This is a genomic window from Mesorhizobium sp. C399B (assembly GCF_030323185.1).
Classification (GTDB): Bacteria; Pseudomonadota; Alphaproteobacteria; order Rhizobiales; family Rhizobiaceae; genus Mesorhizobium.
In genome coordinates this window covers 2,641,413-2,752,923 of sequence record NZ_CP100472.1, presented here as the reverse complement: position 1 = coordinate 2,752,923, position 111,511 = coordinate 2,641,413, and the positions used below count along the sequence as shown (strand labels likewise).

The 111,511-nt window shown below is 63.2% G+C and carries 118 protein-coding genes and 1 riboswitch (1 of these 119 running past the window's edge); of the genes, 58 read left to right on the top strand and 60 right to left on the bottom strand.

The window, feature by feature from the left end; translation table 11 throughout:
• Positions 1-879 carry the final stretch of an ATP-dependent zinc metalloprotease FtsH gene (gene ftsH, locus NLY36_RS13115; RefSeq protein ID WP_023673598.1) on the top strand. 1,047 nt of this gene lie to the left of the window's left edge, so 879 of the gene's 1,926 nt are visible here — the last part of the coding sequence; its start codon lies off the left edge, out of view; the stop codon is at positions 877-879.
• A 66-nt stretch (positions 880-945) separates the two neighbouring features.
• Here the strand turns inward: ftsH and NLY36_RS13110 are convergent, their stop codons facing one another.
• Positions 946-1,284, bottom strand: a complete 339-nt coding sequence (locus NLY36_RS13110) for a winged helix-turn-helix transcriptional regulator (protein WP_023673597.1) — start codon at positions 1,282-1,284, stop codon at positions 946-948.
• Between the two features lie 215 nt (positions 1,285-1,499).
• Here NLY36_RS13110 and NLY36_RS13105 point away from each other — a divergent pair, with 215 nt between their 5' ends.
• Both NLY36_RS13105 and NLY36_RS13100 read left to right on the top strand, forming a co-directional pair.
• On the top strand, positions 1,500-2,264 hold the full coding sequence (locus NLY36_RS13105) for an SDR family oxidoreductase (RefSeq protein WP_023699188.1): 765 nt from the start codon (positions 1,500-1,502) through the stop codon (positions 2,262-2,264).
• Between the two features lie 28 nt (positions 2,265-2,292).
• Complete coding sequence (locus NLY36_RS13100; protein WP_023736875.1) at positions 2,293-3,168, top strand: NAD(P)-dependent oxidoreductase; 876 nt, start codon at positions 2,293-2,295, stop codon at positions 3,166-3,168.
• Positions 3,169-3,241: 73 nt separating this feature from the next.
• Here the strand turns inward: NLY36_RS13100 and NLY36_RS13095 are convergent, their stop codons facing one another.
• Both NLY36_RS13095 and NLY36_RS13090 read right to left on the bottom strand, forming a co-directional pair.
• Positions 3,242-3,694 (bottom strand): hypothetical protein, encoded by a 453-nt coding sequence (locus tag NLY36_RS13095; protein ID WP_023736876.1) that lies wholly within the window; start codon positions 3,692-3,694, stop codon positions 3,242-3,244.
• A gap of 239 nt (positions 3,695-3,933) precedes the next feature.
• Positions 3,934-4,938: a hypothetical protein gene (locus tag NLY36_RS13090; protein WP_023736877.1), complete on the bottom strand. Its 1,005-nt coding sequence runs from the start codon at positions 4,936-4,938 to the stop codon at positions 3,934-3,936.
• Positions 4,939-5,282: 344 nt separating this feature from the next.
• Between NLY36_RS13090 and glmM the strand changes: the two genes are divergently transcribed.
• The 5 genes from glmM (at position 5,283) to serA (ending at position 11,859) form a co-directional block, all read left to right on the top strand.
• Entirely contained in the window at positions 5,283-6,635 is a 1,353-nt protein-coding gene (gene glmM / locus NLY36_RS13085) for a phosphoglucosamine mutase (RefSeq protein ID WP_023704880.1), read from the top strand.
• A 251-nt stretch (positions 6,636-6,886) separates the two neighbouring features.
• Positions 6,887-7,732 carry an outer membrane protein gene (locus NLY36_RS13080; protein ID WP_023673590.1) on the top strand — a complete coding sequence of 282 codons (846 nt, stop codon included), beginning with the start codon at positions 6,887-6,889 and terminating at the stop codon, positions 7,730-7,732.
• A gap of 229 nt (positions 7,733-7,961) precedes the next feature.
• Positions 7,962-8,822 (top strand): outer membrane protein, encoded by an 861-nt coding sequence (locus NLY36_RS13075; protein ID WP_023694608.1) that lies wholly within the window; start codon positions 7,962-7,964, stop codon positions 8,820-8,822.
• Positions 8,823-9,023: 201 nt separating this feature from the next.
• Positions 9,024-10,199 (top strand): phosphoserine transaminase, encoded by a 1,176-nt coding sequence (locus NLY36_RS13070; RefSeq protein WP_023736878.1) that lies wholly within the window; start codon positions 9,024-9,026, stop codon positions 10,197-10,199.
• Positions 10,200-10,257: 58 nt separating this feature from the next.
• Positions 10,258-11,859 (top strand): phosphoglycerate dehydrogenase, encoded by a 1,602-nt coding sequence (gene serA / locus NLY36_RS13065; protein WP_023726192.1) that lies wholly within the window; start codon positions 10,258-10,260, stop codon positions 11,857-11,859.
• Between the two features lie 64 nt (positions 11,860-11,923).
• Here serA and NLY36_RS13060 read toward each other — a convergent pair whose 3' ends face one another.
• Complete coding sequence (locus NLY36_RS13060) at positions 11,924-12,388, bottom strand: DUF2231 domain-containing protein (RefSeq protein WP_023726193.1); 465 nt, start codon at positions 12,386-12,388, stop codon at positions 11,924-11,926.
• A 105-nt stretch (positions 12,389-12,493) separates the two neighbouring features.
• Entirely contained in the window at positions 12,494-13,399 is a 906-nt protein-coding gene (locus NLY36_RS13055) for a DMT family transporter (protein ID WP_023736879.1), read from the bottom strand.
• 209 nt (positions 13,400-13,608) lie between these two features.
• Here NLY36_RS13055 and NLY36_RS13050 point away from each other — a divergent pair, with 209 nt between their 5' ends.
• Together NLY36_RS13050 and NLY36_RS13045 are read left to right on the top strand one after the other, a co-directional pair.
• Positions 13,609-14,907 carry an adenylosuccinate synthase gene (locus NLY36_RS13050; RefSeq protein WP_023684197.1) on the top strand — a complete coding sequence of 433 codons (1,299 nt, stop codon included), beginning with the start codon at positions 13,609-13,611 and terminating at the stop codon, positions 14,905-14,907.
• A gap of 76 nt (positions 14,908-14,983) precedes the next feature.
• Positions 14,984-16,624, top strand: coding sequence for a hypothetical protein (locus tag NLY36_RS13045; protein ID WP_027050813.1), 1,641 nt, complete (start codon positions 14,984-14,986; stop codon positions 16,622-16,624).
• A gap of 26 nt (positions 16,625-16,650) precedes the next feature.
• Here the strand turns inward: NLY36_RS13045 and NLY36_RS13040 are convergent, their stop codons facing one another.
• From NLY36_RS13040 to NLY36_RS13025, 4 genes are read right to left on the bottom strand one after another with little or no spacing between them, the layout of a single operon-like run.
• On the bottom strand, positions 16,651-16,950 hold the full coding sequence (locus tag NLY36_RS13040; RefSeq protein WP_023673676.1) for a CcdB family protein: 300 nt from the start codon (positions 16,948-16,950) through the stop codon (positions 16,651-16,653).
• Positions 16,950-17,192 (bottom strand): type II toxin-antitoxin system CcdA family antitoxin, encoded by a 243-nt coding sequence (locus tag NLY36_RS13035; protein WP_023693600.1) that lies wholly within the window; start codon positions 17,190-17,192, stop codon positions 16,950-16,952. The genes NLY36_RS13040 and NLY36_RS13035 overlap by 1 nt, the downstream gene beginning before the upstream one ends.
• 55 nt (positions 17,193-17,247) lie before the next feature.
• Entirely contained in the window at positions 17,248-19,068 is a 1,821-nt protein-coding gene (locus NLY36_RS13030; protein WP_023737032.1) for an ABC-F family ATP-binding cassette domain-containing protein, read from the bottom strand.
• A 1-nt stretch (position 19,069) separates the two neighbouring features.
• The gene (locus tag NLY36_RS13025; RefSeq protein ID WP_023737031.1) at positions 19,070-19,729 is read right to left on the bottom strand and encodes a thiamine diphosphokinase; all 660 of its coding nucleotides are present in this window, start codon (positions 19,727-19,729) and stop codon (positions 19,070-19,072) included.
• Between the two features lie 161 nt (positions 19,730-19,890).
• A riboswitch (TPP riboswitch) is annotated at positions 19,891-20,005 on the top strand.
• Between the two features lie 43 nt (positions 20,006-20,048).
• On the opposite strand from NLY36_RS13025, the gene thiB reads away from it, so the two are divergent.
• The 4 genes from thiB to NLY36_RS13005 all read left to right on the top strand — a co-directional run bounded on the left by thiB (position 20,049) and on the right by NLY36_RS13005 (position 25,373).
• Positions 20,049-21,056 (top strand): thiamine ABC transporter substrate binding subunit, encoded by a 1,008-nt coding sequence (gene thiB, locus NLY36_RS13020; RefSeq protein WP_023754101.1) that lies wholly within the window; start codon positions 20,049-20,051, stop codon positions 21,054-21,056.
• A gap of 220 nt (positions 21,057-21,276) precedes the next feature.
• A complete protein-coding gene (thiP, locus tag NLY36_RS13015) occupies positions 21,277-22,875 on the top strand; it encodes a thiamine/thiamine pyrophosphate ABC transporter permease (RefSeq protein WP_023737029.1) in 1,599 nt (532 codons plus the stop codon).
• Complete coding sequence (gene thiQ, locus NLY36_RS13010; protein WP_023737028.1) at positions 22,872-23,636, top strand: thiamine ABC transporter ATP-binding protein; 765 nt, start codon at positions 22,872-22,874, stop codon at positions 23,634-23,636. The genes thiP and thiQ overlap by 4 nt, the downstream gene beginning before the upstream one ends.
• Before the next feature lie 330 nt (positions 23,637-23,966).
• Positions 23,967-25,373, top strand: a complete 1,407-nt coding sequence (locus NLY36_RS13005; RefSeq protein WP_245260137.1) for a M48 family metalloprotease — start codon at positions 23,967-23,969, stop codon at positions 25,371-25,373.
• An 82-nt stretch (positions 25,374-25,455) separates the two neighbouring features.
• On the opposite strand, the gene NLY36_RS13000 is transcribed toward NLY36_RS13005, so the two are convergent.
• On the bottom strand, positions 25,456-26,313 hold the full coding sequence (locus tag NLY36_RS13000; RefSeq protein WP_023731851.1) for an RNA polymerase factor sigma-32: 858 nt from the start codon (positions 26,311-26,313) through the stop codon (positions 25,456-25,458).
• 397 nt (positions 26,314-26,710) lie between these two features.
• Here NLY36_RS13000 and NLY36_RS12995 point away from each other — a divergent pair, with 397 nt between their 5' ends.
• The 3 genes from NLY36_RS12995 (at position 26,711) to NLY36_RS12985 (ending at position 29,066) form a co-directional block, all read left to right on the top strand.
• Entirely contained in the window at positions 26,711-27,484 is a 774-nt protein-coding gene (locus tag NLY36_RS12995; RefSeq protein ID WP_023737027.1) for an amino acid ABC transporter substrate-binding protein, read from the top strand.
• Between the two features lie 137 nt (positions 27,485-27,621).
• Entirely contained in the window at positions 27,622-28,302 is a 681-nt protein-coding gene (locus tag NLY36_RS12990) for an amino acid ABC transporter permease (protein ID WP_023713270.1), read from the top strand.
• On the top strand, positions 28,299-29,066 hold the full coding sequence (locus NLY36_RS12985; RefSeq protein ID WP_023685808.1) for an amino acid ABC transporter ATP-binding protein: 768 nt from the start codon (positions 28,299-28,301) through the stop codon (positions 29,064-29,066). The genes NLY36_RS12990 and NLY36_RS12985 overlap by 4 nt, the downstream gene beginning before the upstream one ends.
• A 195-nt stretch (positions 29,067-29,261) precedes the next feature.
• Here NLY36_RS12985 and NLY36_RS12980 read toward each other — a convergent pair whose 3' ends face one another.
• The 6 genes from NLY36_RS12980 to NLY36_RS12955 form a co-directional block, all read right to left on the bottom strand.
• On the bottom strand, positions 29,262-29,843 hold the full coding sequence (locus NLY36_RS12980) for a CarD family transcriptional regulator (RefSeq protein WP_023673664.1): 582 nt from the start codon (positions 29,841-29,843) through the stop codon (positions 29,262-29,264).
• Positions 29,844-30,269: 426 nt separating this feature from the next.
• Entirely contained in the window at positions 30,270-30,608 is a 339-nt protein-coding gene (gene fdxA, locus NLY36_RS12975) for a ferredoxin FdxA (protein WP_013529180.1), read from the bottom strand.
• A gap of 253 nt (positions 30,609-30,861) precedes the next feature.
• Entirely contained in the window at positions 30,862-31,248 is a 387-nt protein-coding gene (locus NLY36_RS12970; protein WP_023699303.1) for an RNA-binding S4 domain-containing protein, read from the bottom strand.
• A 75-nt stretch (positions 31,249-31,323) separates the two neighbouring features.
• The gene (locus tag NLY36_RS12965) at positions 31,324-34,830 is read right to left on the bottom strand and encodes a helicase-related protein (RefSeq protein ID WP_023737026.1); all 3,507 of its coding nucleotides are present in this window, start codon (positions 34,828-34,830) and stop codon (positions 31,324-31,326) included.
• Positions 34,831-35,524: 694 nt separating this feature from the next.
• On the bottom strand, positions 35,525-36,250 hold the full coding sequence (gene phbB / locus NLY36_RS12960; protein ID WP_023698448.1) for an acetoacetyl-CoA reductase: 726 nt from the start codon (positions 36,248-36,250) through the stop codon (positions 35,525-35,527).
• Between the two features lie 129 nt (positions 36,251-36,379).
• Complete coding sequence (locus NLY36_RS12955; protein WP_023673832.1) at positions 36,380-37,564, bottom strand: acetyl-CoA C-acetyltransferase; 1,185 nt, start codon at positions 37,562-37,564, stop codon at positions 36,380-36,382.
• 302 nt (positions 37,565-37,866) lie between these two features.
• Between NLY36_RS12955 and phaR the strand changes: the two genes are divergently transcribed.
• Positions 37,867-38,481, top strand: a complete 615-nt coding sequence (gene phaR / locus NLY36_RS12950) for a polyhydroxyalkanoate synthesis repressor PhaR (RefSeq protein WP_023685813.1) — start codon at positions 37,867-37,869, stop codon at positions 38,479-38,481.
• Between the two features lie 45 nt (positions 38,482-38,526).
• Here phaR and NLY36_RS12945 read toward each other — a convergent pair whose 3' ends face one another.
• Genes NLY36_RS12945 through NLY36_RS12935 form a run of 3 tightly spaced genes read right to left on the bottom strand, consistent with a single transcriptional unit; the run spans position 38,527 to position 39,453 of the window.
• Positions 38,527-38,703: a GNAT family N-acetyltransferase gene (locus NLY36_RS12945; protein ID WP_023698449.1), complete on the bottom strand. Its 177-nt coding sequence runs from the start codon at positions 38,701-38,703 to the stop codon at positions 38,527-38,529.
• Positions 38,704-38,716: 13 nt separating this feature from the next.
• Entirely contained in the window at positions 38,717-38,995 is a 279-nt protein-coding gene (locus NLY36_RS12940; protein ID WP_023698450.1) for a GNAT family N-acetyltransferase, read from the bottom strand.
• Positions 38,996-39,033: 38 nt separating this feature from the next.
• On the bottom strand, positions 39,034-39,453 hold the full coding sequence (locus tag NLY36_RS12935) for a rhodanese-like domain-containing protein (RefSeq protein WP_023698451.1): 420 nt from the start codon (positions 39,451-39,453) through the stop codon (positions 39,034-39,036).
• 89 nt (positions 39,454-39,542) lie between these two features.
• Between NLY36_RS12935 and ftrA the strand changes: the two genes are divergently transcribed.
• Entirely contained in the window at positions 39,543-40,535 is a 993-nt protein-coding gene (gene ftrA, locus NLY36_RS12930; protein ID WP_023715058.1) for a transcriptional regulator FtrA, read from the top strand.
• Here the strand turns inward: ftrA and NLY36_RS12925 are convergent.
• A complete protein-coding gene (locus tag NLY36_RS12925; protein ID WP_023737024.1) occupies positions 40,532-41,671 on the bottom strand; it encodes a citrate synthase in 1,140 nt (379 codons plus the stop codon). The two genes, ftrA and NLY36_RS12925, sit on opposite strands and share 4 nt — an antisense overlap.
• 93 nt (positions 41,672-41,764) lie before the next feature.
• On the opposite strand from NLY36_RS12925, the gene NLY36_RS12920 reads away from it, so the two are divergent.
• From NLY36_RS12920 to NLY36_RS12895, 6 genes are all read left to right on the top strand, one after another.
• Positions 41,765-42,853 carry a citrate synthase/methylcitrate synthase gene (locus NLY36_RS12920; protein ID WP_023698454.1) on the top strand — a complete coding sequence of 363 codons (1,089 nt, stop codon included), beginning with the start codon at positions 41,765-41,767 and terminating at the stop codon, positions 42,851-42,853.
• Positions 42,854-43,227: 374 nt separating this feature from the next.
• A complete protein-coding gene (locus NLY36_RS12915) occupies positions 43,228-44,358 on the top strand; it encodes a patatin-like phospholipase family protein (protein WP_023737023.1) in 1,131 nt (376 codons plus the stop codon).
• A 518-nt stretch (positions 44,359-44,876) separates the two neighbouring features.
• On the top strand, positions 44,877-46,055 hold the full coding sequence (locus tag NLY36_RS12910) for an efflux RND transporter periplasmic adaptor subunit (RefSeq protein WP_031249433.1): 1,179 nt from the start codon (positions 44,877-44,879) through the stop codon (positions 46,053-46,055).
• A gap of 67 nt (positions 46,056-46,122) precedes the next feature.
• Positions 46,123-49,287: an efflux RND transporter permease subunit gene (locus tag NLY36_RS12905; protein WP_023737021.1), complete on the top strand. Its 3,165-nt coding sequence runs from the start codon at positions 46,123-46,125 to the stop codon at positions 49,285-49,287.
• A 96-nt stretch (positions 49,288-49,383) separates the two neighbouring features.
• Positions 49,384-49,542: a DUF3309 family protein gene (locus NLY36_RS12900; RefSeq protein WP_023707271.1), complete on the top strand. Its 159-nt coding sequence runs from the start codon at positions 49,384-49,386 to the stop codon at positions 49,540-49,542.
• Between the two features lie 350 nt (positions 49,543-49,892).
• A complete protein-coding gene (locus NLY36_RS12895) occupies positions 49,893-50,309 on the top strand; it encodes a DOPA 4,5-dioxygenase family protein (RefSeq protein WP_023712827.1) in 417 nt (138 codons plus the stop codon).
• Positions 50,310-50,445: 136 nt separating this feature from the next.
• On the opposite strand, the gene NLY36_RS12890 is transcribed toward NLY36_RS12895, so the two are convergent.
• The 7 genes from NLY36_RS12890 to NLY36_RS12860 all read right to left on the bottom strand — a co-directional run bounded on the left by NLY36_RS12890 (position 50,446) and on the right by NLY36_RS12860 (position 57,693).
• On the bottom strand, positions 50,446-51,339 hold the full coding sequence (locus NLY36_RS12890; RefSeq protein WP_156933275.1) for a hypothetical protein: 894 nt from the start codon (positions 51,337-51,339) through the stop codon (positions 50,446-50,448).
• 264 nt (positions 51,340-51,603) lie between these two features.
• On the bottom strand, positions 51,604-52,509 hold the full coding sequence (locus tag NLY36_RS12885; RefSeq protein ID WP_023737020.1) for a hypothetical protein: 906 nt from the start codon (positions 52,507-52,509) through the stop codon (positions 51,604-51,606).
• A 176-nt stretch (positions 52,510-52,685) separates the two neighbouring features.
• Positions 52,686-52,931 carry a MoaD/ThiS family protein gene (locus tag NLY36_RS12880; RefSeq protein WP_023712829.1) on the bottom strand — a complete coding sequence of 82 codons (246 nt, stop codon included), beginning with the start codon at positions 52,929-52,931 and terminating at the stop codon, positions 52,686-52,688.
• Between the two features lie 24 nt (positions 52,932-52,955).
• Positions 52,956-55,220, bottom strand: a complete 2,265-nt coding sequence (locus NLY36_RS12875) for a xanthine dehydrogenase family protein molybdopterin-binding subunit (RefSeq protein WP_023737019.1) — start codon at positions 55,218-55,220, stop codon at positions 52,956-52,958.
• Entirely contained in the window at positions 55,217-55,699 is a 483-nt protein-coding gene (locus tag NLY36_RS12870; protein ID WP_023737018.1) for a (2Fe-2S)-binding protein, read from the bottom strand. The genes NLY36_RS12875 and NLY36_RS12870 overlap by 4 nt, the downstream gene beginning before the upstream one ends.
• Positions 55,699-56,559, bottom strand: a complete 861-nt coding sequence (locus NLY36_RS12865) for an FAD binding domain-containing protein (RefSeq protein ID WP_023737017.1) — start codon at positions 56,557-56,559, stop codon at positions 55,699-55,701. Before NLY36_RS12865 ends, NLY36_RS12870 begins: the two co-directional genes overlap by 1 nt.
• Positions 56,560-56,736: 177 nt before the next feature.
• Positions 56,737-57,693 (bottom strand): SDR family oxidoreductase, encoded by a 957-nt coding sequence (locus NLY36_RS12860; protein ID WP_023737016.1) that lies wholly within the window; start codon positions 57,691-57,693, stop codon positions 56,737-56,739.
• 94 nt (positions 57,694-57,787) lie between these two features.
• On the opposite strand from NLY36_RS12860, the gene NLY36_RS12855 reads away from it, so the two are divergent.
• Entirely contained in the window at positions 57,788-58,696 is a 909-nt protein-coding gene (locus tag NLY36_RS12855) for a LysR family transcriptional regulator (RefSeq protein ID WP_023737015.1), read from the top strand.
• Here NLY36_RS12855 and NLY36_RS12850 read toward each other — a convergent pair.
• The 3 genes from NLY36_RS12850 to NLY36_RS12840 form a co-directional block, all read right to left on the bottom strand.
• Positions 58,660-59,835 carry an MFS transporter gene (locus NLY36_RS12850; protein ID WP_023737014.1) on the bottom strand — a complete coding sequence of 392 codons (1,176 nt, stop codon included), beginning with the start codon at positions 59,833-59,835 and terminating at the stop codon, positions 58,660-58,662. The genes NLY36_RS12855 and NLY36_RS12850 overlap by 37 nt on opposite strands.
• Before the next feature lie 155 nt (positions 59,836-59,990).
• A complete protein-coding gene (locus tag NLY36_RS12845) occupies positions 59,991-60,299 on the bottom strand; it encodes a DUF1244 domain-containing protein (RefSeq protein ID WP_023673120.1) in 309 nt (102 codons plus the stop codon).
• 12 nt (positions 60,300-60,311) lie between these two features.
• The gene (locus NLY36_RS12840) at positions 60,312-61,109 is read right to left on the bottom strand and encodes an N-formylglutamate amidohydrolase (protein ID WP_023737013.1); all 798 of its coding nucleotides are present in this window, start codon (positions 61,107-61,109) and stop codon (positions 60,312-60,314) included.
• 246 nt (positions 61,110-61,355) lie between these two features.
• Between NLY36_RS12840 and NLY36_RS12835 the strand changes: the two genes are divergently transcribed.
• On the top strand, positions 61,356-61,844 hold the full coding sequence (locus NLY36_RS12835; protein WP_023737012.1) for a DUF1036 domain-containing protein: 489 nt from the start codon (positions 61,356-61,358) through the stop codon (positions 61,842-61,844).
• A complete protein-coding gene (gene pyk / locus NLY36_RS12830; RefSeq protein WP_023690053.1) occupies positions 61,841-63,286 on the top strand; it encodes a pyruvate kinase in 1,446 nt (481 codons plus the stop codon). The genes NLY36_RS12835 and pyk overlap by 4 nt, the downstream gene beginning before the upstream one ends.
• A gap of 8 nt (positions 63,287-63,294) precedes the next feature.
• Here pyk and NLY36_RS12825 read toward each other — a convergent pair whose 3' ends face one another.
• The 4 genes from NLY36_RS12825 to ykgO all read right to left on the bottom strand — a co-directional run bounded on the left by NLY36_RS12825 (position 63,295) and on the right by ykgO (position 65,837).
• On the bottom strand, positions 63,295-63,759 hold the full coding sequence (locus NLY36_RS12825) for a hypothetical protein (RefSeq protein WP_286461952.1): 465 nt from the start codon (positions 63,757-63,759) through the stop codon (positions 63,295-63,297).
• A gap of 6 nt (positions 63,760-63,765) precedes the next feature.
• Positions 63,766-64,830, bottom strand: a complete 1,065-nt coding sequence (locus tag NLY36_RS12820) for an alpha/beta fold hydrolase (protein WP_023737010.1) — start codon at positions 64,828-64,830, stop codon at positions 63,766-63,768.
• A gap of 186 nt (positions 64,831-65,016) precedes the next feature.
• On the bottom strand, positions 65,017-65,598 hold the full coding sequence (locus NLY36_RS12815) for a tetratricopeptide repeat protein (RefSeq protein ID WP_023684032.1): 582 nt from the start codon (positions 65,596-65,598) through the stop codon (positions 65,017-65,019).
• A gap of 113 nt (positions 65,599-65,711) precedes the next feature.
• Positions 65,712-65,837, bottom strand: coding sequence for a type B 50S ribosomal protein L36 (ykgO, locus tag NLY36_RS12810; RefSeq protein ID WP_006327841.1), 126 nt, complete (start codon positions 65,835-65,837; stop codon positions 65,712-65,714).
• 242 nt (positions 65,838-66,079) lie between these two features.
• Between ykgO and NLY36_RS12805 the strand changes: the two genes are divergently transcribed.
• The gene (locus NLY36_RS12805) at positions 66,080-66,508 is read left to right on the top strand and encodes a lysozyme inhibitor LprI family protein (protein WP_023684031.1); all 429 of its coding nucleotides are present in this window, start codon (positions 66,080-66,082) and stop codon (positions 66,506-66,508) included.
• A 38-nt stretch (positions 66,509-66,546) separates the two neighbouring features.
• Here NLY36_RS12805 and NLY36_RS12800 read toward each other — a convergent pair whose 3' ends face one another.
• From NLY36_RS12800 to NLY36_RS12765, 8 genes are all read right to left on the bottom strand, one after another.
• Positions 66,547-67,623, bottom strand: coding sequence for a 5-(carboxyamino)imidazole ribonucleotide synthase (locus NLY36_RS12800; protein ID WP_023702776.1), 1,077 nt, complete (start codon positions 67,621-67,623; stop codon positions 66,547-66,549).
• Entirely contained in the window at positions 67,620-68,117 is a 498-nt protein-coding gene (purE, locus tag NLY36_RS12795; protein WP_023708578.1) for a 5-(carboxyamino)imidazole ribonucleotide mutase, read from the bottom strand. The genes NLY36_RS12800 and purE overlap by 4 nt, the downstream gene beginning before the upstream one ends.
• Positions 68,118-68,191: 74 nt before the next feature.
• On the bottom strand, positions 68,192-69,397 hold the full coding sequence (locus NLY36_RS12790; RefSeq protein ID WP_023673110.1) for an aminotransferase class V-fold PLP-dependent enzyme: 1,206 nt from the start codon (positions 69,395-69,397) through the stop codon (positions 68,192-68,194).
• A gap of 20 nt (positions 69,398-69,417) precedes the next feature.
• The gene (locus tag NLY36_RS12785; RefSeq protein ID WP_023715046.1) at positions 69,418-69,879 is read right to left on the bottom strand and encodes a RidA family protein; all 462 of its coding nucleotides are present in this window, start codon (positions 69,877-69,879) and stop codon (positions 69,418-69,420) included.
• A 117-nt stretch (positions 69,880-69,996) separates the two neighbouring features.
• Positions 69,997-70,791 (bottom strand): amino acid ABC transporter ATP-binding protein, encoded by a 795-nt coding sequence (locus NLY36_RS12780; protein WP_023673108.1) that lies wholly within the window; start codon positions 70,789-70,791, stop codon positions 69,997-69,999.
• Positions 70,792-70,795: 4 nt separating this feature from the next.
• On the bottom strand, positions 70,796-71,446 hold the full coding sequence (locus NLY36_RS12775) for an amino acid ABC transporter permease (RefSeq protein ID WP_023684027.1): 651 nt from the start codon (positions 71,444-71,446) through the stop codon (positions 70,796-70,798).
• Position 71,447: 1 nt separating this feature from the next.
• Entirely contained in the window at positions 71,448-72,113 is a 666-nt protein-coding gene (locus NLY36_RS12770; protein WP_023693641.1) for an amino acid ABC transporter permease, read from the bottom strand.
• 69 nt (positions 72,114-72,182) lie between these two features.
• Complete coding sequence (locus NLY36_RS12765; protein ID WP_023737009.1) at positions 72,183-73,013, bottom strand: transporter substrate-binding protein; 831 nt, start codon at positions 73,011-73,013, stop codon at positions 72,183-72,185.
• Between the two features lie 155 nt (positions 73,014-73,168).
• Here NLY36_RS12765 and NLY36_RS12760 point away from each other — a divergent pair, with 155 nt between their 5' ends.
• Positions 73,169-73,984, top strand: coding sequence for an IclR family transcriptional regulator (locus NLY36_RS12760; RefSeq protein WP_023737008.1), 816 nt, complete (start codon positions 73,169-73,171; stop codon positions 73,982-73,984).
• Between the two features lie 24 nt (positions 73,985-74,008).
• Here NLY36_RS12760 and NLY36_RS12755 read toward each other — a convergent pair whose 3' ends face one another.
• Positions 74,009-74,212, bottom strand: coding sequence for a YdcH family protein (locus NLY36_RS12755; RefSeq protein ID WP_023673103.1), 204 nt, complete (start codon positions 74,210-74,212; stop codon positions 74,009-74,011).
• A gap of 239 nt (positions 74,213-74,451) precedes the next feature.
• Between NLY36_RS12755 and NLY36_RS12750 the strand changes: the two genes are divergently transcribed.
• From NLY36_RS12750 to NLY36_RS12725, 6 genes are all read left to right on the top strand, one after another.
• Positions 74,452-74,631: a YdcH family protein gene (locus NLY36_RS12750; RefSeq protein ID WP_023684024.1), complete on the top strand. Its 180-nt coding sequence runs from the start codon at positions 74,452-74,454 to the stop codon at positions 74,629-74,631.
• A gap of 287 nt (positions 74,632-74,918) precedes the next feature.
• The gene (gene ispG / locus NLY36_RS12745) at positions 74,919-76,172 is read left to right on the top strand and encodes a flavodoxin-dependent (E)-4-hydroxy-3-methylbut-2-enyl-diphosphate synthase (protein WP_023737007.1); all 1,254 of its coding nucleotides are present in this window, start codon (positions 74,919-74,921) and stop codon (positions 76,170-76,172) included.
• Between the two features lie 3 nt (positions 76,173-76,175).
• Complete coding sequence (locus tag NLY36_RS12740; protein ID WP_023737006.1) at positions 76,176-77,033, top strand: lytic transglycosylase domain-containing protein; 858 nt, start codon at positions 76,176-76,178, stop codon at positions 77,031-77,033.
• A gap of 13 nt (positions 77,034-77,046) precedes the next feature.
• A complete protein-coding gene (locus tag NLY36_RS12735) occupies positions 77,047-77,598 on the top strand; it encodes a chloramphenicol phosphotransferase CPT family protein (protein WP_023737005.1) in 552 nt (183 codons plus the stop codon).
• Positions 77,599-77,774: 176 nt separating this feature from the next.
• Complete coding sequence (locus NLY36_RS12730) at positions 77,775-78,905, top strand: sterol desaturase family protein (RefSeq protein WP_023737004.1); 1,131 nt, start codon at positions 77,775-77,777, stop codon at positions 78,903-78,905.
• Between the two features lie 80 nt (positions 78,906-78,985).
• Complete coding sequence (locus tag NLY36_RS12725; protein WP_031249429.1) at positions 78,986-79,738, top strand: Stf0 family sulfotransferase; 753 nt, start codon at positions 78,986-78,988, stop codon at positions 79,736-79,738.
• Here NLY36_RS12725 and NLY36_RS12720 read toward each other — a convergent pair whose 3' ends face one another.
• The 3 genes from NLY36_RS12720 to NLY36_RS12710 all read right to left on the bottom strand — a co-directional run bounded on the left by NLY36_RS12720 (position 79,739) and on the right by NLY36_RS12710 (position 83,409).
• A complete protein-coding gene (locus tag NLY36_RS12720) occupies positions 79,739-82,081 on the bottom strand; it encodes a response regulator (RefSeq protein WP_023737002.1) in 2,343 nt (780 codons plus the stop codon). It lies immediately after the preceding gene.
• A gap of 85 nt (positions 82,082-82,166) precedes the next feature.
• Positions 82,167-82,352 carry a hypothetical protein gene (locus NLY36_RS12715; RefSeq protein WP_023684018.1) on the bottom strand — a complete coding sequence of 62 codons (186 nt, stop codon included), beginning with the start codon at positions 82,350-82,352 and terminating at the stop codon, positions 82,167-82,169.
• A 37-nt stretch (positions 82,353-82,389) separates the two neighbouring features.
• Positions 82,390-83,409, bottom strand: a complete 1,020-nt coding sequence (locus tag NLY36_RS12710; protein WP_031208759.1) for a LacI family DNA-binding transcriptional regulator — start codon at positions 83,407-83,409, stop codon at positions 82,390-82,392.
• 218 nt (positions 83,410-83,627) lie between these two features.
• Between NLY36_RS12710 and NLY36_RS12705 the strand changes: the two genes are divergently transcribed.
• The 6 genes from NLY36_RS12705 to NLY36_RS12680 all read left to right on the top strand — a co-directional run bounded on the left by NLY36_RS12705 (position 83,628) and on the right by NLY36_RS12680 (position 90,388).
• Positions 83,628-84,461, top strand: coding sequence for an inositol monophosphatase family protein (locus NLY36_RS12705; RefSeq protein WP_050587730.1), 834 nt, complete (start codon positions 83,628-83,630; stop codon positions 84,459-84,461).
• A gap of 61 nt (positions 84,462-84,522) precedes the next feature.
• Positions 84,523-85,548, top strand: a complete 1,026-nt coding sequence (locus NLY36_RS12700) for an ABC transporter substrate-binding protein (protein ID WP_023748323.1) — start codon at positions 84,523-84,525, stop codon at positions 85,546-85,548.
• Between the two features lie 91 nt (positions 85,549-85,639).
• Complete coding sequence (locus tag NLY36_RS12695; protein WP_023737000.1) at positions 85,640-87,844, top strand: ABC transporter permease; 2,205 nt, start codon at positions 85,640-85,642, stop codon at positions 87,842-87,844.
• Between the two features lie 14 nt (positions 87,845-87,858).
• Entirely contained in the window at positions 87,859-88,959 is a 1,101-nt protein-coding gene (locus NLY36_RS12690) for an ABC transporter ATP-binding protein (protein ID WP_023736999.1), read from the top strand.
• 98 nt (positions 88,960-89,057) lie between these two features.
• Positions 89,058-89,531 (top strand): carboxymuconolactone decarboxylase family protein, encoded by a 474-nt coding sequence (locus NLY36_RS12685; RefSeq protein WP_023736998.1) that lies wholly within the window; start codon positions 89,058-89,060, stop codon positions 89,529-89,531.
• A complete protein-coding gene (locus NLY36_RS12680; protein WP_023736997.1) occupies positions 89,531-90,388 on the top strand; it encodes a sigma-70 family RNA polymerase sigma factor in 858 nt (285 codons plus the stop codon). The genes NLY36_RS12685 and NLY36_RS12680 overlap by 1 nt, the downstream gene beginning before the upstream one ends.
• 113 nt (positions 90,389-90,501) lie before the next feature.
• Here the strand turns inward: NLY36_RS12680 and NLY36_RS12675 are convergent, their stop codons facing one another.
• Entirely contained in the window at positions 90,502-91,086 is a 585-nt protein-coding gene (locus NLY36_RS12675; protein WP_023736996.1) for a TetR/AcrR family transcriptional regulator, read from the bottom strand.
• Positions 91,087-91,191: 105 nt separating this feature from the next.
• Here NLY36_RS12675 and NLY36_RS12670 point away from each other — a divergent pair, with 105 nt between their 5' ends.
• Entirely contained in the window at positions 91,192-92,007 is an 816-nt protein-coding gene (locus NLY36_RS12670; protein ID WP_023727313.1) for an oxidoreductase, read from the top strand.
• Positions 92,008-92,074: 67 nt separating this feature from the next.
• The gene (locus NLY36_RS12665) at positions 92,075-93,076 is read left to right on the top strand and encodes an NADP-dependent oxidoreductase (RefSeq protein WP_023736995.1); all 1,002 of its coding nucleotides are present in this window, start codon (positions 92,075-92,077) and stop codon (positions 93,074-93,076) included.
• A gap of 97 nt (positions 93,077-93,173) precedes the next feature.
• Here the strand turns inward: NLY36_RS12665 and NLY36_RS12660 are convergent, their stop codons facing one another.
• Positions 93,174-94,091: a polyprenyl synthetase family protein gene (locus NLY36_RS12660; protein WP_023736994.1), complete on the bottom strand. Its 918-nt coding sequence runs from the start codon at positions 94,089-94,091 to the stop codon at positions 93,174-93,176.
• Positions 94,092-94,223: 132 nt separating this feature from the next.
• Between NLY36_RS12660 and NLY36_RS12655 the strand changes: the two genes are divergently transcribed.
• From NLY36_RS12655 to NLY36_RS12640, 4 genes are all read left to right on the top strand, one after another.
• Complete coding sequence (locus tag NLY36_RS12655; protein ID WP_050587122.1) at positions 94,224-94,931, top strand: biosynthetic peptidoglycan transglycosylase; 708 nt, start codon at positions 94,224-94,226, stop codon at positions 94,929-94,931.
• Between the two features lie 153 nt (positions 94,932-95,084).
• The gene (rpmF, locus tag NLY36_RS12650; RefSeq protein ID WP_008834724.1) at positions 95,085-95,267 is read left to right on the top strand and encodes a 50S ribosomal protein L32; all 183 of its coding nucleotides are present in this window, start codon (positions 95,085-95,087) and stop codon (positions 95,265-95,267) included.
• Between the two features lie 196 nt (positions 95,268-95,463).
• Positions 95,464-96,411 (top strand): agmatinase, encoded by a 948-nt coding sequence (locus tag NLY36_RS12645; protein ID WP_031249426.1) that lies wholly within the window; start codon positions 95,464-95,466, stop codon positions 96,409-96,411.
• Positions 96,412-96,604: 193 nt separating this feature from the next.
• Positions 96,605-97,006, top strand: coding sequence for a hypothetical protein (locus tag NLY36_RS12640; RefSeq protein ID WP_023670154.1), 402 nt, complete (start codon positions 96,605-96,607; stop codon positions 97,004-97,006).
• A gap of 245 nt (positions 97,007-97,251) precedes the next feature.
• Here NLY36_RS12640 and NLY36_RS12635 read toward each other — a convergent pair whose 3' ends face one another.
• From NLY36_RS12635 to NLY36_RS12625, 3 genes are all read right to left on the bottom strand, one after another.
• On the bottom strand, positions 97,252-97,683 hold the full coding sequence (locus tag NLY36_RS12635) for a GlcG/HbpS family heme-binding protein (RefSeq protein ID WP_023684003.1): 432 nt from the start codon (positions 97,681-97,683) through the stop codon (positions 97,252-97,254).
• 175 nt (positions 97,684-97,858) lie between these two features.
• Positions 97,859-98,092, bottom strand: coding sequence for a hypothetical protein (locus NLY36_RS12630; protein WP_023684002.1), 234 nt, complete (start codon positions 98,090-98,092; stop codon positions 97,859-97,861).
• Positions 98,093-98,171: 79 nt separating this feature from the next.
• A complete protein-coding gene (locus NLY36_RS12625; RefSeq protein ID WP_023684001.1) occupies positions 98,172-98,699 on the bottom strand; it encodes a winged helix-turn-helix transcriptional regulator in 528 nt (175 codons plus the stop codon).
• 115 nt (positions 98,700-98,814) lie between these two features.
• Here NLY36_RS12625 and NLY36_RS12620 point away from each other — a divergent pair, with 115 nt between their 5' ends.
• The 5 genes from NLY36_RS12620 to NLY36_RS31540 all read left to right on the top strand — a co-directional run bounded on the left by NLY36_RS12620 (position 98,815) and on the right by NLY36_RS31540 (position 101,622).
• The gene (locus NLY36_RS12620) at positions 98,815-99,648 is read left to right on the top strand and encodes an alpha/beta fold hydrolase (RefSeq protein ID WP_023699362.1); all 834 of its coding nucleotides are present in this window, start codon (positions 98,815-98,817) and stop codon (positions 99,646-99,648) included.
• 116 nt (positions 99,649-99,764) lie between these two features.
• Positions 99,765-100,421, top strand: coding sequence for a glutathione S-transferase family protein (locus NLY36_RS12615; RefSeq protein ID WP_023683999.1), 657 nt, complete (start codon positions 99,765-99,767; stop codon positions 100,419-100,421).
• A gap of 5 nt (positions 100,422-100,426) precedes the next feature.
• Positions 100,427-100,753: an ArsR/SmtB family transcription factor gene (locus tag NLY36_RS12610; protein WP_023699361.1), complete on the top strand. Its 327-nt coding sequence runs from the start codon at positions 100,427-100,429 to the stop codon at positions 100,751-100,753.
• Between the two features lie 23 nt (positions 100,754-100,776).
• On the top strand, positions 100,777-101,151 hold the full coding sequence (locus NLY36_RS12605) for a nuclear transport factor 2 family protein (protein WP_032887163.1): 375 nt from the start codon (positions 100,777-100,779) through the stop codon (positions 101,149-101,151).
• Between the two features lie 246 nt (positions 101,152-101,397).
• Complete coding sequence (locus NLY36_RS31540; protein WP_023699360.1) at positions 101,398-101,622, top strand: SRPBCC domain-containing protein; 225 nt, start codon at positions 101,398-101,400, stop codon at positions 101,620-101,622.
• A gap of 29 nt (positions 101,623-101,651) precedes the next feature.
• On the opposite strand, the gene NLY36_RS12595 is transcribed toward NLY36_RS31540, so the two are convergent.
• The 3 genes from NLY36_RS12595 to NLY36_RS12585 form a co-directional block, all read right to left on the bottom strand.
• Positions 101,652-101,915, bottom strand: a complete 264-nt coding sequence (locus tag NLY36_RS12595; protein ID WP_023690079.1) for an ArsR/SmtB family transcription factor — start codon at positions 101,913-101,915, stop codon at positions 101,652-101,654.
• Positions 101,916-101,947: 32 nt separating this feature from the next.
• Complete coding sequence (locus tag NLY36_RS12590) at positions 101,948-103,186, bottom strand: MFS transporter (RefSeq protein ID WP_023683997.1); 1,239 nt, start codon at positions 103,184-103,186, stop codon at positions 101,948-101,950.
• Positions 103,187-103,282: 96 nt separating this feature from the next.
• Entirely contained in the window at positions 103,283-103,477 is a 195-nt protein-coding gene (locus NLY36_RS12585) for a DUF1192 domain-containing protein (RefSeq protein ID WP_023670145.1), read from the bottom strand.
• Between the two features lie 136 nt (positions 103,478-103,613).
• Here NLY36_RS12585 and NLY36_RS12580 point away from each other — a divergent pair, with 136 nt between their 5' ends.
• The 4 genes from NLY36_RS12580 (at position 103,614) to NLY36_RS12565 (ending at position 107,573) form a co-directional block, all read left to right on the top strand.
• On the top strand, positions 103,614-104,624 hold the full coding sequence (locus NLY36_RS12580) for an NAD(P)H-quinone oxidoreductase (protein ID WP_032903975.1): 1,011 nt from the start codon (positions 103,614-103,616) through the stop codon (positions 104,622-104,624).
• A gap of 356 nt (positions 104,625-104,980) precedes the next feature.
• On the top strand, positions 104,981-105,121 hold the full coding sequence (locus NLY36_RS12575) for a DUF1127 domain-containing protein (RefSeq protein ID WP_023670143.1): 141 nt from the start codon (positions 104,981-104,983) through the stop codon (positions 105,119-105,121).
• Positions 105,122-105,447: 326 nt separating this feature from the next.
• Entirely contained in the window at positions 105,448-106,140 is a 693-nt protein-coding gene (locus NLY36_RS12570; protein WP_023670142.1) for a DUF1013 domain-containing protein, read from the top strand.
• 78 nt (positions 106,141-106,218) lie between these two features.
• A protein-coding gene (locus tag NLY36_RS12565) for an IS3 family transposase (protein WP_502882028.1) occupies positions 106,219-107,573 on the top strand; the annotation gives its coding sequence in 2 pieces (ribosomal slippage) (positions 106,219-106,695 and positions 106,698-107,573; 1,353 coding nt in all).
• A gap of 59 nt (positions 107,574-107,632) precedes the next feature.
• Here NLY36_RS12565 and NLY36_RS12560 read toward each other — a convergent pair.
• The 3 genes from NLY36_RS12560 to NLY36_RS12550 all read right to left on the bottom strand — a co-directional run bounded on the left by NLY36_RS12560 (position 107,633) and on the right by NLY36_RS12550 (position 109,241).
• The gene (locus NLY36_RS12560) at positions 107,633-108,352 is read right to left on the bottom strand and encodes a helix-turn-helix transcriptional regulator (RefSeq protein WP_023683994.1); all 720 of its coding nucleotides are present in this window, start codon (positions 108,350-108,352) and stop codon (positions 107,633-107,635) included.
• Positions 108,353-108,478: 126 nt separating this feature from the next.
• Positions 108,479-108,889 (bottom strand): hypothetical protein, encoded by a 411-nt coding sequence (locus NLY36_RS12555; protein WP_031196067.1) that lies wholly within the window; start codon positions 108,887-108,889, stop codon positions 108,479-108,481.
• 181 nt (positions 108,890-109,070) lie between these two features.
• Complete coding sequence (locus tag NLY36_RS12550; RefSeq protein ID WP_023670139.1) at positions 109,071-109,241, bottom strand: hypothetical protein; 171 nt, start codon at positions 109,239-109,241, stop codon at positions 109,071-109,073.
• Between the two features lie 204 nt (positions 109,242-109,445).
• Here NLY36_RS12550 and NLY36_RS12545 point away from each other — a divergent pair, with 204 nt between their 5' ends.
• Positions 109,446-109,607, top strand: coding sequence for a hypothetical protein (locus tag NLY36_RS12545; protein ID WP_023683991.1), 162 nt, complete (start codon positions 109,446-109,448; stop codon positions 109,605-109,607).
• A 9-nt stretch (positions 109,608-109,616) separates the two neighbouring features.
• Here the strand turns inward: NLY36_RS12545 and NLY36_RS12540 are convergent, their stop codons facing one another.
• The 3 genes from NLY36_RS12540 to NLY36_RS12530 form a co-directional block, all read right to left on the bottom strand.
• Positions 109,617-109,937, bottom strand: coding sequence for a hypothetical protein (locus NLY36_RS12540; RefSeq protein ID WP_155924185.1), 321 nt, complete (start codon positions 109,935-109,937; stop codon positions 109,617-109,619).
• 25 nt (positions 109,938-109,962) lie between these two features.
• Positions 109,963-110,676, bottom strand: a complete 714-nt coding sequence (locus NLY36_RS12535; RefSeq protein WP_023683989.1) for an SGNH/GDSL hydrolase family protein — start codon at positions 110,674-110,676, stop codon at positions 109,963-109,965.
• A gap of 62 nt (positions 110,677-110,738) precedes the next feature.
• Positions 110,739-111,479, bottom strand: a complete 741-nt coding sequence (locus tag NLY36_RS12530) for a DUF899 domain-containing protein (protein ID WP_023735227.1) — start codon at positions 111,477-111,479, stop codon at positions 110,739-110,741.
• Positions 111,480-111,511: the final 32 nt, after the last annotated feature.

Genomic DNA, 111,511 nt, shown 5'->3' with positions numbered 1-111,511 from the left:
GACCTCAAGGTGATCGCACGCGGCACGCCGGGCTTCTCGGGCGCCGACCTGATGAACCTTGTCAATGAATCTGCTCTGATGGCGGCGCGCCGCAACAAGCGCCTTGTCACCATGGCCGAGTTCGAGGACGCCAAGGACAAGATCATGATGGGCGCCGAGCGCCGCTCGTCGGCCATGACCCAGGCCGAAAAGGAACTCACGGCCTATCACGAGGCCGGCCACGCCATCCTGGCGCTCAACGTGCCGTCGGCCGATCCGCTGCACAAGGCGACCATCATCCCGCGCGGTCGCGCGCTCGGCATGGTCATGCAACTGCCGGAAGGCGACCGCTATTCGATGAGCTACAAATACATGATCTCGCGGCTTGCCATCATGATGGGCGGCCGCGTCGCAGAGGAGTTCAAGTTCGGCAAGGAGAACATCACCTCGGGCGCCTCTTCGGACATCGAGCAGGCGACAAAGCTGGCGCGCGCCATGGTCACGCGCTGGGGCTTCTCCGACAAGCTCGGCCATGTCGCCTATGGCGACAACCAGGAAGAGGTTTTCCTCGGCCATTCGGTGGCGCGCACGCAGAACGTCTCGGAAGAGACCGCGCAGATCATCGACGCCGAAGTGCGCCGGCTGATCGACGAGGCCTATGTCACGGCCAAGTCCATTCTGACCAAGAAGAAGAAGGAATGGATCGCTCTGGCGCAGGGCCTGCTCGAATACGAGACGCTTTCGGGCGAAGAGATCAAGCAGCTGATCGCCGGGCAGAAGCCCGCGCGAGATTTGGGGGATGATACCCCCACAAGCCGCGGCTCGGCTGTGCCGAAGTCCGGCCGCCGCAAAAAGGGTCCCGAGCCCGAAGGCGGCATGGAGCCTCAGCCGTCGAGCTGAGCTGACATCACTTGATGCAAGAAAACGCCGCGGCTCAATCCGCGGCGTTTTGCTATTCAGGGTCTCTCAAAGAGCATGCGGGACGGATGCATTTGCTTTGCCGGGGCGCACACCGTCAGTCCGGCCAGCATGTTGCTTGCCCCATCTGGCCAGCGGGATCAGGGCATTGTCCAGCTCGATGCCGAATTCGGTAATCGAGTATTCGACCCTCGGCGGCACCTCGGGAAAGATTTCGCGATGGACGATGCCGTCGGCCTCCATTTCGCGCAGCTGTTGGATCAGCATCTTTTCGCTGATGTCAGGCACCAGCCGCTTCAGCTCACCGAATCGTGCCGGCGCCTTGTGAATCTGCCAGAGCAGTAGCGCCTTCCATTTGCCGCTGATGACCTCCAGCGCCGGCCCCAATCCGCAACTATCTGGCTGTTTCTTTCCCATGTTTCATCCAATTCTGAGCAATCGGTGGGTAGCTTACATTTTTGTCGGTACTTGAGAAAAACCAAGCCGGTCCATAGCTTCAAACCAGCTCGCCGGCATCGGCGAACACCACAACATCATATCGGTACCTCGCTTCGACCTGCAAAGGCCGTCGGCGGCCGGATTTTGTCAAAAACGGATGGATCATGACACGATACGCAAACAAGAAGGCCGTTGTCATAGGCGGGACGCACGGCATGGGGCTCGCCGTTGCCGAAGCCCTGATCGAAAGCGGCGCCGAGGTCCTGGTCACCGGCCGCGACCAGCGCAACATCGAGGCCGCGCGAGCCAAGCTGCTTTCGCGAGCTCATGTCGTGCGGTCCAATATCTCAGACATGGCCGATATCGTCACGCTCGGTGCCGAAGTGGGGCAGAAGCTTGGCCAGATCGACTTCCTTCACGTCAATGCCGGGGTGGCCAATCTCGAACCCGTGGAGCGGGTCACCGAGGACAGTTACGATCGCACCTTCGACATCAACACCAAAGGCGCTTTCTTCACCGCGCAGCGCCTGCTGCCCCTCATCAGCGATGGTGGCGCCATAGTCTTCACCTCGTCGATCGCCGACGAATCCGGCACCGGCGGCATGAGCGTCTATTCCGGATCGAAGGCGGCACTGCGCGCCTTCGCCAAGGTCCTGGCCGCCGAGCTTCTGCCGCGCCGCATCCGCGTGAATGTGGTCAGCCCTGGTTTCATCGATACGCCGACGATGGGTGTGGCCGACGCCTCGGCCGAGGAGCGGGCCGCCTTCATGGCGATCGGCGACGCGGTCACGCCGATGAAGCGCCACGGCACGATGGAGGAGGTGGCGCGCGCAGTGCTGTTCCTGGCGTTCGACGCGACCTTCACCACGGGCGCGCGGCTGACCGTGGACGGTGGCCTTGGCCAGGACCTGAGCCCGACACCGGCGTAACCGCGCAACCAAACCAAGGAGAAGCAGAATGAGCGACATAACAGTGATCGGTCTCGGCGCCATGGGCACGGCGCTTGCCGAAGCCTTTCTGAACCAGGGACATGCGGTGACGGTGTGGAACCGTTCTCCGGCAAAGGCTGAGGCTTTGGCAGCCAAGGGCGCCATTGTGGCCAAGAGTGTCGAGGAAGCCGTCAGATCGAGTCCACTGATCGTGGCGTGCCTGCTTGTCTATGACACCGCTCGTGAGGTGCTCGGCCCAAGCCGAGACGCGCTGTCGGGCCGCACATTGGTCAATCTCACCAACGGCACGCCCGAGCAGGCGCGGGCGATGTCGGGCTGGGCGGTGAGCCAGGGCGCGAGCTATATCGACGGCGGCATCATGGCGGTGCCGCCGATGATCGGCGGGCCGCACGCCTTGATTCTCTACAGCGGTTCGCGCCAGGCGTTCGATGCCTGTTCGGGGCAGCTCGGAGCGCTCGGCACCAGCAAATTCCTCGGTGAGGATGCTGGCCTCGCGCCGCTCTATGATATCTCGCTTCTGACCGGCATGTACGGCATGTTCGCGGGCGTTCTGCAGGCGTTGGCATTGACGGGCGCAGCAGGAATCCCGGCCGGCGAGTTCATGCCGCTGCTGGCCTCCTGGCTTCAGTCGATGCAAGGCCTGCTGCCGAAGTGGGCGGAACAGATCGACAGTGGCGATCACACCAGCAATGTCGTTTCCAACCTGGGCATGCAGGTTGATGCCTACGTCAATCTCATCGATGCCAGCAGGTCGGCTGACGTCAGCACCGAACTCGTCTTGCCGATGCAAAGCCTGATGAAGCGCGGGGTGGCTGCCGGCCAGGCCAATGCCGATCTTACAAGCCTGGTCGCACTGCTCCAGCTCTCGAAACAAGGCGCTTGACGGGGCAAGACCCAAGAGAAGGCCCGCCAACCTTGCGGTTGAGGGCCTTCGATCTTCAAACGCTGCTGGTCGATCAGCTCTTCAGCTTGGCGTTGCAGAGGCTGTAATAGCCGCCGCCCTTCTGGATCCAGCGAAGGCCGTTCAACGTACCCGCGTCCTTGTTGCCGTGGTAGCCCTGCAGGCAGGTCTTCATCCGCGCCTTCGAGGGCTTCTCGGTCTTGAATTCGGCGGCGAGGGTGGTCGGGAATGTCACGCCCGTCGGCGCTACAGCGAGGGCGACCGCCGCGCTGGTTTCCTTCTGCGGCTGCGGCTCGGTTTTGACCGCATCCGCATTGGCACTCTCCGCAGCTGACGTCGCACACTTCTCGGTGCGGAAAGCGGTCCAATCCATGCCGTTCAGAGTGCCGCCTTCCTTGGCTGTGCGATAGGCCTCGCCGCATTCCTTCATTATCAGTGCGCTTGCAGGGGTGACGCTCCACGCAATCCATGCCGTCACAGCCAATGCCGCCAATTTCAATCTGGACATAAGACCCTCCTGGTTGACAAAAATTCGATGTCCTTTTGTATACCATTTGTTCTGCATATGTTCAATTGGAATCTTTGCGAATCACCGATATGTCTGGGGTGGGCAGTGTGGGCGAATGGATGATTCCGACAGCTTCCGCGATATGTAACGCGATCAACGCCGGGTGTGTTCGAGCGCAATAAAAAGGCCCGTGCATGCTGCGATGCGCGGGCCTCTGTCTGGAGAATATGGCTACGCGATCAGCTCTTCAGCTTGGCATTGCAGAGGCTGTAGAAGCCGCCGCCCTTCTGGATCCAGCGCAGGCCATTCAGCGTGTTGGCATCCTTGTTGGCGTAGTAGAGCTCGAGGCAGGTGTGCATGCGGCCCTTGGCCGGCGTCTCGCCGGCGTATTTCTTCGAGATCGCGGCCGGGAACTTCACGCCCTTGGGAGCGGTGACCGAGGGCTTCTCGGGCTCGCTGGTATAGGTCGCCTCGCTCGGAGCGGGCACGGTGTCGTCGTCATCTGCGCCTGCGCCGCATTCGGCCTTGCGGAAGTCGTTCCACTTCTTGCCGCCCAGAGTATTGGCAGACTTGGCAGCCTGGTACTTGGCGCTGCAATCGGCCATGCTCAGGCCCTTGCCGCTGCTGTCGGCAGCTGCCTTGGTGGTTGCCTTGGCGGGTGCTGCCGCGGCCGAGGCCCCGGCGGCGCATTCGGTCTTGCGGAAGTCGTTCCACTTTGCGCCATTGAGCGTACCGGCGGCCTTTGCCGCCTGGTATTTGGTGCTGCATTCCTTGGCCGTCAGGCCCTTAGCGCCATCGTCGGTTGTGGCTGCGGCCTTGGTCGTGGCCTTGGCCGGTTTTGCCGCGGCGGAAGCGCCGGCGGCGCATTCGGTCTTACGGAAGTCGTTCCACTTCGCGCCATTGAGCGTACCGGCGGCCTTGGCAGCCTGGTATTTAGCGCTGCATTCCTTGGCCGTCAGACCCTTGGCGCCGTCATCAGCAGCGGCGGCGGCCTTGGTCGTGTCCGTCTTGGCCGCAGCGGCCTTCTTGGCCGCCGGCTTTGCGGTCTCGGTGGTGGCCGCCGCGTCGGTGCCGCACTCGGCCTTCCGATACTGATTCCAGGTCTGCCCGTTCAGCGTGCCGGCGTCCTTGGCGGCATTATACTTGGTACTACACTGGGCCATGGTCAGCGCGTTGGCGGGCGCCGCCATGAACAAGGTTGCGACGGCAAGACCCGTCAAAGTTGCAAGTCGGTGGATGAGCATGGCGATTCTCCCGTTGCTGCGCCCATAGGTTGTACCTGTGTCAATCAATAGCTCTCAACGCTAGGCTGCGCCAGATGCTAAACGGCGTTCTCCCGATAAGGTGATGGACCCTTGCGATCTGCCCCTCCAACAGTCCGGCTTACCGGCCCAATCTGCGCAGTGTGGCCCAGTGTGAATGCTATATTGCGGCAACACCGTGTCATGATACGCTGCCAACGCTCCGAACAGCCTGCTACAATGATTTTCTAAGAATTGGTAATATACAATCACACAATGTGATAGTCGGGCTCGGACCAATTGTGGCACTACGAGCCGGCTGAAAACCGACGGGGATTCTGGCAAGCATGGCAGGACGTTATTTTGGCACCGACGGCATTCGCGGGCGCGCCAACAAGTTTCCGATGACGGCTGAGATCGCGATGCGGGTCGGCATGGCCGCCGGCCTGTCGTTCCAGCGCGGCAGCCATCGCCACCGCGTCGTGCTCGGCAAGGACACCAGGCTGTCCGGCTACATGATCGAAAACGCCATGGTGTCCGGCCTGTGCGCGGCCGGCATGGATGTGTTCCTGCTCGGCCCGATCCCGACACCGGCGGTCGCCATGCTGGTGCGCTCGCTGCGCGCCGATATCGGCGTCATGATCTCGGCCTCGCACAACCCTTATTACGACAACGGCATCAAGCTGTTCGGTCCCGATGGCTACAAGCTCTCCGACGAGATCGAGGAGCGCATCGAGAGCATGCTCGACAAGGATATCGAACTGGCGCTCGCCGATTCCGACGGGCTCGGCCGCGCCAAGCGCGTCGACGGCGTGCATGACCGCTACATCGAATTCGCCAAGCGCACGCTGCCGCGCTCGATGTCGCTGTCGGGTCTCAGGATCGTCGTCGATTGCGCCAATGGCGCAGCCTACAAGGTGGCGCCCGCCGCACTTTGGGAACTGGGCGCCGAGGTCATTGCCATCAATGTCGATCCGAACGGTTTCAACATCAACAAGGAATGCGGCTCGACCCATCCGGCCGGCCTGCAGAAGAAGGTGCATGAAGTGCGCGCCGATATCGGCATCGCACTCGACGGCGATGCCGACCGTGTCGTCATCGTCGACGAGAACGGCACCATCGTCGACGGTGACCAGATCATGGCGCTGATCGCCGAGTCCTGGCACCAGAGCGGGCGACTGGCCGGCGGCGGCGTCGTCTCGACGGTGATGTCCAATCTCGGCCTCGAACGCTTCCTTGGCGACATGAAGCTGCAGCTGCATCGCACCAAGGTCGGCGACCGCTATGTCGTTGAGCATATGCGCGCGCACGGGTTGAATGTCGGCGGCGAGCAGTCGGGCCACATTGTGCTGTCCGATTTCTCGACCACTGGCGACGGGCTGGTCTCGGCGCTGCAGGTGCTGGCCTGCATCAAGCGGCAGAACCGGCCGGTCAGCGAATTGTCGAAGAAATTCGAGCCGGTGCCGCAACTGTTGAAGAATGTCCGCATCGCCGGCGGCAAGCCGCTTGAAGAAGCCTTGGTCAAGGCGGCGATCGAAGATGCGCGCAACCGTCTAGGCAAGGCCGGCCGCCTGGTTATCCGGCCCTCGGGCACCGAGCCGCTGATCCGCGTCATGGCCGAGGGCGACGACCCACAGCTGGTCGAGGCCGTGGTCAACGACATCGTCGACATCATCTCGGAAACGCGCAGCGCCGCCTGATTGCGCTGCCTCCGACGGGAGGGGCGAACTGCCGGCTCAAGACTTCAAGCCCGCCTGCAGGCGGGCTTTTTGTTTCGGCCAGGGTTGGTCCCAGCGTCATGGCGGCGGAGGCCGTTTGCTAAAATGTCGAGAATTCGTGGTTAATCGACAGGGTTAAACGCCTTTTAACTTTTGCAATTCATTATCCACAACTGAGGTCAAACACATTCGAGCGGATTCAAAGTTCCGACGGGTTCTCAGGGGTGACAAACATGTTCAATGCAGCAAAAATGGCTTTCCTTGCCGCGCTGTTCGCAGGCGTGGCCGGGCCAGTATTCGCCGCCGATCTGGCGGAGCCGCCAGTGGTCGAAGAGGCGCCGGCGCCGATCGCCTATGAACAGCCGGCCGATTTCGGCGGCTGGTACATCCGCGGCGATATCGACTATCACTGGTCGAAGTTCCGCGGTGGTGACTACACCACCTACAGCCCGGCACCGCCCCAACTCCCCGGTTCGTTCGCCTCCGGCAAGTTGAAGAGTTCCTTTTCGGCCGGCGCCGGTGTCGGTTACCAGGTCAACCGGTACTTCCGCACCGATCTGACCTTCGACTGGATGGGCAAGTCCAATTTCCGCGGCTCGACCAATGGTTTCTGCGGCGGCGGCATAGCTTGTACCTCCGTCGACACATCGTCCTATTCGGCGATGCTGCTCCTGGCCAATGCCTATGTCGATATCGGCACCTGGCACGGCGTGACGCCCTATGTCGGCGCCGGCATCGGTGGTGCCTGGGTCAAGTGGGATACGCTGCACAATACCGATCTCGATGGCTCCTTCGAGCACAGCGGCGGCAAGGGCTGGCGCTTTGCCTATGCCCTCATGGCCGGCGCCTCCTACTGCCTGACCGACCGGGTCAAGCTCGATCTCGGCTATCGCTACAGCCACATCAATGGTGGCAAGATGTTCAACTACGCCTCCGACAGCGATGTCGGCCCGGGCTTCGATCGCGGCATCAACGTGCACGAAGTGCGCGGCGGCCTGCGCTACCAGTTCGGCCGGTCGGACTGCGCCCCGCCGCCGGAGCCCTACGTTCCCGAACCGGAGCCGGTCTACACCAAGTAGTCGCTTCGAAATCCAGGAATTTGCGAACCGCCCGGCCATGCCGGGCGGTTTTTGTTTGCCGATTGCGGTGCACTTCCAGGCCGCGGCGTGCGGAGAGAAAGCCTATCGAAATCAAATCGGTAACGTCGCGTTATCCTTAACCCGCACTTAACCACTATGGTTAACAATGCCTACTGAAACGGCGCTTGCGATCAAAATGAAGAGCGCCAATTTCAGGAGCCGGGGACCCATGAATTTCAAATTGCTGACAGCGCCGGCACTTGCCGCACTCGCGCTTGCGCTGCTGACGCCGGCGCAAGCCGCGGACTACGATCCGCCGATCTATGTCGATCAGGCGCCGGACTATCAACCGGTCGAGGTCGGCTCGGGCTGGTATCTGCGCGGCGATGTCGGCTACGCGTTCAGCCATCCCTTCGAGCATGAGGAAGCGACAACCGGCCCGCTTAACAGCTTTACCGATGAGAGCAGCCTTTTCACAGGCAGTTTCGGTATGGGGTATCATGTCAACGACTATCTTCGGGTCGAGCTGAACGGCGGGATTCTTCCGACCGACAAATTCGGGGAACACGCCAAGTTGGCAGCCACTTGCGACGGCCATACGCTTGTGGACGACGGTTTTGGCACCATCAATTCCGTCGCGGCTACGCAGGCATGCGATCTTTCCGACAATGCTTCCAACAAAGGCTACAGCATCATGGCCAATGGCTATGTCGATCTCGGCACCTATGTTGGAATCACTCCATATCTTGGCGGAGGGGTCGGTGTCGCATACAATAAATATTACAGGAGCATTGGGGCGAAGGATTGCGTGGAAGTGGCCCCCAATTCGTCCGGCACGGGCGGGTTCTCTTGTGATGATCCGGCCGGTTACGAGGGTGCAACGGATAAGGAGGGCAAATTCAACCTTGCCTATTCGATCGGGGGCGGTCTTTCCTATCAGGTGGCCAAGAACGTGTCGGTTGACCTTGGCTACGAATATTTCTCGGTGCCGGGCGCCAAATACGTCGCTTATGACAGCGGCGCCTTCAACATCCACAAGGGCATCAATTATCAGACGGTCAAGCTCGGGCTGCGCTACGACCTCTGGTAGGCTGGCTGCAGATACGAAACCCGACGGCGGATCTCTTCGATCCGCCGTTTGCGTTTGGGCTCACGACATCCTGATCCCGGACTGCTTCTATCTTGTCAGCGACAAAAACTTTCCTCTTGACGCCTGAGGGCTGAACGCATATCGCCGTCCGTGGGCCACCCCTCCCCAACGAGGGGCCACTATCTGGAAGGATAGACCACGATGACGACGCATACGAAGCCCGGACTCCGTCCGGCAAATCCCAATTTCTCCTCAGGTCCCTGCGCAAAACGCCCCGGCTGGTCGGTCGAGGCGCTGAAGAATGCCGCGCTCGGCCGTTCCCACCGCGCCAAGATCGGCAAGACCAAGCTCGAACAGGCGATCGAGCTGACTCGCGAAATTCTCCAGGTTCCGGCGGATTACCGTATCGGCATCGTGCCGGCGTCGGACACGGGTGCTGTCGAGATGGCGCTGTGGTCGCTGCTCGGTGAACGCGGTGTCGACATGGTGGCATGGGAAAGCTTTGGCTCGGGCTGGGTGACCGATGTCGTCAAGCAGCTGAAGCTCGCCGATATCAGAAGGATCGAGGCAGGCTATGGCGAACTGCCGGATCTCACCAAGATCGATTTCGACCGCGATGTGGTCTTCACCTGGAACGGCACGACCTCAGGCGTGCGCGTGCCGAATGGCGATTTCATACCGGCGGATCGCAAGGGCCTGACCATCTGCGATGCCACCTCAGCGGCATTCGCGCAAAAGCTCGATTTCCAGAAGCTCGATGTCGTCACCTTCTCCTGGCAGAAAGTGCTGGGCGGCGAGGGCGCACACGGCATGCTGATCCTGTCGCCTCGCGCCGTCGAGCGACTGGAAACCTACAAGCCGGCGTGGCCGCTGCCGAAAATCTTCCGCCTGACCTCGGGCGGCAAGCTGATCGAAGGCATCTTCAACGGCGAGACCATCAACACGCCGTCGATGCTGTGCGTCGAGGACTATCTCGATGCGCTTCATTGGGCGAAGTCGATCGGCGGTCTCGATGCGTTGATTGCCAGAGCCGATGCCAATGCCGCCGTGCTCGATGGCTTTGTCGACAAGTCGTCCTGGCTCGGCCATCTCGCGGTCGATGCGGCGACACGGTCCAACACGTCCGTATGTCTGTCCTTCACCGACGCCGATGTCGCGGCGCTCGAAGCCGACGGGCAGGCGGCTTTCGCCAAGGCGATCGTCTCTATGCTCGACAAGGAAGGCGTCGCGTACGACATCGGATCCTATCGCGATGCACCTTCCGGCCTGCGCATCTGGTGCGGTGCCACCGTCGAGACATCCGATCTCGAGGCGCTGCTGCCTTGGCTCGACTGGGCCTTCGCCACGCAGAAGGCTTCGCTGAAGGCCGCAGCCTGAGATTTCGTGGTGGCCTGCGGGCCGCCCTTTCCCGACAATCCAGTTCAAGGAGGCCGCCATGGCGCCCCGCGTTCTCGTCTCTGACAAACTCTCCACCACCGCCGTCCAGATATTCAAGGACCGCGGTATCGAGGTCGACTATTTGCCCGATCTCGGCAAGGACAAGGAAAAGCTGCTCGAAGTCATCGACCAGTATGATGGTCTTGCCATCCGCTCGGCGACCAAGGTCACGGAAAAACTGATCAACGCAGCGACAAGACTCAAGGTCGTCGGCCGCGCCGGCATCGGTGTCGACAATGTCGACATCCCCGCGGCGAGCCGCAAGGGCATCATCGTGATGAACACGCCCTTCGGCAATTCGATCACCACGGCCGAACATGCGGTGGCCATGATCTTTGCACTCGCCCGGCAGATCCCGGAGGCCAATGCCTCGACCCATGCCGGCAAATGGGAAAAGAACCGTTTCATGGGCGTCGAGATCACCGGCAAGACGCTGGGTGTCATCGGCTGCGGCAATATCGGCTCGATCGTCGCCACGCGCGGCGTCGGCCTGAAGATGCATGTCGTTGCCTTCGACCCGTTCCTGTCGGACAAGCGCGCCGAGGAACTCGGCGTCGACAAGGTCGAGCTGGACGAGCTTTTCGCCCGCGCCGATTTCATCACGCTGCACACGCCGCTGACCGACAAGACGCGCAACATCATCGACGCGGCGGCGATCGCCAAAATGAAGAACGGCGTGCGCATCATCAATTGCGCGCGTGGCGGGCTCATCGTCGAAGCCGACCTGGTCGCGGCGCTGAAGAGCGGCAAGGTGGCGGGCGCCGGCGTCGATGTGTTCGAGGTCGAACCGGCGGAGAACAACGCGCTGTTCGGCATGGAGAATGTGGTGGCAACGCCGCATCTCGGCGCCTCGACAGCGGAAGCACAGGAAAATGTTGCGCTGCAAGTAGCCGAGCAGATGGCCGACTATCTGATCAAGGGTGCGGTTTCGAATGCCATCAACATGCCCTCGATCACGGCCGAGGAAGCACCGCGGCTAAAGCCGTTCGTCAAGCTCGCCGAAGTGCTCGGCGCCTTTGTCGGCCAGGTCACCGAGGACCCGATCAACGAGGTCGAGATCCTGTTCGACGGCTCGACCGCGACGATGAACACGCGCGCCCTGATCAGTGCGACGCTCGCCGGGCTGATCCGGCCGCAGGTCGCCGACGTCAATATGGTGTCGGCGCCGATCATGGTGAAGGAGCGCGGCATCATCGTCGCCGAGGTCAAGCGCGACAAGTCGGGCGTGTTCGACGGCTACATCAAGCTGACGGTGAAGACCGAGCACATGACGCGCTCGATCGCCGGCACCTGCTTCTCCGACGGCAAGCCGCGCTTCATCCAGATCAAGGGCATCAATCTCGACGCCGAGGTCGGCCAGCACATGCTCTACACAACCAATGCCGATGCGCCCGGCATTATCGGCCTGCTCGGCACGGTGTGCGGCGAGAACGGCGTCAACATCGCCAACTTCCAGCTCGGCCGCAACCGGCCGGGCGGCGACGCGATCGCGCTGCTCTATCTCGACGCGCCGTTCCCGGAGAAAGTGCTGGAACAGGTCAAGGCGCACAAGTCCATCGACTCGGCCAAGCGGCTGCAGTTCGACGTCAACGCAATGTAGTTGACGGCGTGGCGGATGCGGCGGTCCTCCCCCCATCATTGGGGCGGCCGTCGCAGAGGCCGGTTCAGGTCAATTCGTCTGAGCCGTCGGAGACGCCCACGCGATGCCGATAGACCAGTTCCCAGCCCTTCCACCCTGTAAACAGCAGGATCAGAACCACGATCAGCGATAAGATAAAGCCGGTCGGGATCACAGCCGCCGCTCCACCGGCATAACGCGAGTACCAGTTATAAAGCTCGATCAGCACGACGAGCACGTTGCCGCCGGCATGGAGCCATGCCGTCGTGAGATTGCGGATCTGAACATCGCCGAGAACATCCGTCAGGCCGGTAAGAGCGGCCAAGGCGCCCATGATCAGGCCGGCGCCGAGAAGCCAAAGCGATCCGGTGACCCACCCGGGATCGGCTGTTTGCCAGAAAATCAGATCGCAAACGAAGGTGCCGACAAAGAAGGCGATCGGAAACGGAATCAGCATTGGGTGAATGGGGTGACCGGCAATGCTTGCCGTGCTGCGAGGGTTATGGCTCATCTTGTTGCCTCCCACGCAAGCAAACTCCGCCAGAGGTAAAATGTTCCAGGTCGGCGCGCGGCAGCAGTTATCGCGACGGCGGCGCAGCGCGGCAGCAGCCAAATGTTATCCGCGGCGGTTCGGTGCCGCCATCTTGCGCCCGCTGTATTCGGCGAGCGAAATGCCGCCCAGCACCAGGACGAGCGCCAGCGCCTGGTAGAGCTGGAATGTCTCGCCGACGATCAGCACTGACAGCAGCGTGCCGAAGATCGGCACCAGATTGATGAACAGCCCGGCACGGTTGGCGCCGATCAGTTCGTTGCCCCTGATGTAAGTGATCTGCGAAATGACCGAAGCGCCGATCGCGGTATAGACGATGACCACCCAGCCGCTGATATCGGGGACGATAACCTTGCCGGCGGCGACCTCCCACAGGAAGAACGGCAGCGAGGTGATGAGGGCAGCGATCGCCAGGGACAACATCAGGCTCTGCCAGCGCATCACCGGCTTCAGCCGCAGCCCGACCGAATAACCGCTGTAGAGGACGACCGCGACCAGCATGATGGCGTCGCCGAAATTGAGTTCCAATGGGAGCAGCCGGCGCGGATCGCCGTGGCAGGCAGTCAAGATGACACCGAAGATGGTCAGCACCACGCCCGCAATCTGCGTCCAGCTCACGCGCAGGCGGAAGAAGAAGAAATTGGCAATGATGATCAAGACCGGCATTGCCGCCTGTTCGATCGAGACATTGATCGCGGTCGTGTAGTTGAGCGCGGTGTAAAAAATGGTGTTGAACAGAGTGAAGCCGCTGGCGCCAAGTGCAGCCAGCACGAACCAGTGTTTGCGCACCACCTGCCAGTCCTCCCTGATCGTGCGCCAGCCGATCGGCAGCAGGATCGCGACGGCCAGCACCCAGCGCAGGAAGACCAGCGTCATCGGCGAGACGTGATCGACCGCCAGCTTGCCGGCGACGGAATTGCCGCCCCACAGCAGGGTGGTCAGCAGCAGGAACAGGTAGGCGCGTCGATGCATTGCGGGATTCCGGCCGCCTGGGAAGTTGTGTTTGCCGGCCTATTGCCCCCGCCGACGCAAGTAAATGATGTCAAAGCCGAAAATTGTTGTGCCTCAGGGCATTTTCGGCGGCAAAGAAAGGTCGCGCTTGCGAGGTCTTGACGCTATAGAGGCCTGTCGTTTCGAACCATATCCAGGCCGCCAGGGCGGCATCTCAAGGGAAAAGAAACATGGCCAATGTGGTGGTCGTCGGCTCGCAATGGGGCGACGAAGGCAAGGGCAAGATCGTCGACTGGTTGTCGGAGCGCGCCGACGTGGTCGTGCGCTTCCAGGGCGGCCACAATGCCGGCCATACGCTGGTCGTCGACGGCAAGGTCTACAAACTGTCGCTGCTGCCGTCGGGCGTGGTGCGGCAAGGCAAGCTGTCGATCATCGGCAATGGCGTCGTCTTCGACCCGCACGCCTTCGTCGCGGAAGTGGCAAAACTCAAGGCGCAAGGCGTCGAGGTCACGCCGGACCGCCTGAAAATAGCCGAAAACACGGCGCTTATCCTGTCGCTGCACCGGGAGCTGGACGGATTCCGCGAGGACGCCGCCTCCAATTCCGGGACGAAAATTGGCACGACGCGTCGTGGCATCGGCCCAGCCTATGAAGACAAGGTGGGCCGGCGCGCGGTTCGGGTGATGGATCTGGCGGATTTGGAAACGCTGCCTCTCAAGGTCGACAGGCTGCTGACGCATCACAATGCGCTGCGTCGCGGGCTTGGCCATGGCGAAGTCACGCATGAGGCGATCATGACCGAGCTGACCTCGGTCGCCGATGAGATCCTGCCCTATATGGACCGCGTCTGGAAAATCCTCGACGACAAGCGCCGCGCCGGCGAACGCATCCTGTTCGAGGGCGCGCAAGGCACGCTGCTCGACATCGACCACGGCACCTATCCGTTCGTCACCTCGTCCAACACCGTTGCCGGCCAGGCAGCCGCCGGCTCGGGGGTGGGCCCCGGCGCCATCGGCTATGTCCTGGGCATCACCAAGGCCTATACGACGCGTGTCGGCGAAGGCCCGTTCCCGACCGAGCAGAAGAACGAGATCGGCGAATTTCTCGGTACGCGTGGCCACGAATTCGGCGTCGTCACCGGGCGCAAACGCCGTTGCGGCTGGTTCGACGCCGTGCTGGTGCGCCAGGCCGTCGCCGTCAACGGTATCAAGGGCATCGCCCTGACCAAACTCGACGTGCTCGACGGGCTGGATGAGATCAAGGTCTGCACCGGCTACCGTCTCGACGGCGAAACGATCGACTATCTGCCGGCCAGCCAGGGCGCGCAGGCGCGTGTCGAGCCGGTCTACGAGACGCTCGAAGGCTGGAAAGGCACCACAGCCGGCGCGCGCAGCTGGAACGACCTTCCGGCGCAGGCCGTCAAATATGTCCGTTACATCGAGGAGCTGATCGGGGCACCCGTCGCGCTCCTTTCCACCAGCCCGGAACGGGACGACACGATACTTGTGACCGATCCGTTTCAAGACTAGTTTTCTGAAGCCTTTCCGGGCATCGCGGCCGATTTGCGGGGGCCGGCGCGGAAACAAAATACAGGTCGACTGAAGCATGGCAGATTTCGTTGCTATTCTGAAAAAGGCGCTCGACAAGCACGGCGACGAAACGCCCGAAAAGCGTACGCGGATCTATGACAGCGTTCGTACCATGCTGGCAAAGAAGCTTGCGGAGTATTCGCCGCCGCTGGCCGCCGAAGCCATAAGCACGCAGAAGCGATCCCTGGAAGATGCCATCTCGAGCGTCGAGCGCGACTATGCCAGGGCGGTGCCGGCATCCGATCCGCTGGCGGAGCTGGAGCACATCTTCTCCTCCATCGACCGCAACAAGAACCAGTCCAGTCATGTAAAGCCTTCCGCCACGCCTGCGCCGGCCTGGCAGCCGGCGAAACCCGTGCAGCCGGCGCCGACCGCCAGGACAGAGCCGAGCTGGCAGAGGCCCGCGCCGACACCGCCGTCGCCTGCGGCGCGTGCAGAAACCATCGACAAGCAAGCCGTGGAGCTGGACGCCGACGACGACAGCGCCGATGTGTTCGCCAATGACGAGCAGCCGGTCGCGGACACGTTCCAGCGCCTGCGCCCAGCCGAGCGCAGGCGCAGCTATGGCGGGTTGATCGCGGCTGTCGTCGCGCTTCTGGTGGTCGCCGGCGGCGGCTATGGCATCTGGCTGAACAAGGATGCCTTTGGCTCGATGCTGGGCCTCGGCGGCGACACCAAGACGGTCTCGACCGAACCGCTGGTAAAGCCGGCGCCGGCCAAGCCCGCGGCCGATGCACCGGCACCGGCCGCTGCCGGCGAGGGAACGAAGTTCACCCAGCGCCTGTCGCCCGAAGGCGGTGAAACCGACCCCGGTCCCGCGGCCGGTCAAAGCGGCATCGGCGAGGGCGAGTCCGTCGCCGCGCTGACCACACCGCCCCCCCCGGCTCCAGCGCCACCTGCGGCTCCAGCGCCTGCGACCCCGCCGGCCGGCGACGCCGCAGCCACGGGCGCGCCCGCCACGCCGGCGCCCGACGCTTCCGCCACGCCACCGGCAACGCCGCCCGCCGATGGCGTCGCACCGCCGGCCAATGGGGCAGCACCGGCTGATGCCGCCGCCACGCCGCCCGCTGCGCCGGCGGCCGCCGCTCCCGCGCCGACCGTTGCGGTCGGCCAGAAGGCGATCTTCTACGAGGAACGCACCTCGACCGCGCAAGGTTCGGCCGAACCCGGCAGCATCGTCTGGTCGCTGGTGCAGGAATCGCCCGGCGGCGACCTGCCGCCCGAGCCGGCGATCCGCGCCGAGGCGACCATTCCCGGCAAGGACATCCAGCTGCGCATGACCATCCGCCGCAATACCGACCAGACGCTGCCGGCCAGCCACATCATCGAGATGATCTTCCTGACGCCCGAGGGCTTTGACGGCGGTGGCGTCGACAACATCCTGCGCGTCGCCATGAAGAGTTCGGAACAGGATGCCGGCAGCCCGCTGATCGGCATTCCGGCCAAGATCGCCGACGGCTTCTTCCTGGTGGCGCTCAACGACACCAAGGCCGACGAGGACGCCAATATGACCTTGCTTCGAGGCCAGGACTGGATCGACGTGCCGGTGGTCTACAAGACCGGACGCCGGGCGCTGCTGACCATGGAAAAGGGCATTCCGGGCGAGAAGGTGTTCGACGAGGCGCTGAAGGCCTGGCAGGCCAAGACGGCAGGTTGACGGGCGGCAGTAGCGGCTGCCTTCGCTCAGAAGCCCTGGAACAGCATGTCGAGGGCGGCGACGATGTCGTCGTGATGTCTAGAAAGGTTTCCCTCTGGCATCCGCAATTCGGACGCGCTGAAGGCCGACACAAACTGTGTGACCATCACAAGATCTTTGCCGTTTATAGCGAAGGTCGGGTTCAGGCGGCGGCCAGGAAGCGGGGCAATCTCGGGCGGCATCAAAGGAACGACCACCCTCGTGCTCAGCCCTTCAAGCATATCTGACTGCACGTCGAGAAGATAACCGTCGCTCTCGGTACTCCGATAGAAATCGTAACGCGCCATCAGAACGGCCGGTGTTTAGCCAATGGCAGTCCGTTCTTTCGGACATATTCGTTGGAGCTTTCGATGGCTTCCCTGTTTTCTTCTTGCCATCGACGCGTTTTCTCCGCCGCAATCGCTTTCGCGATCCCTGCTTCGGCAGCGCGGGAGATGTTGATGCCCAACGCTTTGGCGTCCTTGATCAACTGAGAGTCAATGGACGTGTTGACAGAGGTCCGCTGAGTTTTTGGCGTCGATTGAAGCACGGAGATGCCTCCTTTCATGCGCACAATATACGCGCATAAAAGACCGCAGGCAATGCTACCCCTCCATCTCCTCACGCAGCATTTCCAGTTCCAGCCACTCTTCCTCGAGTGCGGCCAGCGTGGCGCGTTCCTTGTCGAGGGCGGCGATGGTCTTTTGGAACGAGGCCGGGTCGCGCTCGTAATAGGCGGGATCGGCGATGTTGTTTTCCAAACGCGAGATCGAGGCCATTACCGCCTCGATCTTCTTGGGCAGCGATTCCAGGGCGAATTTCTGCTTGAACGACAGTTTCTTCGACGGCCCTTTTGGCGCTGCCGGCTCGCTCTTGCCCGGCGCCGGCGCATCGCTGGCTTCGGCCTTGGCGCGCGCCTTGCGGTCGTCGAGCCGGGTGCCGCCGCGCTGCGCCAGCATGTCGGAATAGCCACCGGCATATTCGATCCAGCGGCCGCCTCCGTCCGGGGCGATGATGCTGGTGACGGTGCGGTCGAGGAAGTCGCGGTCGTGGCTGACCAGGATGACCGTGCCGGCAAAGCCGGCGACAAGTTCCTGCAACAGTTCCAGCGTCTCCATGTCGAGATCGTTGGTCGGCTCGTCGAGCACCAGAAGGTTGGCCGGCCGCGCCAGAACACGCGCCAGGAGCAGCCGCGCCCGTTCGCCGCCGGACAGCTCGCGCACCGGGGTGCGCGCCTGTTCCGGCTTGAACAGGAAATCCTTCATGTAGGACACGACATGGCGCTGCTCGCCATTGATGACGAGGTTTTCGCCGCGCCCGTCCGTGAGATACTGCGCCAGGGTCTCGGCCGGATCGACCGCCTCGCGCTTCTGGTCGAGCGTGGCGATTTCCAGATTGGTGCCGAGCCGCACCGAGCCGGCATCGGGCTTCATCTCGCCGGTGAGCATCTTCAACAGCGTCGTCTTGCCGGCGCCGTTCGGCCCGACAAGGCCGACGCGATCGCCGCGCTGGATGCGGGTCGAGAAGCCCTTGACCACGGTCAGGTCGCCAAAACTCTTCTCGATGTTCTTGGCCTCGATCACCAGCTTGCCGGATTCGGCGGCGTCGCTGGCCACCATGGTCGCCGAGCCCTCGGCGCCGCGATGGCCGCGAAAACGCTGGCGCATGGTCTGCAGTTCGCCCAGGCGGCGCATGTTGCGTTTGCGGCGAGCCGTCACGCCATAGCGCAGCCAATGCTCCTCGCGCACGATCTGGCGGCCGAGCTTGTGCTGTTCGCGCTCTTCCTCTTCCAGCACAAGGTCGCGCCATTCCTCGAAATGGCCAAAGCCCTTGTCGAGGCGGCGGGTCTGGCCACGGTCGAGCCAGACAGTGGCGCGCGAGACGCGTTCGAGGAAGCGACGGTCGTGCGAGATGACGATCAGCGCCGAAGACGTCCGGACAAGCTCTTCTTCCAGCCATTCGATGACCGACAAATCGAGATGGTTCGTCGGCTCATCAAGCAGCAGAATATCGGGTTCGGGCGCCATGACGCGGGCAAGTGCTGCGCGGCGCGCCTCGCCGCCGGAGAGATCGTTGGGGTTCTCCGTGCCGGCGAGGCCGAGATGCTCCATCAGATATGTGGCGCGGTAGGGATCGTCGGCAGGCCCAAGCCCCGCCTCGACATAGGCGCGCACATTGGCAAAGCCGTCCATGTCGGGCATTTGCGGGAGATAGCGCACCGTTGACGAAGGCTGGCGGAAGACCTCGCCGTCTTGCGGCTCGATCAGACCAGCAGCAATCTTCAGGAGCGTCGACTTGCCGGAGCCGTTGCGGCCGACGAGCGCGATCTTGTCACCGGCGGACGCCGTCAGTTCGGCGCCATCGAGCAGCGGCGTGCCGCCAAAGGTCAGTCTTATGCCGTCGAGGTTGAGAAGGGGCGGGGCCATGTCAGCTTTCAGGCAAGGGGTAGGGGTGGGCGAGCAGCAGCGCGCGGCCATGGCCGAGCGCGATTTCGAGGCCGCCCCCGGTCGTGTTGGACTTGACCTCGTTCGAGATGGTCAGCGACGAGCCGAACAAGACCTCGACATGGTCGAGCGGCCACTTCGCGCCGGACACGGTGAGGCCCGAAAGATCGGAAAAGCCGAGCACCGAAAACAGCGTTCCGTCGGCATAGTCGAAGCCGGCCTTGCCATGCAGCAGAGGGGCGCCTTCCTGCGCTCCGCTGGTCAACAGCACTTTTGTGCCGGCCTCGGCCAGCCGCAGGCTGAGCGCCAGATGGAGGAAGGCGTGGTCGGCGCGCTTGCCGCCGAAAGCGCCGGCCAGCACCAGGCTGGTGGCGCCGCGTTCCAATGCCGCCGCGATCGCCAGTTCGCCATCGGTCTTGTCCTTTTCGGGAGGAAACACCTCCCGCGGCACGGCGGCGAGATCGGCAGGCAGGTCCGCCGGCACAGAATCGAAATCGCCGACCCACAGCTCCGGCATCAGGCCGATCAGGCGGGCATGACCGATGCCGGCGTCGGCGGCGATGACGCGCGTGCCCGCGACCTGGCGGTCGAGCCGCGGCGTGCGGACGAGATCGCCGCCAAGCAAGATGGTGAATGTGCTCATATCCGCTGGCCCTTACCAGCCCCGCCGACGAAACGGAAGGCCGAGCGGCACCGTCACTCTTTGTTGGAGCATGATCTTTTTCCGGAAACGGTTCCACTTTCCGGGATCATGCTCGGGCAAACTTCCGCTTGCGTGGCACCTTGGCCGGGCCTATGTGTCGAAACGCTCTAACGGGGTGCCGGACGCGATCTTCGCGGACCGGCTGAGAGGCAGTCTCGCCAACCCGCTGAACCTGATCCGGTTTGTACCGGCGGAGGGATTAGACGCTTCGGACAGCCCGACGCCTCAATTCCTTTCAACACGAATGAAGGAGGCGCCGATGCGCATTTTTTTGTCCCGTCTTGTCCCAGCGCTGGGGCTTGCTGTTTCGCTACTGGCAAGCCCTGCGTGCGCGCAGGAAAAACTCACGATCTATACCTATGAGAGTTTCACTGCCGACTGGGGTCCAGGCCCCCAGGTGAAGAAGGAATTCGAGGCCGAGTGTGGCTGCAGCGTCGACTTCGTCTCGGTCGCCGACGGCGTCGCACTTCTCAACCGCGTCAAGCTCGAAGGTGCCTCGACCAAGGCCGATATCGTGCTTGGTCTCGACACCAACCTCACCGCGGAAGCCAAGGCTTCCGGCCTGTTTGTCCCACATGGCGCGGTGGCTGAAAACAACGTGCCGGGCGGCTGGAGCGACGACACTTTCGTGCCCTACGATTATGGTTATTTCGCCGTCGTCTACGACACCGAAAAGCTGAAGAGCCCGCCGAAGAGCCTGAAGGAACTGGTCGAGGGCGATGCCGCCGACAAGATCGTCATCCAGGATCCGAGGACGTCGACGCCGGGCCTCGGCCTGCTGCTGTGGGTCAAGTCGGTCTATGGCGACAAGGCGCCGGAAGCCTGGGCGAAACTCAAGGGCAAAGTGCTGACGGTGACGCCGGGCTGGAGCGAGGCCTATGGCCTGTTCTCCAAGGGCGAGGCGCCGATGGTGCTTTCCTATACGACGTCGCCGGCCTACCACATGGTGGCCGAGAACACCGGGCGCTACCAGGCGGCCTCGTTCGAGGAAGGCGAGTATCTGCAGGTCGAGGTCGCCGGCATCACCACCACGGGCGCGAAGAACCCGCTGGCGGCGAAGTTCCTGGCCTTCATGACCGGGCCGAAATTCCAGGATGTCATTCCGGAGACCAACTGGATGTTCCCGGCCGGGAAAACCGACAAGCCGCTCAATCCGGCTTTTGATAGGCTGGTCAAGCCGGCGAAGACCTTGCTGTTCAGCCCGGAAGAGGTCGCGGCAAATCGCAAGGCCTGGGTGGATGAATGGCTGGCGGTGATGAGCAAGTAGATTTGGCTGTATAGTCAAAAGATGAGTGCTCTACGGCGCCCCCCTCTGTCCTGCCGGACATCTCCCCCACGAGGGGGGAGATTGGCCTTTACGTTGACTTTCGCCAATCTCCGAAGCTGCAGGAATGAGCGGAGCGCTAAAACCGCCAATCTCCCCCCTCGTGGGGGAGATGTCCGGCAGGACAGAGGGGGGCGCGAAGGAACGCGACGCCCGGTAAAGAGTGCAACGCTCTGACCCCCGCATCACGGCCGGCATTGTCGCGCTTGCGGCAATCGCGCTGCTGATCGGTGGCGCCTTCGCCGGCCTTATCCGCGAAGGCGCGCACGACCTTTCCGGCGCCGCGTCCGCCTTTGACCTCTATCTCCTGCGCGTTGTCCGCTTCACGCTCTGGCAGGCTGCGCTCTCGATGCTGCTTTCCGCCGTACCGGCGCTGTTCGTCGCCCGGGCGCTGTCGCGGCATCCGCGCTTCTTCGGACGCGGCTTCATCCTGCAGCTGTTTACTGTGCCCCTTGCCTTGCCGGCGATTGTCGCAGCGCTGGGCATACTGGCGCTCTATGGCCGCGCCGGTTATTTCGCCGCGATCGGTGGCCAGAGCTGGCCCGACATCTATGGGCTGCCGGGCATCCTCGTCGCCCACGTCTTCTTCAACCTGCCGCTGGCCACCCGGCTGTTCCTCGAAGCGCTGGGAACGGTGCCGGCCGATCAATGGCGGCTGGCGAGCCAGCTCGGCATGGGGGCGAGGCCAGCCTTCCGGCTGATCGAGTGGCCGGTGCTGCGCGCCGCGCTGCCGGGCGTCGCCGGGCTTGTCTTCATGCTTTGCATCACCTCCTTCACCATAGTGCTGATCCTCGGCGGCGGGCCGGCGGCGACGACGCTGGAAGTCGCCATCTATCAGGCGCTGCGTTTCGACTTCGATCCGGCGCGAGCGGTGACGCTGACGGTGCTGCAGATCGCGCTGACTTTTGCCGTCATGCTGGCGCTGACGCGGCTCGGCGCCAATGTGACCGGCGACGCCAATTTGCCTGTCGCGCCGCGCCGCTATCACTTGGCCGGCAAAGCAGAAACAGCGTTCAACGCCGTCCTGATCGTCCTCGCCTTGCTGTTCGTCGCCGGACCAATGGCGGCCACCGTCGCGTCCGGCCTCGGCGCCGATCTCGGCCGGCTGGCGGGCGAGAGTGCCGTGCGTCAGGCGACCCTGACCAGCGCCGGTCTCGCCCTCTCGGCGGCGCTACTTTCGGTGGCGCTGTCGCTGTCGCTGATCATGGCTCGGCGGGCACTGTCCCTGCGCCGCCGGTCCAGTGCCCGTTCATTGCTCGAACATGCCACCGACACCGGCGCCGGCTTCGTCCTCGTCGTGCCGCCCATTGTCATCGGCGCCGGCTGGTTTCTCCTGCTGCGCACGGTCAGCGATGTCTTTGCCATCGCGCCGGTCATGGTCGTCACCGTCAACGCGGTGATGGCGATGCCCTTTGCCATCCGCGCGATGCGCCCGGCCTATGATGCGGCCAGCGAGCGCCACGAAAAGCTGTGCGCGCAGCTTGGCATTGCGGGCTGGAACCGGCTGCTTCTGGTCGACTGGCCATCGCTCCGGCGGCCGCTGGCCACCGGCTTTGCCTTCGCCGTGGCGCTGTCGCTCGGCGATCTCGGCGTCATCGCGCTGTTCGGCAGCGATTCGGTGCAGACCTTGCCCTATCTCCTGCTGGCGCGCATGGGCAGCTATCGCACGGCCGATGCTGCCGGGCTGGCTTTGCTGCTCGGGGCGGTCTGCCTTGCATTGGTGGTCGCGGCAGACTGGCTGGGACGGGGAGAGAGATCGTGACGTCCGCTGTGGACAAAGGCACGACTGTCCGGCTGGACAAGGTCTCGTTCAGCTATGGCGAAACGTCATTCCTGTTCGATGTCGAATTCGATACATCTAAGATCACCGCCATCATGGGGGCAAGTGGTTCGGGCAAATCGACCTTGCTCAATCTGGTGGCTGGTTTCGAGACGCCGGAGTCCGGTCGTGTGCTGATCGGCGCCGCCGATGTCGGCGCCGAGCCGCCTTCGGCGCGGCCGGTATCGATGGTATTCCAGGAAAACAATCTGTTTGCTCATCTCTCGGTGGAGAAGAATGTCGGGCTCGGCCGCTCGCCATCGCTCAACCTGACCGACGCCGATCGCGCCGCAATCGCCGAGGCGCTTGACCGCGTCGGCCTGGCCGGCAAGGAAATGCGCCTGCCCCGCGAACTCTCCGGCGGCGAAAGGCAGCGCGTGGCGCTCGCCCGCGTTCTGGTGCGCGACCGGCCAGTGCTGCTGCTCGACGAGCCGTTCGCTTCGCTCGGGCCAGCACTGCGCGACGACATGCTCGACCTGGTGGCCGGCGTTCATGCCGAGCGGGCGATGACGGTGCTGTTCGTCACGCATCAGCCGGAAGACGCTCGCCGTATCGGCGAGCAGATGGTTTTTCTGGACAATGGCAGGGTTGCCGCGACGGGACCTGCCGCCGATTTTTTCGACGGCACTGGCCCTGAAGCGTTTCGGCGCTATATCGGCGCAAGTTCGGGCGGATCACGCGATATTGCCCGGAAGCGGACATAATTTACGACCAAACCGGCTACAGGTGATGTGGCGCTTGCTTGCCATGGTCCAGTCGATGTGGCTAGGTCCGCTTAGTACTGGTCCGGCACGAGCCGTGATTTGCCCCTACAGCGCCGCACCCGGCCGGATGCGTAAACGCTGTAGGTTTTTTGATGTGTGCAGGATTGCCAACGAAAACCGATTTTTCGCTGGCGCGGACCCCGGTCCAAATCATGCGCCGAGAGCTGAAGGAACGCCGTGCTGCCGACCGGCACTGACACTTTGAAACGCAGACCGCTGGTGCGCTTCCTCGCGCTGGCCGGCCTTGCCGTGGCGCTGGCCAGCTGCCAGATGTTCACGCCTCCCGAAGTGCAGGAATCCGGCTTCCAGCCTTCCGACAAGCCGATCACGGTCGACAATGTCGCCGCCAACAGCAAGCTTGCCGAACTGGCGAAGGCGCAACATCCGCGCATCCTTGCCACCTATGGCGGCGAATATTCCGATCCCAAGCTCGAGCGCATGGTGGCCAAGGTTGTCGGCAGCCTGACCGTGGTGTCGGCCAATCCGACCCAGACCTATCGCATCACCATCCTCAATTCGCCCAACGTCAACGCTTTCGCGCTGCCGGGCGGCTATCTCTACGTCACCCGCGGCCTGCTGGCGCTGGCCAATGATTCGGCTGAACTCGCCGCCGTCATCGCGCATGAGATGGGCCACGTCACCGCCAATCACGGCTTGCAGCGCCAGCAGCTCGAGGCCGAGGAAGGCCTGGCGACCAAGGTGGTCTCCGATGTGCTGGGCGACAGCCCGACCGCCAAGCAGGCATTGATCCGCGGCAAGCTGAGGCTGGCGCAGTTCTCGCGCAACCAGGAGCTGGAGGCAGACGCCATCGGCATCAAGTCGATCGGCGAGGCCGGTTACGATCCCTATGCCGCCGGGCGTTTCCTGCAGTCGATGTCGGCCTATACCGATTTCCGCTCGATCAGCGGCGCCACCGACGCCAGCCTCGACTTCCTGGCCACGCACCCCAACACGCCGCAGCGAATTGATCTGGCGCAGCGCCACGCCCGCCAGTTCGGCGCGCCGGGCATCGGCACCCGCGACCGCGATTCCTTCCTGGCCGGGATAGACGGCCTGCTCTATGGCGACACGCCGGAAGAGGGCTATGTGCGCGGCCAGACCTTCCTGCATCCGGGCCTCGGCGTATCGTTCACGGTGCCCGACGGCTTCATCATCGACAATTCGGCGGCGGCAGTGACGGCGACCGGTCCCGGCGACATGGCGATCCGCTTCGACGGTGTGTCGATCGACAAGGATCGTGCGCTGACCGACTACATCAGAAGCGGCTGGGTGGCCGGTCTCGACGAGACCAGTGTGCGCCAGGAGACGATCGACGGCAACCAGGCGGCGACCGCGCACGCCGGCGCCGATGGCTGGCAGTTCGACATTGCGGTGATCCGCGCCGGCGGTCAGGTCTACCGGCTTTTGACAGCGGCCCCCTCGGCCAGCACGACACTCGATCCGGTGGCACGCTCGGTCAGCGGTTCGTTCCGCGTGCTCAGCCCCGCCGAGAAAGCGGCACTGAAGCCGCTGCATATCCGCGTCGTCACGGTACAGGCCGGGCAGACGATGGGCACACTTTCGGCGCAGATGGTCGGCGTCGACCGCAAGCTCGATCTGTTCCGCGTGCTCAACGCGATGTCGCCGGGCGCCTCGGTTTCGGCCGGCGACAAGGTCAAGATCGTCACGGACAGATAGCGCCGGTCTTCGTCAGAAACCCCAGCCTTCGCATGCTTTTTTCTGAGATAACTCAGGGGCGGTACCCCTGTTCCTGGCAATCTCAGGCCGCCATGAACTCCGGATTCTGCTTCACCAGCGCGAGCTTGAGCTTTTCCATGGCGCGGGCCTCGATCTGGCGGACACGCTCCTTGGAAATGCCGAGCGTCTCGCCGAGCGCCTCAAGCGTCGCACCTTCGTCGGTCAGCCGGCGCTCCTCGATGATCCTGAGTTCGCGGGCATTGAGCGCGCGGAGCGCCGTCTTAAGCCACATCAGGCGCCGTTCAACGTCGATAGTGTCGCCGGCGACCTCGTCAGGCAATGGATCGTCCGAAATCAGGAAGTCCATCCGCTCGGTGGTGCCGGCTTCGTCGGCGAGCGGTGCGTTGAGCGAAGAGTCAGGTGCTGAAAGCCTGGAATCCATCTTCGCGACATCGGCCTCGGAGACGCCGAGCGCTACCGAGACTTCGCGGTAGAGCGTGGCGTTGGAGATCGGCTCGGCGCCGTTGGCAAGACGGGCGCGCAGGCGCCGCAGGTTGAAGAACAGCGCCTTTTGCGCCGAAGAGGTGCCGCCGCGAACGATCGACCAGTTGCGCAGGATATAGTCCTGCATCGAAGCGCGGATCCACCATGTCGCATAGGTCGAGAAGCGCACCTCGCGCTCCGGCTCGAAACGCGCGGCTGCTTCCAGCAGCCCGACATGGCCCTCCTGGACCAGATCTCCGAGCGGCAGGCCGTAATGTCGGAATTTCGAAGCCATGGAGATGACCAGCCGCATATGGGCGACGGTGATCTGATGCAGAGCCTGCTGATCCTGGTCCTCCTTCCAGCGCAAGGCGAGAACATGTTCCTCATCGCGCTCGAGGTAGGGGGCTTTCATTGCCGTGCGGACCATGGTCCGTCCTGCCGTGTCTTCGATCATGCCGCGCTCCTGCTCCCGGACATTTTCGGACGGCCTGGCGGCCGTTATCTCTGTTTGACGCAATTCCGAAGGAAACCGCTTTCCCACTTTCCTGGAATTGCTTCGGGCCTAGCGCAGCCAAGGGTTCTTGAAATGGAAACGCGGCGCCCTACAACAAGCCATGAACGTGCCACACCGGGGATTGGTTCCGCCGCCGATGGCGGTTGTTTTGTGCGATCCGACAGGGCGCATCGACACCGCAGATCGGGACTATTGGCACCGATCCGAGCTGCTTTGAGAATCTGATTTCTGGATCGTCGTTTTTTTGAAATCTGGTTCCTTATTTTGCTGCGCTGTATCTGTCAGTTTCCGGCTCTCACAAGCGCCGGACACCGGCCAAGGACGGGATCACACAGAAATGAAATGGCTCAATTCGCTCATCGTTGCCGGAACGCTTCAGGTTCTGGCTGTTACATCAGGCCATGCCGGCGCCAATCTTGACCAGATCAAGCAGGCCGGCACCCTCAAAGTCGGCACCGAAGGCACCTATGCGCCCTTCACCTATCATGATGCTTCCGGCGCGCTGGTCGGCTTCGACGTCGAGATCGCCAAGGCGATCGGCGACAAGCTCGGCGTCAAGGTCGAGTTCCTCGAAGGCAAATGGGACGGGCTGATCGCCGGCCTCGACGCCAACCGCTACGACGCCGTGATCAACGAGGTCGGCATCACCGACGCGCGCAAGGCCAAGTACGATTTCTCCGATCCTTACATCGCCTCCAAGGCCGTGCTGATCGTGCGCGGCGACAACACCGACATCAAGACCTTCGCCGACCTCAAGGGCAAGAAGTCGGCACAGTCGTTGACATCGAATTTCGGCAAGCTCGCCGAGACCAACGGCGCCGAACTCGTCGGCACCGACGGCTTCGACCAGTCGATCCAGCTGCTGCTCACCGGCCGCGCCGACGCCACCATCAATGACAGCCTGTCTTTCCTCGACTTCAAGAAGCACAAGCCGGACGCCAATGTGAAGATCGCCGCGCAGGAAGAGAACGCCGACTATTCCGGCGTCATCGTGCGCAAGGGTGATCCGGAGCTGGTCGCGGCGATCAATAAGGCGCTGGCCGACATCAAGGCCGACGGCACCTACAAGAGGACCGCCGATACCTATTTCGGCCAGGATGTCTCGCAGTAAAGACCATCTCCCGGCGGTTTGCCGGCAATGACCAATAGCGGCGGGCCGTCTTTGACGGCTCGCCGTTTTTCGCATGATATGAGAAGCACACAATCGCACTGCCGTCACCGCGGCGGTCTGTGAAGGAGGAGCCGTTCGTGCCGCACTGGCTACACCTGATGCTGGACTCGTTGCCGACACTGCTGTGGGCGGCGTTGATCTTCACCGTACCGCTGACATTGCTATCGTTCGCACTCGGCCTGTTCGTCGGCCTGGTTGTCGCCCTGGTGCGGCTGTTCGGTCCCAAGCCTCTGGTTGCCGTGGTCCGCTTCTATGTCTGGATCTTTCGCGGCACGCCGCTTCTGGTGCAGCTGTTCCTGATCTTTTACGGCCTGCCTTCGGTCGGCATATTGCTGGACGCTTTTCCGGCGGCGCTGATTGGCTTCACCCTCAACATAGGCGCCTACAGTTCGGAAATTATCCGCGCCGTGATCGGCTCGGTGCCGAAGGGCCAGTGGGAGGCGGCCTATTCGATCGGCATGACCTGGAGCCAGGCGATGCGGCGCACCGTCCTGCCGCAAGCCGGCCGCGTCGCCGTGCCGCCGCTGTCCAACACCTTCATCTCGCTGGTCAAGGATACGTCGCTGGCCGCCGCCATCACTGTGCCGGAGATGTTCCAGGCGGCGCAGCGCATCGTCGCCACCACCTATGAACCGCTGATCCTCTATGTCGAGGCGGCGATCCTTTATCTGGCGATGAGCTCGGTGCTTTCGGCCTTGCAGACGCGGCTGGAGGAGCGGCTCAACCGCTATGGCGGCTTCCTGGAGGCGCGCTCATGATCGGCCTCACCGACATCGAAAAGCGCTTCGGCGACAATCTGGTGCTGAAGGGCGTGACGGTCACCATTGCCGAAGGCAGCGTCACCGCGCTCGTCGGCCCCTCCGGCGGAGGCAAGAGCACACTGCTGCGCTGCATCAACCTGTTGGAGATCCCGACCTCGGGCATGGTGCGCATCGGCGACGAGACGCTGGAATTCCGTCCCGGCATCAAGATCCCCAGCCGCGACATCCAGCGCCTGCGGCTGCAGACCGGCATGGTGTTCCAGAACTTCCAGCTGTTCCCGCATCGCACCGCGATCGAGAACGTCATGGAAGGCTTGGTGACGGTGCTGAAATGGCCGACGGCAAAGGCGCGCGAGCGGGCACTGGCGCTGCTCGAGAAGGTCGGCATGGCGCACAAGGCGGACGATTGGCCGGCAACGCTGTCGGGCGGCCAGCAGCAGCGTGTGGCGATCGCCCGCGCCCTGGCGCCGTCGCCGAAAGTGCTGCTTTGCGACGAGCCGACCTCGGCGCTCGATCCGGAACTGGCGCAGGAAGTGGTCGACGTGCTGGGAAAACTCGCCAGCGAAGGCACGACCATGGTGATGGCCACGCACGACCTTCGCCTTGCCTCCAAGATTGCGCAGGAGGTGGTGTTCCTCGACGCCGGCGTCATCGTCGAGAAGGGGCCGTCCGCCGTGGTGTTCTCCAACCCGGAGCGTGAACGGACCAAGCGTTTTATTGCGACGCTGAAGCAGGAGGCGGAGAAGGAAGCCGGCGGCTGAGCCTTCTACGTTCCCCTTGTGAAGAGGTCGGACGGAAGGTCCGGGTGCGGTCTGGTGTCGTCCCCATCCTCGCTGCTTCGCAGCCACCTGCCTGGGCGAGCCACGGGTCCCGCCCGTCCTTGGAACCCCACAAGGGGGTAAAAACAAAAACCCGGCACAAGGCCGGGTTTTTCATGAATTCGACGGTGAAAGCGATCAGGCAGCTTCTTCCTGCTCGGCTTCCTCATTGTCGGCCTTGGCGCCGCGCTTCGGGCCCTTGTTGAGGTTGACCTCGATCAGGCGCACGGCTTCGGTTTCCGACATGCGGTTGACTGCCGCGATCTCGCGCGCCATGCGGTCGAGTGCCGCCTCATAGAGCTGACGCTCGGAATAGGACTGTTCCGGCTGGTTGTCGGCACGGTAGAGGTCGCGCACGACTTCCGAGATCGAGATCAGGTCGCCCGAATTGATCTTGGCATCATATTCCTGCGCACGGCGAGACCACATGGTGCGCTTGACGCGGGCGCGGCCCTGGACGACCTTCAGCGCGCGCTCGACATAATCCTCTTCCGACAGCTTGCGCATGCCGATGGAGGTCGCCTTGGCGACCGGAACCTTCAGGCGCATCTTGTCCTTCTGGAAGTCGATGACGAACAGTTCCAGCTTGTGGCCCGCAACTTCCTGCTCGTCGATCGAGACGATCTGGCCGACGCCGTGCGCCGGATAGACGATGTACTCGCCGGTCTTGAAACCGTGGCGTGCCGAGGTGGACTTCTTCTGCGGGGTGATCGTTGCCATTACGCCCTGAACTCCTTGTTGTGGCACCGGCGGCCTGCCGGTCCGAACGCATGCGACCGGGGACACCGATCGTTAGCCGCACAACAGATGAACCCATCGGAAAAAGCCGGGACCGGCAAACCGCATACATAGCGACTGCCTGGCCCAGATCGCTCTGGTCCGATTGGGGATTTCACCTTTCAGTGATTTGGGGCGCTTGCGCCATAAATCGACGTTGTGTCACCGGCATGTTTCAACTGGTGTAGCACAAAAAGTCGGAAGAATCAAGGTTTTGCTGCAAACGCGAAGGTCGAGCGACATCGCCGCCTGTCAAGGCAGTTAATGTATGATGCGCGTTACGCAGCGTTATGACGATCCAATAGGCCGCACTTTTTTGCTTTGCGCATCACCCTTTCCGAAATCGATTCCGATTCCAGGGTCATGCGCTCAATCGCCTTCGCCGGGCTCGGCGGAGAAATATTTCTCGAACTTGCCGGCCTCGCCGTCGAAGCTCTTGGCATCTGCCGGAGGCTCCTTCTTGGCGGTGATGTTGGGCCATTTCTCGGCGTATTCGGTGTTGACCTGCAGCCATTTGTCGAGGCCCGGCTCGGTGTCGGGCTTGATTGCATCGGCCGGGCATTCCGGTTCGCAGACGCCGCAGTCGATGCACTCGTCGGGATGTATGACAAGCATGTTCTCGCCCTCGTAAAAGCAGTCGACCGGACAGACCTCGATGCAGTCCATGTACTTGCATTTGATGCAGTTGTCGGTCACGACATAGGTCATTGGTCGGCTCCGGGACGTCCCGTTCTTGCTAGAGCGACGTGCGTCCACTTGGACGCACAAAGTACGCTCTAACACTTTGAATCTGCGCATCGTGCCTTCCGAAAAATCGATTTCCGATTTTCGCGCCGATGCGGCGGCTTTTTTGGTGAGGTAACGCCTTTGCCTGCCGCTTGCAAGGGCAGCCATTGCAGGCGGGGCCCGCGTGTCCGGAATGAAATTCCAGACCGCCGGCATGGCGCAGACGGCCAAGGCTTCAGTCTTCGCCGAACAGCCGGTCGGTTTGCCTGCGCTCTTTCTTGGTCGGCCGGCCGCTGCCGGCGTCGCGCAGCGCCGGAATGGCATCGGCAACAGCCTCGCCTTTTGGGACCGGCGGCGGGGACATGTCCTCGTAGAGCGTGCGCGCTTCCTCGGCCGGACCGCGCCGCACGCCGGTGCCAAGCACCTTCCAAATGAAAATACGGCGCTCGTGCGTAATGGTCAAAACGTCGCCAGGCTTGACCAGATCGGAGGCCTGCGCTGCTTTGTCGCTGTTGATGCGGACGCGTCCCGCGACAACCAGCTTGGCCGCCAGCGAGCGCGATTTTATCGCGCGCGAAAAGAACAGCCACTTGTCGATGCGCTGACGACCTTCAGCAACCATCGCAGCGAGTTATTTCTTGTTGGAGCATGATCTTGTCCGAAAACCGGTTCCACTTTTCGGGATCATGCTCAGAGCTTACTTCTTCAGCTGGTCGCGCAAGGCGGCGAGCTTGGCGAAGGGCGAGTCCGGATCGAAGCGCACCGGCCGTTCTTCGCGTGGCTTGGCCTGGAAGGCCGGCTTGGCGCCTTGCGGTCCGCCTTTGCCTTCCGGCCTGCCGCCTTTCCAGTCAGGCCGGCCCTCGCGCGGACGCTCGCCTTGCGGCTTGCCGTCGCGGCGCTGTTCGCCCTCGGCCTGCGGCTTGGGCTTGAACTTCGAACGGTCGAAACGTGGCTTGGCGGCACCGTCGCGCTGGTCGCGCCGGCCCTGATAGGCCGGCCGCTCGCCCGTTGCCGGCTGTCCGCCGGCAGCGTCGGCCGGCGCATCGGCGCGGGCAGCCTGGCCGTTACGCGGGCGATTGTCCCGGCCTTGACGATGGCGCGGGCGCTGCTCGAAACGACCCTGCCGCCACAGCAAGATGGGCTTTGGCGCTTCGGCCTCGGGGACAGGCTCAGCGCTTCCACCCTCCCCCTCGTGGGGAGGGTCGGCGCGCAGCGCCGGGGTGGGGGCAGCGCCGGCGTCGGCGGTTGCGCCTGCATCGGCTACGCGGTCTGCACTATCGGTTTCGTCAGCGCTGTCACCCCCACCCGCGTCGCTTCGCGCCGCGACCTCCCCCATCGAGGGGGAGGTAAAAGCGTCGGCGCTTTCGGTGACAGTGTCGTCAGCCTCTGCAACGGCCGGAGCGTGTTCTTGCGCTGCAGGCTCTGCAGTTGTTTCGTCGATGGCTGGGACCTCGGCGGTAGCTTCAACGGCCGCAGCTGGCTCCGAACCCTCGGCAGGCGCTTCCGGCTGAGCGTCTGCAACAGCCTCCGATGCGACTTCGGCAACGGGCTCCTCAGCCGCAACCTCAGTGGCGGAAGCCGCATCCGGCTCCGAACTGTCGGTCGGCGCTTCAGCGACAGCTTCGCCTGCAGCGGCTTCCGCCGTCTGGGCCTGCTCGGCCTTCGCTGCCGCTTCCGCCAGCTTTGCCGCCGCGGCTTCGCGCGCGGCATTGTCCTGCGCTTCCAGCCGCGCCTTCACCTCTGCGGGCGGCTTCGGCTCGGCGCGATAGCCGAGACCTTTCAGGATCTCTTCCATGTCGTCGGCGGTGGCGCCGAGGATGGACATCATCGGCGGCGTCACCATGAAGGACTGGCCGTCATAAGCGCCGTCGGGGCGCTGTCCCAGACCGGGCTTCCAGTTGGTCGCAGGCCGGATCAGGTCGGCCAGCCGTTCCAGAATGTCGATGCGCACGGCGCGGCGCCCGAGATTGCGGTAGCCGGCGAGCCTGTAGAAGCTCTTGTCGAAGGCCGGGTCGATGACCACCGATGTGCGGCCGGAGGCCAGCGCGTGCACCACGTCGCCAAAGCCGGGCTTGTCCTTGCCGTCGTTCTTCAGCGCCCACAACAGCGTAATCAGTCCGGCGGGCGCCGGCTTGATCAGCGCCGGCACGAAGACGTGGTAGGCGCCGAAGCGCACACCGAGCCGGCGCAAGGCGGCGCGACCCTCCTGGTCGAGCGACTTCATTTCCTCGGCGATGTCGCGGCGGTTGATGAGGCCGAAATGCTCGACGAGCTGGAAGGCGATGCCACGGCCGATGCCGGCGATCTGCTCGGCATTCTTCAAGTCGACCAGCGGCTTCAGCAAGGATTCGATCTGGAAATTGACGAAACGCTCGGCGCGCGCGGCGACCTTGTCTCGGGCGGGGCCGGTCAACTGCTCGTCGGCCAAAAGCACCAGGCGCGGCTTCAGCGCGTCCTCGCCGGCAACCAGCGTGCCGATCGGCGCGCCGATCCAGCGCAGCGTGCCGTCGGAGCCGAGCGCAAGGTCGCCATTGGCGCAGGCGCCGAAGCGTTCGGCACGCGCCTCGAACTCGGCGGCCAGCGCTTTTTGCGCTGCCGTACGCACGGCCTTGGCGTCTTCGCCGCCGGCGCTCTGGTCGGCGGTGAAGCGGAACCCTTGCAACTCGCCGACATGATGGCCTTCGACAAGGACGGTTCCGGTAGGACTGATTTCGGCTTCAGGCATTGTATTTTCTCTAAGGCGCCGCATGAGGACGGAAGTCCTGCGGTCTACAAACCGTTTCGTCAACCGCTCATGCAGCGCATCCGACAATCTGTCTTCGATTTCGCGCGTCTTTTCCCGCCAGTGTGCCTGATCGGCCAGCCAGCCCGGCCGGTTGGACACGAATGTCCAGGTGCGGATCTGCGCAATGCGGTGCGACAGCGTGTCGATGTCCCCCTCGGTCGTATCGGCGCGGCGCACCTGCTCGGCCATGTAGTTCTCGTCGACATGGCCGTGTTTGGCGAGGTCGGTGTAGATAGAAGCGATCAGGTCGGAGTGCTGGGCCGGCGCGATCTTGCGGTAGTCCGGCAACGCGCAGGCTTCCCACAGCAGCGCGACGCGCTTGGCATTGGTAGCCAGCGCGCGGATGTCCTCGTCGCGGGAGAGATGTTCGAGCGCCTGCGCATCGACCGCCGGCAGCGCGCGCGTCAGGCCTTCGACCGGCGCGTTGGCCTCGATCGAGCGCTTCAGCGCGTCGAGGCTGGCGAAGTCGAAATGCGCGGTGCGCCATTGCAGCACCTTCACCGGATCGAACTCGTGCCCCTCGATGCGCTTGACCAGTTCCTCGTCCAGCGGATCGACCTGGCCGGTGACGCCGAAGGTGCCGTCGCGCAGATGCCGGCCGGCGCGGCCGGCGATCTGGCCGAGCTCGGCCGCCGTCAGGTTGCGGTACTGGTAGCCGTCGAATTTGCGGTTCTGGGCGAAGGCGACATGATCGAGATCAAGGTTGAGCCCCATGCCGATGGCGTCGGTGGCGACGAGATAGTCGACGTCCCCTGCCTGGAACATTGCCACCTGGGCATTGCGGGTGCGGGGCGACAGCGCGCCTAGCACGACCGCCGCTCCTCCTTGCTGGCGGCGGATCAGCTCAGCGATGGCATAGACCTCGTCGGCGGAGAAAGCGACGATCGCCGTACGCCGCGGCAGGCGGGTCAATTTCTTCGAACCGGCATAGGCCAGGTGCGACAGGCGAGGGCGCGTCACCACCGAGACGCCTCTCAGCAGCTTTTGCAGGATGCCATGCATGGTGGCCGCGCCGAGCAGCAGCGTTTCCTGGCGCCCGCGCAGGTGCAGGATTCGGTCGGTGAAGATATGGCCGCGCTCGAGGTCGCCGGCGAGCTGCACCTCGTCGATGGCGACGAAGGCAACGTCGGTCTCGCGCGGCATGGCTTCGACGGTGCAGACCGAATATTTCGCGCCGGGCGGCTGGATTTTTTCCTCGCCGGTGATGAGCGCCACCTTGTGGGCGCCGACCTTTTCGCAGACGCGGGCATAGACCTCGCGCGCCAGAAGGCGGAGCGGCAGGCCGATAATGCCGCTCTCATGCGCCACCATGCGCTCGATGGCGAGATGGGTCTTGCCGGTGTTGGTCGGACCCAGCACGGCAGTCACGTCGCGGCCCGACAGGATCAGCGGCTCGGTGTGTTTCGGCTGGATGTTCATCGGCCTGGAGATGAGGCTTTCTGCATCGTGTTGTCGGGAGCGCGCCTCGCGTGGCGCGTATGACAGGCGACACATAGGGATTTCAGGCGCGAAGCGAAAGCGGAATGTTCCGGCCGGCAATCCCACGGTTCGTCTTTGAGGTCTCAATTAACAGTTGGAACGAGTCTGGAACGAATCGGCGACGAATCAGTGACTCCGGCAGATTCAGCTTTTGTTCACGGCTACATGTGGATTTTGCGAGGCTGAGTCTCACCATATGCTGAATCGCGGAAACTGGCCCGATTCCTGCAAGGCGACCATTGGCGTTAACCTTTGCCGGCGGGGCATCGTCGTGATCCGATACGCCTCGGCCAACATTATGAAATTGTTCAATTTTTCTTAATCGGCCTTAACCATTTGCCGGTGATTTTCGGCGTTGGTCGTTAACGTTGCGCTCAAAGCCGGAACGAATCGGCGATCAATCAGCGATGGCGGGATTTTCCTGGTTTGTTCACCCCAACATGTTGTGTTATCCACAGCTTGTCCACCGAGAATTCACAGCTTGCGAACCGGGTTTTGCACAGGGCGCCTGGAAATCGTTAATCTTTGCGTGCCGGAACGGGTCAATGTCTAGCGCGCAGCCCGGAACATCGCCGGCCGGCGATGAAAAAACGGGCCATAAGCCGGCCCGTCCTACCGGGCGAAATGCTGTCGTTCAGGCGAAATACTGGCCGCCATTGGCTGTGATGGTCGAGCCGGTGATGAAACCGGCGTCCTCAGAGGCGAGGAAGACGACGCAACGCGCGATCTCTTCCGGTTCGCCGAGGCGGCCGACCGGGATCTGCGGAATGATGCGTTCATTCAGCACCTTCTCGTCGATCGCCTTGACCATCTCGGTGGCGATGTAGCCGGGGCAGATGACATTGACTGTGATGCCCGCGCGCGCGCCCTCCTGCGCCAGCGCCTTCGAGAAGCCGATGTCGCCGGCCTTTGCGGCGGAATAGTTGACCTGGCCGGCCTGGCCTTTCTGGCCGTTGATGGAGGAAATGGTGATGACGCGGCCGAATTTGCGGTCGCGCATGCCGCCCCACAGCGGATGCGTCATGTTGAAGACCCCAGACAGATTGGTGTCGATGACTTCCTTCCACTGCTCGCGCGTCAGCTTGTGGAACATGGCGTCGCGGGTAATGCCGGCATTGTTGACCAGCACCGAGACCGGGCCGAGATCGGCCTCGACCTGTTTGATTCCGGCGGCACAGGCGTCGTAGTCGGCGACCGACCATTTGTAGGCCTTGATGCCGGTTTGTGCGCTGAACTTCCCCGCTGCCTCGTCATTGCCGGCATAGTTGGCTGCAACGGTGTAACCGGCATTCTTCAGGCCGATCGATATGGCGGCGCCGATGCCGCGCGATCCACCGGTGACGAGCGCTACTTTGGTCATTGAAAGTTCTTCCTCCCTTTGGTCGGAAGAAGGGAATAGGGAGTAGGGAATAGCGAGTAGGGATCGATATCCCGCCGCGCTGCTCCTTCTTCCCCATTCACTACTCCCTATTCACTACTCACTTCTCTTTCACAGCGCTTCCACGCACAGAGCGACGCCCATGCCGCCGCCGATGCAGAGCGTGGCGAGGCCCTTCTTGGCGCCGCGGCGGCGCATCTCGAAAACCAGCGTGTTGAAGACGCGGGCGCCCGACGCGCCGATCGGATGGCCGATGGCGATGGCGCCGCCATTGACGTTGACGATCGACGTATCCCAGCCCATGCCCTTGTTGACGGCGCAGGCCTGCGCGGCGAAGGCTTCATTGGCCTCGACAAGGTCGAGGTCCTTGACCGACCAGCCGGCCTTCTCGAGCGCCCGCTTCGAGGCGGGAATAGGTCCGGTGCCCATGATCGCCGGATCGACGCCGGCCGTCGCCCAGGATGCGATGCGCACCAGCGGGGTGATGCCGCGCCTTGTGGCTTCAGCCTCGCTCATCAGCAGCGCGCCGGCGGCGCCGTCATTGATGCCCGACGCGTTGGCGGCGGTCACGGTGCCGTCCTTGTCGAAAGCCGGCTTCAGCTTGGACATGGCGTCGATGGTGGCGCCGTGGCGGATGTACTCGTCCTGGTCGACGACAGTGTCGCCTTTCCTGCCCTTGATCGTGAAGGCGACGATCTCGTCCTTGAACTTGCCGGCCTTCTGCGCGGCCTCGGCCTTGTTTTGCGAGGCCAGCGCAAACTGGTCCTGGTCGTCGCGGGTGATCTGGAACTGGCGGGCGACGTTCTCGGCGGTGTTGCCCATGTGGTAGCCGTTGAAGGCGTCCCACAACCCGTCCTTGATCATGGTGTCGATCATCTTGTAGTCGCCCATCTTGACGCCGGCGCGCAGGTGCTCGGCGTGCGGCGACAGCGACATCGATTCCTGGCCGCCGGCGATGATCACAGTGGCGTCGCCGGCGGCGATCTGCTGCATGCCGAGCGCGATGGCGCGCAGGCCAGAGCCGCAAACCTGGTTGAGCCCCCAGGCGGTGGTCTCCTTGGGCAGGCCGGCATTGATCGACGCCTGGCGGGCGGGGTTCTGGCCCTGCGCGGCGGTCAGCACCTGGCCGAGAATGACCTCGTCGACTTCACCCGGCTCGACGCCGGCGCGCGCCAAAAGCTCCCTGATGACGACGGCGCCAAGTTCATGCGCCGGGGTGGCGGCGAAGGCGCCGTTGAAAGAGCCGACAGCCGTGCGTGCGGCGCTGGCAACGACGATTGAATTGGAAGCGGACATTTTTCTCTCCAGACTTCGAGGTGTCGTGTTCTTGGGGGCTTGTTGGGACTTTTCTTGCCCGTTCCACACCCCAAGTCAAACCGGAAATGGGCATGCCGGCCAAGCGCCGCAAGCAGGGCGTGAGCGGCCGGCGGGATCGCCCAACGTTTGCTGCGCAGCATAATTGGCCGGCCATGCAGCAATAAATGATGCCGCACTGCACAAAGCGCTTGGAATTATAGAGCTTTTGCGCATATCCTTAAAAATGGCGCAATCGTTACCGGCGGCTTACTCAGGCGCGCCGGTGTCCCGGGAGGATGCTGATGGCCGCGAAAGACGACCCTATCATTATCAAGAAATATGCCAATCGCCGGCTCTACAATACCGGCACCAGCACCTATGTGACGCTCGAGGATCTGGCCGAGATGGTCAAGAAGGGCGAGGAGTTCACCGTCCAGGACGCCAAGACCGGTGACGACATTACCCATCCGGTGCTGACGCAGATCATCTTCGAACTGGAGAACAAGGATGGGCAGAACATGCTGCCGATCCCGTTCCTGCGCCAGCTGATCGCTTTCTATGGCGACCAGATGCAGCAGATCGTGCCGAGCTTCCTCGAACAGTCGATGATGGCCTTCTCCAAGGAGCAGGAGCGGTTCCGCGAGCAGATGAAGGGCGCGATCGGCAAGTCGCCGCTGGATGTGATGAAGATCGCCACGCCGATCAAGGCGCTGGAAGAGCAGACACGCCGCAACATGGAAATGTTCCAGAACGCGATGCGCCTGTTCACGCCCTTCCCGACCGCCGCCACAAATGCTGCGGCCGCGGCTGCACCCGAGCCGGCCCGCAAGGACGTCCCGGAAAAGAGCGGCGACGACCTTCAGGAACTGAAGCAACAGATCGCCGCCATGCAGCGCAAGCTCGATACGATGTCGTAAGCGACCGCCGCATGGTCGACCGCCCTCAGTTGGTCGAGGCGGCCGTCACGGGTCGATTTTCAGCTGCCACGGTTCCCAGATATCGTCGGGCTGGCCGTCGAGCGAGCGGTAGAAGGCTTTGGCCGGCGAGTTGGATTTCAGCACCGTCCATTTGATGGCGGAGGCGCCAATGCTCAAAGCGTGTTGGCGAAGCTGTTCAACAAGCGCATGGCCGACCCCCATGCCGCGCGTCGCTTCAGTGACGTAGAGTTCCTTCAGCCAGACAACCGGCTTCAGGTCGTAGGTCCAGGGGGATGAGGTAGTGGACGGCGATGCCGACGATCACGCCCTCTCGCTCCGCCACCAACACGCCGAACCGGGGCGATGGCCCCAGCCCGTGCTCGATGAGGTTCGCTTCGGTGACGCGAAGCTTGTCGTCATAACCCTCGAAGACAGCTAGCGCCCGCATGAGGGCGAGCACCGCACCGACATCCTGGCGCTCGAATGGACGAATTCTAACCATCGCCTTCTGCATGCTTGCTCAGTCTTCAAGGCCGACCATATCGCGTGGCCTCACGCGTGCAAGACACCGGGCTCCTTGCCTGAAGCGAAAGGAAGGTCCTCGTCCTGCCAACCGGTTATGCCGCCGATCATGATCTTCACGGGACGACCGAGGCTGGCCAGCTTGAAGGCCGCCTGATCCGCGCCATTGCAATGCGGTCCCGCGCAATAGACGACGAACAGCGTCTTTTCGGGCCATTGCGCCATCCGCTCGGCCGATATTTCGCGGTGCGGCAGATGCAGCGCGCCCGGCACATGGCGGCGTCCATAGGCTTCCGGCGAACCGACCACATGCAGGAGAACAAAGTCCGGCTCCCCGGCACGCAGTGCGGCGGCGACGTCGGAACAGTCGGTCTCGACGGAAAGCCGGCGCAGAAAATGGTCGCGGGCGATATCCGGCGATGCCGCCGGAATGTCTGTCACGTGGCTCATCCTCGTATCTCCATTGCTGATGCGACGGAGAGATATGACAGGAAGCAGGGCGATTGCAGCTGGCAGCTTTGCCATATATCGTCAAGATCATGCCATCCTCTGCCAATCCGCGCCCTGCCAACCCTCTTGTCGTTGCCGTTGCCTATGACGGCCTGTGCACGTTCGAGTTTGGCGTGGCGGTTGAGATCTTCGCCTTGCCCCGGCCGGAAATGGGTGAGGATTGGTACCGTTTTGCAGTTGCCGGTATTGATACCGGTGAAATGCGCGCGCTGGGCGGCGTGCGTATTGTTGCCGACGGCGGGATCGATCTGATCGGCCAGGCCGGCACGGTGATCGTACCGGGATGGCGCGGAACGGAGGCTCCGGTGCCGCCGGCGCTGATCGAGGCGCTTCGAAAGGCACACGAGCGCGGCTCTCGCATTCTTTCGATCTGTTCGGGCGTGTTCGTGCTTGCCGCCGCCGGCCTGCTTGCGGGCAAAAGAGCGACCACGCATTGGCGCTACAGCGAGAAGCTGACGGAGATGTACCCCGACATCACCGTGATTCCGGACGTTTTGTACATCGATGAGGGCAATGTGCTGACATCGGCAGGCAGTGCCGCGGGCATCGACCTCTGCCTGCATCTGGTTCGGCGCGACTTCGGCACCAAGGCTGCAAACATGGTGGCGCGCCGTCTGGTCGTGCCGCCGCATCGCGACGGCGGCCAGGCGCAGTATGTCGAGAGCTCCGTTCCCGAGCCACATGAGCGCAGCCGGCTTGGACCGTTGATCGACAGGATGCGCGCCAATATTTCCGCCGACTATCCCGTCGCCATCTTGGCCGAGCTTGCCGGGATGAGCGAGCGGACGTTTCTGCGCCGCTTTGCGGCCGCAACCGGCGTCACGCCGGCGCGCTGGCTGCTGTCGGAACGGCTTTCGCGGGCGCGCACGCTGCTGGAAGACACCGCCATGCCGATCGAACGGATTGCCGAGACCGCCGGCTTTGGCGCGGCAGGCACGTTGCGGCATCACTTCCGCCGGCAATTCGCCACGACGCCCGTCGCGTACCGTGCGCGTTTCGGGAACACGGCCAGGTCGGCTTAAGTCACGCGTCCCTCATAGCGGCCACGCGGCCTGATGATGCTGCCGCTAATGATCTGTTCGACCATATGCGCGGCCCAGCCGACGCTGCGTCCAAGCGCGAATAGCTGGAACGGTGCATCGCGCGGCAAGCCAAGGCCGCGCGTTAGTGCGGCCAGGGCGAAGTCGATGTTGGGCTGGGCACCGGCTGCCGCCATGGCGGCTTTTTGCAGCTGTTGCAGCGTCTCGTCGACAGGGATGACTGCCAGAAGTGCGGTGGCACGGGGATCGCCGTCGGGATAGAGCGGATGGCCGAACGCCGGCAAGGGCCGATCATGGCCGAGCCAGCGCCGGATCGCCGCATCCGCGCCGTGGGCTGCTGCATCTTCAGCCAGTTGCATCACCGCTTCGCCGGCGCCGCCGTGGCGCGGGCCGGACAGCGTTGCCAGGCCGGCCAGCAGGCATGCGGCAGGCGAGGCCCCTGTGGACGCTGCGACGCGGGCGGCGAAGGTCGATGCGTTGAGTTCATGATCGGCGAGCAGGACGAGGGCGCAGCGGATCGCTTCCGCTCCCGTCGCATCTACCGACCAGCCCTGCGCCAGGCGCTTATGGACGGGCGCTGTGCCGGCTTCAGCGCCCAGCGACTGCGCCAGCGCTCCGACTGTGCGCGCGGCCTCGGTGCACAGCGAGGCGGCGCTGCGTCCTAGCGAAGGCCGCCCGTGGCCTGCAAGCATGGCAAGCTGCGCAAAGGCCGAGGCGCGGCCGACTGGATGAGGCGCTTCAGATGACGGAGCTTTGAAAGCCACCGGTTCAGGCGAGGCCCAGAGCACAGCAGCGGTTTCCTCCAGCGTCGCCGCTTTGGAAAGCGCAACGGCGTCTTGCCCTCGGTAGATGAGGCGCCCGTGCAGAACGGTTGAAATTGCTGTTGCGATCGAGGGTTCGCCCCAGGCGATCGCACTCTCGGCGATGGCCGAGGGACTGCGGCCCCGCGCCCGGCGGGTCGCCAATGCCGCGATGTCGTCGGCGCGGTACTGGCTGCGGCGCGGGTCGCTCTCATCCGGCCGCATGCCGATGCGGCCACGGCTGACATAGGCGTAAAGCGTCTGCGGCCGCACCTTGAGCCTTTCCAGCGCCTCTTCCCGCGACAGCCATTCGGACATTTTTAGCCCATACATTGATTATATTGATCAAGATTGATCGAGGCGCAGCCTAACCCTTATCTCCCATGCAGAAAAGCTGCAAGGAGATGAGATATGGCGAACGGGCTCGATGATGTGGTGGCGGCGGAGACCGTGCTCTCCGATGTCGATGGCCTTGGTGGCCGCCTGACGATCCGCGGTCATTCGCTGCCGGAATTGGCGGGACGCTGGCGCTATGCGCAAGTGGTTCGCCTGTTGCTCGACGGCTTCTTCGACGGCCTTCCCGGCGATGCCGAACTGGCAGCGAGGCTGGGCAAGGCTCGCGTCGAGCTGTTCGAGCGGCTTGCACCCTCGCTGCCGCTGCTCGCACCGATTGAGATCTATGGCGCCATGCGCGCCGGCATGGCGCTGCTGCCGGATGGCGAGGCACTGACGGACGCCTTGCGGCTGATCGCGGCGCCCGCCGTGCTGACGCCGGCTCTGCTGCGGCTGGCGCGTGGCGAGCAGCCGATCGCACCTGACGCGAAGGCCGATCATGCCGCCGACATGCTGAGGATGCTCGAGGGATCCGTCCCGTCGCCGGCGCTGGCAAGGGCACTCGACACCTATCTGGTCACCGTGTGCGATCACGGCCTCAACGCCTCGACCTTTGCCACCCGCGTCGTCGCATCGACGCTGGCAGGGCTGACATCGTCGGTGCTGGCCGGGCTCGGCGCGCTCAAGGGGCCGCTGCACGGCGGCGCGCCCGGCCCGGTGATCGAGATGCTCGATGCAATCCAGGCGCATGGCGACGCGGCCGGTTGGCTGCGCGAGAAGGTCGCGCATGGCGAGCGCATCATGGGTTTCGGCCATCGTATCTACCGCGTGCGCGATCCGCGCGCCGATGTACTGAAAGCCGTCGTGCGGCAGCTCGGCAGCGAGGGCGAAGCCGGCCGCCGCCTGGCCTTCGCCGAACAGGTCGAGCACACGGCGCTCGAAGTGCTGCGGATCGCCAAGCCGCAGCGCTCGCTGCAGACCAATGTCGAGTTTTACACAGCGCTTGTGCTTGAGGCGGCTGGCTTTCCGCCACAGGCGTTCAGCAATGTCTTTGCCGCCGGACGTGTCGCCGGCTGGATCGCGCATGCGCGCGAACAGCAGACGACGGGGCGGCTGATCCGTCCACAGTCGCGCTATGTCGGGCCGGTGCCGAAGCTTGTTGCTTGAGGTTTTTGCGAAGAGGACCCCCACCCTAGCTTGCCGGGGCGAGCCACAGGTCTCGCCCGTCCTTCGGACCCCCACAAGGGGGGAGGGAAGCTGCCGCGCGCCGCCGAAACGTCGGTGGTTTGCTGAGATCAGCGTCTACCAAGTCTCCCTCCCCCTTGTGGGGAGGGATCAAGGGTGGGGGTATTCGTAGGGCCAAGACCTGGGCGTGGAGGACCATTCCCCATGACCAAAATTTCATGTGATCACGCGACCGTGTTCGTGTTCTTGCCTTGGTCATCCCTTATATGCTGCACTGCAATATAAGTCCGCTGCCGTCGAACCCGCCGATTTCCGGGCGGAATGAGGCAGCAGCGACCAAACCGAACAGGAACGCCATGACCAAAAACGGCAAGGCGGAGGAAACGAAGAAGATCAACATCGCGCTGCAGGGCGGCGGCTCGCACGGGGCTTTCTCCTGGGGTGTACTCGACCGGCTGCTGGAGGATGGCAGGCTCGACATTTCAGCCGTGTCCGGCACCAGCGCCGGCGCCATGAATGCGGTGGCGCTGGCCGATGGGTTTGTGCGCGCCGGCGTCGAGGGTGCACGGCAAAAGCTCGACGACTTCTGGCGCGCGGTGGCGGCCAAGGGCCGCTTCAGCCCGGTGCAGCGCATGCCGTGGGACGTCGCCTGGGGCAACTGGTCGATCGAGAATACGCCCGGCTATTTCTTCTTCGACACCATGTCCCGAGTGTTCTCACCCTATGTCGCCAATCCGCTGGGCTTGAACCCGCTGCGCGACGTGGTCGAGCAGGAGATCGATTTCAAAAATGTCCACGCCTGCAAGTCGATGGAGCTGTTCATTTCGGCGACCAATGTCGAGACCGGCCAGCTGCGCGTCTTTTCCGACGGCGAGATCGACCTCGACACGGTGATGGCCTCGGCCTGCCTGCCGCAATTGTTCCGCGCCGTCGAGATCAAGGGCGTGCCCTATTGGGATGGCGGCTATGGCGGCAATCCGGCGCTGTTTCCGTTCTTCAAGACGGCGGCGACCGAGGATGTGCTTTTGGTGCAGATCAATCCGGTGGTGCGCGAGGGCACGCCGAAAAGCGCCAATGAAATCCAGAACCGCATCGACGAGATCACCTTCAATGCCGGGCTGCTGAACGAATTCCGCTCGATCGCCTTCGTCAAGGAGCTGATCGCCGCCGGCCGGCTGCCGCCTGGCGAATACCGCGACATCCGCATGCACCGCATCGATGCCGACGAGGCGTTCAAGGATCTGTCGGCGTCGTCCAAGGTCAATGCGGAATGGGCCTTCCTGAGCTATCTCAGAGACCTTGGCCGTATAGCGGCCAGCGACTGGCTGGAGGAGAATTACGACGCCGTCGGCAAGCGGCCGACGCTCGATCTTTCCGGCGAACTCGATGACGGCTTCAAACCGGTGCGCGGGCCGGCACCGGGACGGCGGGTGAAGGAATTCCTCGCCGCCCGCAAGAAGCCGGAGGCGGAACGCCGGCGGGCCTGAGTCCGCCCGGATCGATCAAGACGATCAGCGAAGTGTTCGGCAAATCGGAGTAGCGCCGGCGGCTTTCCCGATGCGGCGCAACTTCTGCGTGTGACGGTATACAAAATCATACTGACGCCTACTGCCATCCAAGTCGCGACGACGCAGCGCGCGCCCACATTTGAGCGTCAAAACTAGTGCGGGCACAGGGGAATGTCAGTGCTCAAAACGCCTTGAAAACAAAGCGCTCCAACATCCGTATGGTTCCGAGACTGTGGTTCCGCCGCCTGACGGGGCGCTGACAAAACCGTTTCCCGTTGGCCACACTACATCGCCTGGCACACTGTTCCTGCAACTTTTCGACTGTATTGCGATGCAACTTTGATGTAGAAGCGCGGCTTCGCCGTTCACGGCAAATTGAACACGGCCTGGCGCGCACCCATATCGGCGACGCTCCGAGTTGGAAGACACGGTAGCTGTTAGACGACGGACACCCTGTTGGATAACGACTTGGCCGAACCCCGCAGTGGAAAAAAATGATGCCGAAGATCAGGTTTCACAAGCTTGCCGCTATTGTTGTGCTCATCGGCTTCGCCGCCTGGATGGGAACAGGCGCGTTTTCGTCCGTCGGCAGCGCCGCTGTCGAAGGCGCAGCCAAGCCGGGCGATCAGGCCAAGCCGGGCGATCAGACCAAGGCACCGGATGCAACCAAGACCGCCGAGGCCGAACCGAAGGCGCCGCTGCGCACCGTCGCGGTGGTGACGCCGCCGCGCAAGACCTATGCCCGCGCCATCCGCATTTCCGGGCTGACCGAGGCCGACAAGCGCGCCGTGCTGGCGACGCGTGTCGCCGGCGTCATCGAAAAGCTGCCGGTCAAGCAGGGCGATCACGTCAAGACCGGCGATCTGGTGCTGATGCTTGCGGCGGAAGAAAAGATCTCGATGGTCGACAATGCCAAGCAGCTCGTCGTGCAGCGCCAGGCTGAACTCGACGCATCGCTGCGGCTCATGAAGACCGGCAATCTGCCCAAGCTGCAGCTCGACACGGCGCGTTCGAACCTGACCGCGGCGCAGTCGCAGCTGGAAACGGCGCAGGCCGAACTCGACCGCAATCTGGTCAAGGCGCCCTTCGACGGCGTCATCGACCGGGTGCCGGTGGAGCTCGGCAGTTCCGTCATGCAGGGCGGCGAGGTGGCAACCATCCTCAAGCTCGATCCGGTGATTGCGCGCGGTGAAGTCAGCGAACGCGACCTCGGCTATCTCAAGCTCGGCGACAAGGCTGCTGTGCGGCTGGTCAGCGGCCAGACCGTCGAAGGCACCGTGCGCTACATCAGCCGCGACGCCTCGTCGGCCACCCGAACCTTCCGCGTCGAGATCGCCGTCCCCAATGCCGATGGCTCCGTGCCGGCGGGCATGACGGCCGAGATTTCGCTCAGCGCGCAGCCGACCGATGCCGTCATGTTGCCGCGCTCCGTGGTGACGCTGGGCGACAAGGGCGACCTCGGCATCCGTGCCGTCGACAAGGACAACAAGGTGGTGTTCTTCCCGATCGACCTGGTCGACGACTCGCCGAAGGGGCTCGTGCTTGGCGGCATTCCCGCCGATGCCCGCGTCATCGTCGCCGGCCAGGAATTGGTCAAGGAAGGCGACGTCGTCAAGCCGGTCGAGGCCGACCAGGCGACCATCCAGAAACTGTTGGGCGAAGCGACAACGCAGTAGCGCCGGAGCGGCCCCGGCCGGAGCCGTCCCCGCCGCAATGCGGCTCCTGAAATCTTGAGAACAGGCCATGGATATCGTCAAACTCGCGATCAACAATGCCCGGCTGACCATTGCGGTGCTGGTCTTCCTGCTGCTGGCGGGCTGGGTCGCCTATCAGTCGACACCGAAGGAAGCGGAACCCGACGTTCCTACCCCTTATGTTTATATAAATGTCGCCTATCAAGGCATTGCGCCCGAAGACGCTGAAAGACTTCTGCTTAGGCCGCTGGAGGCAAAGCTTAAGAGTCTTAAGGGGTTAAAGGAGATGAAATCATCCGCCTATCAGGGCGGCGCCTTTGTCTTTCTTGAGTTTCTGCCGTCTATAAAAGTCGACACCGCGGTGACAGATACACGCTCGAAGGTTCAGGACGCGAAGGCTGACCTGCCCCAAGCGGCAGAAGAACCGGTTGTTACCGAGGTCAACATTTCCGAGTTTCCCGTCCTGGTCGTCACGCTGTCCGGCGATGTGCCCGAGCGTGTGCTTACGGCGGCGGCGCGCGAACTGCGCGACCGCATCGAGGAAGTACCGGGCGTTCTTGAGGGCACCATACAAGGCGCGCGCGACGATCTTGTCGAAGTCGTCATCGACCCGATGAAGCTGTCCTCCTACGGCCTGCAGCTCGACCAGTTGATCGGCGCGGTCGGCGCTTCCAACAGCCTGGTCGCCGCCGGCAATATCGAGGGTTCGGAAGGCAAATACGCGGTCAAGGTGCCGTCGCTGATCGAAACACCAGAGGATGTGGCGTCGCTGCCGGTGGTTGCCGGACCCAATGCCGTCGTCCAGGCCAAGGACATCGCCACGATCCGGTCGACCTTTGCCGATGCCACGACCATCACCCGCCTCAACGGCAAGCCGGCCATCGCCATTGAAGTCAAGAAGCGCATCGGCGCCAATCTGATCGACACGCTGGCCAAGGTGCGGGAAGTGTCCGACGCCTACGTCAAGACCATGCCGGAAGGCATGAACATCACCTACACGCAGGACAAGTCCGTCTTCGTCAACCAGCTGCTGGGCGACCTGCAGAACCACGTGATGATCGCCGTCATCCTGGTGTTCATCGTCATCCTCTATGCGCTGTCGGGCCGCGCCTCGCTGCTGATCGGGCTTGCCATTCCGTCATCCTTCCTGATCGGCATCCTGCTGCTTGCGATGATGGGCTACACGATCAACATGATCGTGCTGTTCAGCCTTATCCTGGCGGTCGGCATGCTGGTCGACGACGCCATCATCGTCACCGAATTCGCCGAACGGCGCATGGGCGAAGGCATGCCGAAGGCGGAAGCCTTCACGCTGGCCGCCAAGCGCATGGCCGGTCCGGTCATCGCCGCGACGATGACGCGCATCGCGGCGTTTTCGCCGCTGCTGTTCTGGCCCGGCATCATCGGCGACTTCATGAAATACATGCCGATTACGCTGATCGTCACGCTGTCGGCCTCGATGCTTTATGCGCTGGTGTTCGCGCCGACGCTGGGCGCGCTTTTCGCCAAGGCGCCGGAGCATCACGAGGAACACAATCGCGACGGCTGGTACATGGCGCTGGTCAAACAGGCGGTGCGCTTCCCCATCACCGTGCTGGTGCTGACCGCCGTGCTGCTCACCGGCGTCGGCTTCGCCTATTCGAAATATGGCGCGGGCGTCGAGTTCTTCCCCAGCGTCGAGCCCGATTACGGCCTGCTCTATGTGCACGCCCGCGGCAATCTCTCGCTGGCCGAAATGGATACGGCAACCAGGATCGCCGAAAACCGGCTGCTCGGCTGGCCCGGCGTGAAATCGGTTTACACCCGCGTCGGCAAGACGCAGGGCGGCGGCCAGGATGTGCCGGAGGACGTCGTCGGCGTCATCCAGTATGAGTTCATCGACTGGCGCGAGCGCAAATCGGCCAACCACATCCTGGACGAGCTGCGCACCGTCATGGCCGGCATTCCCGGCGTCGATGTCGAAGTGCGCGTGCCGGAGGCCGGTCCTCCCACGGGCAAGGCGGTCCAGCTCCGGCTTTCGGCCATCGATCCCAAAGGGCTCGACGACCAGGCCCGCGCCGTTGCGGCGCGCATCGCCAAGGTGCCCGGTGTCATCGACGTTTCCGACGGCCTGCCGCCGCCCGGCGTCGACTGGGCGCTCGAGGTCGACCGCGCCAAGGCGGCGCAGTACGGCATCAGCCCGACCGCCGTCGGCACGGTGGTGCAACTGGTGACCAATGGCCTGAAGCTGTCCGAGTACCGGCCGGCCGGCGCCGACGATGCCGTCGATATCCGCCTGCGCCTGCCTGAAGACCGGCGCACGCTGTCGACGCTCGACGAGCTCCGGGTGCAGACTGCGCAAGGCTCGGTGCCGATCTCGAACTTCGTCGTGCGCAAGCCGGAGCCGACGGTCGGCATCCTCAACCGCATCGACGGCGCGCGCACCGTGGTCGTCCAGGCCAACGTCGCCGCCGGTAACCAGGTTGCGGCGGTGCAGGCGGAGGTGACCAAGGCGGTCACCGACATGAAGCTCGACAACGGCATACGCTGGAAGCTCGCCGGCTCCAACGAGGACAGCGCCGAAGCCAGCGCCTTCCTCGGCAAGGCGTTCGGCGCGGCGATCTTCCTGATCTTCCTGGTGCTGTTGATGCAGTTCAACAAGTTCACCAGCGTGCTTCTGGTGCTGTCCTGCGTGGTCATGGCGACGATCGGCGTGTTCCTGGGGCTGCTTCTGACCGGTGAAGCCTTCGGCATCGTCATGTCGGGCATCGGCGTCATCGCGCTGGCCGGTGTGGTGGTGAACAACAACATCGTTTTGATCGACACCTATGACCGGCTGCGCGAAGAGGGCTGGGACAAGATGGAGGCGGTGCTGCAGACCTGCCGCGAGCGCGCCCGCCCGGTCGTGCTGACGGCGGTCTCGGCCATCCTCGGCGTGCTGCCGATCGCCTTCGGTCTTGGGTTGGAAATCTTCCATCACGAGACGACGATCAACGCGCCGTCGACGCAATGGTGGATTTCATTGTCCTCGGCGATCGTCTTCGGCCTGTCCTTTGCCACGCTGCTGACGCTGGTGGTGACGCCGTCGATGCTGATGATCTTCACGCGCAGCAAAAACAGCCGCTTCTACGCGTTCTTCCGCCGGCTGTTCGGGCGCGAAAAGAAATGGGATGCGTCCACAGGGCCGAAGCCGCTCGATGAGCCGGCAATCGCCTTCCCGAAAGCCGCGGAATAGCTGCATTCGAGCAGTCGGACAAAAGGCCGTCCGGAACTACCGGACGGCCTTTTGCATTGTCCCTTCGTATCCGACCAGCAAGGCGAGGGACTCTTAATGACCGTCAGCACCATCCTCATCATTGTCTTGATCCTGATCCTGATCGGCGCCGTCCCGGCCTGGCCACACTCGCGCTCCTGGGGTTATGGGCCGTCCGGAATAGTCGGCGCTGTGCTGGTGGTGCTGCTGATCCTGGTGCTGATGGGCAGGGTTTGATTGGGGCAAGAGACCTCTGCGATCAGCGGGTCCTCGCCCGATGAAGTGCTGGCAATAGGCATACGGCGGCGCCCGACCCCACTCCGTCCGCTTCGCGGCCACCTCTCCCACATGTCCATGGGGGAGAGGAAATGCCAAGCTTTTCAAGGCAGCGATCTTGGCGATTAGCATTTCCTCTCCCCCACGAATGTGGGGGTAGAGGTGGCTGGGCGAAGCCGAGACGGAGTGGGGGAGCTCCATATGCGATTGGCCCGAAATCGAGATGACGAGCACACGCTGGGTCCCCCTTGGCCACCCCGCACCCTTGCGTATACGCTGCCCGCACCACAATCACCGAGGGAGCCATCAAGGTGAACACCGCCAGCCCGCCAAGGCCTCTCGCCGAGATCGCCAGCTATCACGCCCACATCTACTATGACGGGCAAGCCGAGCGGCAGCACGCCGAATGGCTGCGCCTGCGCATCGGCGAACGCTTCCGCGTGCGCCTGGGCAACTGGCGCGACGAGCCGGTCGGCCCGCACGAGCAGGCCATGTACCAGGTCTCCTTCGCCACCGAGATCTTCGCCACGCTGGTCCCATGGCTGATGCTGAACCATGGCGGCCTGAGCATCCTCATCCACCCCAACACCACCAACCCCAAGCGCGACCATCTGGTCGATCCGATCTGGATCGGGCGGCCGCTGGGGGTTCATGGCGAGGTGCTGGGTGAAGAGGATGAAGCGGAAGAGGCGCTGGAGGTGAATACGGAGCCGACGCTGGGGGCTTGAGGGCAGCAGAGCGCAACCGGCGTCTGTGGTACGGAGGCGAGTATGGCAAGCACGCCCGGGGCGATTGCTGTGACCACGACAAGAGCCCATCTGGGCCACAGACTTCCGTCGTATTTTCGAGGTGACTCTGATGGGTTCACTCAGGGTCGCTGATAGTAACAGAGTAAGATGGCATCCCGTAGCCGGCGAAAAGCCTAACACGCACGGCGCGCCTCGTAACTCCAGACCATGATATCCGGCCGACTTCGATTTCGTGCAGCGCAGTGGAAGCGGGATCAGGTGTGCCGAGCAGGCAGCCAACGTGTTCGAGATATCCGATTGCCGGTCGTCTTGGCGGATACACCTGTCGCACCAACTGCGATACCGTTGATACGAATGGATTGTCACGCCAATAGTGTGAAGCATAGGCGTGAGCGATCTTTGCGATCATTTGCGCAAATCGTACCAAATCAACCGTCTGAGTGGACAGAGTATCCAAAGCGTATCGCTCGATCAGAGCGCGATCAGCATTGATGTTGTAGAGCCGAAAATTAAAGGGATCTGCAGCGCTCGCTGGGCGCCGGCTGTAGCTAGAAGCGGGAAACAACACCGGCAAAACCAACACAGTCGGATAGTCCACGATTGGTATCATAGCCCATTGGCTGGTCAGCCGGCCGATGTCGAGTGGGAAGTGAACGTGTGGCACCGCTCCCTTCTTGCCTGTCAGCCCAAATACCTTTCGAACCGGTCCAAACATTTCGCGGGAGATCGTGTATTCCACGACAGAGGTAGCCTTCGCGCACTTGGCACAAGAACTCGACGGCAGTTCCAGACCGGCGCCGAGAAAATCTGGAACGACATGTTCACTGGACAGAGGAAGCAAGTTACCTGAGCTATCCGCGACCTGCCCACAATAGGCGCATCGTCCTAGCTTTGGCAGCAATGTTCTCTTCCTGACGGCGGGAATAATTTCCAGATATTCGCCGTTGAAGCTGCCCTGGGCGAATGACCTGAATGCGCCACCTTTCGGTTGATAGTCGACGGTGCCCAAAGCTGGCAGAGCCCTTAGATCGTCCCATAGAAATTTCCAATAGCGCCGTAGCTGCCCGTTAGGTTCTTCGTCTCCCCTCATCGCCCCCTCGACAAATTAGACTGACATTATTTTGAATCTTGAAATAAGTACTGGACGGCAAAATTTATCTATTGCTGCACCGAATATTTCCGGGGGAAAAACAACCCTGCAAAGGATCGAGTAGAGCTAATAGCCATCCAGTGTATGCAAATTAGGCTAAAGGAGCCACTCTGGCGCGCCGTTTCATGCTCCAGCAAAAAAGACTTTGCGTGCCTGATCTTCATGAAGGTCGAAGAACGCTAAGTGTGCCTCCTTGGGGATTACCGACTCCGAGTAAAGGGAAAAAGGAAAGTCATCGAAGTTAATCTCCGCACTTACGGCCGAAAAATCCTTCTCGTAACAATCCTGGAGAATCTTGAGATTTGTCGATGGGAAACTGTCCGAGAATTCGCGGTTGAAGGTTGGAAGGAAATAGCGAATGAGCGCAGCTTCATATAGAGCAACACGCTCTTTTTCGGAAGTTCCGAAGAGTTTGTCGAGCCCCTGGCCGATGCGTTTTTCGCTTTGCGAGTCGTCCTCAGCGCGTGGGTTAAAAATCGTAACGACCTGATTAACGGGCGCAATTGCCAGCATCAGCACTTGAAAGCGGTAACCTTCAGGGACGCCTTTGATGGCAATTTCCTGTAGTTTTTCATGTTTCATCAACCGGTCAAGCGCGCTGCGAGAACCATCTTTGCCGTACGCTTGACCAATATATTTAACCAGGAACTTTCCCGTACCGAACTTTCTGTTCAGCCGCACTGTGCAACGGTCCAAAGGAGGCGGACTGGCAAGCATTCCGTCTTTGGAGAGGAACCACTGCTCGTCTTTCCGGACTAAGCCGACGCCCTCATCCATTTTCCAAGGTAGTTCATATACTTTGCCAAGGGCCCTGAAGAACATACGAAGGCTTTGGCCTTCGAGTGTGATATCGAGTAGCTCCATCTTCGGTACAAAGCCCACGATATAAATGTGACACTTCTTCGTAACGTCAGAGAATTGCTTTACACCATTGCTATCATACAACCCTTCAGCTGGTATGGTGACATAGCTCAGCGCGTAGAGTGTCAGCGCGTGCTCGACGTCAAATCTCTTGCCTTCTAGAATCACATTATCGCCCCTAACGCTTCGACGTAACTGATCTAGCCGAGATTATCTTTTTCACAAAGGCGACTGTGCAAAAGTCAATCGACTTCACGCCTACCTGTCAGCCTTGGAAGATCGGAGTGGATACCGAACGCTGCGCTCGGCCTCGGATCACTTATGCATCTGAGCCGCTAATGGACTCACCCCCCAGCCAGCCGCGGCAGCAGAAAAATCTCCGCCCCCTGTGGCAGCTCCTTCGACCACGTATCGCGGTAGATCGTGCCATCGATCGCCACCGCGATGCCCTTCTCGATCCAGGGCTCGATGCCGGGATACTGTTCAGCCAGTTTCCTGAACAGCTCCCTTATGTCCTTGGCCTCGACCTCGACCTTGCTCTGGCCGCCGGCGAGCTGGCCCAGCGCGCCCCAGAGCGTCACTTCGACCATTAGGGCAAGAACCTCATTTTTGCCCTAGCCTCCCCGTTCCGCCTCGATCGCGGCGAGAACCCGTGGCGGCGACATCGGGATGTGGGTCATGCGCACGCCGGCTGCGTTCGAGACGGCATTGGCGATGGCCGCCAGCGGCGGGACGATCGAGGTTTCGCCGACGCCGCGCACGCCATAGGGGTGGTTGGGGTTGGGTATCTCGAGGATCTGCGTGTCGATCATCGGCAGGTCCGAGCAGACCGGGATGCGGTAGTCGAGGAAGCCGGCGTTCTGGAGGCGCCCGTCCTTGCCGTAGATATACTCCTCGTTGAGCGCCCAGCCGATGCCTTGCGCCGCACCGCCCTGGTACTGGCCCTCGACATAGGTCGGGTGCACCGCCTTGCCGGCATCCTGGATCACCGTGTAGCGGATCACCCTGGTCGAGCCGGTATCGGGGTCGACCTCGATGTCGCATATATGGGTGGCGAAGGAGACGCCGGCGCCGTCGGCGACGAGCTCGCTGTGGCCGGCGATCGGCCCGCCGGTCTTGCCGGAAGCGGCGGCGATCTCCTTTAGCGACAGGGCTGCAAGGTTGCCGTATTTCTCGCCCTTCGCGATGGCGTGGCCGTTCTCCCAGACCACGTCGTCGACGGGGATGTCCCACGTCTGCGCGGCGCGCTCACGCAGGATCTTGATGGCGTTGCGGGCAGCCGAGATGGTCGCCATCGAGGACGAGAAGGTGCCGCGGCTACCGTCGGTCATGTCGTTGTAGCCAAGCGAGGACGTGTCGGCGACCACCGCCTTGAGCTGGGCATAGTCGATGCCGAGCTCCTCCGCCGCCACCAGCGACAGCGACGCGCGCGAACCGCCTACGTCCACCGTGCCGACGGCCAGCGATACCGAGCCGTCCATGCCGATGTTCAGGTCCACGCAGGTCTGGCCGCCGAAGTTGAACCAGAAGCCGCAAGCCATGCCGCGGCCCTGGTTCTTGCCCAGCGGCGCCTTCATGTGCGGATGGTGCTTGGCCGCCTCCAGCGTCGGGCCGATGCCGATCGGGCCGTAGACGGGGCCATAGGAAGAGCGGGTGCCTTCCTGCGCGGCGTTCTTGATGCGGAACTCGACCGGGTCCATGCCGAGTTCCTTGGCCAGCTCGTCCACAGCGCTTTCCACCGCGAACGCCGCCATCGGTGCGGAGGGTGCGCGATAGGCCGCGGTCTTCGGCCGGTTGACCAGCACTTCGAAGCCGACGGTCTGGACGTTATTGAGCTTGTAGCAGGCGAAGGCCGTCATGGCGCCGATCTCGGCCCAGGTCCCGGCATAGGGCCCGCTGGTGTAGCGCAGCGTCGCCTCGGCGGCGGTGATGGTGCCGTCCTTGCGGGCGCCGATCTTGACGTCGATCGAGGTCGCGCTGGTCGGACCCGAGGCGCGGAACACCTCGTCGCGGGTCATCACCAGCTTCACCGGCCGTCCCGCCTTGCGCGACAAAGCCAGCGCCACCGGCTCGGCCCAGACATGGGTCTTGCCGCCGAAACCGCCGCCGATCTCCGACGAGGTGACGCGCAGCTTCGAGGCTTCCAGCCCGAGCAGTTGCGCGCAATGCTGGCGGTAGACGAAATGGCCCTGCGTGCAGACCCAGAGGTCGGCGGTGCCGTCGGACGAGACGCTCGCCACGCAGGCATGCGGCTCGATATAGCCCTGATGCGTCTGCTCGGTCTTGAAGGAACGCTCGACGATGACATCGGCGTGGCCGAAACCCTGATGGACATCGCCATGGCCGAACTGGCTGCGCTTGGTGACGTTGGACGGCTTGACCGGCTTTTCCTCGAGACCCTCGGTGAAGATCGTGTCGTTGATCAACGGCGCGGTGTGCTTCATCGCCTCGTCGACATCGGTGACATGCGGCAACAGCTCGTATTCGACCTCGATGAGCTTCAGCGCCTGCCTTGCCGTGCGGGCATCGACGGCGGCGACCGCGGCCACGGCGTGGCCGTCATAGAGCGCCTTGCCGCGCGCCATGCAATTGTCGAGGACGTCGTACATGGCGGCATCGCCATCGGTGAGATCGGGCAGGTCGGCGGCGGTGATCACCGCTTTCACGCCGGCCAGCTTTTCCGCTTTCGAAGTGTCGATCTTGAGGATCCTGGCATGCGCATGCGGGCTTCTTAAGATCCGCCCGACCAGCTGTCCCGCCATGTTGAAGTCGGCGCCGTAGCGGGCGCGCCCCGTCACCTTGTCGACGCCGTCGGGACGGATAGGCCGCGTGCCGACGGAGGAGAATTTGCGGCCCGAAAAGCGTGGATCGAAGTTCATGCGTGCGCTCCCTTCATCACGTTGGCCGCATCCTGGACCGCGCGCACGATCTTGTCGTAGCCGGTGCAGCGGCAGAGGTTTCCGGCGAGGCCGAAGCGGATTTCTTCCTCGGTCGGATCGGGGTTCTTGGCCAGAAGGTCCTTGGCCGCGATCAGGAAGCCCGGCGTGCAGATGCCGCATTGCAGGGCCGCATGCTCGAGGAATTTCTGCTGCAGCGGATGCAACTGATCGCCATGCGCCATGCCCTCCACCGTCTCGATACGCCGGCCTTCGGCTTCAGCGCCGAGCACAAGGCACGAGCAGACAAGCCGGTCGTCGAGGATGATCGAGCAGGCGCCGCAGTCGCCCGTGCCGCAGCCTTCCTTGGCGCCGGTCAGCCCGAGCCGATCGCGCAGGACGTCGAGCAACGTCTCGTCGGGCTGGCAAAGGTATTCGACGTGATCGCCGTTGATTGTCGTTGAAACTGCTACACCGGCCATCATTTGCCTCCTGCGCGTGCGTAGGCGGTCGTCGCGGCCCGTCCGGCCAGCACGCCCGCAACTTTTCGTCTGAACTCGATGGTACCGCGCTTGTCGTCGATGGGGCGGCAGGCCCCAGCGCAGATCTTGGCGAGCCGCTCAAGTGCCGCCTCATCCAGCTTCCTGCCGATGAGAGCCTCGGCTGCTTCTTCCACCAGAAGCACGGTCGGGGCCGCGGCGCCCAGCGCGACGCGCGCGGCCGTGATGACGCCATGCTCGTCGAGCGTCAGGTTCACGCCGGCGCTGACCACCGCGATGTCCATCTCGGTGCGCGGAATGAATCTGAGGTAGGCGTCGCCCGAACGCGGCGCGCGCTTGTCGAGCAGGATCGCCTCGACGATCTCACCCTTGGTGAGCGAGGTCTTGCCAGGCCCGATCGGCACAGCCTCGACCGGAATGGTGCGCTTGCCCGAGGGACCGGCAACCACGGCCTTTGCGGCGGCGGCCACCAAGGCCGGGACGCTGTCGGCGGCCGGCGAGGCGTTGCACAGATTGCCAACGATGGTGCAGCGGCCCTGGACCTGTTTGGAGCCGATCAGCTTCGACGCTTCGACGACACCGGGCCAGGCCTTCTTCAGAACCGAGCTCTCGCCCAGGACGGCGCAGGGGACGGTGGCGCCGATGCTGAAGCCGTCGGCCGTCTCCCTGATCTCGCTCAAGCCCTCGATCGCCTTGATGTCGACGATCAGGTCGGGATCGACAAACCCGCCCTTCATCCGAACGAGGAGGTCACTGCCTCCAGCGAGAATGGCTGATGTGCCGGAAGCGCCGGCCAGCAGGCCAACGGCGTCTTCGATTGAAAGCGGACGTATGTAACGCATCGTCTCCCCTTGGTGATGGTGATCTCGCCGACCGTTATAAACAGTCTCCTCATAATGACCATCCGGTTGCTGATTTCCAGCGATTGGGCCAGCACCGCGAGAGAGATTTTTGTCTAAAGTCTTTGTTTTGATGCATGTCGTTGTCCCAGACCGCGCGCACTTCTGGGCGACATGCATTTAAGCGGCGTCTTTTGCACGGTCGAGGCTGATGCCGATGTCCTTCAAGGCCTCGGCCACGGCCTCGTCCAGCGGGGTGTGCGGGACTTCGCCGATGATGCCTTCCAGCCGGTCGGACACGAGCCGGTGCGGTTCGAAGCGCAGATAGGACATCGAGACGATCTCGCGCCACATCGCCACGAACGGGCTGCCGGCGCGCAGCACCCACCACGGCATGAAGGTCAGTTTCAGCGGACGTCCCAACGCTTTCTCGGCCGCGGCCTTTATGTCCATGTCGGTGACGGCGTGGCCGGGGAAGTTGAGCGCCTCAAAGAAGCCGAGCTTGCCCTGATTACGCGCCAGGCCGACGAAGCCGATGGCGAAGTCCGGCAAATAGGCCCATTCGTGCACGAGGTTGGCAGGGCCAGGCGCGGTGTAGACGCCCTTGTTCATCTTGGCGGCGACGACGAGGTCGAACCATGATCCGCTGCCGGTGCCGCCGAAGAAATCGCCGGCGCGCAGGATGATGGTGCGGACGCGACCGGCATCGGCCTCGCGGCGAAACAGCGCTTCCATGGCGCAGCGGATGCGGCCCTTCTCGGTCGTTGGGCGCAACGGCGTGTCTTCGGTGACGAGTTGAGGCATCGGCGAGCCGTAATTGTAGACAGTGCCGGGGAAGAGATGCAGCGCGCCATTGGCATGGCAGGCGGCCACGACGTTTTCCGCCATCGGCAGGCATTTGCTCCAATCGGTGTAGATCGGGTTGAGACCGTTGAAGATGATGTCGACGCCTTGCGTGGCGCGGATCAGCGCCTCGCGGTCGAGCGCATCGCCGGCGACGGCGGTGGCGCCCTTGAGTTCGGCCGGGACCTTGCCGGTGCGGGTGACGGCGCGGACATCGAAGCCGGCGTCGATGAAGGCTTTGCCAACCACGCGGCCGAGCCGGCCATTGGCCCCCAGAATTGCGATCTTGGTCATTTTCTTCTCCGTGTTTGTGTTTGCACGGCGAATATGATGCCTCCATATGCGAATGAAAATTGACTAGGGATGCAGCTTTGTTATTCATAATTGAATGGAAGATATCGACTGGAACCTGATCAAGAGTTTCGTCACCGTGGCGGAGACCGGCAGCCTGTCGGCCGCGGCGCGCAAACTGTCGGCCAGCCAACCGACGCTCGGGCGTCACATCGGTGAGCTCGAACAGGCGTTGGGCGTCACCTTGTTCCGGCGCGGGCGGCGCGGCTATGCGCTGACGGAAGCAGGCGCCACGCTGTTCGAACGCGGCAGAGCGGTGAGCGAGCAGGCGAGCGCGTTCGCACTATTGGCATTGGGCTCGGTCGAGGCGATCGAAGGCACGGTGCGCATTGCCGCCAGCGAGGTGGTGGCGGCCTATGTGCTGCCGAAGATGACGGCGCGGCTCGGCATCGAGGAGCCCGGCATCGAGGTCGAGATCGTCGCCTCGAACCAGGTCGAGAACCTGCTGCGAAGGGATGCCGACATCGCCATCCGCATGGTCAAGCCGGCGCAGAACGAGCTGACGGCGCGCAAGGTCTGCGATATCAAGCTCTGCTGCTGCGCGGCGAAATCCTATCTCGACCAGCACGGCCGCCCGCTCAAGCCCGCCGATCTTCTCGACCACCCGCTGATCGGCTTCGACCGCAGCGACGAGATGATCCGGGGCTTTACCCAAGCCGGCATCCCCGTCACCCGAAGCAGCTTCCGCTTCAGGGCCGACAACCAGATCGTTCTGTGGGAAGCGCTGCGGGCGGGAAACGGCGTCGGTCTTGGCCAGGAGCCGCTGGCCGACAGCGACCCGTTGCTGGAAAAACTGCTGCCCGGCCTGCCACTGCCCAGCCTGCCGGTGTGGCTTGCCATGCATCGTGACGTGCGCACCAGCGTGCGCATCCGCCGCGTCGCGGATTTCCTCTATGAGGAGCTGAAGCGCTATTCGGCGGGGGCGGCCGCGAATTCGGCGCGGTGAGCGAGCCCGGCCATCAACAGCACGACGATCAGCAGCGCCGACATGGCGACGAAGATCGGGCCGAAGCTCGAATGCTCGGCGACGAAGCCGATCGCCGACGGCGCCACCAATATACCGGAATAGCCCATGGTGGTGACCACGCTCATGCCGGTGCCCGACGACATGCCTTCCTGGTTGCCGCCGGCCGAGAAGATGATCGGCACCATATTGGCGATGCCGAAGCCGCAGAGAGCAAAAGCCGCGATGGCGATCCAGGGCGAAGGCGACAGGCCGGCGACCAGCATGCCGGCGGCGGCGACCACCGCCGAGCCGCGCAGCGTCGCCACCGCGCCGAAGCGGTTGCGCACGCCGTCGCCGAAAAAGCGCATGACAGCCATGACGCCGGAGAAGGCGGCGTAGGCAAGGCCGGCGATGGCGAGGTCGGCGCCGAGCTCCTGCCTGAGATAAAGCGCTGCCCAGTCGAGCACGGCGCCCTCGGAAATCATCGTCAGCAGCGCCATCAGCCCTACAAGATAGACCAGCGGGTTGGCCGGCAGCGTTAATTTATGATGCTCGGCGGCCTGCGGCTTGTCCTCGGCGATGAGGTAGCCGACCGCCACGGCGATGACGGCAAAAGCAATGATCGTGACTACAGCCGCATGCGCGAGGTGGCCGTAAGTCTGGATGGCGTAACCGCCCAGACCGCCACCGGCGAAACCGCCGAGGCTCCAGAAGCCGTGCGAGGACGACATGATGGCGCGGGACAGCCGGCGCTCGACCACCACGGCATTGGCGTTCATGGCGACATCCATGCCGCCGATCGAGCCGCCGAAGATGATCATGGCGATCGCCGCCAGCGGCACGTTGGGCGCCAGCGCCACGATCAGCAGGCCGAGGCTGCCGCAAAGGCCGAACCAGCGCAGCACGGTGCGCGAGCCATGCCTGGAGATCAGATGGCCGCACCAGCTCATGGCCGCGACCGCGCCGACGCCGAACAGAAGGATCAGCAGACCGAGGGTGAATTTCGAGATGTCGAGCCGGGTCAGGAACACCGGAATCTGCGGCGCCCAGCTGCCGGTCAGGAATCCGTTGGCAAGGAAGATCGCGGCTACGGCCCATCGCCCGCGAATGGCGCTCTGCATGGTGTCTTGCGCGTCCATGGTTCGAATCCGGTCAAGGAATGGCTTTGCGCGGCAAATTAAATCGATTCAATTTCTCGTCAAGCGCTTGGCTGCGAAAAGCTTGTGGGCCACATCTAAGGGGAAACCGTTAGGCGCTGTCCCGCCGACGTCAATCCTGTGAACCGCGCGCTACTTCAGTGATCCCTCGGCCGTCTTGCCTCGAACTCCGCTTTCTTGGCGTCCGAAGCCTCGGTCTGGTTCAGCGCCTGCCATTGCGCATAGGGCATGCCGTAGACGATTTCGCGCGACTGATCCTTGCCGAGATCGACGCCCTCAGCCTCGGCCGCTTCGCGATACCAGTTCGACAGGCAGTTGCGGCAGAAGCCGGCGAGGTTCATCAGGTCGATGTTTTGCACATCGCTGCGCTCGCGCAGATGATCGACCAGCCGGCGGAAGGCCGCGGCCTCGAAATCGCGTTTCTGGTCATCGCTGAGTTCGGTCATTGCCTTGGATCCTCACAGCGGCCCGGTGCGCGAGCCGAACATCTTCACCTGATGTATATCGGGACGGCGGTCGATGGCGTCAACGATCGGCGCCAGCCGTTCCGTCCAGGCCAGCGCCCCCTTGCGGTCTGATATCAGGTCCTGGCGGATCTCGATCAGCGCATGGGCAAAGCCGTTGACGATGGCGTGCTTGAACATGGTGTCGCCGCGCAAAGCGCCGTCATAGGGTTCATTGTCGCCAACGACGAGGTTTTTATCCTGCGCCAGCATGTCGATCAGCGGCCGCGCCACGCGGTCGTCGAGGTCCCACAATATGCCGACATGCCAAGGGCGGATGAAGCCCTGCATGACAGGGGTGAAGGAGTGTACGGAGAAGATGAACGGCGCTTTGCCTGAGGCGTGCGCCACCGACGCGATCATGGCGCCGACCGCGTCCTGATAAGGCCGGTAGAAGCCGTCGAGCCGCCTTTCGCGTTCTTGCGGCGCCATAGGGTAGTTTCCCGGCACGACAGTGCCGTCATAGAGCTGGCGGATCAGCGTCGGGTCGTCCTCGCCGCGATTGGGATCGATCAGCAGCCGCGAAAAATTGGCGATCACCGCCGGCGCGTCGAGCGCTGCGGCCAGTTCGCGCGTCACCGTCTCGACACCGATGTCGTAGGCGATATGGCGATCGAGTTCCGCCGCCGGCAAGCCGAGACTGCCATACTCCTCCGGCAGGTCGCGGCGGGCATGGTCGGCGACAAGCACGATGCCTCGCTTGCGGTCGCCTTCGACGATATCGAAAGGCGCGAAAACTGTGGATCGGGTCATTGGCTGGAAAGGTCTGTTCGCTGGCTTCCGGGGAGGGTGGTATCGTCATTCCCACGAAGAGGACTGTTGCGCAATGCCGTTGTTTAGCCACGGTTTCTGCGAAAAACCTGTGACGTGCGGCAGATCGCGTGTCGGGGGCCTTTCTAAATCGATTGGAATTGGACAGAACGGCGCGTTGACATGCGCCCGGACTTTTCCGAAAAGGGGCGTTGAGAGATGCAGATGACGTTATTGAGGGGTTTCGGGATGGGTTCCGCCGGCAGGCCGCGTGCGCGCACCGCCTTTGCCGTGCCGCTCCTGGCCCTGACGCTAGGGCTCACCGCGCTGGTCGCGGCTTCGCCTGCCCGCGCCGATTTCCGCGTCTGCAACGCCACGCAGAACCTGGTCGGCGTTGGCATCGGCTACCGCGCCAAGGCAGGCTGGATCACCGAGGGGTGGTGGCACATTGAAGGATCGAGCTGCAAGACGCTGATCGAAGGTCCGCTGTCATCGAGGTTTTACTATCTTTATGCAGAAGACGCCGAGCGCGGCGGGCGCTGGGATGGCCCGATCAACATGTGCGTGGCCGAAAAAGAATTCAAGATTGCCGGCGTTACCGATTGCGTCGCCCGGGGCTTCCAGCGCGCCGGATTCCAGGAATATGACACGGGCGAGCAGGCAAGCTGGATGGTCCAGCTGACCGATGAGTCCACAACGGGAGGCGCTCCAGCCGCCCCGGGAACAAACAGTCAATGAGACGTAGCCGCAAGGTCAAGATCCTCGCCACCATCGGTCCTGCCTCCTCGTCCGAGGAGATGCTGCAGAAGCTGTTCGAAGCCGGCGCCGATGTCTTCCGCATCAATATGAGCCACACCGATCACGAGTTGATGCGCACGCTGGTCGGCCGCATCCGCGCGGTCGAGGAAAAGGTCGGCCGTCCGATCGGCATCCTGGCCGATTTGCAGGGACCGAAGCTGCGCGTCGGCAAGTTCGCCAACGGCAAGGAGGTGCTGACCCCGGGCCAGACCTTCACCCTCGACAACAATCCCGAGCCCGGCACGTCGACCCGCGTCTACCTGCCGCATCCCGAAATCCTGAGTTCGGTCGAGGCCGGCCACCGTCTGTTGATCGACGACGGCAAGCTGGAGCTCAGGGCGGTGAAGAGCGACGGCAAGTCGATCACCTGCGCGGTCGTCGCCGGCACCACCATTTCCGACAAGAAGGGCGTCAGCCTGCCCGACACCGACCTGCCGGTCGGTGCGCTGACCGAAAAGGACCGCAAGGACCTCGATGCGGTGCTGGCGGAAAGCGTCGACTGGGTGGCGCTGTCGTTCGTGCAGCGGCCGGAGGATTTGGCGGAAGCCCGCAAGATCGCGCGCGGCCGGGCGCTGATCATGGCCAAGATTGAAAAGCCGCAGGCCGTCGCCCGGCTGGCCGAAATCATCGAACTCTCCGACGCGCTGATGGTCGCCCGCGGCGATCTCGGTGTGGAAATGCCGCTGGAAGCCGTGCCTGGCATCCAGAAGCAGATCACGCGCGCCGCGCGCCGCGCCGGCAAGCCGGTGGTGGTCGCCACGCAGATGCTGGAATCGATGATCACCGCGCCGGTGCCGACCCGCGCCGAGGTGTCCGACGTGTCGATCGCCGTGTTCGAGGGCGCCGACGCCATCATGCTTTCAGCCGAATCCGCTGCCGGCGCCTATCCGGTCGAGGCGGTGGCGATGATGAACCGCATCGCCACCAAGGTCGAAACCGACCCGACCTATGCCGGCATCATCAACGCGCAGCGCTCGGAACCGGAAGCAACCGGCGCCGACGCCATTTCGCTCGCCGCCCGCGAGATTGCCGAGACTCTGAAACTGTCGGCGATCATAACCTATACGGCGTCGGGCACCACCGGCCTGCGCGCCGCGCGCGAGCGGCCGCAAGTGCCGATCATCGCGCTGTCGCCGATCCTCAACACGGCGCGGCGGCTGTCGCTTTTGTGGGGCACGCATTGCGTCGTCTCGCCCGACGCCAGCGACCTCGACGACATGGTCGACCGCGCCTGCCGCATCGCTTTCGAAGAGGGGTTCGGCCAGCCGGGCGACCGTGTCATCATCACGGCGGGCGTGCCGCTGAGGACGCCGGGTTCGACCAACATGCTGCGCATCGCCTATGTCGGATCGGACGTGCAGGCCACCCGCAACATAGGTTGACAGAGGCTTCAACTCATCACAGTTCGCAGCGCTCTTGCCGCACCTTCGGCGTGATCGATACGCTGAAGGAAGCGGTGTGCGCGAGGGAGTGGGTCATAGAGATACTGATCCGGGCCGCGCATCTTTCGCCGGTTGAGGTCGGCGGTGTCGAGCAGGTCGAAATCGACCCTTTCCAGCGTGCAGTGCCAGCCTGCGCTATGCGAAGCCCATCCCCTTCCGTGGTGCTGCAGAAGCCGCTCTCGGCTGGAATAGCCGTGATAGTCGAAGGCGATCACGCCGTTCGTCATGTAGATATGGTTGCCGTAGAAATCCTCGCCCGGAATGATCCGTTCGCCGTAGAATCCGTCCAGGGGAGGATGGCTGAGGAAGGTGCCCGCAAGGATGTGGCAGGCGCCGTAGCCGAAGAAGATGCGATCCGGTAGCGCCCAGAACGCTTCGGGGTTTTTCTTGATTCCGTGCTTCAGGACATACATGCGCCGTCACGTCGGGGCGAGTTGCGCGTCGGGCACCGTAATGTCGGGGCACTGTGCATCGTTGTAGGCATCGCCGGCGATGCGTGCTTCCACGGTTTTTGCCAATGCCTGCAGGTCGACGACCTTGCCGGCGACTTTTTCGATGGCACCGACGACGAGGTCTGGCGCGATCCAATCCGGCTTGTGTCCGAGATTGTGGACCCAGATCAGTTCGGCGCCGGGGATGTCCCTGTCCAGGCCGACCGAATGGATCGAAGCATAGACCACCTTGTCGCGATCGCCCGAGATGACAATCGTTGGCGCTGTGATGTCGCGGTATTGCGGCGCGGCGTTCAGCGTATAGTCGTAGAGGCCGGCGACATCGATGGCGTTGGCGCGGAAAGCGCCGGGACGCAGCACCAGCGGAATCGAGGCATTGCCGACATAGCCTTCCGGCACCTTGTTGGGAGAAAACACGCAGGCCGTGGCGCTGTCCATCTGCAGCGTGCCTGCCGGATAGGTCAATGTCTCCGAGAACAGCCAGCCGATGATGGGGGTGGCGGTCAGCTTGTAGTACCAGGCGGTCGCGCCGCCCGGCCAGGGGTGGCTGACCGGCGACAGAAAGACCAGCCCGAGCGTCTTCTCCGGGTGTTCGCGGCCAAAGGCGGCGGTGATCACGCCGCCAAAGGAATGGCCGACCATGATCGCATTGTGGATGCCGAGACGGTCCATCAGCCTGGCGATGGTGTCGGCCTGCGCCGACGGGCTCTCATTGCCGGGGCCGCGTGCCGACCAGCCAAAGCCCGGCCGGTCGAGGAAGACCATCTCCGCGCGGCCTTCGAGCAAAGGCCTGATCGGCAGCATCTGATCCCTGAGGTTGGCGCTGGCGCCGTGGATGAAGACGATGGCCGGCAGCTCGGCATTTTGAGGCGCCGGCACGTGGACATAGTGGATGCGGGTGCCGTCGATGTCGGCAAATTCGCCGGCCGGCGGGTTCCGCCACTCGATCAGCCACGCGCCGGCCCGGGTGACACCGGCCAGGGCAAAGACGAGCGCGAGGAGCAAAGCACAGGCGGCGTAAATGAGGTTCATGCGCGGAGATACGGGGGTGGAGGGGGATAAGTTCTAGGGAGTAGGGAGTAGGGAGTAGGGAGTAGGGAGTAGGGAGTAGGGAGTAGGGAGTAGGGAGTAGGGAGTAGGGAGTAGGGAGTAGGGAGGTGGCGTCTCGACCAATCTTCTCTACTGACTACTAACTAATCCCTAATTCCTACTGCCTAATCAAATTCCTTCGCCGGCAAGCTCTTCCGAAATTGCCGCGACCTGGTCCTGGGCGCTGCGCATCATCGGGTAGATAGTCAGCACCTTCTGCCAGGCTTCGAGCGCCGACTGCTTGTGGCCGGTGGCGGCCATGATCTGGGCCAGGCCCGAAAGCGCGCCGAAATGGCGTGGTTCCAGCTGCAGCGTCTGGTCGATGTCGGACATCGATTTCCCGAAATTCTTCATCATGTAATGCACCGTGGCGCGCCGGTTCCAGCCTTCGGCATATTTTGGCTGCAGGATGACGACCTGGTCGAGGAAGTCGAGGGCGACGTCGAACTTCTGGTCGTCCATCGCCTTTTGCGACCATTGCATCATCAGGTCGATCGAGGCGCTGCCGGACTGGAACCATTCGCCCCAGATGCGCCCGGCGATGCGCTCGGCCGCCTTTTCGTTGCGCTCGCGCTTCAGCTCGGCAAACAGTTGGTCGAGCCTGGCTTCCCTGGTCAGGGCAACCGGCGGCTTTGCCGGCGGATCGTCCGCCGACGCCGGAGCGACGCCGAAAAGAAAGAGGGTGGCCAAAAATGCAAAAAGAATCCGCATCGCCGGAATCTAACCCCGTACCGCGGATCGTCAAACTGAAATTAGCGTGAAAGTGCCTGGAACCAGGCAATTACCATCATATGGACGGAGGCAACGAACCCCCGGCCGAACACTCAGCCCTGGCGCGCCTTGTAGCGCGGAGCGGTCTTGTTGATGATGTAGACGCGGCCCTTGCGGCGAACCAGCTGGTTGTCGCGGTGACGCGCCTTCAGCGCCTTGAGCGAATTCTTGATCTTCATGGTCTTGCCCGTCGGTCTGGGCCCTGTCCGGGCCGAATTATTAAGGCGCGCCTGAAAAGCGCGCCTTTGAACTTGCGGTGGCTCATAAACGAGGAGCCTTGCCCGTGTCAACCGCAAGCGTGCTGGATAGAGGCCGAGAATGGCTTTGGCCATCAAATATCCGCCATCTCGGCTCCACGCCATTGCGCGGCCGAAGGCGGGCTGGAATGGTGCGGCACCCGCAAGCCGATTTGGAGACCTCCATGCGCCTGTTGTTTGTGTCCGCGAGCCTTGCCGTTATGGCAGCCGCCTCCATCGCGCAGGCGCAGGAATGCGACCGCAACGACGACAGCCAGCAGATGATGAACATCTGCGCCGGCGAGGACTATCGGGCCGCCGATGCCAAGCTCAACCAGGCCTACAAGGATCTCGTCGGTCGCAACGACGACAAGGGCAGGAAGCTGCTGCAGGTCGCGCAACGCGCCTGGATCGCCTTCCGCGACGCCGAATGCGCCTATACGACGACAGACAGCGAGGGCGGCTCCATCCATCCGATGGAGGTTTCACAATGCCTGACCGAACTGACGGACCAGCGCATCAAACAGCTCACCGCGGGCGCCAATTGTAGGGAAGGCGATGCGAGTTGCGCCAGCCCCGACGAGGACGGGGATCTGAACGACGAGCTGCAATAGGGCTCGAGCCACGCCCTCGCGCAAAGTGCCGGAATGGCTTAGCTACGGCGGCTGATGCGCGTGAAATGGCCCATCTTGCGGCCTGGGCGCGCTTCCGCCTTGCCGTAGAGATGCAGCATCAGATCGGGCTCGGCGAGCAAAGCGGGTACGCGCAGCACATCGTCGCCGATCAGGTTTTCCATGATGCAGTTTGAATGCCGGCCAGGGTTGCCCAGCGGCAGGCCGGCAATGGCGCGGATATGCTGCTCGAATTGCGAAACGATGCAGGCGGCTTCCGTCCAGTGGCCGGAATTGTGCACGCGCGGCGCCATTTCGTTGGCCAGCAGCGTGCCATCGGCAAGAACGAAGAACTCGACGCCGATGACGCCGACATAGTCGAGGGCCGCCAGGATTTTCGCTGCCGACCCCTGTGCCGTCGCCGCCGTCTCCAGCCTGATCTGGGCCGGCAGGGTCGAGGTATGCAGGATGCCGTCGCGGTGGACGTTCTCAGCCGGATCGTAGGCGGCGACCGCGCCGTCCAACCCGCGCGCGGCGATGACCGAGATTTCGCGCTCGAAAGCGACGAAGGATTCGAGGATCAGCGGCACATTGCCCATGGTCTCGCATGTGCCGGCAAAGCCGCCCGTCTCCATGTTGCGGAAGACGCGCTGGCCCTTGCCGTCATAGCCCATGCGGCGGGTTTTCAAGATGCCGCTGCCACCGAACTCTCTCAGCGCCGCCGTCAGCTCGTCGTCATTGTCGACGGAGCGGAAATCCGCTGTCCTGATGCCGATGCCGTTCAGGAATAGCTTCTCCGCCACCCGGTCCTGGGCGACTTCCAACGCCCTGGGCGGCGGATAGACCGGGACCTTGGCGGCGAGCGCGCCGGCAGCCGCTACCGGCACATTCTCGAATTCGTAGGTGACGACGGCGCTGACTGCCGCCAGTTCGGCAAGGGCGTCCGCATCGTCATAGGCGGCGGTGATCTGGCGGTTGGCGACCTGAGCCGCCGGGCAATCGGCCTGCGGTTCGAGGATAATTGTGCGGTAGCCGAGGCGCGCTGCGGCAACAGCCAGCATGCGGCCGAGCTGGCCGCCGCCGATGATGCCGATGCTCGATCCGGCGGGCAGGCTCACGGCGCGTCCGTCGGTTCGGTGGCGACCCTGGCGGTTTGGGCGGTGCGCCAGGCATCCAGGCGGGCGGCAAGTTTTTCGTCGTGCAGCGCCAGCACGGCGGCCGCCAGAAGGGCGGCGTTGGCCGCACCCGCCTTGCCGATGGCAAGCGTGCCGACCGGAATGCCGGCCGGCATCTGGACGATGGAGAGCAGCGAATCCTGGCCGGACAGCGCCTTCGATTCGACCGGCACGCCGAACACCGGCAGCGGCGTCATCGCCGCCGTCATGCCGGGCAGGTGGGCGGCGCCGCCGGCGCCGGCGATGATCACCTTGTAGCCGGCCGCCTTGGCGCCTTTGGCGAAATCATAAAGGCGGTCCGGGGTGCGGTGGGCGGAGACGATCAGCCGCTTGTGCGGAATGCCCAGCGCCTCCAGCGTTTCGGCGGCGTGGCGCATCGTCGCCCAGTCGGACTGGCTGCCCATGATGATGGCGACGTCGGCGCGGTGGTCGGTCAAGCGCATGCTCCCGGCGGTAAAGGCGCGCCTTAGCGGAATTCGGGCTGGCCCGCAAGGATGGCGGCCGCCGCAGCCTAGTCCGGCCAGCGCAGGGCGCCGGATGAATCCTTTCGCGGCTGTCTCATCGCATCCGCCGGCCTGTCGGCCGCGGTGAGCACGGCGCGGAGGCGTTCGGCGACGATCTCGGCCTCGCCTGGGTGCAGGTTGCACGGGTCGAGGAAGAAATGGCCACGCTCGACTTCGTGGTTGCGCACGATGATGGGCGGCGATCCGGCCGCCAATGCCGAGGCGAGGCCGGCGGCACTGAAGCGGCTTTCGGGGGAGACGAAGATCTGCAGCCGGTCGAGCGGATTGGCGGTCGGGTCGGGAATGATGTTTGCGACGATGCCGGGTATTCCCTGCAGCGAATCCCTCCACAGATGGAGCGCCGCTTCCTCGCGTCGGCGGATGCCGGCATGGTCGCGCTTTTCCCAGGCTTCGAGCGCCGCCATCGTGCCGGCGATGCTTTCCTTGCCGACCTTCATGGCGCGGGCGACGCCACGGTTTTGCAGATAGGCGGCGCGGACGAGATCCTTGCGGCCGGCGACGATGCCGCTGGTCGGCCCCGAAAGGAATTTGTGGCCGCTGTAGACGACGATGTCGGCGCCGCGCGCCAGGAAGCTGCGCAGGTCATATTCGGAAGCCGCATCGACGATCACCGGCACGCCCCTGGCGTGGCAGATATCGCAGAATTCCTCAAGGGAAAGCATGCCGTATTGCACGGTGTGGTGCGCCACGACGTAGAGCGCCGCCGCCGTGCGCTCGTTGATAGCCTCGCGCACATGATAATCCTGCGTGACGCTGACCGTGCCGGCCGGAATGACCTTGGCGCCGGCGACGCGGATCGACTGGTCGATCGGTGCGCCGTAATTGACGATATGGCCGAGCTGGATGACGACTTCGGACTTCAGCCCTTCGGTATCGTCGGGCAGCCGTTCGATCGCCAGCAAATTGGTGCCGGTCATCGCCCCGGCGATCGCCATTGTGATGCCTGAGGCGCAGCAGGCGGTGATGAAGCCGGCCTCGCCGCCGGTGAGGCGGGCGGTGATTACGCTTGCGGCGCGCTGCAGATCGTCCATCTCCACCCATTGCGAGGCGATCTCGGCCATGGCGCTGATCGCCTCGGGAACGATGATCGAGGCGCCGAGCGTCGTCATCGTGCCGGAGACGTTGATGATCGGCCGCAGTCCCAGCCGTTCACGGATCGTGGTGTTGGAGCCGGTGTCGGAATAGGTTTTCATGTTCAGCAATCCCTTGACGGTCAGGCGGCGATCTCGACGACCGCTTCGATTTCGACGGTGATGTTTCCAGGCAGCGAGCCGACCCCGATCGCCGAGCGGGCATGGCCGCCGATCTTGTCGAAGACGCTGGCGAACAGGTCCGAGCAGCCATTGACCACTTTCGGGTGGTCGCTGAAGGTCGGCGTCGCATTGACGAAGCCGAGCAATTTGACGACGCGCACGATGCGGCCGAGATCGCCGGCGGCGGCGTGCATGACGGCGAGCAGGTTGAGGCCGGTGAGGCGGGCATGCTCATAGGCCTGCTCGACGGTGACGTCCTCGCCGACCTTGCCGGTGCACAGCGTGCCGTCGGCGCGCAGCGGCCCTTGACCCGAAAGAAAGATCAGCCGGCCGCTCTCGGCATGGGTGACGAAATTGGCGATCGGCGTCGGCGGCTCGGGCAGCATCAGGCCGAGCTCGGCGAGCCGGATGTAAGGCGTCATGGAAGAATTCTCCTTGGGCCGGCCTGTTGTTTTACGCAATTCCCAAGGGAAAGCGCTTCGCGCTTTTCCCGGGAAAACCGCTTACACTTTTCCTGGAATTGCTTTGGGCCGCCCATGTCAGAAATGCGAGGCGCGGAACCGCGCCAGGAAAGAGCGCAGGCGCTCATTGGTGGTCTCTTCGGCAAGGATCTCCTTCGGCGGGCCAACAGCGCTGACACCGCCATCGGCCATGAAGACAATGCGGCTCGAAGCGTCGCGGGCAAAGGCCATCTCGTGCGTGACCATCACCATTGTCATGCCGTCTTCGGCCAGGCTGCGCACAACGGCCAGCACCTCGCCGACCAATTCGGGATCGAGCGCGGAGGTGATCTCGTCGAGCAGCAGGATCTTTGGCTCCATGGCGACTGCCCGCGCTATGCCGACGCGCTGCTGCTGGCCCCCGGAGAGTTCCGCCGGCAGGCTGTCGGCCTTGTGGGCGAGGCCGACGCGGCTCAGCCAATGCTCGGCGATCTGGCGCGCCTCGGCCTTGCTCTTGCCGCGCACCTTGGTGAGGCCGAGCATGATGTTGCCGGCGGCGGTGAGGTGCGGAAACAGGTTGAAGCTCTGGAACACCATGCCGGTTTCGGCGCGCATATTGGCAAGGTCGCGCTCGCTGCGCCGCTGGCGCGCGCCGGCCTCACGAAAACCGACCTCCTTGCCGTCGATGCGGATCGAGCCTGAGTCGTAGCTTTCGAGAAAGTTGACGCAGCGCAGCAGGGTGGTTTTGCCGCTGCCGGAAGGGCCGATGACGGTGACCACTTCGCCCCTGTCCACCTTGAGGCTGACCGAGCGAAGCACCTCGACCGAACCAAAGGCTTTCGAGACCCCGGCAATGTCGAGAAGGGCAGCATTGTCGTTCGAGCTTGTGGCCATCGTGCTAGTCCCGGATGAAGGCAAAGCGCCGTTCCAGCCGCCGGCTGGCGTAGGAAAGCGCATAGTTGACGGCGAAATAGATCAAGGCGCCGAGGATGTAGAGCGGCATCGCCTCATAGGTGCGGCCGATGACCTGGTTGATCGCCTGCATCAGGTCGGTGATGCCGAGCAGCGAGACCAGGGCGCTGCCCTTGACCGCATCGGTGACGCCGTTGATCCAGGGCGGCAGGAAGCGCCGGAAGGCCTGCGGAAAGATGACGTAGGTGAGCCGCTGGCGGAAGGTCAGCCCAATCGCCATCGCCGCCTCGGACTGCCCTTTGGGAATGGAGCCGACGGCGCCGCGGAGATACTCAATGACCTGCGCGGTCTTAAACAAGGTGAGCGCCAGCACCGCCGCCGAGAAGGATTGCAGATGCAGGCCGATGGCCGGCAGGCCGTAATAGACGAAGAACATCAGCACCAGGATCGGGATGCCGCGGATGGTGTCGGAGAAGATGCGCACGGCCCAGCGCAGCGGCGCCGGGCCGTAGACCAGGCCGACGCCGAGCGCGACGCCGGCAATCAGCGACAGCACCACGACCAGCAGCGACACCCACAAGGTGATGGCGAAGCCCTGGGCGAGGAACGGTACGGCGTAGAGGATCTGGCTCAGCATGTCAGCGCGCAGCCCTGAACCGGCGTTCGACCAGCCGCAGCCCGAAGAGCAGGGTGTAGCCGGTCACCAGGTACATCGCCGTCGTCACCAGATAGACCTCGACGATGCGGAAGGTGTTGAAGTTGATCCACTGGGCGCCGAAGGTGAGCTCGGGCACCGAGATCACCGAGGCGATCGACGTGTCCTTGAACAGCGAGATGAAGGTGTTGGACAGCGCCGGCAGCGTGATGCGCAGCATGGTCGGCAGGCGCACATGAACCAGCCGCTGCCAAGGCGTGAGCCCGATCGCCTTGCCGGCATCGAGCTGGCCGCGCGGCACGGCTTCGAGGCCGGAGCGGAACACCTCGACCAGATAGGCGCCGCTATAGACCGACAGCGTCAGCACGAACGAGGTCGGCGCGTCGTAGGCGACGTCGATCACCGTCGGCAGGCCGTAGAAGACAAGATAGACGAGCAGGATCAGCGGCACGTTGCGGATGAATTCGACGTAAGCCGCAATGATGGCGCGCACCACGCGTCCGGCCGAGACATACCAGACCGCCAGCACCAGGCCGATGACGACGCCGATGGCAATCGAAATCACGGCAAGCTCGAGGCTGAGCAGAAGGCCGCCCCACAGCTTGTCGAAATGGCGCCAGATCAGGTTGAAGTTGAGCGTATAGCCCATGCGTCTCCGGCAATAACCAAGGGGATGCGAACTAGAAGGCGGAAGGGCTAACCCTTCCGCCAGCACTTGTCAGACAACCGGGAAACCGGGATGGCGGGCCGGCGGCTCTTGGCCGAAATAGTCCTTGAAGGCGGCGTCGTAGAGTGTGGTCTCATGGCCGAACATGGCGATGGTGAAGGTCTGGTTGACGAAGGTCAGCCAGTCCAGGTCGCCCTGCCTGACCGCCGCGCCGTAGAGCATCGAGTACCAGCTCTTGCCGGCATCGAAATATTTGTCGGGGTTGCGCGAGGCCAGCCAGCGCACGGTTGAAAGATCGACAGCGGCGGCATCGGCGCGTTTCGATTCCAGTGCCTGCAGCACATTGGCCTGAGTGTCGATCTGCAGCACCTGCGCCTCCGGCAGGGCGTAATGGACCGAGCTTTCGGCATCGACATTCTGCAGGATCGAGATGCGCGTCGCCGAACCACCGGCGAGCAGCTTGTCGAAGGTCTTGTTTTCCGCCGTCGGCAGCGTCAGCAGGGCGACGCCCTCGACATAGTATGGCCTGGAGAAGTGGATCAGCTGCGAGCGCTGCGCGGTCATGGTCATGAACTGGATGGTAATGTCGACCTTGTTGGTGGTGACATTGGGGATGCGCTGCGCCGGATCCTGCATGACGAACTCGACCTTGCTCGGATCGTCGAACAGGCCCTTGGCCAGAATGCGGCCCATGGTGATGTCCATGCCGACTAGCTCGCCGGCATCGTTTTCGAAATGCCATGGCGCGTTGGTGCTGCCGGTGCCGACGATCAGCTTGCCGCGGTCAAGCGCGGTGCGCAGAACGCTGTCGGATGCGGCTTGTGCCGCCGCCTTTTCGGCGCTGACAGCGGTCATCACGCCCGCCGTTGCAAGCCCGGCCATGCCCAGTTTCAGAAAATCTCGCTTGGATGCGTCGTTCACTGCGACCTCCTGTTGTTTGAGTTCCCCTACAGACACACGTGTCGCCGACCTGAATTGTCTCTTACAATAGACATATGTATCCTATACAAGACAGATACTAACATCAGGAATCAGTTATGCAAGATAGCAATGGACTCACGGATCGGGCGGAGCTTGGTCCAGCCGAGAGCCCGACGCCCGACAAGACCTCCGGCTCGCGCGAGAAGGGCCTCAACCGGGTGCTGGAGATCCTGGACTTCCTGCATGCTACGCAGCGCGCCATCGGCATTGGCGATCTCGCCAAGGGGGTGAATGCGCCGCGCTCCACCACCTATACGCTGGTGCGTTCGCTGGTCGATGCGGGTCTCCTGGAGATGGAGGGCGACGGCAACCGGGTCTATTTCGGCAAGAAGCTCTACCTCTATGGAATGGACTATGTGAGGGGCAACGACCTGCTTAGGCGGGGCCGGCAGGAGGTCGACAATCTGTCGCGCGAGACCAGCGAGACCTCCGAATTGTGCATGCTGCAAAGCGGGCGCTATACCATCGTCCATTCCAGCCCCGGCACCAGGCCGTTCCGCATCAGCTCGGCCACCGGCCTGCAGATCCCGCTGCCATGGACGGCATCGGGGCGGCTGCTTCTGGCCGGATTGGAAAGGGCCGCCATCCAGGACATGGTCTCGGAAGACGACCTTTTGCTGCCCGACGGCCGCAGGCTGCAGTTCGACGACTTCATTGCCGATATCGCGACGGCCAGAACGACCGGCTATTGCATCACTTCGGGGCTGGTCGACGCCTACACCAAATGCCTGGCCGCCCCTGTCTTCGCGGCCGCCGGCAAGGTCGAGGCGACGCTGTGCCTGGTGGTGCCGATCGACACTTCAGCGGAGAAGACCGACGAATTGCTGACGTTGCTGCGCCATCGCGCGGCGCGGCTGTCGATAGCGGGGTGAGCAGTTAGGCCCCGAGGCCGTCGGCTAAGCGATGATGTCCGGAATGATCTTGTCTTCCAGCGCCATCAGCCGGTCCTTGAGGAAAAGCTTCTTCTTCTTCATGCGCTGGATCTGCAAGGGGTCGCAGCCCATGGCGATCATCGCATTGATGGCCGCGTCGAAATCGGCATGCTCCTGCTTCAGGCGGGAAAATTCGAGGCGGACATCGGCCTTTTCCTGGTCGGACATTCTCTACCGTCTGCATGTCTGCGGCGCCCGGCAATGGGCATGATTGGGCGGGGGCGGCATCAATTGCCGCCGGCGCGCAGCCAATATCACATATCACATTGTCGTGGAATGCTACCACGCAGCATTCGACATCGCAGCCGGATGGTGGCAGACTGTCATGGTGCCGTCACAGATGCGACCTGCGGTGGACGTGCCTTTGACGGCTGCAATCGAGGAAACCATGAAAGGGAGAACCAATCATGTCTCTTGCATCCCATCTTGATGAGTTGCAGCGGAAACACGGTGATATCGAACGCGAGATCGACGATGCGATGAACCATCCATCGGTCGACGACCTCGAAATCGTGAATCTGAAGCGACGCAAGCTGGCACTCAAGGACGAGATTGAAAAACTGAAGGCGAAACCGACGAGACACTGACGCCCTTCCAGGATTAGACGCGCCGCCTTGGCGCGTGACTATCGCTCCGGTGGCGACATGCCGCCGGAGGCCTGTTTTTGCTACTGATTCCGATACTGTTGGCTGGCGAAACCCGTCTGTGGGGTCACCGCGCTGCTGCGATTTGGCGGCTCTGCTTGTCTGTCGCCATTGACAAGCCATCTTTGCTCCTCCACCTCATGCCCGAACCTCAGCGCTATGCGCTGATAGCTGATTGAGCGTGCGTCGACGTGGACGTATGTCGCTCGGGTGATCAAGAGGCTGCCGGCATGACCGGGTATTTTTCCTCCCCCTTTGCGCGCCGGACATCGGTCGGCGTCGATGTCGGCGGCGTGGTCGTCGGCGGCGGCGCGCCGGTCGTCGTGCAGTCGATGACCAACACCGACACGGCCGATATCGACCAGACCGTCGCGCAGGTTGCGGCTTTGCATCGCGCTGGCTCCGAGATCGTGCGCATCACCGTCGATCGTGACGAGAGCGCCGCCGCCGTGCCGCGCATCCGCGAACGGCTCGAGCGGCTCGGCATCAATGTGCCGCTGGTCGGCGACTTCCACTATATCGGCCACAAACTGCTGGCCGATCATCCGGCCTGTGCCGAGGCGCTGGCCAAATACCGCATCAATCCTGGCAATGTCGGCTTCAAGGACAAGAAGGACCGCCAGTTCGCCGCGATCGTCGAAATGGCGATCAGGCATGACAAGCCGGTGCGCATCGGCGTCAATTGGGGGTCGCTCGATCAGGAGCTGCTCACCCGGCTGATGGACGAAAACCAGCGCCAAGGCTTTCCGCTGACGGCGCAGGAAGTAACCCGCGAAGCGATCGTGCAGTCGGCCATCCTGTCGGCCGAAATGGCCGAAGAGATAGGCCTCGCCCGCGAAAAGATCATCCTGTCGGCCAAGGTCAGCGGCGTGCAGGATTTGATCGCCGTCTATACCGAGCTTGCCACGCGTTCCAACCATGCGCTGCATCTTGGCCTCACCGAAGCCGGCATGGGCTCCAAGGGCATCGTCGCCTCGTCGGCTGCCATGGGCATCCTCTTGCAGCAAGGCATTGGCGACACCATCCGCATCTCGCTGACGCCGGAGCCGAATGGCGACCGCACCCGCGAGGTGCAGGTCTCGCAGGAACTGCTGCAGACCATGGGCTTCCGTCAGTTCGTGCCGATCGTCGCCGCTTGCCCCGGCTGCGGCCGCACGACATCCACCGTGTTCCAGGAACTCGCCCAGAACATCCAGGCCGATTTGCGCAAGAACATGCCGGTCTGGCGGGAGAAATATCCCGGCGTCGAGAACCTCAAGGTCGCGGTGATGGGCTGCATTGTCAACGGCCCCGGCGAATCCAAGCACGCCGATATCGGCATCTCGCTGCCCGGCACCGGCGAGACGCCGACCGCGCCGGTCTTCGTCGACGGCAAGAAGTCAGCGACGCTGCGCGGTCCGTCGATCGCCGCCGATTTCGAGAAGATGGTTGCCGACTATATCGAGCAGCGGTTTGGCCAGCACGGCAAGGCTGCGGCCGAATAAGCCATGCGGGGGCTGCTCAAAGCCGGTGTGATCCTGCTCTGCGGGCTGGGTGCCGGACAGGCGCTCGCCGATCCACCGCAATCGCGCTCGGCGGCGAAACGATTGATCGGCCGTGTCTGTGACCTGATCGAGACGCATGCCGAGCGGAACGGCCTGCCGAAGGATTACTTCGCCCGGCTGATCTGGAAAGAAAGCCGCTTCGATCCCAATGCGGTTAGCCCGGTCGGTGCCGAAGGCATCGCCCAGTTCATGCCGGGCACCGCCAAGATGCGCGGGCTGGCCGATCCTTTCGACATCGATCAGGCGATCCCGGCTTCGGCGAAATATCTCGGCGAGATGAAGACCGGCTTCGGCAATCTCGGCCTGGCGGCGGCTGCCTACAATGCCGGCGAGAGCCGCGTTTCGCGCTGGCTGGGTTCGGGCGGCTTCTTGCCCATGGAGACCGAGAGCTATGTCTTCGACGTCATGGGCGAGCCCGTCGACAAGTTTTCCGACAGCGCCTACGCCGGATCGATCGAGCCGCTCGACGCTAAAACCAGCTTTGCCGTCGCCTGCCGCAAGCTGCCGGTGATCATGTCGAGAACCGTGGCCATGGCCTCGATCAATGTGAAGCCCTGGGGCGTGCAGGTGGCCGGCAATTTCCGCAGGGGAGCTGCGATCAATCAGTGGCTGCGGGTCAGGAGCCGGTTTCCGGCGCTGCTTTCCGGTCGTGACCCGGTGGTCAGCCGGGTGCGCACGCCGATCGGCCGACGCGGCATCTACGCCGTCAGGATCGGCGTCGACGACCGTGCCGCCGCCAACGTCATCTGCCAGAAACTGCAAAGCGTCGGCGGCGCCTGTATCGTCGTGCGCAACCGATAGGCCGAGGGGCGACATGACGGCCAAAATCGTCCTGCTCAATGGCGTCGGCAGCGCCGGCAAAAGCTCGATCGCCAGGGCGCTGCAAACAATCACCGCTGAACCGTTCCTGCATGTCCAGATGGATGCTTTCATCGACATGCTGCCGCCGGCGCTGCAGGATCATGCCGACGGGTTTTCCTTTGAGACGGTGCTGGAGGACGGCAAGCCGTCGGTGGTGATCAGGAGCGGGCCGATCGGCGCGCGAACCATGCGCGGCATGCGCCATGCCATCGCCGCCATGGCCGGGCAAGGCAACAATCTCATTGTCGACGACGTGATCTTCAATGACGAGATAGCGGAGTATGTCGAGTTGCTGTCGAGCTTTGACCTGCATCTGGTCGGCGTCATGGCGCCGCTGGAGGTGCTGGAAGCGCGCGAGGCCGCGCGCGCCGACAGGCTGCCCGGTCTGGCGCGCTGGCAATATGGACGCATCCACAGGGGCATGGACTACGACCTCGAAGTCGACACCAGCCGGCTGACGCCGCTTGAATGCGCCCGTCGCATCCAGGAAAGATTCCGACTATAGTGGCCGGTGTTCTTTTGTTGCAATCATGGCTCTTCCAATCGCCCAAAAGCGATAGTCACCCGTCATGTGCAGGGTCGTGGCGATTAAATATTAATGAGCCCTGCTGTAGCAAAAGAGGTCGATATCTCCGACGAGAGCTTTTTTGCGATCGTCAAAAAGGCGGGGCATAGGGGGCGGTGGCAAATTTCCTTAGACGCGTTGTAAGTGAACTTGAAACGCCGCGCGCCAAACGGCCGTTCGGTTCTGGCTGGCTGTCCGGCTCGATTGGCTTGCTTGCCGGGGTCACCGCCCTGCTGATGGTCATCGTGCTGCGCTACCCGTCGCTTACATCGATGCCGGATCTGGCCCCCATCCACCAGATGCTGTTCTTCAAGCCGGTGCTCTATTTCGTCCTCATCTCCGGCTATATCCTGGCGATCCTCAGCATGACGCTGCGCAGGCAAAAGACGCTCGGCGCGGCAGCGATGTTCACTGTGCTGCTGGCGTCGCTGGTCGGCATGCTTCCGGTGCGCCATCAACTGCACATCGAAGGGGTGTTCTTCGGGCTTGATTTCTTCATCCTGAACGCCCTGTTCATGGGTGTGCTGTTCGTTCCGCTCGAACGTCTTTTCGCGCGCAACAAGGATCAGACCGTGTTCCGCGACGAATGGCGCGAGGACCTGTTCTACTATCTGGTCTCATCGCTGCTGGTGCAGATTTTGACCTACCTGACCTTGGCGCCGTCCAACTTCGTCAATGCGCAGGGCGCCCTTGGTTCGGTGCGCGCCTGGGTCCACGACTTGCCGTGGCTGGTGCAACTGCTGGCGGTAATGTTCCTGACCGACTTTGCCCAGTATTGGGTGCATCGGGCCTTTCATCGCATTCCCTGGCTGTGGAAGTTCCATGCCGTGCACCATTCCGCCAAGTCGATGGACTGGATTGCCGGTGCGCGCATGCATTTCCTGGAAATCATCATGCTGCGCAGCCTGACGGCAACCCCGATGTTCGTGCTGGGGTTCGATGAATCGGCTATCCAGACGTATATTTTGATCGTCTACGTCTATTCGTCTTTCATCCATTCCAACATCGGGACCAGTTTCGGTCCAGTCGAAAAGATGCTGGTGTCGCCGCGTTACCACCACTGGCATCACGGCCTCGAGAAAGAAGCGATCGACGTAAATTTCGCCATCCATTTCCCGCTGCTCGACCGGCTGTTCGGTACCCACCATATGCCCGAAGGGCGCTGGCCGAACGGCTACGGCATTCACGGACATCCCGTTCCGAACGGATATTGGCAGCAATTCCTCTATCCCTTCCGGCGCGGCTAGACTGGAGTCCTTCGCGAAGCGCGCGTGTCACCGCGCCTGGCGAGGTTAGCCCAATCCATGACAAGCGACAGAGCCCCGAGATGCGTGACGGCTACATAATCTGCGGCACGCCGAGAACCGGAAGCACCTTGCTGTGCGGCCTTCTGGCCTCGACGAAAACAGCCGGCGATCCGCACTCGTTCTACCGGCGGCAGGACAAGGCGGAATGGGCAGAAGAGTGGAAATTGCCGCATCCCGATACGATGAGCGCGCATGACTTCGATGTCGCCTACCTCAAGGCGGCAATCAGCGCGGGAAAGGGCGGAACAGCCGTCTTCGGCTTGCGCCTGATGCGGGAAAACCTGGGTGAACTCTCGGCCATCCTCGACCGGATCTACCCAGACCTGCCATCGGACAAAGCACGCTTTGAAAAGGCCTTCGGCCGGATCCTCTACATCCATCTTTCGCGCGAAAACAAGCTGGCGCAGGCGGTGTCGCTGATCAAGGCCGAGCAGACTGGGCTTTGGCACATCGCGCCCGACGGAACCGAGATCGAACGGGTCGCACCGCCGCAGGAACCCCGCTACGATTTCAAGCGGATCCAGCGCGAGCTTGCCGAACTCGAAGCCTATGACGCGGGCTGGAACGTCTGGTTCGCGGAGCAGGGGATCGTCCCGCTGCGCATCGGCTATGAGCGCCTGTCAGGCGATCCGGCAGCGGCATTGGCATCCATCTGCAAGGCCCTGGGCGTTCCGGCGCCGAATGCCGCCGACGTAAAGCCGGGCGTCGCCAAGCTCTCGGACGAGATTAGTCTAAACTGGATGCGCCGCTATCGTCTGGACGCGGCGATTTGATCAAGCCCTCTTTACCGCGACCGTTTCGCTGAGCCATGTGCCGATCTTACTGCCGAGGCGGTCGGGCGACACCGGCTTGGGCAGATAGTCGTCCATTCCGGACTCGATACATTTGTCGCGGTCGCCCTTCAGTGCGTGAGCGGTGACGCCGATGATTGGTGTGTGATTGCCACTCGCTGCCTCCGCCGCCCGGATGGCGCGGGTCGCCTCGTAGCCGTTCATCTCCGGCATGGAGACGTCCATGAGGATCAGCTTCGGCCGCAGCGCCCGGTACATCTCAACGGCCGTGCGGCCATTGCTGGCGATGCGGTAGCTGAGGCCAAGCCCATTGAGGATTTGGCCGAACACCAGCTGGTTAACGTCATTGTCCTCGGCGATCAGAATATCGATCGGGCCGTTTGGCGTGGCGATCGATTCAGGCACTGTGGCCGCCGGAATTGCCGGGCCGCGAATGACGGTGAAGGCGGGTGGCGTCACGGGTGCCGCCTGCTGAACAACAGGCTCGCGAACGAACTGGGCCTTGCCGATCTGGGCCCGCGCTTTCTGGATGGCCGAGATGACGGTGCCGAGCAGGATGGCCGAGCGCGCCGGCTTGGTGAGATGCGCGGCGATGCCGAAATCGATGACCATCTTGCCGAAATCGACCTGGTCGACGGAGGTCAGCAGCACCACCGGGATGGCGGAGAGACGGCTGTCGGCGGAAATCGCCTTGGCGACATCGGCGCCGTTCATGCCGGGCATCTGGTAGTCGAGGATGATGCAGTCGACCGCAGCACCGAGTTGGCTGGCCCGGTCTAGAAAGGCGAGGCCGACGGCGCCGCTTTCGGCGGCCGCGCAGTCGAAGCTCCAGCTTCTGAGCTGCTCCAGCAAGATCTCGCGGTTGACCGGGTTGTCGTCGATGACCAGCACGCGGGCGCCGGTGACATCGACCGGCACGATCTCGTTGCGCGTGTCCTGCTGATGCGCCGGCAGCGGCACGGCGAACCAGAACACCGAGCCGCGGCCGATCTCGCTTTCGACGCCGATCTTGCCGCCCATCAGGTCGATGAGGCGGGCGGCGATGGCAAGGCCGAGGCCGGTGCCTTCATGGCGGCGCGTCGACGAGCCGTCGACCTGCGCGAATTTCTCGAACACGTTCTCGAGCTTCTCGGCAGGAATGCCGATGCCTGTGTCCTCGACGCGGACCTTGAGCTGGACCATGCCGTCGACCACCTCGCCGCCGACATCGATCAGCACATGGCCCTTCTCGGTGAACTTCACCGCATTGCCGAGCAGATTGGTGACGATCTGACGGAACCGTCCGGCATCGCCGACGACATGGGCAGGCAGGCGCGGGTCGACGCGCACGATCAGCTCGAGGTTCTTTTCGGCGACGCGCGCCGACACCAGTGTGGCCACGTCCTCGACCGCTTCGGCAAGCCGGAAGGGTGCAGGATCGAGCGTCAGCTGACCGGCATTGATCTTGGAGAAATCAAGGATGTCGTTGATGATGGTGAGCAGCGCATTGCCCGATTTGACGATGACATCGGTGAAGGTCTTCTGGCGCGCGTTAAGCTCGGTCTTGGCGAGCAGTTCGGCCATGCCCAGCACGCCATTCATCGGCGTGCGGATCTCATGGCTCATATTGGCCAGGAATTCCGATTTGGCGCGGTCGGCCGCTTCGGCCTTGAACAAGGATACGGCGGATTCGGTGAAGGCGCGGCGGATCGCCTTTTCCATCGGCCGGAAGATCCAGAGGGCAACGATGGCAAGAACCGCGAACAGAAGGCCGCTTGCCCACAACAGCAGCCTGTCGCTGGAGGCGTCGGCCAGATGGCGTTCGCCATCCATGGCGGTCCGCACACGCATCAGCATCGGCTGGACGAACAGGTCGTTCTGGTTGAGGATTTCGCGCGAGCTCCATTCGTCGGTCTGTTGCGCCGCCGACATCAGGTTGAAGTTGCGCACGATGTCACGCGACGACCAGAACAGGTCGCCGTTGACGGCGGCCGACGAGAGTTCGTCCAGCGTTTTGGCCGATAGGCTCGGCTTGATCGCGGCCAACTCCGCGGACAGTGTTTCGATCTCGCTGGTCAGGCGTTGCGAATGGCCGCGCGCGGCGGCGGCAAGGCCGTCACGGGTTTCGGTGCGCCAGGTCGTGCTGGCGGTTTCGGCAAAGCTGGAGGCGTTGCGCAGGTCGCGGGTGAAGACGACGAGATTGCTGCTCAGCGCGTCGATGTCGTGGCGGAAGGAATTGACGCGATTGAGCGCAAACATCACCGCGGTGGAAGCCAGCGCAAAGATGAGCAATCCCGAGATGTAGCGGATCCGGATCGAGCGGATGAAGAAAGAATATTCCGGCATGCGCAACCCCAACACATACGCATCATTTTAACGGTCGGGATTACGCTTGATTTACATTAAAATTCCGTTCGCGCCTGGCGGGCCGTCAAGATCCTGGCTGCACGTGCCCGGAGTTGGCGCCATAGAGGGTGGCATCGCATTCGCGCATCATGCGCAGTGCTTCTTCCTCGGTCAGGCCGAACTTGCGCATCATGCTCCGGATTTCGGGGCCTACAGCTATCTCCACCGGTCTTGCCGCCTGGCGGGTCTTCCTGGCCTTTTTCTTGGACATCAGTACGTTTCCCGTTTTGACCGACACATGTTTCGCATCAGCCCTGGCCCGGCCTCACCGTGCTGCGCCAGACCATGGGCGCATGGCAGATCAGGCGGCTGCCAGCCTCCTCCCGCGCGCCGGTCGCGAGCCGCACGGCGCGCCTGGCGATCTCCTCGATCGGCGGCGAGAACGTCGTCAGCCGGTAAGAGGCCCAGTCGGCCTGTTCAATGTCGTCAAAGCCGATGACGCAGAGATCGCGGGGTACGCTGATGCCGAACTCGTGGCGGGCCGCATCGAGAAAGCCGCACGCAATCAGGTCGGTCACGCAGAACGCCGCATCCGGCCGCTGCCGGCCGGAAAAGAGTCGCCTAGCGCCATCGGCTCCGGTGGCATAGCCGGTGCGGCCCTCGCGCCACACGGTCACCTCCAGCCCTTCCTTCTGCGCGGCGGTAAGGAAGGCGGTTTCGCGGGAGAGCAGGCTGGGCGTGCCGGCAGCCGAGGTCACCAAAGCGGGGCGGGTACAGCCGGCCCGGATGAAGGCATGCAGCGCTGCCTCTGCGGCTGCAGCGTTGTCGACACCGATATTGTGCGGGCCGTCGAAGCGGTCATCGCGATTGATCAGCACCAGCCGCTGGCCGTTCTCAAGACAGGTGCGGATCAGCAACTGCGGCGGCGAGCCGGACAGAACGATGCTCGCATCGGCGCGATAGTTCAGCGTGTTGCGCAGCGCCTGGTCGACATGGTGGCTGGGGCCGGAGGTGTTGAACACCATGGCCATTTTGCCGGCGTCCCGCAGATGTTGGGTCAGCGCCTTCTGCAGGCGGGCATGATAGGGCGTGTCGCCATCGGCAACGATGAGGCAGACGATGCCGGTCGAAGCCCGCATCAGGCCGCGAGCCAGATGGTTGACGTGATAGCCGAGTTGCTCGGCCGCCAGCATCACCCGCTCGCGGGTTTCCCCGGAAACGGAAGCGCCGGGCGTGAAGGTACGTGACACGGCCGAGCGTGAAACCCCGGCGAGGTCGGCAACCTGCTGGGCGCTGGAAAAACCGGTGCGGATTCTCGGAACCGTCAAGCGAACGCTCTCGCTGCTGTTTTCGTGATTCTTTGCACGCCAGTGCAATGTAATGCAACTCTCCTGCCATTGCCACCCACCGCACTTGACAGGCATGGCCGAATGCAACAGCTTTGCACAGCCGTGCAATACAAGCCGGCTCAAGAGTGGCATCGGAGGAATACCCTGTCCATTTCGCCGAAGACGGCTTTGAGGGCGCGATTGTCCGGACCGGCTGCATGAGCAGGGCGGCGGCGCATCCGAAGGCGGACCGGCTGTCCAAGGCCGAGATGGACAGGCGTGCCGAGGTCTGCCGGAAACTGCTTGTCACGGCCGGGCAACTGGCGATGGAAGGCTATGCCCGGCAGGGCGCCGTCCAGCCGGTGGCGATGAAAGGCCCGCAGGATTTTCTCACTGAAACCGACGGCAAGGTCGAGGAGCACATCCGCGCGACGCTGGCAGAGGCTTTTCCGCAGGACGGGTTTTTGGGCGAGGAAGGCGGTGGCATGGGCTCTGCCCGCATGTGGGTCGTCGACCCCATCGACGGCACCGCCAATTTCATGCGCGGTATTCCGCATTTCTGCATTTCGATAGCTTTCGTCGAGAACGGCCGCAGCGAGATCGGCGGCATTGCCAATCCGGCCATCGGCGAAACGTACTTTGCCCGTCGCGGGCAGGGCGCGACGCGCAATGGCGCGCCGATCCATGTGTCGCCGACGCAAGCGTTCGACCGCGCCTTTGTCGAGTTCGGCTGGTCGCCCAGGATTCCCAATCGCGACTATCTGGACAAGGTGAGCCTTGTCTGGGCACTCGGCGCCAATGTGCGGCGCTCCGGCTCCGGAGCGCTTGGGCTGGCCTATGTGGCCGACGGCCGCTCGGATGCCTATGCCGAGCTGCACATCAATTCGTGGGACTGCCTGGCCGGATTGCTGCTGGTGGAGGAGGCCGGCGGCCGTGTGAACCGGTTCCTCGACGGCGACGGCATGGCGAAGGGCAATCCCGTGCTAGCGGCAGCACCCGGCGTTGCGGCGACATTGTCCCAGGTGATCGGAGTGCCGCTCGACGACGGGTAGATCGTTTCCAGTGAGAAGACAGGGAGGAATATCGATGAAGACATTTGACAGTAAGCAAGGCTTGCGCGCCGCCTGGCTTGGCCTTGGCGCGGCGCTGGCCATGTTCGGATTGGCGAGTGCCGCCCAGGCGGCCGACCGCAGCCTCACAATGTATTGCGCCGTCGACGAGGCCTGGTGCCGGGCGATGGCGACCACCTACCAGAAGGAGACGGGCGTCAGCGTCGACATGACCCGCATGAGCGCCGGCGAAATCTACGCCCGCCTCCGGGCCGAGAAGGACAATCCGCAAGCCGATATCTGGTGGGGCGGCACCGGCGACCCGCATCTGCAGGCGGCGGAAGAGGGCCTCACCCAGGAATACAAGTCGCCGCAACTGGCAAACTTGCGCGACTGGGCGCTGAAGCAGGCCGACAGGTCGAAGAACCGCACGGTCGGCATTTATCTCGGTGCGCTCGGTTACGGCTATAATGAGGAAGATCTGAAGCAGCGCGGGCTGACCGCGCCGGCGTGCTGGGCCGATCTGGTCAAGCCGGAATTCCAGGGCGAGATCGAGATGGCCGACCCGAATTCATCGGGCACGGCCTGGACCATGCTTGCCACGATCGTCCAGCTGATGGGCGAGGACAAGGCATTCGACTATCTCAAGCAGCTCAACAAGAACATCGCCGAATACACCAAGGCAGGGGCCGCGCCGGCACTCGCCGTCGGCAAGGGCGAGACGCTGATCGGCATCTCCTTCCAGCACGACGTCATCAACGCGGCCAAGCAGAACCCGGCGGTGAAGGTGGTTTCGCCTTGCGAGGGCACCGGCTTCGAGATCGGCTCGATGAGCATCGTGACGGGCGCCAAGCATGCCGAAGAGGCGCAGAAATTCTACGACTGGGCGCTGAGCCCGGATGCGCAGAAGCTCGCGGCGCCGAACGGCAGCTTCCAGATCCCGTCGAACACCGCCACGCCGGTGCCGCCCGAGGCGCCGGACCTCTCGAAGATCAAGCTGATCGACTACGACTTCGCCAAATACGGCTCGTCGGCCGAACGCAAGCGACTGTTGAAGAAGTTCACCGACGAGGTCCGCAATGGCGGCTGAGCGCGTTCTTTTGCGCTCACTCTAGCATCTGATCGCCGGCTGCCCTTCGCGGCAGCCGGCGCACCATCCTTTGGCAACAGAAAGACATTGAATGGCCGCGGCCGGTTCCATGGTCAGTTCCGCTCCTGGACGCAGCGCGCTCGCCTGGGTAATGGCCGCGTGGGCGAGCTTCGTGCTCTTGCCTTGGTACAAGGTCGAAGGCGGCTTCCTGTCGTTCGACTGGCTGGCACAGCCGGCGGATGCGACACCGGCCATCATCCTGGCGCTCGGTGGCCGGCCCTGGCTGTTGCCGCTTGTCCTGCCGCTTCTGCTGGCGAGCAGGCTGGTGGCGCGCAATAACCCCAAGAGCCTTGCGGTTGCAGGCGCGGCGGGCCTGCTGTGGCTGGCCATCGAAGGCTTTTCCATCATCCATTCGGGCTGGGGGTTTGGCTTGCTTACCCGGATCGCCGGCACGCCGGGACCGATGCAGCCGGGGCTTGGCTGGGGCGCGGCGCTCTATGCCGTGGCGATGCTGATGTTCATCGCCGAGGCGCTCGCCGCGCGGGGATGGTGCAAGGGCGACCGTTTCGTCGTCGGCTCGCTCTCAATCGTGATTGCTTCGCTGATCCTGTTCGTCGCCTATCCGCTGCTGTCGATCCTCACCTCGGCCATCAAGGACAATGACGGCAATGTCGTGCCGGCGCTGTTCGTCGAAAAGATCTTCAGCGCCAACATATGGAGCCTGCGCTGCCTCTATGGCGAGGGCTCCTGCGGCGTGGCGTGGAACACGGTGGCGATCGCAGTCCTCGTCGGCTTTTTCTGCACGGCGCTTGGGCTGGCTCTGGCGCTGATTGCGCTTCGCACCAAGCTGCCGGCCAAATGGCTGCTGCGCGGCCTGTCCATCCTGCCGATCATCACGCCGCCCTTCGTCATCGGCCTGGCGCTGATCCTGCTGTTCGGCCGCGCCGGCATCGTCACCAACCTCATGTCGGTGCATCTCGGCATTCCGCGCAGCCGCTGGATCTATGGCATGGCCGGCATCACCATCGCGCAGGTGCTGGCCTTCACGCCGATCGCGTTCCTGGTTCTGGTCGGCGTGCTGCAAGGGGTCAGCCCAAGCATGGAGGAAGCATCACAAACCCTGCGCGCCAGCCGCTGGCGCACGTTTCGCACCGTCACCTGGCCGTTGATCCGGCCGGGGCTGGCCAGCGCCTTCCTGATTTCGTTTATCGAGAGCATGGCCGATTTCGCCAATCCGCTGGTGCTGGGCGGAAACTTCAACGTGCTGTCGACCGACATCTTCTTTGCAGTGGTCGGTGCGGCGCACGACCAGGGCCGCGCGGCGGTGCTGGCGATCGTGCTGTTGATGTTCACGCTGGCAGCCTTCGTCATCCAGCGTCGCTGGATCGGCAGCCGCAGCTACGTCACCGTCGCAGGCAAGGGCGATGGCGGCGTACCGGCGACGCTGCCCAAGGCCTTGCGGATCGGCTGCTACGCCGCCGTCGTTCCGTGGCTGGTTCTGACCATCGTGGTCTACGGCATCATCCTGGGCGGCGGTTTCGTGCAATCGATCGGGCGCGACAACACGCCGACGCTCGAATATTTCCTCACCGCCTTTTCGATCGAGAAAGGCGTCAATGGCTGGTTTTTCAGCGGCTCGGCCTGGCCGTCGCTGCTGATGACCATCGGCCTGGCGCTGGTGGCCATGCCGTTCACCGCGGCGGTCGGCATCCTGACGGCCTATCTGCTCGACCGGCAGCGTTTCGCCGGGCGCACCATGTTCGAATTCCTGGCCATGATGAGCTTTGCCATTCCCGGCACGGTGATCGGCGTCAGCTATATCCTTGCCTTCAACGTGCCGCCGGTGCAATTGACCGGCACCGGGCTGATCATCGTCATCTCCTTCATCTTCCGCAACATGCCGGTGGCGATCCGTGCCGGGCTCGCCAATCTGGGCCAGATCGACAAGAGCCTGGACGAGGCATCGCTGACGCTTGGGGCGCGGTCTTTTGCTACCTTGCTGCGGGTGATCCTGCCGATCCTGAAGCCGGCGATCGTGACCGCGATGATCTACAGTTTCGTGCGCGCGGTGACGGCGGTCAGCGCCGTCATCTTCCTGGCGAGCGGCCGGTTCAATCTCGCCACCGTCTACATTGTCGGGCGCGCAGATGTCGGCGAATACGGCATCGCGATTGTCTATTCGGCGGTGATGATCGTTGTCATGATGGTCATCCTCATCGGCATCCAGCTGCTGGTCGGCGAACGCCGGCTCGGCCGGCGCCGGCCTGGGGCGGAAGCCGTGGTGGCAGCAATCTGATGGGGAGAAGCGGCGTGGATCAGACGGCGAAGAATGCTGTCCCGGTTGTCACGGACAGGCCGGCCGTGCGGTTCGAGGGCGTCACCAAGAAATACGGCGCGGTGACCGCCGTCGACAATGTCAGCTTCGACATCGCGCCGGCCAGCCTGGTGACGCTGCTCGGGCCCTCGGGTTGCGGCAAGACGACGACGCTCAGGCTGATCGCCGGGCTGGAACAGACCAGCACCGGGCGCATCCTGATCGACGACAAGGACGTCACCTTGCTGTCCGCCGCCGAGCGAGATGTCTCCATGGTGTTCCAGTCCTATGCGCTGTTCCCGCACATGAACGTGATGGAGAATGTCAGCTACGGCTTGCGGGCTATGGGGCTTGGCAAGGCGCAGGCAGCCGAGCGCGCCGCCGAAAAGCTGTCGCTTGTCGGCCTGTCCGGCTACGAGAAGCGCCAGCCGAGCGAATTGTCCGGCGGCCAGCAGCAGCGCGTCGCGGTGGCGCGAGCCATCGTACTGGAGCCGAAGGTGCTGCTGTTCGACGAGCCGCTGTCCAACCTCGACGCCAAGCTGCGCCGGCGCGTGCGCGACGAAATCCGGGGTCTCCAGCAAGATCTGGCGCTGACCATGGTCTATGTCACGCATGACCAGGAAGAGGCGCTCGCCGTCTCCGACCGCATCATCGTCATGAACGCCGCTCGCGTCGCCCAGGACGGCACGCCGCGCGACCTCTACAACGAGCCGACCAACCGCTTCATCGCCGACTTCATGGGCGACGCCAATCTGCTCGACGTCGAGGTGCTTTCCAGCAATGCGACCAGTGCAAGGGTCAAGGTCGGACCCTTGCTGCTCGACATGCCGGGTCGCGGTAACGCTCCGGGGCCGGCGATCCTCGCTGTGCGCCCGAATGCCGTGCGCATCTTGCCCGGCCAGCCAGCGGGCACCATGAAGGGCCAGGTGGTCAAGAGCTCGTATCTCGGCGACCACATGGAATACCGGATCGCGATCAGCGATCCGGCGGTCGAACTGTTCGCGACATCGCCTGATGTCACACCCGCTGTGGCGGAAGGGACGATGGTCGGGATCGATTTCGATCCGGCGAAGATCGTGCTGATCAAAGACGATTGAACGCGCCGGGAAAGCACCTTCGAAAAAATCCAGCCTGAATGTCACACCGGCCGGACCTGCCTCGTCATGATGGCGTACCCAACACAAGGACTGCAATCATGACCGCCAAAATCGACCTCTTCGCCGCCGCCCCTGCGCTGATCAAGCAGTGGCAGCGCGCATCGACCGAACTCTCCGTCGCCGCCGGGCTCGAGCACAGCCTCAACGAGCTGGTGAAGCTTCGGGCGTCGCAGATCAATGGCTGCGCCAAGTGCATCAACCTGCATGCCACCGAAGCGCGCGAGAATGGCGAGACCGAGCAGCGCATCTATCTGCTGCCGGCCTGGCGCGAAGCGCCCTGCTACAGCGACCGCGAGCGTGCCGCGCTCGGCTGGACCGATGCGCTGACGCGCCTCTCGGAAGGACAGGACCGCGAAAGCGCCTATGATGATCTTAAGGCGCATTTCACCGAGGAGGAGCAGGTGAAGCTCACCGTTTTGATCAACATCATCAATGGCTGGAACCGCATCGCCGTTGGCTTCGGGCTCTACACCGACGCAGCAACGATACGCGCCAGCGCCAAGGCGGCCTGATGACGGCGACGGCACCCGACGACGCGGCAGCGGGCTTCGGCCCGCTGGGTCCGAAGCTGATGCGGGTCGCCTATCGCATGCTGGGCTCGGTGAGCGACGCCGAGGATGTCGTGCAGGATGCCTTCATCCGCTGGATGGGGACCGACCACTCGCAGGTTCGCGAGCCAGAAGCGTTCCTGCGCCGCACGGTGACGCGGCTTTGCCTTGACCAGCTCAAATCCACGCGGCGCCAGCGCGAGACTTATATCGGCCCTTGGCTGCCCGAGCCGATCGTCGAAGAGGGCGATCTTGAAGATGTCACCTTGCCGCTGATGTTGGCGCTGGAGCGGCTTTCGCCGCTCGAGCGGGCGGCCTTTCTGCTGCACGATGTGTTCGGGCTGGAATTCGAGGAGGTCGCGACCGCCATCGAGCGCGATTCAGCCGCCTGCCGCCAGCTTGCCGCTCGCGCACGGGGCCATGTCCGCGAGGCGCGGCCCCGCTTCAAGGTGGAGAAGCAGCGTGGCCTGGAGATCGCCGAAGCCTTTTTCGCGGCATCGCGCAGCGGCGACATGCAGGCGCTCGGCGCGCTGCTGACGGCAGATGTCAGCGCTCATGCCGATGGCGGCGGCAAGCGTCCGGCGGCTTTGGCGCCGGTGCTGGGCTTCGACGCCGTCATGAAGCAATACGCGCAAGTCGCGGCCTGGCTGCGCGACAATCGCTCGACGCTGGTGCGCATCGGCTTCGTCAATGGACTGCCGGGGTTCGTCACCCAGGAGGCCGATGGCGAACTGCAGACGACCGCGCTTGACATCGAGGACGGGAAGATCGCGGCCGTCTATGTCATGCGCAATCCCGACAAGCTCAGGCATCTGCGTTAGACCCGATTGAATCGGAGCGAAATACCGGTTCGGCCCGCCTCCAAAAGCCGGCCCTTCCTGTGTGCGACCCGCAGGACGATGTCAGGGCCCTTTGCCGCTGCCGCCACCGGCCTCTAGGATGCCTTCTCGCCGTCACGTGGCTGGATCAGCCTGCGCGCGGCATCTGCTCCTGCCGCAAGGAAGCGATCCGACAATTCGGTCCCTGCCACCGCGCGGGCCAGTTGAAGCGCGCCGATGAGGGTCGCAAAGACGCCCATGGCAACGCCTTCCGGATCCCTGGCCTGCGGAAGCGCTGCAGACAGCTGACGCACCAGAACCAGCAAGCGTTCGGTATAGACTTGGCGCGTTTCGGGCGGCTGACGCGCGAGTTCCGGGAGCAGCGCGGCGTTGGCGCAGCCCGTTCCCGGGTTGTCCCGGTGCGCAGCTGACAGATACGCCGCTATGCCCATCTCCGGACCACCGGCGGCCAATACCTCCTGCAGTTGCTGCACCTGGCTCTCCAGTGCCGCTACAAGGCTTTCACGCACGAGCTCCGCCTTGGACTGGAAATGCGGATAGAAGGCTCCGTTCGTCAGTCCGGCGTCGCCCATAATGGCTGCCAGTCCGGACGCGGCGATGCCGTCACCGCGAAAACGCTGGGCTGCGACCTCCACGATGCGATCGCGGGAGGCGTCCTTTCGGCCCTTTTCGTAGCGCATGGCTGCTATTCCTTTCTGCTATTGCATTACGGTTGTAATTTGATATTATGATCATAATTCAACCAGCGAACGAAAGCTAGCCCCAGTGGCTTTGGAGCATAAAAAATGAATGCGAACTCTGGAAAGACCGCAGTCGTGACCGGAGCCTCTTCGGGCATCGGCCGCGCCAGTGCCGAGGCCTTGGCGCGGGCGGGGTATACCGTCTTCGGGACAAGCCGCAGCAAGGCCGGCAACGGCCCGGCTAAGGTGTCCATGCTGACCTGCGACGTGACCGACGGGGAGTCCGTCAGCGCCCTCGTTGCAACCGTGCTGGCCCAGACCGGCCGCATCGACCTCTTGGTCAACAATGCCGGTGTCGGCCTGCTTGGCGGCGCCGAGGAATCTTCGGTCGCACAGGTGCAGGTTCTGTTCGACGTCAATCTGTTCGGCGTCATGCGCATGACCAATGCGGTGTTGCCGTCGATGCGGCGCCGCGGCCAAGGGCGCATCGTCAACATCGGCTCGATTCTAGGATTGGTGCCCGCGCCATACTCAGCGCACTACTCGGCGGTCAAGCACGCGCTGGAGGGCTATTCGGAGTCGCTCGATCATGAGGTTCGCGCCTTCAACATTCGCGTCTCGGTCATCGAGCCGGCATTCGTGCGCACCGTCTTCGACCAGAACGGCATCGAGCCGGATTCCCTGTTGAAGGACTACGATCAGGCGCGCGCCGGTCTCAAGGCGCTGCTTGCCGATGTGATGCCCAAAGCCGATCGGCCGGAAGTGGTGGCGGATGTGGTCGTCAAGGCAGCGACCGACGCCCGTCCGCGACGGCGCTATACCGCAGGGAAGGCAGCGCGCCAGGTCAGCCTGCTGCGCCGCTTCGCCCCCGCGGGGATGTTCGACAAGACCTTGCGCAAGCAGTTCCGCTTGCCGGTCTGAACAACGGCGGGACGGAGAATTTCACGCACAAACGGCACACCAACAGGCACTTCAGAAAGTCACTGCCATGAAGGCATTCGTTGTCGACAAATATAACAAGAAAGGCATTTTGCGGCTGGCCGAGATGCCGGAGCCGGAACTGCTGGACAATGACGTCCTGGTCGAGGTCCATGCCGCAGGAGTGAACCTGCTGGATTCCAAAATCAGAACCGGTGAATTCAAACTCATCCTTCCCTATCGCCGGCCCTTCATTCTCGGTCACGACGTGGCTGGAAGGGTTGTCAGGGTGGGCTCGAAAGTCCGCAAATTCAAACCCGGCGACGCCGTCTATGCGCGGCCGCGCGACGGCCGGATCGGGACATTCGCCGAATTCATCGCAATCGATGAAGCCGACGTGGCGCTGAAGCCGGCGAACCTCAGCATGGAAGAGGCGGCCTCGATCCCGCTGGTCGGTCTGACCGCCTGGCAGGCTCTCATCGAGAGGGCGGGTCTGAAGACAGGCCAGAAGATCTTCATCCAGGCTGGCTCCGGCGGCGTGGGGACATTCGCCATCCAGTTGGCAAAGCATCTCGGCGCGATCGTTGCGACAACAGCGGGCGCGGCAAGCAACGATCTGGTCAGGGATCTCGGTGCCGATGTCGTCGTCGACTACAGGAAGGACGACTTCGAGAAAATCCTGTCGGGCTACGACGTCGTCCTGAACAGCCAGGACGCCAAGACGCTTGAGAAATCCCTGACTGTGCTGAAACCGGGTGGGAAGCTCATCTCGATTTCCGGTCCTCCGGATCCCGAATTTGCCAGGAAACAGGGACTGAACGTGGTGCTAAGGCTGCTGCTGCGGCTGCTGAGCCGTGGTATCAGGACCAAAGCCAAGCGCCGGGGCGTGGGATTTTCGTTCCTGTTCATGTCGGCGCAAGGTGAGCAACTGAGCAAAATCACGTCCCTCATCGAAGATGGGGCGATTCGCCCGGTCGTCGACAGGGTCTTTCCTTTTGAAGCGACCAATGAGGCGCTGGCTTACGTCGAAACAGGACGCGCCAAGGGCAAGGTCGTCGTCAAGGTCAGATAGCGCGCCCAGTTGCTTTGGGGCATTTGAGAGACACCAAAGCAAGGCAGCGCAAGGCCGACAAATTCCGAAAACGGTTCGGCATCCGATCGCCCAAACCTCAGTTGTTGCGGATTGCCACGAAGCTTGCCGCTGCCTTCAGCAAGGCTGCCTGTTCACCGTAAGGCTCAAGCAATTCATGGGCCTGCTTGACCAGCCCATGGAGCTGGCTGCGCGCCCAGTTCGCGCCATGCAGCGCCACCAGCGTCGCCTTGCCGGCGGCTGCGTCCTTGCCGGTCGCCTTGCCCATCTGGCTGGCATCGGCGGTCAGGTCGAGCAGGTCGTCGGCAAGCTGGAAGGCAAGCCCGACCGCCGAGCCGAATTCGGCCAGCCGGTCGCGGTCCTGCGGTGCGGCGCCGGCAATGATCGCGCCGGCTTCGCAGGCGAAGCGGATCAGCGCGCCGGTTTTCATCGCCTGCAGCCGGATAATGCCGGCTTCGTCCGGCCTGCTGCGCTCGGCTTCGAGATCGAGCGTCTGCCCGCCGACCATGCCCCCAGTGCCGGCCGCGCGCGCCAGCGCCAGCACCAGTGCCGCCCTGCGCTCCGCCGGCAGCGCCGTCGCCTCATCGGCGAGGACATCGAAGGCAAGCGTCAGAAGCGCATCGCCGGCAAGTATGGCGGTGGCTTCATCGAAGGCCTTGTGCACGGTCGGCTGGCCGCGGCGCAGATCGTCGTCGTCCATGGCAGGCAGATCGTCATGGATCAGCGAATAGCAATGCACGCATTCGAGCGCCGCCGCCACGCGCATCGCCGCCTCGCCATCGGCGCCAAAAAGGGCGGCACTTTCCATGACCAGGAAGGGGCGCAGCCGCTTGCCGCCGTTCAGCACGCCATGGCGCATGGCCGCCATCAGACGCTCCGGCCGGGCGATCTCGCCGGCAAGCGTGCGGCCGTCGAGCAGCAGCCTGAGCCCGGCCTCGATCGCCGCCGCCCGCCCAAGAAGTGCGGCCTCAAAGGCCAATTGCTCGTCTTTCGTCATGGCCGGGAGCGGTAGCCGACACTCAGACGTTGCGCAAGAAGCCTCGCGCCATTATGCCGGAGGCGGGAGAGTGGCGCGGGTGGGGGCGGCTTGACGGAACCGATCGTCGATCATGAAACCGAAGGGTTTGAGATGGCGCGACCAAGGCGCGTGAACCGCGCCGGTCTGAAGCGCCTGGCACGGCGCGGCCTGGTCGTCGCCGTCGTGCTGGCGGCGATACCCATTGTGCTGACCTTCCTCTATCTGCCGTCCTTCGTGCATCCGATATCGACCTTGATGGTCAAAGACCTCGCGACCTTCTCCGGTTACGACCGGCGCTGGGTGTCGATCGACGATGTGTCCCCGGTGCTGGCCAATTCGGTGATCATGTCGGAGGACGGGCAATTCTGCTTCCATCGCGGCATCGATCTCGGCGAATTGCGCGGCGTCGTCGACGATGCGCTGGCCGGCGAGGCGACGCGCGGCGCCTCGACCATCACCATGCAGACGGTGAAGAACCTTTTCCTGTGGTCGCGGCCGCTGGGCTCGGTGCGCAAGGTGGTCGAACTGCCGCTGGCCGTCTATTTCGACGCGGTGATGTCGAAACGGCGGATCATGGAGATCTACCTCAACATCGCCGAATGGGGGCCGGGCATTTACGGCATCGAGGCGGCGGCGCAGCACCATTTCGGCGTTTCGGCCAAACAGCTGTCGCGGCGGCAGGCGGCATTGCTGGCCGTCTCGCTGCCCAATCCGATCGCCCGCAATCCGGCCAAGCCCGGTCCGGGTCTGCGGCGGCTGGCGTCGCTGATCGAACGCCGCGCCGGCCGTTCGGGCGCGTATGTCGGTTGTCTTGATTAGGTAGAACCGCTGCCAGTTCAAAAAAAATCGCCACGGTGCTGGCCAAAACGGCGCAGGGCGTGTATAGGCACCCGACTTTCTCAGATTATGGCCCTGACGCGGCCCTTTCACGAGGGCTATCGGGGCATTTTGACCATGTAGTGGAGCATATCCATGGCCGTTCCGAAACGAAAAACCTCTCCGTCCAAGCGCGGCATGCGCCGCTCGGCCGACGCTCTCAAGGCCCCGACCTATGTCGAGGACAAGAATTCCGGCGAAATGCGCCGCCCGCACCATATCGACCTGAAGACCGGCATGTATCGCGGTCGCCAGGTGCTGACGCCCAAGGAAAGCTGAGACCAGCTTTCGAAGGGTTTGAATGCCAAAAGAACCGGCCATTGGCCGGTTTTTTTGCGTTTGGTGCGCGTCGCGCCGCCAACTATGCCAAAGACCGGGCGTCCGTGGCGATACAAGCTGCGGCGGCGGTGCTGTATTGAGTGATGCCTTGTCGCGGCGCTTCCGCGCGATGATCGACCGGCTTCAGAGGGACCGCATGACCAAGCTCACCACAGCACCGCGCGATATCTGCCAGACCTTCATGAACTTCCCGCTGGTCGAGGACCTCGATGCGCTGAAGGCGGATGTCGCCATCATCGGCATGCCTTACGGCAGTCCCTACACGATCGACGAGTTGGTCAACGACCAGACCAACGCGCCGACGGCGGTGCGGCGCGCCTCGCAGCGCATCAGCCTCGGGCTCGACCGCTATGATTTCGACATTGGCGGAACCCTGTTTGACGGGCAGGACGTCAAGGTGGTCGATGTCGGCGATGTCCCCGGCGATGCCGCCGGCGGCCACTACAGGTTGGCCGAAGCGGCGATCCGAAAGATCCGCGTCGCCGGCGCCTTGCCGATCACCATTGGCGGCGATCACGGCATTCCGATCCCGATCCTGCGGGCGCTTGACGGCGAAGGGCCGATCACCCTGGTTCAGATCGATGCCCATCTCGACTGGCGCGACAATGTCAACGGGGTCAGGGAAGGCTATTCCAGCCCCATCCGCCGCGCTTCGGAGATGGCGCATATAGCCGGGATTTTCCAGCTCGGCATCCGCGGCCAGGGCAGCGCCCGGCTCGAGGAGGTCGAGGCGGCCCGCGCCTACGGCTCCAACATCGTCACCGCCAATGAATGGCAGGATATCGGTACGGCGGCGCTGCTCAAGCGCATCCCGGACCGTGGCCGCTATTACCTGACCATCGATGCCGACGGTCTCGATCCCGCTGTCATGCCGGCGGTCGAAGGCCCGGCGCCTGGCGGCATCAGCTACCGGCAGACGATCGAACTGATCAAGGGGCTGTTCGCCAAGGGACGTGTCGTCGGCATCGACATCGTCGAGATCGCGCCGGCGCGCGACGTCAACGAGATCACCTCGATGACCGCCGGCCTTTTCATCCTCAACGCTATCGGCGCCGCCGTGCGGACAGGCCAGTTCAAGCGCTGAATCCCGGCGTGTCGGTGGTCAGCCGGGGCAACTGTGGCTGACAGGGTTGTTTCGCGCGGTCTTTTTCCGTGTTTGCGGGCGCTAGCGAAAAATCTTGACGGCGTGCCTGCGGGGCATTCTACAGAAGGTGCCCCCATTGTTTAGGCAATTCCTTGGGAAACCGCTTTCCTGGAATTGCTAGAGGAGACGCCTGATGTTCGGTGCCATCCCGCTGCTGATCGTGCCCTTCGTGGCCTACAATCTCGGACTCCTCGGAATATTCGGCAGCGGCGACGATCCGTGGGCGACCGAGATCTTCTCGTTCAGCATGATGTCGGGCGGGGTGTTCTCGATGACGCTCGGCGACCTGATGGTGGTGATCGGGCTGATCTTCCTGTTCCTCGAAATGGTGAAGTCGGTGCGCACCACGAACGCCTCGATCATGGACCATCTGTTGTCGACGCTGGTCTTCGTGGCGTTCCTGGTCGAGTTCCTGCTGGTGAAGGGCGCGGCGCACTCCGTCTTCTTCACGCTGATGGTGATCGCCCTGTTCGATGTGCTGGCCGGGTTTTCGGTGTCGATGCGGTCGGCGAGTAGAGACATAAATTTGAACTAGCCGCCTTCGTTGGATGGTCGCATCCGTTCGCGATTGGCGTGGCTGCTCTTTCTGGTCCTCCTGGGGCGAAGCAAGGAGCGAAGCGACGCGGCGCAGACCTTGGGATCCATTCCGTGAAGCTAAGGCGTTGCAACGGTTCAGAATTCTGCTCCGCTTACACTTGCGGCAAAGGTCGCGGCATGGATCCCGGGGTCTTCGCGACGGAGCTTCGCTCCTGCTTCGCCCTGGGATGACGAAGCTCCCCCTCAGCCCGGATCGGCGGTGAAGCCGGCGGCTTCGATGCCAGCGATGGCGGCGGCCTCGTCATTGTCCGACGTATCGCCCGAAATTCCGACGGCGCCGATGGCGGCGCCTGCCTTGTCGCGGATCAGCACGCCGCCGACGACTGGCAACACGCGTCCACCCGAGACGTCGGAAATGCCGGCGACGAGATGCGGCCGCTCCTTGGCGAAAGCCTCGACACGGCGCGAGCCCATCCCGATGGCGAGCGCGCCATAGGCCTTGCCGGCCGACATTTGCGGGCGCAGGAACGAGGCTCCGTCCTGACGCTGGAAGGCGACGAGATGCGCGCCGGCGTCCAGCACGGAAACGCCGAGCGGCTTGAGCTTCAGCTCGGCGCCCTTGGCGAAGGCGGCGTCGATGATGTGCTTGGCTTTTTCGAGGGTCAGTGCGGTCATGGCTGTCTCCTGATCAAAACGCGTCAATCATCGCCTGACATGCGGGATGCGAAATCCCGGTTGCGGTTGAAATTGCTTCGCGTGGGAAAGCGGAAATGGCGGGCATTGCTGATCGTGGCACATGGCGGATACGATCCGCCGGCATCCAGATCGGGCGTCGATGAAGAAGGCCGCGCTATTTTTTCTTGGCTCGGGGCGCTTTCTTGACCGGAACGGCAGGGGCGTTGGCGAGGTCTTCCGCTTCCTTGGCAAGGCGCAATGCCCGGAGCTTGTTGGTCTTGGCCTGGCGGGCGTCGGCCTCGGCGACATACTCCGCCATCGCCTTTTGCCGCACCGTGGCTGCCTCTTCCTGCTTCTTGAAACGCATATCTGCCCTGGCGCGGGCAGTATCCTTAGAGTTCTCGACCAAGAGCGTTATCCAATCCCGTAAATTATGTTTTTCAGCCCCTTGATAGCAGAGCCGGCCTGATAATGGGGAAATAAGTTGGTCAAGCGGCCGGGGCCTCGATGCCGCTCGACGCCTTGCGGGCTACCACCGCCTCATATCCGGCCTGCAATGTAGCGCGGACGGAAGGCTGCGCGGGTGTGGCGACAGGCGTGCCCAGATGGTCGTGGCGCAACTCGTCCATGAACTGCTCCCACATTGGCGGCCCGCCTTTCTCCAGCAGCTCGGCGCGGATCGAAAGCTCCTCGCTCACCGGCAGCCAGACGCGGCCCCAAGCGCCGAGATGCGCCATGATCGGCACCAGCGTGATGGCCATCTCGGTCAGGCTGTAGATCGCCTTCTGCTTGTGCGAGGGGTCGTCGGCCTTGGTCAGCATGCCGAGTTCCATCAGCCGCTTCATCCGGTCGGCCAGGATATTGGAAGCGATGCCCTCGATCGAGCCGTTGAGCAGTTCGCGAAAGTGGCGTTTGCCGCCAAAAATCATGTCGCGCAGGATGATCAGGCTCCAGCGATCGCCGAACACTTCCAGCGACAGATTGATAGGGCATCCCGAGCGGTGTTCGGTTTTCATCCGACTCTCCTCAAAAAACCGGTTGCATTATCGTATCAGTTTTATTATCGTGCAACCGATTGCAAAATGCAACCAGTTTGATTGGCCTTTGATTGGCCGATAGGAGGAGAGTCCCATGACAAGGGCCGCAGCACCCGAAATCGTCTCCCAGACGTTTGGCGATCCCGGAGATCCAGCCATTCTGCTGATCATGGGCGCCATGGCCTCGATGCTCTGGTGGCCGGAGGCGCTCTGCAAAAAGCTCGCCGGCGAAGGCCACTTCGTGATCCGCTACGACAATCGTGACACCGGCCTGTCGACCAAATATACGCCGGGCGAGCCGCCGTATACGTTCGACGACATGGCGGACGATGCGGTGCGCGTCCTCGACAGTTGCGGCATCGGCAAGGCGCATGTGATCGGGATGTCGATGGGCGGCATGATCGCGCAACGACTGGTGTTGAAACATCCCTTGCGTGTCATCTCGCTGACCGTAATCAGCAGTTCGCCGGTGGGGATCGACACATCGCAGCTGCCGGGAACGACCGAAGCCTATATGGAGCACTCGGCCGATGGCGCCAGAGTCGACTGGTCGAACCGCGACCAGGTGGTCGGCTTCGTCGTCAAGGATGCGCGTGCGATCGCCAGCACCGCGCATCACTTCGACGAGAAGGCGATGCGGGCGTTCGTCGAACGGGACTACGACCGATCCGGCGGCTTCCTGAGCGCGACTAACCATTTCATGCTGAAGAGCTGCGAGGATCTGAAAGGACGCCTGCGCGAGATCAAGGTTCCGCTGCTCGTCATTCACGGGACATCGGATCCGATCTTTCCGGTCGAGCATGGCGCAGCCCTTGCCGACGCTGTTGCCGGCGGGCGGCTTGTCCGCGTCGAAGGCGGTGGCCACGAACTGCATCCCGACGACTGGGGCACGATCGTTGCCGCCATCGTCACGCATACCAAACCCTGAAGGCAGTCTGGAACCTTGACACATTCGCCTCACGGAAATAGTTAAGTAATTGCTTCAGTGTCGGCGCAGGCTGGCACCGCTCCAGCATCGGCGAACCACAAACAGACGAGCAAAAAATGTCCCTGACCTTCCATTTCCATCCGCTGGCATCGTTCTGCTGGAAACCGCTGATTGCGTTCTACGAGAACGACACGCCCTTCACGCCGGTTATCGTCGACCTCGGCGACGAGCAGTCGCGGGCAGCATTCCTGAAGGTGTCGCCGACCGGCAAGATGCCGGCGCTGCGTGACGATGCACGCAATCGCACGGTGCTGGAATCGACCATCGTCATCGAATATCTGGCCGCGCATTATCCCGGGCCGGTCGAGCTCATCCCGGCCGAGGCCGACCTTGCTCTCCAGGTCCGCCAGGCCGACCGTTTCTACGATTTCTACGTGCAGGCTCCGATGCAGAAGATCGTCGGCGACAGGTTGCGCCCGCAGGACAAGACCGATCCGTTCGGGGTCGAGGAAGCGCGCGCGCAACTGCGCAACGCCTATGCGATCATCGAGGAGGAGATGCGTTCGAAAATCTGGGCGGCCGGCCCCACCTTCACCATGGCCGACTGCGCGGCCTCGCCGGCGCTGTTCTACGCCAACAAGGTCGAGCCGTTCGGCGACAGCTATCCGGCCGTGAAACACTACCACGACCGCCTGCTCAAGCGGCCGTCCTTCGCCCGGGTGGTCGAGGAGGCGCAGCCCTACTTCAAGTTCTTTCCCTACAATAACGGCTGATCGCGATGCTGCACGATCCCGCCCAGCTCGACCTGATGTTCCAGGCGCTCGCAGACCCGGCCAGGCGCAGCATGGTCGAACGGCTGTCGCGTGGGCCGGCCTCGGTCAGCCAGTTGGCCGAACCGCTGGCGATGTCGCTGTCGGCCGTCGTCCAGCATCTCAACGTGCTCGAAGCAAGCGGGCTGGTGCGCTCGGAAAAGCTCGGCCGCGTGCGCACCTGCCAGATCGCGCCGCAGGCGCTGCGCAGCGCAGAACACTGGATCAACGAACGGCGGCTGACATGGGAGCGTCGGCTCGACCGGCTCGGCGATTTTCTCGCCGGGACCGAATGACCTGAAGCAGAGGAGAAATGACCATGCCCGGCAAAAGCAGAGCGGAGTTGATCCGCGGCTATTTTTCCGCCTACCAGGCGAATAACAAGGCTGCCGTCGCGGCGGTGCTCGCCGACGATTTCACCTTCACCAGCCCCTATGACGACGCCATCGACCGTGCGACCTATTTCGAGCGCTGCTGGCCGGACAGCCCGGCCTTCAGCTCGATCGTCATCGAGCGGATATGCGAGGACGAGGACGCCGCCTTTGTCCTCTATCGCTGCGAGACGGCGGACGGAAAGACCTTCCGCAACACCGAACTGCATCTGTTCCATGACGACAGGTTGCGCGCCGTCGAAGTCTATTTCGGCGCGTCCTATCGCGACGGCGTCTTCGTCGCGCAGAAACCATCAAGCTGACCTAGAGGACCTGACCATGGCCGAACGATCCGTCGTCCACTCCACCTTCGTCCTCGAGCGCCTCTATCCATTTGCACCGGCGAAAGTCTATTTCGCGCTCAGCGATCCGGCCGCCAAGCGGCGCTGGTTCGCCGACCCCGACAACCCGATGACCCACAGGCACGAAATGGATTTTCGCGTCGGCGGTCAGCCGGCGGGCCGAAGGACGGGCCGATCCACACCTATACCGCCACCTATCAGGACATCGTGCCCAACCAGCGCATCGTCTACAGCTACGACATGCTGTTCGGTGATGTCAGAATCTCGGTTTCGCTGGCGACAATTGAGCTTCGCCCGGAAGGCACGGGCACGCGTCTGGTGCTCACCGAGCAGGGCGCGTTTCTCGATGGGCACGACACACCGTCATCGCGCGAGCATGGTACCGGATTCCTGCTCGATGCGCTGGGCAAGGCGCTGGCAACGGACACTTGAAAGCCAGGGAGGCGAGCTGGAATCTCGGCCTATGCTTCCCAGAACTGATCAAGCCAAATATTGAGCTTGAGGAAGCCGGCACTGCTGACTGTATAGACGCGCCTCGTGCCCTCGGCCCTGGCCTGAACCAGACCGGCGTCCAGCAACACTTTCAAGTGCTGGGACACGGCCGGGCGGGAGACTGGAAGGCCCGAAGCCAGCTCGTTGACGGTTTTCGGGCCACGCCGGAGCTCTTCCAGAAGATAGCGCCGGTTGGGGTCGGCAATCGCCATGAAGGCGTCAGAAAAGATCATGCCTATACTTGTGGGGCAAAGCTTTTCAAATCTCAACCGTCGGCTTCCGCTTTTCTGAGCCGCAGTGCTTCAGGGGTGACCGAGCGATCGGCCGGCTGGGTCTTGAAGGCATCGCGGTCTTCGATCGGCACCGGCGCGCGGCGGCTGATGCGCAGCAGCGTGTAGGCGGCGAGGCTGAGATGCGCCAGCGCGGTGGCCAGGAACAGGCCTTCGGGGCGGAGCCAGCCCATCAGGGCGGCAGCCAGCAAGGGCCCGATCATGGTTCCGAAGCCATACAGAAGCAGCAGGCCGCCCGAGACCTTGACGAAATCCTCCGATCGGGCGTGGTCGTTGGCATGCGCCACGGCGATCGAATAGAGCGTGTAGGCAAAGGCGCCGTAGGCAGCGGCGAAGACAATGACGAGGACGGCGGAACGCGGTTCGAACAGGAAGATCAGGATGGCGAACAGTGCGGCGCCGAAAGCCGCGCCCGCCAGCACGAAACGGCGGTCGGTCTTGTCGGAGAGGCGTCCGGCCGGAAGCTGCATGGCCGCGCCGGCAATAACGACAAGGCTCATCATCAGTGCGATCTGGGCGGTGGAGATGCCGATACGGGCGCCGTAGACGGCGCCAAGCGTGCCCCAGGCGCCATTGGCGATGCCGACCAACAGGCAGGCGATCGCCGACACCGGCGAGTTGGCGTAGAGACCTTTGACGTCGAGCTTGACGTCCTGCAAAGGCTTGGGAGACGAAGCCGACGACACCGCGGTCGGGATCAGCGACAGGCAGAACAATATGCCGGTGATCATGAACAGCGATGCCGATCTGACGTCGCCGCCGGCAACGATCATCTGGCCGCCCATGATCGAGGCATAGGTGACCATCATGTAGAGGCCGAAGACGGTGCCGCGGTTCTCGTTGGTGGCCTTCTCGTTCAGCCAGCTTTCGATGACCATGAAGGCTCCGGCCATGGTGAAGCCGGTGAAGGCGCGCAGCAGGATCCAGACATATTCGTCGATGATCAGGCCGGTAAGCAACGCCACGATGGCGCCCGAAGCGGCAAAGGCGCCGAACGCCCGGACGTGGCCGGCGCGGCGCACCAGGCGCGGTGCGAAGAAGCAGCCGGTGACGAAGCCACCGGCCCAGGCCGTGCCCATCAGGCCGAGCGATGCGGTCGAAAACCCTTCGAGCTGGCCGCGCAACGGCAACAACAGGCCGTGCAATCCCGAAGCCGCGAGCAGGAAAGCGGTGCCGCGAAGCAGCGAGAGGATCGGCCTGTAGCTTGCAAACATTGTTTGATCCGTCTGGAGATTCGGTGGCGGGGTCTGAAGACAGGCGCATTCGGGCTTTTCGGCGGCGGATGCTCAACGCCGAAACTAACGCGAAAACTAGCCGCGGCGAAACAGGGCTTCGGCCGCCGATTTGGTGCTGCCCTTGGTCTGGAGCTCGGCTTCGAGCCGGGCAATCTCCTCGCGCAGGATGCTGATCCGTTCGGTCAGGTCACCGACCGAAAGCAGCGACAGATCCTGTCCGATCTCATGCGGGCGGGCTTTCTTCTTGGGTTCGTCGTCGAAGATCGCCATCGTCGCTCCTCCCTATTCAGTATTGGGGCTGATTTGGCCATTTGCCTGATCCGGCAATCAGCATACATAGGGCAGGGGCGCAGATGCAAACAGCCGGCAAGAAGCTGGCAGCCGGCGGACCGAGACGGGAAATTTCATGGCGAGCGGACATAAAATTCCAGCCACGATGACGGCCATTGCAATCTCGCAACCGGGCGGGCCGCGGGTGCTGAAACCGGAAACGCGCGACGTGCCGGTGCCTGGTCCCGGCGAAATCCTGATCCGGGTGCGTGCGGCCGGCGTCAACCGCCCCGACGTGCAGCAGCGCAAGGGCGCCTATCCGGCGCCGCCCGGCGCTTCCGACCTGCCCGGTCTCGAGGCATCGGGCGAAGTGGCCGTCCTTGGCGACGACATATCGCGCTGGCGCATCGGCGACCGGGTCTGCGCGCTGACGCCGGGGGGCGGTTATGCCGAATATGTAAAGGTTCATGCCGGCAGCGTGCTGCCGCTGCCCGCCGGCTTCACCCACACGGAGGCGGCCGCGGTTCCGGAAAACTATTTCACCGTCTGGCACAATGTGTTCGAGCGCGGCGGCCTGAAAAAGGGTGAGACGCTGCTGGTCCATGGCGGCTCATCGGGCATCGGCACCACGGCGATCCAGCTGGCGTCGGCCTTCGGCGCCTATGTCGTCACCACCGCCGGCAGCAAGGAAAAATGCGACGCCTGCCTGAAACTCGGCGCCGACCGGGCGATCAACTACCGCGAGGAGGATTTCGTCGCGGCGGTCAAGGATGCGACCGGCGGCAAGGGGGCCGACGTCATTCTCGACATGGTCGGCGGCGACTATATCGCGCGCAACTACGAGGCCGCCGCGGTCGAGGGCAGGATCGTCCAGATCGCCGTCCAGGCCGGCGCGGTGGCGAGCGCCGATTTCTCGAAAATCATGGTCAAGCGGCTGACCCACACCGGCTCGACGCTGCGGCCTCGCACGGTCGAGTTCAAGGCGGCGCTCGCCGCCGCACTGGAAGCACAGGTGTGGCCGCTGCTCGGCACCCGGAAGGTAGCGCCGGTGATGGACATGATCTTCCCGCTGACCGACGCCTGGCGGGCGCATGAGCGCATGGAAGAGGGCGAGCATATAGGCAAGATCGTTCTCGACGTCGGCTAGATGGGGCGAGATTCAGGCGAGGCCGGCCTGCGAATGGCGGCTCCCTGCGCTTCCGGCCTTCGCCGGCCGAAGCCCTCATGAGGCGTTGCGGCAGTTAAGGCTACGGCCGGCGTAGGCCGGTGCTTCGTACTGAAGTACGCTTCGCTCCGGTTCTCGGGAGCCGCCATTCTCTGCTCGGCCTGACCTGAACCTCGCGCCATGCTCCGCGCTCAGCCTGTCGGCAAGATGAACAGAAGCTTAATGCTGCAATGCAGCATTTGCATTGCGGCTATGCAAAGACGTCTGTTCAATTCGTGGGCAGCACTGCCTATCTAAGCGTCATCGAAACGATTTGATCCAACAACTGGAGGACAACCATGAACCCGATCCGCGCTTTCCGTAACTGGCGTATGTACAACGAAACCGTGCGCGAGCTGAACAAGCTCAACGCCCGTCAGCTCAGCGACCTCGGCATCAGCCGCGGCGACATCGAGAGGATTGCCCGCAAGGCCATCTAATTCGAAGCCTGGTCGGCCGATGAGGCCTGACCACGCGGCAGAAGCAAGAGCCGCCGCAGACGGTATCCCGTCGCCGGTTCCGAGCCCGCTGGACCCTGTCCGGCGGGTTTTGTCGTCTTGGACCCCCTGTACAACTCGGCATCAATGATCGCCGGAGCCGAGGTCCTCCTGGCCTCCCCCGCTGTCCGGTGTCCGACGGCTGCGCCCTGCGCCAAAAACATTGCGAAACGGCAGCGGAGCGGTTATACAGGCCGCGAATTTCCCATTTTGGTGGCTCTAAACCACCGCCCGCGCGGGAACGCGGGCGAACGAGAAGGATTTTTGAAATGGCCAATACGCTGCTGATGCCCAAGGCGACCGCCGTCTGGCTGGTCGACAACACCGCGCTTTCCTTCGAGCAGATCGCGCAGTTCTGCGGGTTGCATCCGCTCGAGGTCAAGGCGATCGCCGACGGCGAATCGGCGCAGGGCATCAAGGGCATGGATCCGATCATGACCGGACAGCTGACCCGCGACGAGATCGCGCGCGCCGAGAAGGATCCGAACCAGCGCCTGAAACTGTCCGACCCCAAGGTGCGGGTGCCGGAATCCAAGCGCAAGGGTCCCCGCTACACACCGCTGTCGAAGCGCCAGGACCGGCCCAACGCCATCCTGTGGCTGGTCCGCAACCATCCGGAATTGAAGGACGCGCAGATTTCGCGCCTGGTCGGCACGACCAAGTCGACGATCGAACAGATCCGCGAGCGCAAGCACTGGAATTCGGCCAATCTGCAGCCGATGGACCCGGTGACGCTGGGTCTCGCTTCGCAGATCGACCTCGACATGGAAGTCAACCGCGCCTCGCGCGGCCGCGAGCAGGCGCAGCCTGTCGGCGACACGCTGCTGCCGGCTGCCGTGACCGAGCGCCTGGTGCCGGCGCCGGAGAAGCCGAAGGACGAGGATGCCGAGCTCGACGCAAACGCCGTGTTCGCCAAGCTCTCGGCGCTCAAGTCCAAGAAGGAAGATGCGGACGACGAGTAAGGTTTGCGACAGTTCATCAAAAAAGCCCGCTTCGTGAACTGACCCCCGAAAGTTGGACACAACCTTCGGGGGTTTTGCATGTCCAAATACAGCGAGAGTTTCAAGCGCTCGGTTGTCGACATCTATTTAGGCGAGGATGAGGGCTACGCGAGCGCGGCGTCAATGCATGGCGTTGATGCGGCCACTGTTCGCAAGTGGGTTGCGTTGTACCAGGCCCATGGAGATGCCGGGCTATCTGCCAAGTACGATCGTTATGACGCGGCGTTCAGGCTGTCGGTGCTTGAGCGGATGTGGGAGGAAGGTCTGTCGTATCGGCAGACGGCTGCATTGTTCAATATCCGCAATGCCAGTTGCCTGACGGGCTGGGAGAAGCGCTATCATGCGGGCGGGATAGAGGCGCTCGGCCCACGTCCCAGAGGACGACCCATGTCAAAGCCGCCGTCCCCCGTAGTGCCTGTTGCAGCCAGTGACGAGGCCAAAAGCCGCGAAGAACTGCTGGCTGAGCTGAAGCATCTGCGGATGGAGAACGACTACCTAAAAAAACTGGAGGCCTTAACGCAGGGACATGCGCCCAAAAAGCGCAAGCCGTCCAGGCGTTAAGGCCGTTGCATTCGCTTGAGGGGCTGCTCGAGCTGGCGAAGCTTGCGCGCAGCACGTTCTATTACAGACAGAAAGCAGCGAAGCGCTCGGACCGCCATGCGGCGCTGAAGGCGGCGATCAAGGCCATCTTCGACAGCCACAAGGGTCGCTACGGCTATCGCCGGGTGACTGCGCAACTGCACCGGTTGGGCCGGCGCGTCAACCACAAGACCGTCCAGAGCCTGATGGCCGGGATGGGATTGAAGTCGCTGGTCAGGCCGAAGAAGTATCGCTCCTACAGGGGCGAGGCTGGGCGGACCGCTCCCGATCTGTTGCAGCGCAAGTTCGGCGCCGACCGGGCTAACCGCAAATGGGTGACCGACGTGACGGAGTTCAGCCTGGCCGGCGACAAGCTCTACCTGTCCCCGGTCATGGACCTCTACAATGGCGAGATCGTCGCGTTCGAGACGGCGCGGCGGCCACGCTTCAAACTGGTGGACAATATGCTGACCAAAGCCCTCGCCCGGCTTGGTGAGGACGAACGGCCGATCCTGCATTCCGATCAGGGATGGCAGTATCAAATGTCGGCATTCCAACGCAGGCTGGAAGCCAGAGGCCTTCAACAGAGCATGTCACGCAAAGGCAATTGCCTCGACAACGCCCCAATGGAGAGCTTCTTTGCCATCCTCAAATCCGAGCTCTTCCATCCCGGAACCTTCGACACCGTTCAAAGCCTGGACGACGCCATCACGGACTACATCGACTACTACAACCACCGCCGCATCAAACTGAAACTGAAAGGGCTGGCCCCTGTGCAATACAGGAACCAGCCCTTAAACCTACCAGCTCAATGAACCGTCCAACTTTATGGGGTCAGTTCATCGAGCGGGCTTTTTCATTGATTATCGAAGTCTCAGCTGCGCGCCGCCCGGTCCGGCGTCATGCCATAGTCCTCCGAGCGTTCGACGGCGCGGTAGAAGTCGGCAAGCTGCTTGCCGCGCTCAGGCTTGAAGATGCGGCCGGCGATGACCACCGAGGCGATGCGGTCGATGCGGAAGGCGCGGAAATCGTCGCGCATCTCGCACCAGGCAACCAGCGTCCATACCTTGCCCCAGAACCACAGACCGAGCGGACGGATGTCACGCCCGGTGCCGCGGCCGGCCTCGTCGCGGTAGTCGATGGTCAGCACCTGTCGCTTCTCGACAGCGCGCTCGATCACGTCGATCGCCTCACGCGCGGCGTCGCTCACCACCCACATCGGCGTGTGGATCTCGGTGCGGGCGATGCGGTCCTTCTCGGCGTCGGGCAGGACGGCGCCGATCTTGACCAGCGCCTCGTCGGCCGCACGCGCCATGGCCGCGCCGCCAAAGGCCCGCACCATGCGGGCGCCGGCGACCAGCGCGACGATTTCGTCACGCGTGAACATCAGCGGCGGAAGGTCGAAACCCTCCCTCATCATGTAGCCGACGCCGGCCTCGCCGTCGATCGGCACTCCGGTCGACTGCAAATCGGCGATATCGCGGTAGATGGTCCGCTCGGAAACCTCGAGCCATGTGCCGAGCTTCTGGGCGGTGACCAGCCGGCCGCCACGCAGGTGCTGCACGATCTGAAAGAGCCTGTCGGCACGTCGCATCGTATGGTCCCTCGGCTGCTTGTCTATGAATGTCACGGTCCCGAAACCGGTTCCGGGTGACATCCATCTCCTGTTTTATGCTTGTCGTTCTCCCAAAAACCGCTGCGCACTTTTGGGCGACACGCATTATGGTTTAAGTCCTTCGCGCTTGCGCTGCACGGCGACGAATTCCGCGCCGAAGGACAATTTCTTCGTTGTCGGCGTGTTCACGTCGAGCACACGCCAGTACGGCGTGATATCGTTCAGCGTCATGCCGCGTTCGAGATCCTCATTGGCGGCTTCGGCGACGGTGCGCAGATGATAGCCGATGGTGACCGGACATGTCACTTGCGCCCCATGCTCGATGGCGAGCGCAGTGCGCAAGGCGCGTACATCCATCTCGACGCCGTTGGGGATCGTGCGGATGAAATCATCGACCTGACGGGGCGTCGGCACCAGCATCGGCTGGCCCTCGACGACGTCGCCCATTGTGCGTGGCGTCGGCTTCACGCCGTTGACGCCCGGCGTGTTCAGCCTGTCGTTCCAGCTTTTCACCATTCATGTCTCCTGACACGTTTATGGCATGGTGCTCCTGACAGCATTCTGTCAGGAGCCTTCAGCATTGTCCGTAGCAGGCGCCAAAGTTTTTGCGCCAGCCCGAGGGGTCGCTGCCCGGGGGTCCATGTCAATGATCCGGGCGTTGCGGGGTCCGCATCCAAGCATTGTCAGGTAAAACGCCTCAGATCTCGCGAATGCGGCTGTGACCCTCATACATATCCGGCCAGCCAATGTCCTTGCGGATGTCCGCCGGCAAGGAGTTCAGGAAGCGCTGGGTACGGACTTCATTGCGCATCGTGCGGATCTTGCCGACATAGTGCTGTACGCTGTTCAAAATACCAAAGCTGTTCATGACCATCTCCTCTTCTCTGATGGAGACACTATCGCATACCCCTCCTGACAGCAGTCTGTCAGGAGCATGTCAGCTCGTTGAAGAAAGCTGCGAGGTGCTTGGCGGTCGGTTCGGAAACGAGCCTTTTGTCAGGAATGGCCAAGTCGACCGAGACCATGCAAGAACCGCTTTGACAGCCTGTCGCGATGCTGCTCAAAGGCGGGCATGTCGAAACTCCTCGCGCTCGTCATCATCGGCATGATGGCCATTCAGCTGATCAAGCCGCTCGGCTGGCCGGGCCTGAAGCGGCGCGGCGATTTCTGGAAGCTGGCCCTGATCGCCATGGCGGCCATCGCGCTGGCGGGTGCGCTGGGGCACTGGGCATAGCCTTGAGGGTCAGGTCGGGTCCACCGTTCCCATGGCAATCATCCGGATGGCGTTGAGGCTGGGCACGAAGAAGTAATCGCCACCGCGCGTCGTCATGAATTCCGGCAGGTTCGCCGCAATAAAAGGCGTGGCGTTGGCCGGGCCGGCCGGAATGACATGCTTGCTCGATTCGGCGCGGTTGCCGGTCAGCGTGCAGGTGTCGTTGCCGGTTTCGGAATCCAGGCCGTAGCTCGTCCATTGCTGCTGGATGATATTCTGGCTCAGATCCATTGGAAGCAGGCTGCAATCAACAGTATTTGGAAATACCCGCGTCAGTTCTCTGAAGCCCACCAGTCCGAGCTTGTGCCCCCTCAGGTCAATCGGCGAGCACCCATCCGACCAGATGTTCGGCCCAGGCGCGGTAACCGGCTTCCGAGGCATGAAAGCCATCGGAGGCAAAGCCGGCCTCAGGGTTGGTGATCGGCAGCCGTGGCGCCGGCACGGCGCCGCGCTCGAAACAGAGGCGCTCGCCCATGCGGTTCATTGCGGTAGCGCGGATTTCGAGTATCTTGCCGAGCAGCGGCGGCATGGCCGGCGCACGGGTGAATTCCAGCACCGGCGACCAGACGACGCGGGCCTCCGGCCATTTGGCGCGCAGCGCGTAAAGCAGGCCGCCGAACTCTTTCTTGAAGCGCGGCACCGAGTGGAAATTCTTGGTGTCGTTGGTGCCGATGGCCAGCACTATATGCGTCCACCGATCGGCCGACAGGTTGGGCAGCACATGGTCGCGGATCTGGCCCGACGTTGCCGAGTTGAAGCCGGCGGCGCGCCAGCGCACGGCAAGGCCGGTTCGTTGCGCGATCATGACGGCAAGCTGCGCGGCAAGCCCGTTCTCGGAATTGCCGATGCCGACGGAAGCGGCCGAGGAATCGCCCAGCACCAGCAGCGAGATGGCCGGCGCCTTGCCCGATATTTCGTGCATGACCGGCCCTTGTGCCGGCAGCATGCGGGTGGTGCGGCGGCGCACGCCGAGGCCCTGCCAGACATAGACGGGGTAGGCGAGCCAGGTAAGAAGGGCCGGGAAGCGCATGGCAATACCGTTAGAGGTTAACGGCAGCCTTAGCGCATGTTTGGGCGCAGGTGAACGCGCTTCTAGTCGCAGCAGTTTTCCTTAGCTGCCTGCTTTTCCTGATATTCGTCATGCAGCCGCACCCAGTCCATCAGGCTTTGATAAGGGCCATTTTCGCCGCGGCCCTTCGGCGTTATATCGAGATAGTCATAGGTGCCGATCTGCGCCTCGCCGCCGCGGGCGCGCGACATAAAGGTGAGAAAGACGTCGCCGTTCTCGTCCTTGTAGAAAACACTGGTGCCGGGAAGGTCCTTTGACGTGCGCGGACGCGTCTCGAAATTGTAGGTGGTGTCGCCGGCCGCGATCTGCTTGTCGGTGAAGGAGACCTGCATGTCGAAGTTGAAATCCGAGGCGTAGGACGACACCCAGTCGAATTTCCAGCCCATACGCTGCTTGTAAGGCAGCAGTTCCGCCAGCGGCGCGCGCGCAACCACCACCAGCGACACGTCGTGGCGCCTGAGATGCTGATCGGCGCCGTCTATATGGTCGGCAAGGAAGGAGCAGCCTTCGCAGCGGTGGTTCGATCCTGGCGTCATCATGAAGTGGTAGACGATCAGTTGGCTGTTGGCGCCGAACAGTCCGGCCAGGTTCTTCGGACCCTGCTCGGTCTCGAAGACATAGTCCTTGCGGATTTTCATCCAGGGCAGTTCACGCCGCTCGGCGGCGATGCGCTCACGCAACCGTGTCAATTCCTTCTCGCGCGCCAGATGCGCCTTGTGCGCCTCAAACCAGTCTTCACGCGAAACCACCTTCTTGCGAGTCATGAAGTTCTCCCTGTCTGTTCACCCAAGGACGT

Coding starts and splice junctions, on each gene's coding strand:
- NLY36_RS12715 (WP_023684018.1), bottom strand. CDS start 82,352: ATGTCCAAGAAAAAGGCCAGGAAGACCCGCCAGGCGGCAAGACCGGTG.
- NLY36_RS13080 (WP_023673590.1), top strand. CDS start 6,887: ATGTTCAATGCAGCAAAAATGGCTTTCCTTGCCGCGCTGTTCGCAGGC.
- NLY36_RS12965 (WP_023737026.1), bottom strand. CDS start 34,830: ATGAACATCCAGCCGAAACACACCGAGCCGCTGATCCTGTCGGGCCGC.
- NLY36_RS12625 (WP_023684001.1), bottom strand. CDS start 98,699: ATGAAAACCGAACACCGCTCGGGATGCCCTATCAATCTGTCGCTGGAA.
- NLY36_RS12870 (WP_023737018.1), bottom strand. CDS start 55,699: ATGGCCGGTGTAGCAGTTTCAACGACAATCAACGGCGATCACGTCGAA.
- NLY36_RS12575 (WP_023670143.1), top strand. CDS start 104,981: ATGAACCCGATCCGCGCTTTCCGTAACTGGCGTATGTACAACGAAACC.
- NLY36_RS12935 (WP_023698451.1), bottom strand. CDS start 39,453: ATGAGCCACGTGACAGACATTCCGGCGGCATCGCCGGATATCGCCCGC.
- NLY36_RS13070 (WP_023736878.1), top strand. CDS start 9,024: ATGACGACGCATACGAAGCCCGGACTCCGTCCGGCAAATCCCAATTTC.
- NLY36_RS12985 (WP_023685808.1), top strand. CDS start 28,299: ATGATCGGCCTCACCGACATCGAAAAGCGCTTCGGCGACAATCTGGTG.
- NLY36_RS12670 (WP_023727313.1), top strand. CDS start 91,192: ATGAATGCGAACTCTGGAAAGACCGCAGTCGTGACCGGAGCCTCTTCG.
- NLY36_RS12970 (WP_023699303.1), bottom strand. CDS start 31,248: ATGGTTGCTGAAGGTCGTCAGCGCATCGACAAGTGGCTGTTCTTTTCG.
- NLY36_RS12905 (WP_023737021.1), top strand. CDS start 46,123: ATGGATATCGTCAAACTCGCGATCAACAATGCCCGGCTGACCATTGCG.
- NLY36_RS12820 (WP_023737010.1), bottom strand. CDS start 64,830: ATGAACCTCATTTACGCCGCCTGTGCTTTGCTCCTCGCGCTCGTCTTT.
- NLY36_RS12735 (WP_023737005.1), top strand. CDS start 77,047: ATGACGGCCAAAATCGTCCTGCTCAATGGCGTCGGCAGCGCCGGCAAA.
- NLY36_RS13105 (WP_023699188.1), top strand. CDS start 1,500: ATGACACGATACGCAAACAAGAAGGCCGTTGTCATAGGCGGGACGCAC.
- NLY36_RS12615 (WP_023683999.1), top strand. CDS start 99,765: ATGTCCCTGACCTTCCATTTCCATCCGCTGGCATCGTTCTGCTGGAAA.
- NLY36_RS12740 (WP_023737006.1), top strand. CDS start 76,176: ATGCGGGGGCTGCTCAAAGCCGGTGTGATCCTGCTCTGCGGGCTGGGT.
- phaR (WP_023685813.1), top strand. CDS start 37,867: ATGGCCGCGAAAGACGACCCTATCATTATCAAGAAATATGCCAATCGC.
- NLY36_RS12705 (WP_050587730.1), top strand. CDS start 83,628: ATGAGCAGGGCGGCGGCGCATCCGAAGGCGGACCGGCTGTCCAAGGCC.
- NLY36_RS13090 (WP_023736877.1), bottom strand. CDS start 4,938: ATGCTCATCCACCGACTTGCAACTTTGACGGGTCTTGCCGTCGCAACC.
- NLY36_RS13095 (WP_023736876.1), bottom strand. CDS start 3,694: ATGTCCAGATTGAAATTGGCGGCATTGGCTGTGACGGCATGGATTGCG.
- NLY36_RS12695 (WP_023737000.1), top strand. CDS start 85,640: ATGGCCGCGGCCGGTTCCATGGTCAGTTCCGCTCCTGGACGCAGCGCG.
- NLY36_RS12855 (WP_023737015.1), top strand. CDS start 57,788: ATGGAAGATATCGACTGGAACCTGATCAAGAGTTTCGTCACCGTGGCG.
- NLY36_RS13100 (WP_023736875.1), top strand. CDS start 2,293: ATGAGCGACATAACAGTGATCGGTCTCGGCGCCATGGGCACGGCGCTT.
- NLY36_RS12585 (WP_023670145.1), bottom strand. CDS start 103,477: ATGGCGATCTTCGACGACGAACCCAAGAAGAAAGCCCGCCCGCATGAG.
- NLY36_RS12865 (WP_023737017.1), bottom strand. CDS start 56,559: ATGCGTTACATACGTCCGCTTTCAATCGAAGACGCCGTTGGCCTGCTG.
- rpmF (WP_008834724.1), top strand. CDS start 95,085: ATGGCCGTTCCGAAACGAAAAACCTCTCCGTCCAAGCGCGGCATGCGC.
- NLY36_RS12880 (WP_023712829.1), bottom strand. CDS start 52,931: ATGGTCGAAGTGACGCTCTGGGGCGCGCTGGGCCAGCTCGCCGGCGGC.
- NLY36_RS12770 (WP_023693641.1), bottom strand. CDS start 72,113: ATGGGCTATACGCTCAACTTCAACCTGATCTGGCGCCATTTCGACAAG.
- NLY36_RS12840 (WP_023737013.1), bottom strand. CDS start 61,109: ATGACCCGATCCACAGTTTTCGCGCCTTTCGATATCGTCGAAGGCGAC.
- NLY36_RS12875 (WP_023737019.1), bottom strand. CDS start 55,220: ATGAACTTCGATCCACGCTTTTCGGGCCGCAAATTCTCCTCCGTCGGC.
- NLY36_RS12560 (WP_023683994.1), bottom strand. CDS start 108,352: ATGCGACGTGCCGACAGGCTCTTTCAGATCGTGCAGCACCTGCGTGGC.
- glmM (WP_023704880.1), top strand. CDS start 5,283: ATGGCAGGACGTTATTTTGGCACCGACGGCATTCGCGGGCGCGCCAAC.
- NLY36_RS12610 (WP_023699361.1), top strand. CDS start 100,427: ATGCTGCACGATCCCGCCCAGCTCGACCTGATGTTCCAGGCGCTCGCA.
- NLY36_RS12665 (WP_023736995.1), top strand. CDS start 92,075: ATGAAGGCATTCGTTGTCGACAAATATAACAAGAAAGGCATTTTGCGG.
- NLY36_RS13060 (WP_023726193.1), bottom strand. CDS start 12,388: ATGAGCCATAACCCTCGCAGCACGGCAAGCATTGCCGGTCACCCCATT.
- NLY36_RS12900 (WP_023707271.1), top strand. CDS start 49,384: ATGACCGTCAGCACCATCCTCATCATTGTCTTGATCCTGATCCTGATC.
- NLY36_RS12850 (WP_023737014.1), bottom strand. CDS start 59,835: ATGGACGCGCAAGACACCATGCAGAGCGCCATTCGCGGGCGATGGGCC.
- NLY36_RS12580 (WP_032903975.1), top strand. CDS start 103,614: ATGGCGAGCGGACATAAAATTCCAGCCACGATGACGGCCATTGCAATC.
- NLY36_RS12720 (WP_023737002.1), bottom strand. CDS start 82,081: ATGCCGGAATATTCTTTCTTCATCCGCTCGATCCGGATCCGCTACATC.
- NLY36_RS12775 (WP_023684027.1), bottom strand. CDS start 71,446: ATGCTGAGCCAGATCCTCTACGCCGTACCGTTCCTCGCCCAGGGCTTC.
- NLY36_RS12955 (WP_023673832.1), bottom strand. CDS start 37,564: ATGTCCGCTTCCAATTCAATCGTCGTTGCCAGCGCCGCACGCACGGCT.
- NLY36_RS12925 (WP_023737024.1), bottom strand. CDS start 41,671: ATGTCCGAATGGCTGTCGCGGGAAGAGGCGCTGGAAAGGCTCAAGGTG.
- phbB (WP_023698448.1), bottom strand. CDS start 36,250: ATGACCAAAGTAGCGCTCGTCACCGGTGGATCGCGCGGCATCGGCGCC.
- NLY36_RS12755 (WP_023673103.1), bottom strand. CDS start 74,212: ATGTCCGACCAGGAAAAGGCCGATGTCCGCCTCGAATTTTCCCGCCTG.
- NLY36_RS12915 (WP_023737023.1), top strand. CDS start 43,228: ATGACCAAAAACGGCAAGGCGGAGGAAACGAAGAAGATCAACATCGCG.
- NLY36_RS12725 (WP_031249429.1), top strand. CDS start 78,986: ATGCGTGACGGCTACATAATCTGCGGCACGCCGAGAACCGGAAGCACC.
- NLY36_RS12920 (WP_023698454.1), top strand. CDS start 41,765: ATGGCGAACGGGCTCGATGATGTGGTGGCGGCGGAGACCGTGCTCTCC.
- NLY36_RS12595 (WP_023690079.1), bottom strand. CDS start 101,915: ATGATCTTTTCTGACGCCTTCATGGCGATTGCCGACCCCAACCGGCGC.
- thiB (WP_023754101.1), top strand. CDS start 20,049: ATGCGCATTTTTTTGTCCCGTCTTGTCCCAGCGCTGGGGCTTGCTGTT.
- NLY36_RS12780 (WP_023673108.1), bottom strand. CDS start 70,791: ATGGCCACAAGCTCGAACGACAATGCTGCCCTTCTCGACATTGCCGGG.
- NLY36_RS12635 (WP_023684003.1), bottom strand. CDS start 97,683: ATGACCGCACTGACCCTCGAAAAAGCCAAGCACATCATCGACGCCGCC.
- NLY36_RS12910 (WP_031249433.1), top strand. CDS start 44,877: ATGCCGAAGATCAGGTTTCACAAGCTTGCCGCTATTGTTGTGCTCATC.
- NLY36_RS12805 (WP_023684031.1), top strand. CDS start 66,080: ATGCGCCTGTTGTTTGTGTCCGCGAGCCTTGCCGTTATGGCAGCCGCC.
- NLY36_RS13075 (WP_023694608.1), top strand. CDS start 7,962: ATGAATTTCAAATTGCTGACAGCGCCGGCACTTGCCGCACTCGCGCTT.
- NLY36_RS13025 (WP_023737031.1), bottom strand. CDS start 19,729: ATGAGCACATTCACCATCTTGCTTGGCGGCGATCTCGTCCGCACGCCG.
- NLY36_RS12640 (WP_023670154.1), top strand. CDS start 96,605: ATGTTCGGTGCCATCCCGCTGCTGATCGTGCCCTTCGTGGCCTACAAT.
- NLY36_RS12570 (WP_023670142.1), top strand. CDS start 105,448: ATGGCCAATACGCTGCTGATGCCCAAGGCGACCGCCGTCTGGCTGGTC.
- NLY36_RS12535 (WP_023683989.1), bottom strand. CDS start 110,676: ATGCGCTTCCCGGCCCTTCTTACCTGGCTCGCCTACCCCGTCTATGTC.
- NLY36_RS12860 (WP_023737016.1), bottom strand. CDS start 57,693: ATGACCAAGATCGCAATTCTGGGGGCCAATGGCCGGCTCGGCCGCGTG.
- ykgO (WP_006327841.1), bottom strand. CDS start 65,837: ATGAAGATCAAGAATTCGCTCAAGGCGCTGAAGGCGCGTCACCGCGAC.
- pyk (WP_023690053.1), top strand. CDS start 61,841: ATGAGACGTAGCCGCAAGGTCAAGATCCTCGCCACCATCGGTCCTGCC.
- NLY36_RS12845 (WP_023673120.1), bottom strand. CDS start 60,299: ATGACCGAACTCAGCGATGACCAGAAACGCGATTTCGAGGCCGCGGCC.
- NLY36_RS12680 (WP_023736997.1), top strand. CDS start 89,531: ATGACGGCGACGGCACCCGACGACGCGGCAGCGGGCTTCGGCCCGCTG.
- NLY36_RS12835 (WP_023737012.1), top strand. CDS start 61,356: ATGGGTTCCGCCGGCAGGCCGCGTGCGCGCACCGCCTTTGCCGTGCCG.
- NLY36_RS12590 (WP_023683997.1), bottom strand. CDS start 103,186: ATGTTTGCAAGCTACAGGCCGATCCTCTCGCTGCTTCGCGGCACCGCT.
- NLY36_RS12620 (WP_023699362.1), top strand. CDS start 98,815: ATGACAAGGGCCGCAGCACCCGAAATCGTCTCCCAGACGTTTGGCGAT.
- NLY36_RS13045 (WP_027050813.1), top strand. CDS start 14,984: ATGGCAGATTTCGTTGCTATTCTGAAAAAGGCGCTCGACAAGCACGGC.
- NLY36_RS12750 (WP_023684024.1), top strand. CDS start 74,452: ATGTCTCTTGCATCCCATCTTGATGAGTTGCAGCGGAAACACGGTGAT.
- NLY36_RS12945 (WP_023698449.1), bottom strand. CDS start 38,703: ATGGGGGTCGGCCATGCGCTTGTTGAACAGCTTCGCCAACACGCTTTG.
- serA (WP_023726192.1), top strand. CDS start 10,258: ATGGCGCCCCGCGTTCTCGTCTCTGACAAACTCTCCACCACCGCCGTC.
- NLY36_RS12530 (WP_023735227.1), bottom strand. CDS start 111,479: ATGACTCGCAAGAAGGTGGTTTCGCGTGAAGACTGGTTTGAGGCGCAC.
- NLY36_RS13005 (WP_245260137.1), top strand. CDS start 23,967: ATGTTCACGCCTCCCGAAGTGCAGGAATCCGGCTTCCAGCCTTCCGAC.
- NLY36_RS12605 (WP_032887163.1), top strand. CDS start 100,777: ATGCCCGGCAAAAGCAGAGCGGAGTTGATCCGCGGCTATTTTTCCGCC.
- NLY36_RS12995 (WP_023737027.1), top strand. CDS start 26,711: ATGAAATGGCTCAATTCGCTCATCGTTGCCGGAACGCTTCAGGTTCTG.
- NLY36_RS12790 (WP_023673110.1), bottom strand. CDS start 69,397: ATGAAAACCTATTCCGACACCGGCTCCAACACCACGATCCGTGAACGG.
- NLY36_RS12685 (WP_023736998.1), top strand. CDS start 89,058: ATGACCGCCAAAATCGACCTCTTCGCCGCCGCCCCTGCGCTGATCAAG.
- NLY36_RS12655 (WP_050587122.1), top strand. CDS start 94,224: ATGGCGCGACCAAGGCGCGTGAACCGCGCCGGTCTGAAGCGCCTGGCA.
- NLY36_RS12825 (WP_286461952.1), bottom strand. CDS start 63,759: ATGTATGTCCTGAAGCACGGAATCAAGAAAAACCCCGAAGCGTTCTGG.
- NLY36_RS12940 (WP_023698450.1), bottom strand. CDS start 38,995: ATGCAGAAGGCGATGGTTAGAATTCGTCCATTCGAGCGCCAGGATGTC.
- ispG (WP_023737007.1), top strand. CDS start 74,919: ATGACCGGGTATTTTTCCTCCCCCTTTGCGCGCCGGACATCGGTCGGC.
- NLY36_RS12980 (WP_023673664.1), bottom strand. CDS start 29,843: ATGGCAACGATCACCCCGCAGAAGAAGTCCACCTCGGCACGCCACGGT.
- NLY36_RS13055 (WP_023736879.1), bottom strand. CDS start 13,399: ATGCATCGACGCGCCTACCTGTTCCTGCTGCTGACCACCCTGCTGTGG.
- NLY36_RS12550 (WP_023670139.1), bottom strand. CDS start 109,241: ATGAACAGCTTTGGTATTTTGAACAGCGTACAGCACTATGTCGGCAAG.
- NLY36_RS12660 (WP_023736994.1), bottom strand. CDS start 94,091: ATGACGAAAGACGAGCAATTGGCCTTTGAGGCCGCACTTCTTGGGCGG.
- NLY36_RS13030 (WP_023737032.1), bottom strand. CDS start 19,068: ATGGCCCCGCCCCTTCTCAACCTCGACGGCATAAGACTGACCTTTGGC.
- NLY36_RS12760 (WP_023737008.1), top strand. CDS start 73,169: ATGCAAGATAGCAATGGACTCACGGATCGGGCGGAGCTTGGTCCAGCC.
- NLY36_RS12765 (WP_023737009.1), bottom strand. CDS start 73,013: ATGGCCGGGCTTGCAACGGCGGGCGTGATGACCGCTGTCAGCGCCGAA.
- NLY36_RS12645 (WP_031249426.1), top strand. CDS start 95,464: ATGACCAAGCTCACCACAGCACCGCGCGATATCTGCCAGACCTTCATG.
- NLY36_RS12555 (WP_031196067.1), bottom strand. CDS start 108,889: ATGGTGAAAAGCTGGAACGACAGGCTGAACACGCCGGGCGTCAACGGC.
- fdxA (WP_013529180.1), bottom strand. CDS start 30,608: ATGACCTATGTCGTGACCGACAACTGCATCAAATGCAAGTACATGGAC.
- NLY36_RS12545 (WP_023683991.1), top strand. CDS start 109,446: ATGTCGAAACTCCTCGCGCTCGTCATCATCGGCATGATGGCCATTCAG.
- NLY36_RS12815 (WP_023684032.1), bottom strand. CDS start 65,598: ATGCGGATTCTTTTTGCATTTTTGGCCACCCTCTTTCTTTTCGGCGTC.
- ftrA (WP_023715058.1), top strand. CDS start 39,543: ATGCCATCCTCTGCCAATCCGCGCCCTGCCAACCCTCTTGTCGTTGCC.
- NLY36_RS12785 (WP_023715046.1), bottom strand. CDS start 69,879: ATGACGCCTTACATCCGGCTCGCCGAGCTCGGCCTGATGCTGCCCGAG.
- NLY36_RS13050 (WP_023684197.1), top strand. CDS start 13,609: ATGGCCAATGTGGTGGTCGTCGGCTCGCAATGGGGCGACGAAGGCAAG.
- NLY36_RS12675 (WP_023736996.1), bottom strand. CDS start 91,086: ATGCGCTACGAAAAGGGCCGAAAGGACGCCTCCCGCGATCGCATCGTG.
- NLY36_RS13040 (WP_023673676.1), bottom strand. CDS start 16,950: ATGGCGCGTTACGATTTCTATCGGAGTACCGAGAGCGACGGTTATCTT.
- NLY36_RS13000 (WP_023731851.1), bottom strand. CDS start 26,313: ATGATCGAAGACACGGCAGGACGGACCATGGTCCGCACGGCAATGAAA.